At 71.4% G+C, this 112,295-nt stretch carries 106 protein-coding genes, 1 tRNA gene, 1 rRNA gene and 1 pseudogene (1 of these 109 running past the window's edge); 57 read left to right on the top strand and 52 right to left on the bottom strand.

All coding sequences use genetic code 11. The features are described from left to right. On the top strand, positions 1-1,528 hold the 3' end of the coding sequence (locus BLV96_RS33945) for a tetratricopeptide repeat protein (RefSeq protein WP_091389902.1). It extends 1,694 nt beyond the left edge of the window; only the last 1,528 of its 3,222 coding nucleotides appear in the window; the start codon falls outside the window, past its left edge; its stop codon occupies positions 1,526-1,528. On the opposite strand, the gene BLV96_RS33940 is transcribed toward BLV96_RS33945, so the two are convergent. Both BLV96_RS33940 and BLV96_RS33935 read right to left on the bottom strand, forming a co-directional pair. Next, positions 1,465-1,689 (bottom strand): hypothetical protein, encoded by a 225-nt coding sequence (locus BLV96_RS33940; RefSeq protein WP_091389899.1) that lies wholly within the window; start codon positions 1,687-1,689, stop codon positions 1,465-1,467. The two genes, BLV96_RS33945 and BLV96_RS33940, sit on opposite strands and share 64 nt — an antisense overlap. Further along, on the bottom strand, positions 1,686-2,483 hold the full coding sequence (locus tag BLV96_RS33935; RefSeq protein ID WP_091389896.1) for an L-histidine N(alpha)-methyltransferase: 798 nt from the start codon (positions 2,481-2,483) through the stop codon (positions 1,686-1,688). The genes BLV96_RS33940 and BLV96_RS33935 overlap by 4 nt, the downstream gene beginning before the upstream one ends. A 28-nt stretch (positions 2,484-2,511) precedes the next feature. On the opposite strand from BLV96_RS33935, the gene pdxR reads away from it, so the two are divergent. After that, positions 2,512-3,957: a MocR-like pyridoxine biosynthesis transcription factor PdxR gene (gene pdxR, locus BLV96_RS33930; RefSeq protein WP_091389893.1), complete on the top strand. Its 1,446-nt coding sequence runs from the start codon at positions 2,512-2,514 to the stop codon at positions 3,955-3,957. A gap of 476 nt (positions 3,958-4,433) precedes the next feature. Next, positions 4,434-6,203 (top strand): MFS transporter, encoded by a 1,770-nt coding sequence (locus tag BLV96_RS33925; RefSeq protein WP_091389890.1) that lies wholly within the window; start codon positions 4,434-4,436, stop codon positions 6,201-6,203. A gap of 235 nt (positions 6,204-6,438) precedes the next feature. Here BLV96_RS33925 and BLV96_RS33920 read toward each other — a convergent pair whose 3' ends face one another. The 3 genes from BLV96_RS33920 to BLV96_RS33910 all read right to left on the bottom strand — a co-directional run bounded on the left by BLV96_RS33920 (position 6,439) and on the right by BLV96_RS33910 (position 8,625). Further along, entirely contained in the window at positions 6,439-7,539 is a 1,101-nt protein-coding gene (locus BLV96_RS33920) for an acyltransferase family protein (protein ID WP_091389886.1), read from the bottom strand. Between the two features lie 137 nt (positions 7,540-7,676). Continuing rightward, complete coding sequence (locus BLV96_RS33915; RefSeq protein WP_091389883.1) at positions 7,677-8,342, bottom strand: peptidylprolyl isomerase; 666 nt, start codon at positions 8,340-8,342, stop codon at positions 7,677-7,679. A 25-nt stretch (positions 8,343-8,367) separates the two neighbouring features. After that, positions 8,368-8,625 carry a DUF2631 domain-containing protein gene (locus BLV96_RS33910; protein WP_091389979.1) on the bottom strand — a complete coding sequence of 86 codons (258 nt, stop codon included), beginning with the start codon at positions 8,623-8,625 and terminating at the stop codon, positions 8,368-8,370. A 396-nt stretch (positions 8,626-9,021) separates the two neighbouring features. Here BLV96_RS33910 and dxr point away from each other — a divergent pair, with 396 nt between their 5' ends. The 4 genes and pseudogenes from dxr (at position 9,022) to BLV96_RS33890 (ending at position 13,340) form a co-directional block, all read left to right on the top strand. Further along, positions 9,022-10,224, top strand: a complete 1,203-nt coding sequence (gene dxr / locus BLV96_RS33905; protein ID WP_091389880.1) for a 1-deoxy-D-xylulose-5-phosphate reductoisomerase — start codon at positions 9,022-9,024, stop codon at positions 10,222-10,224. Positions 10,225-10,227: 3 nt separating this feature from the next. Next, a pseudogene (locus BLV96_RS33900) lies at positions 10,228-11,442 on the top strand (M50 family metallopeptidase). Positions 11,443-11,560: 118 nt separating this feature from the next. After that, entirely contained in the window at positions 11,561-12,712 is a 1,152-nt protein-coding gene (gene ispG / locus BLV96_RS33895) for a flavodoxin-dependent (E)-4-hydroxy-3-methylbut-2-enyl-diphosphate synthase (RefSeq protein WP_167379826.1), read from the top strand. Positions 12,713-12,749: 37 nt separating this feature from the next. Beyond that, a complete protein-coding gene (locus tag BLV96_RS33890) occupies positions 12,750-13,340 on the top strand; it encodes a class I SAM-dependent methyltransferase (RefSeq protein WP_244180685.1) in 591 nt (196 codons plus the stop codon). Here the strand turns inward: BLV96_RS33890 and BLV96_RS33885 are convergent. Then, complete coding sequence (locus BLV96_RS33885; protein WP_086683462.1) at positions 13,329-13,583, bottom strand: hypothetical protein; 255 nt, start codon at positions 13,581-13,583, stop codon at positions 13,329-13,331. The genes BLV96_RS33890 and BLV96_RS33885 overlap by 12 nt on opposite strands. Before the next feature lie 83 nt (positions 13,584-13,666). Between BLV96_RS33885 and BLV96_RS33880 the strand changes: the two genes are divergently transcribed. Beyond that, on the top strand, positions 13,667-14,473 hold the full coding sequence (locus BLV96_RS33880; RefSeq protein WP_244180683.1) for a helix-turn-helix domain-containing protein: 807 nt from the start codon (positions 13,667-13,669) through the stop codon (positions 14,471-14,473). After that, the gene (locus tag BLV96_RS33875; RefSeq protein WP_086683465.1) at positions 14,470-14,862 is read left to right on the top strand and encodes a VOC family protein; all 393 of its coding nucleotides are present in this window, start codon (positions 14,470-14,472) and stop codon (positions 14,860-14,862) included. Before BLV96_RS33880 ends, BLV96_RS33875 begins: the two co-directional genes overlap by 4 nt. Positions 14,863-14,920: 58 nt before the next feature. Here the strand turns inward: BLV96_RS33875 and BLV96_RS33870 are convergent, their stop codons facing one another. Then, positions 14,921-15,127 carry a DUF4177 domain-containing protein gene (locus tag BLV96_RS33870; RefSeq protein ID WP_086683468.1) on the bottom strand — a complete coding sequence of 69 codons (207 nt, stop codon included), beginning with the start codon at positions 15,125-15,127 and terminating at the stop codon, positions 14,921-14,923. Between the two features lie 100 nt (positions 15,128-15,227). Here BLV96_RS33870 and BLV96_RS33865 point away from each other — a divergent pair, with 100 nt between their 5' ends. From BLV96_RS33865 to map, 3 genes are all read left to right on the top strand, one after another. After that, positions 15,228-16,082 carry a GNAT family N-acetyltransferase gene (locus BLV96_RS33865; RefSeq protein ID WP_086683471.1) on the top strand — a complete coding sequence of 285 codons (855 nt, stop codon included), beginning with the start codon at positions 15,228-15,230 and terminating at the stop codon, positions 16,080-16,082. Between the two features lie 61 nt (positions 16,083-16,143). Beyond that, entirely contained in the window at positions 16,144-17,940 is a 1,797-nt protein-coding gene (locus tag BLV96_RS33860; protein ID WP_208608392.1) for a penicillin-binding transpeptidase domain-containing protein, read from the top strand. Positions 17,941-17,964: 24 nt separating this feature from the next. Then, the gene (gene map / locus BLV96_RS33855) at positions 17,965-18,822 is read left to right on the top strand and encodes a type I methionyl aminopeptidase (protein WP_086683474.1); all 858 of its coding nucleotides are present in this window, start codon (positions 17,965-17,967) and stop codon (positions 18,820-18,822) included. 1 nt (position 18,823) lies between these two features. On the opposite strand, the gene BLV96_RS33850 is transcribed toward map, so the two are convergent. The 5 genes from BLV96_RS33850 to BLV96_RS33830 all read right to left on the bottom strand — a co-directional run bounded on the left by BLV96_RS33850 (position 18,824) and on the right by BLV96_RS33830 (position 22,801). Further along, positions 18,824-19,627 carry an ABC transporter permease gene (locus BLV96_RS33850; protein ID WP_167379825.1) on the bottom strand — a complete coding sequence of 268 codons (804 nt, stop codon included), beginning with the start codon at positions 19,625-19,627 and terminating at the stop codon, positions 18,824-18,826. Beyond that, positions 19,627-20,583 (bottom strand): ATP-binding cassette domain-containing protein, encoded by a 957-nt coding sequence (locus tag BLV96_RS33845; protein WP_086683480.1) that lies wholly within the window; start codon positions 20,581-20,583, stop codon positions 19,627-19,629. Before BLV96_RS33845 ends, BLV96_RS33850 begins: the two co-directional genes overlap by 1 nt. A 29-nt stretch (positions 20,584-20,612) precedes the next feature. Continuing rightward, complete coding sequence (locus BLV96_RS33840) at positions 20,613-21,455, bottom strand: DUF4097 family beta strand repeat-containing protein (RefSeq protein WP_086683482.1); 843 nt, start codon at positions 21,453-21,455, stop codon at positions 20,613-20,615. A 72-nt stretch (positions 21,456-21,527) separates the two neighbouring features. Further along, positions 21,528-22,025 (bottom strand): hypothetical protein, encoded by a 498-nt coding sequence (locus tag BLV96_RS33835; protein ID WP_091389873.1) that lies wholly within the window; start codon positions 22,023-22,025, stop codon positions 21,528-21,530. 92 nt (positions 22,026-22,117) lie between these two features. Further along, positions 22,118-22,801 (bottom strand): FadR/GntR family transcriptional regulator, encoded by a 684-nt coding sequence (locus BLV96_RS33830; protein WP_086679002.1) that lies wholly within the window; start codon positions 22,799-22,801, stop codon positions 22,118-22,120. A gap of 49 nt (positions 22,802-22,850) precedes the next feature. On the opposite strand from BLV96_RS33830, the gene BLV96_RS33825 reads away from it, so the two are divergent. From BLV96_RS33825 to BLV96_RS33815, 3 genes are all read left to right on the top strand, one after another. After that, complete coding sequence (locus BLV96_RS33825) at positions 22,851-24,071, top strand: CynX/NimT family MFS transporter (protein ID WP_086679001.1); 1,221 nt, start codon at positions 22,851-22,853, stop codon at positions 24,069-24,071. A 52-nt stretch (positions 24,072-24,123) separates the two neighbouring features. Beyond that, positions 24,124-25,023: a transcriptional regulator gene (locus tag BLV96_RS33820; RefSeq protein ID WP_086679000.1), complete on the top strand. Its 900-nt coding sequence runs from the start codon at positions 24,124-24,126 to the stop codon at positions 25,021-25,023. Positions 25,024-25,102: 79 nt separating this feature from the next. Beyond that, complete coding sequence (locus tag BLV96_RS33815) at positions 25,103-26,629, top strand: proprotein convertase P-domain-containing protein (RefSeq protein WP_086678999.1); 1,527 nt, start codon at positions 25,103-25,105, stop codon at positions 26,627-26,629. A gap of 45 nt (positions 26,630-26,674) precedes the next feature. Here BLV96_RS33815 and BLV96_RS33810 read toward each other — a convergent pair whose 3' ends face one another. Beyond that, positions 26,675-28,069, bottom strand: a complete 1,395-nt coding sequence (locus BLV96_RS33810) for a mycothione reductase (RefSeq protein ID WP_086678998.1) — start codon at positions 28,067-28,069, stop codon at positions 26,675-26,677. A gap of 97 nt (positions 28,070-28,166) precedes the next feature. After that, a complete protein-coding gene (locus BLV96_RS33805; protein WP_244180681.1) occupies positions 28,167-29,039 on the bottom strand; it encodes a M15 family metallopeptidase in 873 nt (290 codons plus the stop codon). A 166-nt stretch (positions 29,040-29,205) separates the two neighbouring features. Between BLV96_RS33805 and BLV96_RS33800 the strand changes: the two genes are divergently transcribed. From BLV96_RS33800 to BLV96_RS50920, 5 genes are all read left to right on the top strand, one after another. Next, positions 29,206-30,021: a S1 family peptidase gene (locus BLV96_RS33800; RefSeq protein WP_086678997.1), complete on the top strand. Its 816-nt coding sequence runs from the start codon at positions 29,206-29,208 to the stop codon at positions 30,019-30,021. Positions 30,022-30,039: 18 nt separating this feature from the next. After that, positions 30,040-30,474, top strand: coding sequence for a GNAT family N-acetyltransferase (locus BLV96_RS33795; RefSeq protein WP_086678996.1), 435 nt, complete (start codon positions 30,040-30,042; stop codon positions 30,472-30,474). A gap of 76 nt (positions 30,475-30,550) precedes the next feature. Then, positions 30,551-31,099 carry a TetR/AcrR family transcriptional regulator gene (locus BLV96_RS33790; protein WP_086678995.1) on the top strand — a complete coding sequence of 183 codons (549 nt, stop codon included), beginning with the start codon at positions 30,551-30,553 and terminating at the stop codon, positions 31,097-31,099. Then, the gene (locus BLV96_RS33785; RefSeq protein ID WP_244180679.1) at positions 31,096-31,638 is read left to right on the top strand and encodes an NAD(P)H-binding protein; all 543 of its coding nucleotides are present in this window, start codon (positions 31,096-31,098) and stop codon (positions 31,636-31,638) included. The genes BLV96_RS33790 and BLV96_RS33785 overlap by 4 nt, the downstream gene beginning before the upstream one ends. Further along, positions 31,635-31,919 (top strand): Rossmann-fold NAD(P)-binding domain-containing protein, encoded by a 285-nt coding sequence (locus BLV96_RS50920; protein WP_244180677.1) that lies wholly within the window; start codon positions 31,635-31,637, stop codon positions 31,917-31,919. The genes BLV96_RS33785 and BLV96_RS50920 overlap by 4 nt, the downstream gene beginning before the upstream one ends. Here BLV96_RS50920 and BLV96_RS33780 read toward each other — a convergent pair. The 3 genes from BLV96_RS33780 to BLV96_RS33770 all read right to left on the bottom strand — a co-directional run bounded on the left by BLV96_RS33780 (position 31,916) and on the right by BLV96_RS33770 (position 36,089). Continuing rightward, positions 31,916-33,091, bottom strand: a complete 1,176-nt coding sequence (locus BLV96_RS33780) for an 8-amino-7-oxononanoate synthase (protein ID WP_086678994.1) — start codon at positions 33,089-33,091, stop codon at positions 31,916-31,918. The genes BLV96_RS50920 and BLV96_RS33780 overlap by 4 nt on opposite strands. A gap of 96 nt (positions 33,092-33,187) precedes the next feature. Further along, positions 33,188-34,798 carry a DEAD/DEAH box helicase gene (locus BLV96_RS33775; RefSeq protein ID WP_086678993.1) on the bottom strand — a complete coding sequence of 537 codons (1,611 nt, stop codon included), beginning with the start codon at positions 34,796-34,798 and terminating at the stop codon, positions 33,188-33,190. A 325-nt stretch (positions 34,799-35,123) separates the two neighbouring features. Then, on the bottom strand, positions 35,124-36,089 hold the full coding sequence (locus tag BLV96_RS33770) for a serine protein kinase RIO (RefSeq protein ID WP_091389870.1): 966 nt from the start codon (positions 36,087-36,089) through the stop codon (positions 35,124-35,126). Positions 36,090-36,360: 271 nt separating this feature from the next. On the opposite strand from BLV96_RS33770, the gene BLV96_RS33765 reads away from it, so the two are divergent. Further along, complete coding sequence (locus BLV96_RS33765) at positions 36,361-37,890, top strand: phytoene desaturase family protein (protein ID WP_086680046.1); 1,530 nt, start codon at positions 36,361-36,363, stop codon at positions 37,888-37,890. A 736-nt stretch (positions 37,891-38,626) separates the two neighbouring features. Here the strand turns inward: BLV96_RS33765 and BLV96_RS33760 are convergent. Continuing rightward, positions 38,627-39,532, bottom strand: coding sequence for an MBL fold metallo-hydrolase (locus tag BLV96_RS33760; RefSeq protein ID WP_086680044.1), 906 nt, complete (start codon positions 39,530-39,532; stop codon positions 38,627-38,629). A 99-nt stretch (positions 39,533-39,631) separates the two neighbouring features. On the opposite strand from BLV96_RS33760, the gene BLV96_RS33755 reads away from it, so the two are divergent. Beyond that, positions 39,632-40,063, top strand: coding sequence for a cytidine deaminase (locus BLV96_RS33755; protein ID WP_086680042.1), 432 nt, complete (start codon positions 39,632-39,634; stop codon positions 40,061-40,063). Then, positions 40,063-40,929, top strand: coding sequence for a LysR family transcriptional regulator (locus BLV96_RS33750; protein ID WP_086680040.1), 867 nt, complete (start codon positions 40,063-40,065; stop codon positions 40,927-40,929). Before BLV96_RS33755 ends, BLV96_RS33750 begins: the two co-directional genes overlap by 1 nt. Here BLV96_RS33750 and BLV96_RS33745 read toward each other — a convergent pair. Next, positions 40,899-41,453: a suppressor of fused domain protein gene (locus BLV96_RS33745; RefSeq protein ID WP_244180675.1), complete on the bottom strand. Its 555-nt coding sequence runs from the start codon at positions 41,451-41,453 to the stop codon at positions 40,899-40,901. The two genes, BLV96_RS33750 and BLV96_RS33745, sit on opposite strands and share 31 nt — an antisense overlap. Positions 41,454-41,537: 84 nt before the next feature. On the opposite strand from BLV96_RS33745, the gene BLV96_RS33740 reads away from it, so the two are divergent. Further along, on the top strand, positions 41,538-42,608 hold the full coding sequence (locus BLV96_RS33740) for an NAD(P)/FAD-dependent oxidoreductase (RefSeq protein ID WP_167379824.1): 1,071 nt from the start codon (positions 41,538-41,540) through the stop codon (positions 42,606-42,608). A 7-nt stretch (positions 42,609-42,615) separates the two neighbouring features. Here the strand turns inward: BLV96_RS33740 and yaaA are convergent, their stop codons facing one another. Then, positions 42,616-43,362 (bottom strand): peroxide stress protein YaaA, encoded by a 747-nt coding sequence (gene yaaA, locus BLV96_RS33735; protein ID WP_086680034.1) that lies wholly within the window; start codon positions 43,360-43,362, stop codon positions 42,616-42,618. 55 nt (positions 43,363-43,417) lie between these two features. Here yaaA and BLV96_RS33730 point away from each other — a divergent pair, with 55 nt between their 5' ends. The 3 genes from BLV96_RS33730 (at position 43,418) to BLV96_RS33720 (ending at position 45,557) form a co-directional block, all read left to right on the top strand. Further along, positions 43,418-44,371, top strand: coding sequence for a GNAT family N-acetyltransferase (locus tag BLV96_RS33730; RefSeq protein WP_086680032.1), 954 nt, complete (start codon positions 43,418-43,420; stop codon positions 44,369-44,371). A gap of 65 nt (positions 44,372-44,436) precedes the next feature. After that, positions 44,437-45,270 carry a helix-turn-helix domain-containing protein gene (locus BLV96_RS33725; protein WP_086680030.1) on the top strand — a complete coding sequence of 278 codons (834 nt, stop codon included), beginning with the start codon at positions 44,437-44,439 and terminating at the stop codon, positions 45,268-45,270. Between the two features lie 14 nt (positions 45,271-45,284). Continuing rightward, on the top strand, positions 45,285-45,557 hold the full coding sequence (locus tag BLV96_RS33720) for a DUF397 domain-containing protein (protein ID WP_086680028.1): 273 nt from the start codon (positions 45,285-45,287) through the stop codon (positions 45,555-45,557). Here BLV96_RS33720 and BLV96_RS33715 read toward each other — a convergent pair. Both BLV96_RS33715 and BLV96_RS33710 read right to left on the bottom strand, forming a co-directional pair. Further along, positions 45,538-46,440 (bottom strand): 2-hydroxyacid dehydrogenase, encoded by a 903-nt coding sequence (locus BLV96_RS33715; protein ID WP_086680026.1) that lies wholly within the window; start codon positions 46,438-46,440, stop codon positions 45,538-45,540. The genes BLV96_RS33720 and BLV96_RS33715 overlap by 20 nt on opposite strands. Positions 46,441-46,469: 29 nt before the next feature. Continuing rightward, entirely contained in the window at positions 46,470-46,814 is a 345-nt protein-coding gene (locus tag BLV96_RS33710; protein ID WP_086680024.1) for a VOC family protein, read from the bottom strand. 123 nt (positions 46,815-46,937) lie between these two features. Here BLV96_RS33710 and BLV96_RS33705 point away from each other — a divergent pair, with 123 nt between their 5' ends. The 3 genes from BLV96_RS33705 to BLV96_RS33695 are packed head-to-tail and all read left to right on the top strand — an operon-like array spanning position 46,938 to position 50,243. Next, positions 46,938-48,686: a proline--tRNA ligase gene (locus BLV96_RS33705; RefSeq protein ID WP_086680023.1), complete on the top strand. Its 1,749-nt coding sequence runs from the start codon at positions 46,938-46,940 to the stop codon at positions 48,684-48,686. Continuing rightward, positions 48,686-49,540 (top strand): DUF8017 domain-containing protein, encoded by an 855-nt coding sequence (locus tag BLV96_RS33700; protein WP_086680020.1) that lies wholly within the window; start codon positions 48,686-48,688, stop codon positions 49,538-49,540. The genes BLV96_RS33705 and BLV96_RS33700 overlap by 1 nt, the downstream gene beginning before the upstream one ends. Before the next feature lie 28 nt (positions 49,541-49,568). After that, positions 49,569-50,243, top strand: a complete 675-nt coding sequence (locus BLV96_RS33695; protein ID WP_086680017.1) for a hypothetical protein — start codon at positions 49,569-49,571, stop codon at positions 50,241-50,243. Here the strand turns inward: BLV96_RS33695 and BLV96_RS33690 are convergent. Both BLV96_RS33690 and BLV96_RS33685 read right to left on the bottom strand, forming a co-directional pair. Beyond that, positions 50,221-52,314, bottom strand: a complete 2,094-nt coding sequence (locus BLV96_RS33690; protein WP_425266205.1) for a bifunctional lysylphosphatidylglycerol flippase/synthetase MprF — start codon at positions 52,312-52,314, stop codon at positions 50,221-50,223. The two genes, BLV96_RS33695 and BLV96_RS33690, sit on opposite strands and share 23 nt — an antisense overlap. A gap of 135 nt (positions 52,315-52,449) precedes the next feature. Then, a complete protein-coding gene (locus BLV96_RS33685; protein ID WP_086680015.1) occupies positions 52,450-53,145 on the bottom strand; it encodes a haloacid dehalogenase-like hydrolase in 696 nt (231 codons plus the stop codon). 104 nt (positions 53,146-53,249) lie between these two features. Here BLV96_RS33685 and BLV96_RS33680 point away from each other — a divergent pair, with 104 nt between their 5' ends. Continuing rightward, on the top strand, positions 53,250-54,224 hold the full coding sequence (locus BLV96_RS33680) for a YhgE/Pip domain-containing protein (protein WP_086680013.1): 975 nt from the start codon (positions 53,250-53,252) through the stop codon (positions 54,222-54,224). Here BLV96_RS33680 and BLV96_RS33675 read toward each other — a convergent pair. From BLV96_RS33675 to BLV96_RS33650, 6 genes are all read right to left on the bottom strand, one after another. Beyond that, the gene (locus BLV96_RS33675; RefSeq protein WP_086680010.1) at positions 54,162-54,572 is read right to left on the bottom strand and encodes a secondary thiamine-phosphate synthase enzyme YjbQ; all 411 of its coding nucleotides are present in this window, start codon (positions 54,570-54,572) and stop codon (positions 54,162-54,164) included. The two genes, BLV96_RS33680 and BLV96_RS33675, sit on opposite strands and share 63 nt — an antisense overlap. A gap of 16 nt (positions 54,573-54,588) precedes the next feature. After that, positions 54,589-55,233 carry a response regulator gene (locus BLV96_RS33670; RefSeq protein ID WP_086680008.1) on the bottom strand — a complete coding sequence of 215 codons (645 nt, stop codon included), beginning with the start codon at positions 55,231-55,233 and terminating at the stop codon, positions 54,589-54,591. Positions 55,234-55,242: 9 nt separating this feature from the next. Further along, positions 55,243-56,529 carry a sensor histidine kinase gene (locus tag BLV96_RS33665; RefSeq protein WP_086680006.1) on the bottom strand — a complete coding sequence of 429 codons (1,287 nt, stop codon included), beginning with the start codon at positions 56,527-56,529 and terminating at the stop codon, positions 55,243-55,245. 190 nt (positions 56,530-56,719) lie between these two features. Further along, entirely contained in the window at positions 56,720-56,920 is a 201-nt protein-coding gene (locus tag BLV96_RS33660) for a hypothetical protein (protein WP_086680004.1), read from the bottom strand. A 7-nt stretch (positions 56,921-56,927) separates the two neighbouring features. Continuing rightward, complete coding sequence (locus BLV96_RS33655) at positions 56,928-58,034, bottom strand: fatty acid desaturase family protein (protein ID WP_086680002.1); 1,107 nt, start codon at positions 58,032-58,034, stop codon at positions 56,928-56,930. An 11-nt stretch (positions 58,035-58,045) separates the two neighbouring features. Next, complete coding sequence (locus BLV96_RS33650) at positions 58,046-59,113, bottom strand: ferredoxin reductase (protein ID WP_086680000.1); 1,068 nt, start codon at positions 59,111-59,113, stop codon at positions 58,046-58,048. 93 nt (positions 59,114-59,206) lie between these two features. Here BLV96_RS33650 and BLV96_RS33645 point away from each other — a divergent pair, with 93 nt between their 5' ends. The 5 genes from BLV96_RS33645 to BLV96_RS33625 all read left to right on the top strand — a co-directional run bounded on the left by BLV96_RS33645 (position 59,207) and on the right by BLV96_RS33625 (position 63,520). After that, a complete protein-coding gene (locus tag BLV96_RS33645) occupies positions 59,207-59,860 on the top strand; it encodes a TetR family transcriptional regulator (protein WP_086679998.1) in 654 nt (217 codons plus the stop codon). 123 nt (positions 59,861-59,983) lie between these two features. After that, on the top strand, positions 59,984-61,096 hold the full coding sequence (locus BLV96_RS33640) for a Re/Si-specific NAD(P)(+) transhydrogenase subunit alpha (RefSeq protein ID WP_086679993.1): 1,113 nt from the start codon (positions 59,984-59,986) through the stop codon (positions 61,094-61,096). Further along, positions 61,093-61,407 (top strand): NAD(P) transhydrogenase subunit alpha part 2, encoded by a 315-nt coding sequence (locus BLV96_RS33635; RefSeq protein ID WP_086679991.1) that lies wholly within the window; start codon positions 61,093-61,095, stop codon positions 61,405-61,407. The genes BLV96_RS33640 and BLV96_RS33635 overlap by 4 nt, the downstream gene beginning before the upstream one ends. After that, positions 61,404-62,792, top strand: a complete 1,389-nt coding sequence (locus BLV96_RS33630; RefSeq protein ID WP_086679989.1) for an NAD(P)(+) transhydrogenase (Re/Si-specific) subunit beta — start codon at positions 61,404-61,406, stop codon at positions 62,790-62,792. The genes BLV96_RS33635 and BLV96_RS33630 overlap by 4 nt, the downstream gene beginning before the upstream one ends. Next, positions 62,789-63,520 (top strand): lipoate--protein ligase family protein, encoded by a 732-nt coding sequence (locus tag BLV96_RS33625; RefSeq protein WP_086679988.1) that lies wholly within the window; start codon positions 62,789-62,791, stop codon positions 63,518-63,520. Before BLV96_RS33630 ends, BLV96_RS33625 begins: the two co-directional genes overlap by 4 nt. Positions 63,521-63,688: 168 nt before the next feature. Here the strand turns inward: BLV96_RS33625 and BLV96_RS33620 are convergent, their stop codons facing one another. Then, on the bottom strand, positions 63,689-64,081 hold the full coding sequence (locus BLV96_RS33620; protein ID WP_244180673.1) for an Lsr2 dimerization domain-containing protein: 393 nt from the start codon (positions 64,079-64,081) through the stop codon (positions 63,689-63,691). Between the two features lie 140 nt (positions 64,082-64,221). Between BLV96_RS33620 and BLV96_RS33615 the strand changes: the two genes are divergently transcribed. Continuing rightward, positions 64,222-65,616 (top strand): dihydrolipoyl dehydrogenase family protein, encoded by a 1,395-nt coding sequence (locus BLV96_RS33615; RefSeq protein WP_167379823.1) that lies wholly within the window; start codon positions 64,222-64,224, stop codon positions 65,614-65,616. 3 nt (positions 65,617-65,619) lie between these two features. Here BLV96_RS33615 and BLV96_RS33610 read toward each other — a convergent pair whose 3' ends face one another. Further along, positions 65,620-67,977 carry a hypothetical protein gene (locus tag BLV96_RS33610; protein ID WP_091389976.1) on the bottom strand — a complete coding sequence of 786 codons (2,358 nt, stop codon included), beginning with the start codon at positions 67,975-67,977 and terminating at the stop codon, positions 65,620-65,622. 272 nt (positions 67,978-68,249) lie between these two features. On the opposite strand from BLV96_RS33610, the gene BLV96_RS33605 reads away from it, so the two are divergent. Then, on the top strand, positions 68,250-68,753 hold the full coding sequence (locus BLV96_RS33605; RefSeq protein WP_086678313.1) for a DUF3145 domain-containing protein: 504 nt from the start codon (positions 68,250-68,252) through the stop codon (positions 68,751-68,753). Positions 68,754-69,067: 314 nt separating this feature from the next. Further along, positions 69,068-69,661, top strand: a complete 594-nt coding sequence (locus BLV96_RS33600; protein WP_091389867.1) for a hypothetical protein — start codon at positions 69,068-69,070, stop codon at positions 69,659-69,661. A gap of 61 nt (positions 69,662-69,722) precedes the next feature. On the opposite strand, the gene BLV96_RS33595 is transcribed toward BLV96_RS33600, so the two are convergent. The 6 genes from BLV96_RS33595 to BLV96_RS33570 form a co-directional block, all read right to left on the bottom strand. After that, positions 69,723-70,973, bottom strand: a complete 1,251-nt coding sequence (locus tag BLV96_RS33595; protein ID WP_091389863.1) for a beta-ketoacyl-[acyl-carrier-protein] synthase family protein — start codon at positions 70,971-70,973, stop codon at positions 69,723-69,725. A 29-nt stretch (positions 70,974-71,002) separates the two neighbouring features. Continuing rightward, positions 71,003-71,248, bottom strand: coding sequence for an acyl carrier protein (locus tag BLV96_RS33590; protein WP_004559006.1), 246 nt, complete (start codon positions 71,246-71,248; stop codon positions 71,003-71,005). A gap of 75 nt (positions 71,249-71,323) precedes the next feature. Beyond that, positions 71,324-72,307: a beta-ketoacyl-ACP synthase III gene (locus BLV96_RS33585; RefSeq protein WP_086674638.1), complete on the bottom strand. Its 984-nt coding sequence runs from the start codon at positions 72,305-72,307 to the stop codon at positions 71,324-71,326. Next, on the bottom strand, positions 72,304-73,227 hold the full coding sequence (locus BLV96_RS33580; protein ID WP_086674637.1) for an ACP S-malonyltransferase: 924 nt from the start codon (positions 73,225-73,227) through the stop codon (positions 72,304-72,306). Before BLV96_RS33580 ends, BLV96_RS33585 begins: the two co-directional genes overlap by 4 nt. A gap of 185 nt (positions 73,228-73,412) precedes the next feature. After that, positions 73,413-73,850 carry a VOC family protein gene (locus BLV96_RS33575; protein WP_086674636.1) on the bottom strand — a complete coding sequence of 146 codons (438 nt, stop codon included), beginning with the start codon at positions 73,848-73,850 and terminating at the stop codon, positions 73,413-73,415. Positions 73,851-73,935: 85 nt separating this feature from the next. Further along, complete coding sequence (locus BLV96_RS33570) at positions 73,936-75,150, bottom strand: PucR family transcriptional regulator (RefSeq protein WP_086674635.1); 1,215 nt, start codon at positions 75,148-75,150, stop codon at positions 73,936-73,938. A 128-nt stretch (positions 75,151-75,278) separates the two neighbouring features. On the opposite strand from BLV96_RS33570, the gene BLV96_RS33565 reads away from it, so the two are divergent. From BLV96_RS33565 to BLV96_RS33545, 5 genes are all read left to right on the top strand, one after another. After that, positions 75,279-76,187, top strand: a complete 909-nt coding sequence (locus BLV96_RS33565; RefSeq protein ID WP_086674634.1) for an ABC transporter ATP-binding protein — start codon at positions 75,279-75,281, stop codon at positions 76,185-76,187. Continuing rightward, entirely contained in the window at positions 76,184-77,404 is a 1,221-nt protein-coding gene (locus BLV96_RS33560; protein ID WP_244180671.1) for an ABC transporter permease, read from the top strand. The genes BLV96_RS33565 and BLV96_RS33560 overlap by 4 nt, the downstream gene beginning before the upstream one ends. Before the next feature lie 257 nt (positions 77,405-77,661). Then, the gene (locus BLV96_RS33555; RefSeq protein WP_086674633.1) at positions 77,662-78,435 is read left to right on the top strand and encodes a mechanosensitive ion channel family protein; all 774 of its coding nucleotides are present in this window, start codon (positions 77,662-77,664) and stop codon (positions 78,433-78,435) included. A gap of 441 nt (positions 78,436-78,876) precedes the next feature. Then, positions 78,877-79,590, top strand: a complete 714-nt coding sequence (locus BLV96_RS33550) for an MOSC domain-containing protein (RefSeq protein ID WP_086672534.1) — start codon at positions 78,877-78,879, stop codon at positions 79,588-79,590. 54 nt (positions 79,591-79,644) lie between these two features. Next, the gene (locus tag BLV96_RS33545; RefSeq protein ID WP_086672532.1) at positions 79,645-80,280 is read left to right on the top strand and encodes a nicotinamide mononucleotide transporter family protein; all 636 of its coding nucleotides are present in this window, start codon (positions 79,645-79,647) and stop codon (positions 80,278-80,280) included. Here BLV96_RS33545 and BLV96_RS33540 read toward each other — a convergent pair. Next, complete coding sequence (locus BLV96_RS33540) at positions 80,261-81,877, bottom strand: L-lactate permease (RefSeq protein WP_086672530.1); 1,617 nt, start codon at positions 81,875-81,877, stop codon at positions 80,261-80,263. The two genes, BLV96_RS33545 and BLV96_RS33540, sit on opposite strands and share 20 nt — an antisense overlap. A 125-nt stretch (positions 81,878-82,002) precedes the next feature. Beyond that, positions 82,003-82,596: a TetR/AcrR family transcriptional regulator gene (locus BLV96_RS33535; protein WP_086672528.1), complete on the bottom strand. Its 594-nt coding sequence runs from the start codon at positions 82,594-82,596 to the stop codon at positions 82,003-82,005. Positions 82,597-82,679: 83 nt separating this feature from the next. On the opposite strand from BLV96_RS33535, the gene BLV96_RS33530 reads away from it, so the two are divergent. After that, positions 82,680-83,423 (top strand): SDR family oxidoreductase, encoded by a 744-nt coding sequence (locus BLV96_RS33530; protein ID WP_086672527.1) that lies wholly within the window; start codon positions 82,680-82,682, stop codon positions 83,421-83,423. A 19-nt stretch (positions 83,424-83,442) separates the two neighbouring features. Here the strand turns inward: BLV96_RS33530 and BLV96_RS33525 are convergent, their stop codons facing one another. Both BLV96_RS33525 and aceE read right to left on the bottom strand, forming a co-directional pair. Next, a complete protein-coding gene (locus BLV96_RS33525; RefSeq protein WP_086672536.1) occupies positions 83,443-84,654 on the bottom strand; it encodes an alpha-hydroxy acid oxidase in 1,212 nt (403 codons plus the stop codon). 83 nt (positions 84,655-84,737) lie between these two features. Next, positions 84,738-87,533: a pyruvate dehydrogenase (acetyl-transferring), homodimeric type gene (gene aceE, locus BLV96_RS33520; RefSeq protein ID WP_086672525.1), complete on the bottom strand. Its 2,796-nt coding sequence runs from the start codon at positions 87,531-87,533 to the stop codon at positions 84,738-84,740. A gap of 417 nt (positions 87,534-87,950) precedes the next feature. Between aceE and BLV96_RS33515 the strand changes: the two genes are divergently transcribed. The 3 genes from BLV96_RS33515 (at position 87,951) to BLV96_RS33505 (ending at position 89,038) form a co-directional block, all read left to right on the top strand. Beyond that, positions 87,951-88,382 (top strand): DUF3052 domain-containing protein, encoded by a 432-nt coding sequence (locus BLV96_RS33515; protein ID WP_086672523.1) that lies wholly within the window; start codon positions 87,951-87,953, stop codon positions 88,380-88,382. Positions 88,383-88,454: 72 nt separating this feature from the next. Beyond that, a complete protein-coding gene (locus BLV96_RS33510) occupies positions 88,455-88,916 on the top strand; it encodes a peroxiredoxin (protein ID WP_086672521.1) in 462 nt (153 codons plus the stop codon). 47 nt (positions 88,917-88,963) lie between these two features. Next, a tRNA-Val gene (locus tag BLV96_RS33505) sits at positions 88,964-89,038 on the top strand. Positions 89,039-89,104: 66 nt separating this feature from the next. On the opposite strand, the gene BLV96_RS33500 is transcribed toward BLV96_RS33505, so the two are convergent. Together BLV96_RS33500 and BLV96_RS33495 are read right to left on the bottom strand one after the other, a co-directional pair. Then, entirely contained in the window at positions 89,105-90,544 is a 1,440-nt protein-coding gene (locus tag BLV96_RS33500; protein ID WP_086672519.1) for an MFS transporter, read from the bottom strand. Between the two features lie 151 nt (positions 90,545-90,695). After that, on the bottom strand, positions 90,696-91,190 hold the full coding sequence (locus tag BLV96_RS33495) for a carboxymuconolactone decarboxylase family protein (RefSeq protein ID WP_167379838.1): 495 nt from the start codon (positions 91,188-91,190) through the stop codon (positions 90,696-90,698). A gap of 125 nt (positions 91,191-91,315) precedes the next feature. Between BLV96_RS33495 and BLV96_RS33490 the strand changes: the two genes are divergently transcribed. Further along, positions 91,316-91,780, top strand: coding sequence for a MarR family winged helix-turn-helix transcriptional regulator (locus BLV96_RS33490; RefSeq protein WP_086672515.1), 465 nt, complete (start codon positions 91,316-91,318; stop codon positions 91,778-91,780). On the opposite strand, the gene BLV96_RS33485 is transcribed toward BLV96_RS33490, so the two are convergent. Then, on the bottom strand, positions 91,777-92,193 hold the full coding sequence (locus BLV96_RS33485; protein WP_086672513.1) for a cupin domain-containing protein: 417 nt from the start codon (positions 92,191-92,193) through the stop codon (positions 91,777-91,779). The two genes, BLV96_RS33490 and BLV96_RS33485, sit on opposite strands and share 4 nt — an antisense overlap. A gap of 14 nt (positions 92,194-92,207) precedes the next feature. Continuing rightward, the gene (locus BLV96_RS33480; protein ID WP_086672511.1) at positions 92,208-93,695 is read right to left on the bottom strand and encodes an AMP-binding protein; all 1,488 of its coding nucleotides are present in this window, start codon (positions 93,693-93,695) and stop codon (positions 92,208-92,210) included. A gap of 30 nt (positions 93,696-93,725) precedes the next feature. Here BLV96_RS33480 and BLV96_RS33475 point away from each other — a divergent pair, with 30 nt between their 5' ends. Both BLV96_RS33475 and BLV96_RS33470 read left to right on the top strand, forming a co-directional pair. Beyond that, complete coding sequence (locus tag BLV96_RS33475) at positions 93,726-94,862, top strand: acyl-CoA dehydrogenase family protein (RefSeq protein ID WP_086672509.1); 1,137 nt, start codon at positions 93,726-93,728, stop codon at positions 94,860-94,862. Positions 94,863-94,902: 40 nt separating this feature from the next. Then, positions 94,903-95,853, top strand: a complete 951-nt coding sequence (locus BLV96_RS33470) for an SDR family NAD(P)-dependent oxidoreductase (RefSeq protein ID WP_086672507.1) — start codon at positions 94,903-94,905, stop codon at positions 95,851-95,853. Here the strand turns inward: BLV96_RS33470 and BLV96_RS33465 are convergent. Continuing rightward, positions 95,850-97,010: an aminotransferase class V-fold PLP-dependent enzyme gene (locus tag BLV96_RS33465; RefSeq protein ID WP_086672505.1), complete on the bottom strand. Its 1,161-nt coding sequence runs from the start codon at positions 97,008-97,010 to the stop codon at positions 95,850-95,852. The genes BLV96_RS33470 and BLV96_RS33465 overlap by 4 nt on opposite strands. Positions 97,011-97,056: 46 nt before the next feature. Between BLV96_RS33465 and BLV96_RS33460 the strand changes: the two genes are divergently transcribed. Both BLV96_RS33460 and BLV96_RS33455 read left to right on the top strand, forming a co-directional pair. After that, positions 97,057-97,689 carry a GntR family transcriptional regulator gene (locus tag BLV96_RS33460; protein WP_086672503.1) on the top strand — a complete coding sequence of 211 codons (633 nt, stop codon included), beginning with the start codon at positions 97,057-97,059 and terminating at the stop codon, positions 97,687-97,689. Then, complete coding sequence (locus tag BLV96_RS33455; protein ID WP_086672501.1) at positions 97,686-98,444, top strand: metallophosphoesterase; 759 nt, start codon at positions 97,686-97,688, stop codon at positions 98,442-98,444. Before BLV96_RS33460 ends, BLV96_RS33455 begins: the two co-directional genes overlap by 4 nt. Here BLV96_RS33455 and BLV96_RS33450 read toward each other — a convergent pair. From BLV96_RS33450 to BLV96_RS33430, 5 genes are read right to left on the bottom strand one after another with little or no spacing between them, the layout of a single operon-like run. Next, positions 98,434-100,059 carry a CocE/NonD family hydrolase gene (locus tag BLV96_RS33450; RefSeq protein WP_086672499.1) on the bottom strand — a complete coding sequence of 542 codons (1,626 nt, stop codon included), beginning with the start codon at positions 100,057-100,059 and terminating at the stop codon, positions 98,434-98,436. The two genes, BLV96_RS33455 and BLV96_RS33450, sit on opposite strands and share 11 nt — an antisense overlap. 50 nt (positions 100,060-100,109) lie before the next feature. Then, positions 100,110-101,501, bottom strand: a complete 1,392-nt coding sequence (aspA, locus tag BLV96_RS33445) for an aspartate ammonia-lyase (protein WP_086672497.1) — start codon at positions 101,499-101,501, stop codon at positions 100,110-100,112. Next, positions 101,498-102,415 carry an asparaginase gene (locus tag BLV96_RS33440; protein ID WP_086672495.1) on the bottom strand — a complete coding sequence of 306 codons (918 nt, stop codon included), beginning with the start codon at positions 102,413-102,415 and terminating at the stop codon, positions 101,498-101,500. The genes aspA and BLV96_RS33440 overlap by 4 nt, the downstream gene beginning before the upstream one ends. After that, on the bottom strand, positions 102,412-103,830 hold the full coding sequence (locus BLV96_RS33435) for an amino acid permease (protein ID WP_091389860.1): 1,419 nt from the start codon (positions 103,828-103,830) through the stop codon (positions 102,412-102,414). Before BLV96_RS33435 ends, BLV96_RS33440 begins: the two co-directional genes overlap by 4 nt. Next, on the bottom strand, positions 103,827-104,474 hold the full coding sequence (locus BLV96_RS33430) for a FadR/GntR family transcriptional regulator (protein ID WP_086685315.1): 648 nt from the start codon (positions 104,472-104,474) through the stop codon (positions 103,827-103,829). The genes BLV96_RS33435 and BLV96_RS33430 overlap by 4 nt, the downstream gene beginning before the upstream one ends. 629 nt (positions 104,475-105,103) lie before the next feature. Between BLV96_RS33430 and dnaE the strand changes: the two genes are divergently transcribed. From dnaE to BLV96_RS33405, 4 genes are all read left to right on the top strand, one after another. Continuing rightward, positions 105,104-108,688: a DNA polymerase III subunit alpha gene (gene dnaE, locus BLV96_RS33420; RefSeq protein WP_086681011.1), complete on the top strand. Its 3,585-nt coding sequence runs from the start codon at positions 105,104-105,106 to the stop codon at positions 108,686-108,688. 70 nt (positions 108,689-108,758) lie between these two features. Beyond that, positions 108,759-110,240, top strand: coding sequence for an MFS transporter (locus BLV96_RS33415; protein ID WP_086681012.1), 1,482 nt, complete (start codon positions 108,759-108,761; stop codon positions 110,238-110,240). 419 nt (positions 110,241-110,659) lie between these two features. After that, positions 110,660-111,853, top strand: coding sequence for a low temperature requirement protein A (locus tag BLV96_RS33410; RefSeq protein ID WP_086681014.1), 1,194 nt, complete (start codon positions 110,660-110,662; stop codon positions 111,851-111,853). Between the two features lie 351 nt (positions 111,854-112,204). Beyond that, a 16S ribosomal RNA gene (locus BLV96_RS33405) occupies positions 112,205-112,295 on the top strand; the annotation flags it as partial.

Here is a 112,295-nt window from a genome sequence, read left to right as displayed (position 1 = left end):
GCTCTGCGGCCTGCACCCGGGCCGAGACCTGACGCCGGCCGCGATCGCCGCGCTCGCCGGCGTCCCCCTGCCGGAGGCCGAGCGCCTGATCGCCGTGCTGGTCCGCGCGCACCTCGCGCAGGAGACCGGCGACGACCGCGTCCAGCTGCACGACCTGCTGCGCGTCTACGCCGCCGAGCTCGCCGAAGAGGACCAAGCCGAAAGCCACGACGCGCAGGAGCGGCTGTTCGACTTCTACGTCCGGTCGTCCGCGCAGGCCATGGACGCCGTCCTCCCGCAGGAACGGCACCTGCGTCCGCACGTGCCCGACCCCGACGTCAAGGTGCTCGACGCGCCCGCGTGGCTGGAGGCCGAGCGCCGCAACCTGCTGGCCGTCGCCGCCCACGCGACGCGGCACGGCTGGGCCGACCACCTGCGGCTGCTGTCCGGGATCCTCTGGCACTACCTGGACGTCGGCGGCTACCACGAGGAATCGCTGGTGCTGCACACGCACGCGTCGGCGCTGGCCCACGACGCCGGCGACCCGGTGGCCGAAGCCGAGCCACTGACGTTGATCGGGCTGGGTCACTGGCGCGTCGGCCGGTCCCGGGAAGCCCGGCGGTACCTCGAAGAGGCGCTCGCCCTGGTCCGCGAAACCGGCGACCGGCGCACCGAAATCCACGTCCTCAACACGCTCGGCCTGGTCTGCCGCGCGCTCGGCCGGTTCACCGAGGCGATCACGTACTCGACCGAAGCGCTGTCACTGGCCCGCAAGAACGGCGACCGCACGAGCGAAGGCCTGGTGCTGGTCGTGCTCGGCTGCTCGTGCCGCGGCATCGGCCGGTACGGCGAGGCGATCGGCTACCTCGAAGAAGCGCGGTCGCTCGCCCGCGACACCGCCGACCGCACCAGCGAGGGCTACGCGCTGGTCAACACGGGCGACGCGCTGTCGGCGCTGGGCCGGTACGACGAAGCCGCGCGGGCGCTGGAGGAGGGGCTGGAGCACTTCCGCGCCATGGGCGTGTGGGTCAGCGAGGGCTACGCGCTCGGCATCCTCGGCGACGTCGAGCACGCCCGCGGCCGGTACCCCGAAGCCGCGGCGCACCTCGAACGCGCGCTGGAGATCGCGCAGGAGACCGGCAGCCCGACCAACCGCAGCGTCGCGCTGAAGCACCTCGGCGACGTGCGGCTGGCCCAGGGGCGGCACGACGAAGCGGCCCAGCACCTCGAAGAGGCACTGGGCCTGGCCCGCGAATGCGGCGACCGGGGCGTGGAGTCCCGGGTGCTCAACAGTCTCGGCGCGCTGGCTTCGGCGCGGGGCGCGACTACGGATGCGCTTGGGTACCACCGCGAAGCCCTTGCCGTGGCGAAGGAAACGGGCTGCCGTCCCGAACAGGGGCGGGCCCACTGCGGGCTCGGTGACGTCCACAGTGGACTCGGAGACCCGAAAGCGGCGCGCGAACACTGGGAACGCGCCCTCGCTTGTTACGCCGGGGAGTGCGTGCCCGGCGCGAAACGGGCCCGGGACCGGCTGGCGGAACCGGAGTAGTGGCGCTCGTCGGCGACGAGGTCGCCTTCGAGGCGCTGGACGTCGCGGTCGAAGACGTCGGTGCTGCCGGCCAGCCGGTTGCGCGGGTACGGACGGCGGCGGTACGCGTGGTCGAGCGCCCAGGCGAGCAGGACAACGGCGGCGAGAACGGCGATGATCATGACGCTCCTCCCGGAGTGCGATGTGCTGTTGCTTTGAAGAACGTGTAATGGAAGGTCCCGTATTCCCTGGTGGTGCGGTAAAGGTCGCGGATCCCGCGTGCCCAGCCGGCGTCGTCGATGAGCCCCTTCGCGACGGCGGTTTCGCCGACGCCTTCGACCATCGCGGTGAAGGTGTCGCGGGTGAAACCGGTGACGAGACCGGGCTTCGACGCGTCCGCGTAGACGGTTCTCGGCTCGACTTCCGTTCCGGCGAAACCGGCTTCGGCGAGGAGGGGGTACAGCCGCCGCCCGATGAGCCCGTCGCCACCCGCGTCGGCCTGCAGGCGCACGAGGCAGTCGATCGCGGCCTGCGCGTGTTCGCTGCGCGGGTGGAAGAAAGCCGAGCCGTGGTCGCCCTCGACGACGGTGATCGTGCCGCCCGGTCGCAGCAGGGTTTTCAGGTGCGCCAACGCTTTCCCGGGATCCGGGAGGTGTTCCAGCACGAAGCAGACGAACAGGTGGTCCCACTCGCCGTCGAGGTCGAAGAGGTCGGCTCGCCGGAAGTCGACGCCCGGTATTCGTTGTCTCGCTTGATCAAGGGACTCCTCGGAGACGTCGACGGCGGTCAGGTGCGCGTCCGGGCTGTGGGCCACGAGGTGGACGGTCTGGGCGCCGACGCCGCAGCCGACTTCCAGCACGCGGCTCCCGGCGGGGTAGGCCGTCCCGGCGTGCAGCAGCTCGGCGAGGGTGTCGGCCTGGTCGCCGAGGCGGCGGGCCTCGGGGGCGGCGTACCCGTGCACGTATTTGGTGTCCATGCGTCCAGCGTGCTGCGACAATGGCTCGATGGGCAGAGCCAAAACCCCGCGTCCGGAGGGGTCCATAGGGTCGGACTTCCTCCAGCTCGACGTCCGTGAGGCGCCGCCGGGCGGCCTCGCGGACTGGCTCGCCGGGCAGCTGCGCGCCGCCGTCGCGGACGGCCGGCTCCCGGTCGGCGGCCGGCTGCCCGCGTCGCGGGTGCTGGCGGCCGAGCTGCGCGTGTCGCGGGGCGTGGTCACCGAGGCCTACCAGCGGCTGATCGACGACGGGCACGCCGCGGGCCGCGGCCGGGCGGGCACGGTGGTGGTGGCCGCGCCGGTGGTGGCCCCCGACCCCGTGCGGGTCACGCCGCCGTCCGAGGTGATCACGCCGCTGCCGGGGGTCGAGGTCTTCGACGCGGTCCGCGCGACGCCGGCCCGGATCGACCTCACGCCGGGCGTGCCGGACCTGACGGCGTTCCCGCGCGCGGCGTGGCTGCGGGCCGAGCGCGCGGTCCTCGACGAGCTGGAGCCGGCCCACTTCGGCTACGGCGACCCGCGCGGCGCGCCGGCGATGCGGCTGGCGGTGTCGCACTGGCTGGCGCGCAGCCGCGGCATCCGCGTCGACCCCGGCGAGATCATCGTGGTGGCCGGGGTCGCGCAGGCGTTGACGCTGGTGGGGGAGGTGCTGCGGCAGCACGGCCTCACCGAGATCGCGGTGGAGGACCCGAGCTCCCTGGGCGCGCGGCAGCACCTGCACCACTGCGACCTGGCGACCCCGCCGGTCCCGGTGGACGAGGACGGCCTGCGCGTTTCCGAGTTGAGGGCTCCGGCCGTGCTGCTGACGCCGGCGCACCAGTTCCCGATGGGCGTGGTCCTGGGCGGCGAGCGCCGTCGCGAGCTGATGCGCTGGGTGGCCGAGGGCGGCATCGTCGTGGAGGACGACTACGACGCCGAGCACCGCTACGACCGCGCGCCGGTGCCCGCGGTCCGGTCGATGGTCCCGGAGGTGTTGTACACGGGCAGCGTGTCGAAGCTGCTGGCGCCGGCGTTGCGGGTGGGATGGCTGCTGGCGCCGCCTCGGTTTTTCGACGACTTGGTCGCGGCGAAGCGGTTCGCGGACCTGGGCAACCCGGTGCTGGCCCAGCTGGTGCTGGCGCGGTTGATGGAGACGGGCGAGCTGGAGCGGCAGCTGCGGGTGGTCCGCGGCCGGCACCGCCGTCGCCGGGACGCGATGATCCGCGCGGTTTCTTCGTCGTTGCCCTCAGCGGTCGTCCACGGCGCGGCGGCGGGACTCCACCTGACGATCACGTTCTCCTCCGACGTCGACGACATCGCTTTGGCGGCCGCGGCGCTGGCGGAGGGGGTGAAGGTCCAGCCGTTGTCGTGGCACCGCCAGGTCCCGGGGCCGCCGGGGCTGGTGCTGGGGTACGCGGCGCGGACGGGGACGGAGATCGCCGAGGGGGTCGCGGTGCTGGGACGGCTGGTGCGGTGACTCCGGCTTTCGTTCCCGCCGGCCTCGCGCTCCCCGGCTTTCGCGCCCGCGCGTGCGGGGGACCCCCGGTTTCGACGTTACCGGCGAGCGCCGACAATTCCGGGCCGGTGCGACTGAGTTGTCCACAGCCCCGGCAAGGTCGCGCAGCCGAGCCATCTGTCGCCGGCGACTGGCTCGCTACTCGTCCTGAATGAGTCATTCAGGTCTTCGGCGGTCCTGAATGACTCATTCAAGACACTCGAGCTTCGCCTCGGCAACCCGGGCCGCCGCGAGCCGGTCATGCCATGAACGACTCGTTCAGGTCGTCCGACGCCATGAACGAGTCGTTCATCGCACACGCGGCCGGGTAAAGACTCCACAAAGGACAGTCAAGCGAGTGTGATCATGCTCTCGCAGGGGATTCGCGGACTTGGTTGCCATACGCAAGCAACTTGCTTAGCCTAGCTAAGGGACTTTGCGAGCAGAGAGGTTGCACAGTGGCGCAACGCCGGACGTATTCGATCGCGGAACTGGGGCCGCGGTACAAGTGGATCGCGCTGTCCAACACGACGCTGGGCATGCTGATCGCCACGATCAACTCCTCGATCGTGCTGATCGCGCTGCCCGACATCTTCAAGGGCATCGGCATCAACCCCCTGGAGCCGGCCAACACGAGCTACCTGCTGTGGATGATCATGGGCTTCCTCGTGGTCACCGCGGTGCTGGTGGTGAGCTTCGGCAGGCTCGGGGACATGTACGGCCGCGCGAGGATGTACAACCTCGGCTTCGCCGTCTTCACCGTTTCTTCCATCATGCTGGCCATCACCTGGTTCGACGGCGACGCCGCCGCGCTGTGGCTGATCGGCTGGCGGATCGTGCAGGGCGTCGGCGGCGCGTTCCTGATGGCGAACTCCTCGGCCATCCTCACCGACGCCTTCCCGGCCAACCAGCGCGGCCTCGCGCTCGGCATGAACGGCGTCGCGGCCATCGCGGGCTCGTTCCTCGGCCTGGTCGTCGGCGGCGTGCTCGCCCCGGTCGACTGGAACCTGATCTTCCTGGTGTCGGTGCCCTTCGGCGTGATCGGCACGATCTGGGCGTACCTCAAGCTGCACGACACCGGCGTCCGCAAGCACGCGCGGATGGACTGGTGGGGCAACATCACCTTCGCCGTCGGCCTGATCGCGGTGCTGGTCGGCATCACCTACGGCATCCAGCCCTACGGCACGTCGCAGACCGGCTGGACCAGCCCAATGGTCCTGTCCTGCCTGATCGGCGGCGTCGCCGTGCTGGTCGCGTTCGTGATCATCGAGACCAAGGTCGACAACCCGCTGTTCCGGCTTTCGCTGTTCAAGATCCGGTCGTTCACCTGGGGCAACGTCGCCAACCTGACGGCGTCGCTCGGCCGCGGTGGCCTGCAGTTCATCCTGATCATCTGGCTGCAGGGCATCTGGCTGCCGCAGCACGGCTACACGTTCGAGCAGACGCCGTTGTGGGCGGGCATCTACATGCTCCCGATGACGGTCGGGTTCCTGGTGGCCGCGCCGACGTCGGGCATCCTCGCCGACCGCATCGGCAGCCGCCTGCTGGCCTCCACCGGCCTGCTGATCACGGCGATCACGTTCCTGCTGCTGATCATCCTGCCGGTGAACTTCGACTACTGGGCGTTCGCGGCGATCTTGCTGATCAACGGCATCGGCATGGGCATGTTCTCCTCGCCCAACCGCGCCGAGGTGATGAACAGCCTCCCGGCGGACGCGCGCGGCTCCGGCGCGGGCATGATGACGACGTTCCAGAACGCGGCGATGGTCCTGTCGATCGGCTTCTTCTTCAGCCTGATCATCTCGGGCCTGTCGAGCAGCCTCCCGTCGACGATGCACGATGGCCTGGTGGCCCACGGCGTCCCCGAGACGGCGGCGGCCCAGGTGGCGAACCTCCCGGCGGTGGCGGTGCTGTTCGCGGCGTTCCTCGGGTACAACCCGATCCAGCAGCTCCTGGGCGGCCAGCTCGCGTCGCTGCCGCCGGACCAGGCGTCGTTCCTGACCGGACGCAGCTTCTTCCCGAACTTGATTTCGGGGCCGTTCCAGTCGGGCCTGGCGGTGGCGTTCGGCTTCGCGATCGCGGTGTGCCTGATCGGCGCGGTGGCGTCGTTGCTGACGAAGGACGCGCGCTCGAAGGACCGCGAGTCGGTGGGCGAGGAGCTGGCCGCGGTGGCCGGGGAGTCGGGCACGGGACCGAGTGAATTGGTGTCGCCGGCGAGCGAACGCTGAGGGTGGTTTCCGAAGCCGGGTGCCGCATCTGCGCGGCACCCGGTTTCTCACGTCGGGGGCAGAGATGGTTCGTGGGAATGCGCTCGGCGAACTGCCGGCCGAGGCCGGCCCGCCTTCCCCGCACCCGCGGCGGCGTGTCCCCTGACTGAGGCACTGGCCCTGGCTCTGGCCGAGCCCTGCCCCAGCGCGCTGCTGGTGGCGATCATCGAGGACGCGCTGACCGCGCTGGCTGCCGTCAGGCCGTGACGAGCGCGGGTTCGGCGACCTCCGCCGCCGGCGCCTCGGTCTTCTTCGCGCGGCGGCGGGTGATGATGCGGCGGCCGACGTCGATCATCGGGACCTCGACCCAGCGGTAGAGCAGGTCGGCGGCGAGCAGCCCGACGATCGTCACGGCGACCGCGGTCAGCGTCCGGTGCGGGGCGAACTGCGGGATCGCGCCCGCGAGCGCCACCGCGACGACGCCCTGCATGAGGTACAGCGAGTACGAGCGCTCCCCGATGAAGCGCATCGGCCGCCGCGACAGCACCCAGGCCAGTGGACCGCCGCCGGCGACCAGCGACGGCACCAGCAGCGCCGCGAGCACGATGTAGAGGGTGCCGGTGATCGAGCCGCCCTCGTCGCTCAGGAACTCGGCGATCTCGCCGAACATGGTCTGGACTGCCACCAGCGCGGCGGCGACCACGAGGCCGGCGACGGGGTGCGTGAACACCCGCAGCGCGGCGAAGCCCTTGCGGTGGTGCAGCACGATCGCCAGCGTGCAGCCGATGAGGATCGGCGAGTACGCGCCGGCGTAGGGCATGAACGGGATCAGCGCGAGCATGAGGGCGACGAGCCCGAGCGAGAGGCTCAGCCGCTTGACGAAGCCGAGCGCGCCGACGCCGAACGCGAGCAGCGGCCAGACGAGGTAGAACTTCTGCTCGACGCCGAGTGTCCAGGCCTGGCCGAACAGGGTCATCTGGTGGTACTCGCCGAGGAAGGTGAGGTTCCACGGCAGCGCGGCGACGATGCCGCTGTGGCGCAGCCCCATGCCCCGGAAGTAGGCGAAGACGACGACCACGCCGATGACGACGTAGTAGACGGGCAGGATCCGGAACGCCCGCCGGATGTAGAACTCGGCCAGCGAGACGCGGCCGTTGCGGTCCTCTTCGCGCAGGGCGAGGGTGGTGATGAGGAACCCGGAGAGGACGAAGAAGAGGTGCACGCCGATCCAGCCGTTGGCGCGCACCCAGTTCGGTCCCCCGTAGTGGAAGACGACGACGAGCACGGCGGCGATGGCCCGGACCCCGTCGAGAGCACCGAATCTTCGCGTGGCGAGGTATTGGTCGTGTGTGATCATCGAGTCCCCCTCACAGGCTGCTCACAGCTGGCTCAATGTAATCGGGCGCGGAGAGCATTCACTCGTTGGGGTGACGTTTCGGGCGTTGGGGCAGGTAGCGTCCGTCGTGAGGCGACGAAAAGGAGCAGGTCGGCCGGTTATTGCCAGCCGACGGACGCGCGCTGGATCTTCACCGGGTGGGCCGGCGCCCCGTCCAACGGCCCGTTCGGGTCGGTCGGGATGATCCCGTCGGCCACCATGTGGTCGAGCGCCTCCATGCCCCGCACCACGCGGCCCAGCACCGAGTAGTTCGCCGGGATGTTCGCGAACGAGTGCACGATGAAGAACTCGGACCCGTTGGTCCCCGGCCCCTGGTTCCCCATCGCGACGGTCCCGCGCGGGTACGTCTCCGCGCCGGTGACCTCGTCGGGGAACTTGTACCCCGGCCCGCCCTTTTCGACCTCGTAGATGTCTCCGCACTGGAGCACGCCGAGCCGGGAAGAGTTCGAAAGCCGCCAGCACTGCGAACGGTCGTAGAACCGCTGCAGGATCAGCGAAACCATGTTGTGGACCGCGCACGGGGCCGCTCCGGCGCGGTTCAGCCGCACGGTGACCGGCCCGTAGTTGAAGCGGAACGTCACGTCGACCGTCCCGCGGGTCAGCGCGAACGGCAGCGGACGCACCACCGGACGCGCCGCCGGGTTCGAGGGCGTCGGGGTGAACGTGCACCGGACCACCGGCGAAGAGGCAGCCGAAGCGGGAACGGCGGGCACCAGCAGGGCACCCAGAACACCGACGAGAGCCAGACCCCAGCGCAGCTTCATGCCGGGGACGTTAGCGAATGACGAACTACTTGCGCCAGGCCGTGCGCTGCTTGCGGATGTCGAGCACGAGCAGCAGGACCAGGAACAGCGCCAGGCCGACCAGCCACACGTTCTCGGTGTTGTTCTCGTGGTTGCCCTTGATCATCACGATGAGGATGACCGCGCTGACCCAGCCGGCGATCCGGGTGGCCTTCGGGAACGAGCCGTGCCAGCCCCAGGCCGCCGACGGCTCGTCGCGCGGGTCGACCTCGGGACGCCGCTTCTCGACCGCCTTGCCTGCCACGATGAACTCCTCAAGACCCATGAACCACGGACGCGCCGATGATCCCACACCTCCGGGGGCGCCGCGGAGACGCCCCGCGTGGTGCCGGCCACTCGCGCGGGCCCCGGACCGCCGCGAGAACACCGCGCACGCCGGCCCGGTCTGCCGGTGCGACGGGCTCGGGCGGCGGACCCGGCCCCGGCACCGGGGGAGCCGCCGTGGCGCCGGGCACTCGGCAGCGCCGCGAACCCGCCCCGGGTGGTGCCCGGCCACTCGTGCGAGGCCCCAAGCGGCGCGGGCGGGCCGCCGCCCGGCAGCGCTGGGAACCCGGCCACTCGGGCGGGCCCCGGACCGGCCCGTCGCCCAGGGCAACCTCCGGGTGCGCCGCCGAGACGTCCCGCGCGACAATGACCCGCGATGACTACCTCGCGAAGCGTTCTCGTGCTCGGCTCCACCGGGTCCATCGGCGTGCAGGCCCTGGACGTCGCCGCGCGCAACCCGCACCTCTTCCGGGTGGCCGGCATCGCGGCGGGCGGTGCCGACCCGGCCGCGCTCGCCGCCCAAGCGCTCGCCCACGGTGTCGAAGCGGTCGCCGTCACCAAGGCCACCGCCGCCGAAGACGTGCAGCTCGCGCTGTACGCCGAGGCGCAGAAGCGCGGCTACGCGCAGGGCGAGTTCAAGCTCCCGCGGCTCTTCGCAGGCTCCGACGCCGTCACCGAACTGATCGACGCGGTGAAGGTCGACACCGTCCTCAACGCCCTGCCCGGCTCCCGCGGCCTCGAGCCGACGCTCAAGGCGCTCGCCACCGGCGCCACCCTCGCGCTCGCGAACAAGGAGTCCCTCATCGCCGGCGGGCCGCTCGTGCTCGCCGCCGCGAAGCCCGGGCAGCTCGTCCCCGTCGACTCCGAGCACTCCGCCATCGCGCAGGCGCTGCGGGCCGGGAAGGAGAACGAGGTCGCCCGGCTCGTCCTCACCGCTTCCGGTGGCCCGTTCCGCGGCCGTAAGCGCGCCGAGCTCGCGGACGTCACCGTCGAGCAGGCGATGGCGCACCCGACCTGGTCGATGGGCCCGCTGATCACGATCAACTCCTCGACCCTGGTCAACAAGGGCCTGGAGCTGATCGAAGCGGCGCTGCTGTTCGACATCGCGCCCGAGAAGATCGACGTCACCGTGCACCCGCAGTCGATCGTGCACTCGATGGTGACCTTCACCGACGGCTCGACGATCGCCCAGGCCAGCCCGCCCGACATGCGGCTGCCGATCGCGCTCGCGCTGCACTGGCCCGACCGCGTGCCCGATGCCGCTGCCGCCTGCACCTGGGACAAGGCCGCGACCTGGACGTTCGAGCCGCTGGACAACGACGCGTTCCCGTCGGTCGAGCTGGCCCGCCACTGCGGCACCGTGGGCGGCTGCCTGCCCGCCGTGTACAACGCCGCGAACGAGGAGCTCGTCGCGGCGTTCCTGGCGCAGAACACCGGCTTCACGTCGATAGTGGACACTGTTTCCGAGGTGGTGGGAGCCGCCGACGAGTGGCGTCGCGAACCGCGCGACGTCGAGGACGTTCTCGCCGCCGAGCGCTGGGCTCGCGCGCGGGCCGGTTCGATCATCGAGGGGAAGTAGCGGGTGCTCGCCTACATCATCGGTGTGGTGCTCTTCGCGCTGGGGATCTGCGTCTCCGTCGCGCTGCACGAAGCCGGCCACATGGTCACCGCCAAGGCCTTCGGCATGAAGGTCCGCCGGTACTTCGTGGGCTTCGGGCCCACGGTGTTCTCCTGGCGCCGCGGGGAGACCGAGTACGGCCTCAAGTGGATCCCCCTCGGCGGGTTCTGCGACATCGCCGGCATGACCGCGCTCGACGAGGTGACGCCGGACGAGGCGCCGCGCGCGATGTGGCGGTTCAAGACCTAGAAGCGCACGGTCGTGATGTCCGCCGGGTCGGTCACGCACTTCATCCTCGGCTTCGTCGTGCTCTACCTGATGGCCGTGACGATGGGCCTGCCGAACCTGACCCCCGCCGACACCACGCCGGTGCTCTCGGCGACGTCCTGCGCGCGGTCGGCGACGACCGAGGAGCAGGCCAAGGACACCACCTGCCCGCCGGGTTCGGTGCGGCCGGCGGAGGCCGCCGGGCTGCGGGCCGGCGACAAGATCCTCGCCGTCGGCGGCAAGCCGGTCGCGAGCTGGACGGAGATGCTCGCCGCGGTGCAGGCCACCAAGGGCCGCACCGAGTTCGACGTCCAGCGTGGCGACCAGCGGCTCGCGCTCATCGTCGACGTGCCGCAGGTGCAGCGCTGGACCGCCGCGGGCGTCAAGGAGGTCGGCATGATCGGCGCCTCCCCGCAGCAGCCCGCCGTGACCACCCAGTACGGCCCGGCCGCCGCGGTCGGCGCCACCTTCAGCTTCACCGGCACGATGTTCGCCGAGACGGCCCAGCGGCTCGTCGAGTTCCCGCAGCGCATCCCCGCCGTCGTCACGGCGATCTTCGGCGGCGAGCGCGACCCGAACACCCCGGTCAGCGTCGTCGGCGCGAGCCGGATCGGCGGCGAGGCCGTCGAGCGGGGCATCTGGGTGCTGTTCTTCTTCCTGCTGGCCAGCCTGAACTTCTTCATCGGCGTGTTCAACCTGCTGCCGCTGCTGCCGCTGGACGGCGGGCACATCGCGGTGGTCTGGTACGAGCGCGTCCGCGACTGGATCCGCGCCCGACGGGGCAAGGTGGCCGGCGGGCCCGTCGACTACACGAGGTTGTCCGGGATCACGATGGTGCTGGTGCTCATCGGCGGCGCGGTGACGCTACTCACGGTGACCGCGGACATCGTCAACCCGATCCGCCTGCAGTAGTGACCCGCCACGGAGGGGTTCCGGCCCCTCCGAGGCGGGTCATACGCGGCGTAACGCTGCTCACCGTGACGGTTGACATGGTGAAGGTGGCCCGGTCGGGGTAGGTACGCTGGAAACCGTGACCGTCGCACTCGGTATGCCCGCCCTGCCCCCGCCCGTCCTCTCCGAGCGCCGCCAGACCCGCCAGCTCCACGTGGGCGCGGTCGGCGTCGGCAGCGACTTCCCGATCTCCGTCCAGTCGATGACGACGACGCTCACCTCCGACGTCAACGCGACCCTGCAGCAGATCGCCGAGCTGACCGCCGCGGGCTGCGACATCGTCCGCGTGGCGTGCCCGTCGGCCGACGACGCCGAGGCGCTGCCCGCGATCGCGAAGAAGTCGCAGATCCCGGTGATCGCCGACATCCACTTCCAGCCGAAGTACGTCTTCGCCGCGATCGAGGCCGGCTGCGCCGCGGTGCGCGTGAACCCGGGCAACATCCGGAAGTTCGACGACCAGGTCAAGGAGATCGCGCAGGCCGCGAAGGACCACGGCACGCCGATCCGGATCGGCGTCAACGCCGGTTCGCTGGACAAGCGGATCATGGACAAGTACGGCAAGGCGACGCCGGAAGCGCTGGCCGAGTCGGCGCTGTGGGAGGCGTCGCTGTTCGCCGAGCACGACTTCCACGACATCAAGATCTCCGTGAAGCACAACGACCCGGTGGTCATGGTGCGCGCGTACGAGCTGCTCGCCGAGCAGTGCGACTACCCGCTGCACCTCGGCGTCACCGAGGCCGGCCCGGCGTTCCAGGGCACGATCAAGTCGGCCGTCGCGTTCGGCGCGCTGCTGCGCCAGGGCATCGGCGACACGATCCGCGTCTCGCTGTCCGCGCCGCCGGTCGAAGAGGTCAAGGTCGGCATCCAGATCCTGCAGTCGCTGAACCTCAAGCAGCGCAAGCTGGAGATCGTGTCGTGCCCGTCGTGCGGGCGCGCGCAGGTGGACGTCTACACGCTCGCCGAGCAGGTCACCGCCGGGCTCGAGGGCATGGAGATCCCGTTGCGCGTCGCGGTCATGGGCTGCGTCGTGAACGGCCCGGGCGAGGCCCGCGAGGCCGACCTCGGTGTCGCGTCCGGCAACGGCAAGGGCCAGATCTTCGTGAAGGGCGAGGTCATCAAGACCGTGCCCGAGCACGCGATCGTCGAGACGCTCATCGAAGAGGCCATGCGCATCGCCGAAGAGACGGGGGATTCCCTCGGTCAAGGCGAGCCGGTGGTCACTGCTGGCTGAGCTGGTCCCGGACGACGTCCTCGAGGCGTCGTCCGTCGTGGCCAACGTGGCGATGAACCGCGAGCGCCGGCTCGCCGGTCGCGACGGCTACTCGCGCGTCCTCGGGTTCGACATCCTGGGTTTGCCGCCGGGCGCCCGCTGGCTCGACCTCTGCTGCGGCAGCGGCCGGGCGCTCCTCGACGCGGCCGAGGTCCGGCCGGACCTCGACATCACCGGCGTCGACCTGGTCGGGTACTTCGCGGCGGCCGGGCCGGTGCGGTTCGAGACCGCGTCGATCACGGCGTGGGAGCCCGCCGGCCGGTTCGACCTCGTGACCTGCGTGCACGGGCTGCACTACGTCGGCGACAAGCTGGGGGCGCTGCTGCGGGCGGCGTCCTGGCTGAGCGACGACGGCGTGTTCGTGGCGAACTTCGATATCGCGGGCGTCCACCTGCCCGGCGGGCCGCGCCCGGTCCTGAAGGCGTTGCGCGAGGCGAGTTTCGCGTACGACTCACGGACCCGCCGGATCCGGCGCACCGGCCGGTTCACGGGTGCGCTGCCCTTCCGCTACCTCGGCGCGGACGACCGCGCGGGACCCAACTACACGGGCCAGCCGGCGGTCGCCTCGCACTACGAACTAGCCCTGTAGGTGGTGCTGGGCGGCGTCGCGGATCTGCAGGCGGACGTTCTCCAGCGCGGCGGCGACCTCGTCGATCTGCTGCGCCGCCAGCTGGATCGAGCCCTGGATCGCGGTCGCGGTCGAGGTTTCCCCGAGCAGGCCGAGCACCTGCGCCTGCAGGTCTTCGAGGTCGCTCTTGGTGGCGAGCGCGATGCCGGTCGGCACCTGGTCGGCGAGCAGCTCCAGCTGCTGCGCCTGCTCCTGGATCGTCATCGGGTGTTCCTTCCGCGGTGGGGGACGCACCTTCCGTGTTATCAGAACCGGAACTGTCGGTGGTGACGTTTACGCTGGCATTCGTGACCGTGACCTGGGCTGTTCACCGGCCGCACCCGGTGGTGCGGCCCCTGGTCACGCGCTATGTCGGGTACGCGCAGAGCGAGGTGACGCTGCCGGTCCACCGCGGGCTGCCCTCCCGGCACGTGACGCTCGTCATCAGCCTCGCCGGGCCGGTGCGGATGGCCGGGCAGAGGCTGCAGGCGCTGATCGGCGGCCTGCATACGCGAGCGGTGCTGATCCGGCAGGACCGCACGCAGGAGGGGCTGCAGCTGGAGCTCGACCCGCTGGGCGTGCGCACGCTCTTCGGCGTCACGGCGGCGGAGCTGAGCGGGGAAGTGGCGGACCTGGCCGAGTTCGGCCTGGGCGCGCTACCCGGCCGCCTGCGCGAGCTGCCGACCTGGCGCGAACGGTTCGCGCTGCTCGACGACGTCCTGGCCGCCCGGGCCGTCGAGCCGGTGTCGCCGCCGCCCGAGCTGGGGGAGGCGTGGCGCCGGCTGCGGGGCGCGGACGGGCAGGTGCGCGTCACGGACCTGGCGGGCGAGGTCGGCTGGAGCCGCCGGTACCTGGGGGAGCGGTTCCGCGCGGAGCTGGGTCTGGCCCCGAAGCAGGCCGCGCGGGTCCTGCGGTTCGAGCGGGCCGCCCGGCTGCTGCGGCGCGGGCGTTCGGACCTGGCCGGCCTGGCCGTCGAGTGCGGCTACTACGACCAGGCCCACCTGACCAACGAATGGCGCGCGCTGGCCGGGTGCACGCCGGGGACGTGGATCGCCGAGGAGCTCCCGTTCCTCCAAGACGAGGAGGTCGCGGCGGCGCAAGACTCCCGGGCATGACTCCTGAACCGAACGTGTGGCCCGCCCTCCGCTACGACGACGCCCCTGCGGCGGTCCGCTTCCTGGTCGACGTCCTGGGCTTCACCGAGACCCTGGTCGTGCCGGAAGGGGACCTGATCGCGCACGCCGAGCTGCGCTGGCCCGAAGGCGGCGCGGTGATGCTGGGCAGCGTCCGCGGGCCGGACGGCGTCCACGACGCGATGAAGCCCGGCACCGGCGCGGTGTACGTCGTGTCGGACAAGGTGGACGAGATCCACGACCGCGTGCGGGCGGCGGGTGCGGAGGTGACGGCGGAGCTGACCGACACGGAGTACGGCTCGCACACGTTCAGCCTCCGCGACCCCGAAGGCAATTCCTGGACGATCGGGACTTACCGCGGCGCGCCATGAACGTCATGAACGACTCGTTCATGTCATCAGGCGACATGAACGAGTCGTTCATGACATCTCAGCCGACCGGCTTCTCGAACGTCACGAGCAGCCCCTCGACCCCGCCGGGACCCACGCGCCCCTTCACCTCCGCCGTGGTGATCGCCTTCAGCTGCCACCCGTCTTCGGCGTGGTCGTTCAGCAGCTTCTCCAGCTTGCCGCCCGACATCTTCCCGCCGATGAGCTTCTCCCGGACCTCGACGACCTTGTACGTGTACCGCTGCATACGCCCGATTCTGCCCGCGAAGCCCGAACCGGGCCGTTCATCTCACCGTGTCGACAGCCTCGCGTTCCGTTTACCCGCCGAATCTGGCACCCTGGAGCCCGTGTTGCGGCTTGCAGGTGCACGGCTGCTCGATGATCGGGACTATCCGGCGGTCCGTGCCGCGCTCGCCGCCGACCCGGTGGGCAGCTGCATGGTCAGCGCCCGGGTCGAGGCTGCCGGTCTCGACCCGTGGCGGCTCGGTGGCGAGCTCTGGGCCGCCGACAGCCGTCCGGTCCGAGCCGGACGGCTCCAAGGGCTGTGCTTCGCCGGGCCGAACCTCATCCCCCTCCGGGGCAACGCCCCCGCGTTGCGCTCCTTCGCCGACCGCGCCCTCCGCCGGCAGCGCACCTGTTCCTCGCTCGTCGGGCCGGCCGAGCAGGTCCTCGGCCTGTGGGACGAGCTCGAAGGCGAGTGGGGCCCGGCCCGCGAGGTCCGCGACGACCAGCCGCTGATGGCGCTGGACACCCAGCCGCTGGTCAAGGCCGATCCGCTGGTCCGCCCGGTCCGGCCGGACGAGCTCGAGCGCTACCTCCCCGCGGCCGTCGCGATGTTCATCGAAGAGGTCGGCGTCGACCCGCGCAGCGGCGACGGCGGCGCCAGCTACCGCGCCCGCGTCACCGAACTCATCGGCGCCGGGCGAGCCTTCGCCCGCTTCGAAAACGGCGAAGTCGTCTTCAAGGCCGAGATCGGCGCCATGTCGGCGACCGTCGGGCAGATCCAGGGCGTCTGGGTGCACCCCGACCGCCGCGGCGACGGCCTCGGCACCGCCGGCACCGCCGCCGTCGTCAACCGGCTCGTCCGGGGCCTGGGCCGCACCGCCAGCCTGTACGTCAACGCCTTCAACACCCCCGCCCTCGCCGCCTACCGCAAGATCGGCTTCAAGCAGGTCGGCCAGTACGCGACGGTGCTGTTCTAACCACTCTTCCGTGGCGGTGTTTCAAGGCCGCGACACCGCGCTGACCAGGCATCATCCCGCCATGAGTGCACGTCGACACCGTGCCCTCGCGGCGCTGTTGCTGCTCGTCGCCGCGACCACGGCCGGGTGCTCGGGCGACGGTCCCGAGGACGCCTTGTCCGCCTTCCTCGACGCCGTCGCGGCCGGCGACGTCGCCGCCGCGGCCGCGAACACCGACTCGCCCGACGCGGCCACGACCGTGCTGACCCAGGTCCGCGGCGTGCTCGAACCCGAGGCCCTCGACGTCGACGACGAAGAGGTGCGGGAACCGGCGAACGGCGACACCGTCACGGCGAGCTACCAGCTCACGTGGCACCTCGCCCAGGGCCGCACCTGGACCTACCGCGCCGACGCCCTGCTGCGCGCGGCCGAGAACGGCTGGCAGGTGCACTGGCAGCCGACGGTCGTGCACCCGCAGCTGGCCGTCGGCCAGACCCTCGGCCTGCTGCCGCAGCTGCCCGAGACCGCGCCCGTCCTCGACCGCGACGGCGTGCCGCTGATGCGCCCGCAGACCGTCATCGGCGTGGTCGTCGACCCGCAGAAGACGGGCAACGCGAGCGCCGTCGCGGGTTCGCTCGCGAAAGCGCTGCACCGGTACGAGCCGTCGGTCACCGGCCGCTCGGTGCTGGACGGCATGAGCAAGACCAAACCCGGCGACGCCTACCCGGTGATCACCCTGCGGGCCGGGGACTACCAGCGCGTCAAACCGGTGATCTACGACCTGCCCGGCGTCCGGTTCGCCAGCCAGGAACGGCTGCTGCCGGTCACGCGCGGGTCGGGGCAGCAGGTCCTCCCGGGCATCCGCGCGCTGGTCGAACAGCAGCTGGCCGGGGCGGCGGGCTGGCGGATCGTCACCCGGGACGTCACCGGCGGCGAGGTCTCCGAGCTGCGGGCGGAGCCGCCGCGCCCGTCGCCCGCGGTCACCAGCACGCTCAGCGCGAAGGTCCAGGCCGCCGCGGAGAAGGCCCTCGACACCGAGCGGTACCCGGCCGCGCTGGTGGCGATCCAGCCGTCGACCGGCGACATCCTGGCCGTCGCGCAGAACGACGCCGCCAACGACGAGGGTTCGCTGGCCCTGTCCGGCCGCTACCCGCCGGGGTCGACGTTCAAGATCGTCACGGCGGCGGCCGCGCTCTCGGCGGGCGACGTCGAGGCGGGCAGCGCGGTCGACTGCCCCGGCACGACGACGATCGAGAACCGCGTGGTCCCGAACGAAGGCCGGTTCGACCTCGGGCGCGTCCCGCTGAAGACGGCGTTCGCGCGGTCGTGCAACACGACCTTCGCCCGGCTCGCCGCCGGGTTGCCGTCTTCGGCGCTCACCGACACCGCCCGCTCGTTCGGCATCGGCGCGGACTTCGTGGTCCCCGGCCTGACCACGGTCACCGGCGCCGTCCCGGCCAGCGATTCGGCCGTCCAGCGCGCGGAGAACGGCTTCGGCCAGGGCACGGTGGTGACCAGCCCGTTCGGCCTGGCCCTGGCCGCGGCCACCGTCCAGGCGGGCAAGGTGCCGACGCCGTCGATCGTCCGCGGCCTGCCCGCGACCACGAAGAACGTCGGCGACCCGCCGTCGGACGACGTGCTCGGGGCGTTGCGCGGGATGATGCGCGAGGTCGTCACCAACGGCACCGCGACCGGGCTGCGGGACATCCCCGACGTCGCGGGCAAGACCGGCACCGCCCAGTTCGGCGACGGCTCCCAGTCGCACGGCTGGTTCGTCGGCTACCGCGGCGACCTGGCCTTCGCGGTGCTGCTCACCGAGGCCGGGTCGTCGAAACCGGCGGTGCAGGCCGCCCACCGGTTCCTGGCGGGGGTCGGCTGAGCGGACCGTCGTAAAGTGGGAGGCATGTCCGTTCGTGCCCCGCTGGTTCCCGGCGTTCAGACGCCCCGCCGTGACGTCCCCAGTTCCATCGCCCGTCCCGAGTACGTGGACAAGCCGGCGCCGAAACGGGACACCGGCAACGGCGTGCGCACGCCCGAGGTGATCGAAGCGATGCGGGTCGCGAGCCGGATCGCGGCGCAGGCCCTCGAGGAGGGCGGCAAGGCCGTCAAGCCGGGCGCGACCACGGACGACATCGACAAGGTGGTCCACGAGTTCCTGCTCGACCACCACGCCTACCCCTCGACGCTGGGCTACCGCCGGTTCCCGAAGTCGTGCTGCACCTCGCTCAACGAGGTCATCTGCCACGGCATCCCGGACTCGACGGTCATCGAAGACGGCGACATCTGCAACATCGACGTGACCGCCTACATCGGCGGCGTCCACGGCGACACGAACGGGACGTACCTGGCCGGCGACGTCTCCGAGGAGGCGCGCCTGCTGGTGGAGCGCACCCGCGAGGCGACGATGCGGGCGATCAAGGCGGTCCGGCCGGGCCGGCAGCTCAACGTGATCGGCCGGGTCATCGAGGCCTACGCGAAGCGCTTCGGCTACGGCGTGGTCCGCGACTTCACCGGTCACGGCGTCGGCCCGGCGTTCCACACGCCCCCGACGGTCCTGCACTACGAAGAGCCCTCCGTCGACACGATCATCGAGGAGGGCATGACCTTCACGATCGAGCCGATGATCACGCTGGGCACCATCGACTACGACATCTGGGCCGACGACTGGACCGTCACCACGAAGGACAAGAAGTGGACGGCCCAGTTCGAGCACACCCTCGTGGTGACGGCCGACGGCAGCGAGATCCTCACGCTGCCGTAGCTCAGTGGCTGGTGGCCTTCTTGTAGCAGCGCACCGAAAGCGGCACGAAGACCACCAGCAGCAGCGCGATCCACAGCACCGACGCCAGCACCGCGTGCTGCATCGGCCAGACCTCACGCGGCGGGAGCGCCGCGCTCGTGTTGCCGAACAGCTCCCGGGCCGCCTGCGTGACCGCCGAGACCGGGTTCCAGTCCGCGATCGCCCGTAGCGGGCCGGGCAGCCGGCCGCTGTCGACGAACGTGTTGGCCAGGAACGTCAGCGGGAAGACGACCACCATCGACACGTTGTTGAACACCTCGGGCTTGCGCACGGCCAGGCCGAGCGCGCCCATCACCCACGACAGCGCGTACGAGAACGCCAGCAGCAGGACGATCCCGCCCACTGCCTCGAGCACGCCGGTGTGGATGCGCCAGCCGACCAGCAGGCCGACCAGGCCCATGATGAGCAGGCTCGCGGTGCTGAGGATGAGGTCGGCGGTGGTCCGCCCGATCAGCACCGCGGCCGGGGACATCGGCAGCGAGCGGAACCGGTCGATGATGCCCTTCTGCAGGTCGTCGGTCAGCCCGTAGCCGGTGACGATGCCGCCCATCGCCACCGCGAGCGTGAAGATCCCCGGCAGCATGAACTCGCGGTAGGACAGCCCGGGGATGTCGATCACGCTGCCGAACACGTACCCGAAGAGCAGCACGAACATCACCGGCGTGAACACGAGGGACCCGAGCAGGTCCAGCGACCGGAAGATCTTGATCGAGTTGCGCTTGGCGACGGTCACGCCGTCGGTGACGGCCATCTGCACCGCGTTCATCACACGGCCTCCTTCGCGGTTTCGGCCACCTCGTGACCGGTGAGGGACAGGAAAACGTCGTCGAGGGTGGGGCGGCGGACACCGACGTCACGGACGTCGACGCCGTCGACCGCCAGCAGCGCGAGCGCTTCGGTAAGCGCTTTCGCGCCGTGGGTCACGGGCACGGTGAGCCGGAAGCCCTCGGCCTGCGGCTCCCCGCTGGCGAGCCGGGCCAGTGCCCGCTGCGCGACGACGACGTCGTCGTGCGTGCCGACGGTCAGCTCGATCCGCTCGCCGCCGACGAGGTCCTTGAGCTCGTCGGCGGTGCCGCGGGCGATCACGCGCCCGTGGTCGACGACGGCGATGCTGTCGGCCAGCCGGTCGGCCTCTTCCAGGTACTGGGTGGTGAGCAGCAGCGTCGTGCCGTTCGCGACCAGCTCGGTGATGACGTCCCACAGCTCGGTGCGGGCCCGCGGGTCGAGCCCGGTGGTGGGCTCGTCGAGGAACAGCACCGGCGGGTTGGCGACCAGCGCGCCGGCCAGGTCGAGGCGGCGCCGCATGCCGCCGGAGTAGCCCTTGACCGGGCGGTCGGCGGCGTCGGCCAGGCTGAACCGGGCCAGCAGCTCCCGGCCGCGCGCCTTGGCCCGCTTGGTGCCCAGGTGGTACAGGCGGCCGACCATTTCGAGGTTCTCGGCCCCGGTCAGCTCCGGGTCGACGGCGGCGTACTGCCCCGACGCGCCGATGTGCGTGCGCAGCTCGTGCGCGTCCTTCACGACGTCGAACCCGGCGACCGTCGCCCGGCCCGCGTCCGGCTTCTGCAGGGTCGTGAGGATCTGGACGGTGGTGGTCTTCCCGGCGCCGTTCGGCCCGAGCACGCCGAGCACGGTGCCTTCGGGCACCGACAGGGTCATCCCGTCGAGCGCGGCGACCTTCCCGTACTTCTTGACCAGTCCCTCGGCCACGATGGCGTCTGGCATGGATCTTCCCCTTGTCTTGTGGTGGAGTCTCAGGCTCGGCGGATGACGATGTCGCCGGTGTAGCTGTGGGCTTTGACCTCGACGGTCTCGGTGCCGGCACCGGGCCCGTCGGCGGCGCTGAGCGTGTTGCGCACGGAGCCGGTCAGGGAGTTGAGCTCGAGCCACGCGGCGCTGCCCTCGCGGATGCCGACTTCGATCTCGCCGACGGCGGTCTCGAGCACGACCCGGTCGCGGACGACCTCGCCGAGCCGGATGTCGCCGGACGCGGTCTTGGCGTGCACGCCGGCGTGGGCGACGTCGACGAGGATGTCGCCGTTGGCCACGTTCACCCGCAGGTCGCCGGTCACTTCGCCGACGCGGGTCTCGCCGTTGGAGTTCTTCAGCACGGCGGTGCCGTCGATCTCGCGGATCCGCAGCTCGCCGGAGCCGGTGCCGACTTCGGCGTGCCCGGTGGCGCGTTCGATGGTGACGTCGCCGGTCGCGGTGTTCGCCTCGAGCCGGGCGGCTTCGTCGAGGTGGATGTCGCCGACGGAGGTCTTGAAGCGGCTGTCGCCGACCCGGCCGGTGACGCGGAAGTCGCCCATGGCGGCGGTGCCGGTGATCTGCGAGCCGGCGGGCAGCTCGACCGTGACGTGCAGGGCCCCGCCCTTGCCCCAGAGCTTGGTGACGTACTTCGGGCCCTTGACCAGCAGCTCACCGCCGGCGAACTCGACGCGGGTCTTCGCGACGGCCTTGACGTCCTCGCTGTCGCCCGGGTCGGCCGGGGTGACCTCGACGGTCGTCTCCGCCCGGTTCCCGGCGACGATCCGGACGTCCGCGACGCTGACGTCGATCGTGGCCGCGATCGGCTCGGGGGTGGGGAAAACAGGCATGGCTGCGCCCTCCTGGGGTGCTCGTGAGGCGTCTCCGCAGGTCGGAGACATGTGGGAAAAAGCGGAAGGGGGTTACTGAACCCAGCCGGTGTATTTCTCGCCGAACACCGACCGGCGCTGGGTGGGCCGGGCGCGGTCGGGGCCGAGGGCGGCGGTCGCGGCCCGGACGAGCCAGGCGTTGGTGGAGAGCCGCTCCCGGCTCGCCGCCTCCTCGACCCGCTGCTTCAGCTGTTCGGGCAGCCGCAGGTTGATCCGGGAGACGGCGCCGTCGTCGGCTTCCGGCGGCGGCGCGACGGGCTCGGGGGCCACCGGCTCGGCGGCCGGGGTGGGCGGGAGCGTGACGGCGAACTCGGCGTCCCGGCGGCGGAGGCGGACTTCGACGGAGCCGGGCGCGAGGTCGCGGGTGATCTCGTCGGCCGCGGCCGAGAGCGTGTCGAGCAGGGTCAGCCGGATGGCGGCCTCCAGCGGGGAGGCCAGCCGTTCGGCCAGGGCGACAGCGTCCTCGCCGGCCGCCTCGGCGGCTACCGCGAATTCGCGGCGGAGGCTGTCCACGAGTGGTGTCAGGTCCATGGCACAACTATGGCGCCACGATGGCACCACGACAACCCTGAATTGGCACCCTTAAGGGTCACAAGTGGTGCCATTCGAGCTGAACCCGCAGGTCAGGCGCGTTCGACGCGGTCCAGGAGCTCGTCCAGGAACCCGCAGGCCTCGGCCGCGGCCCGGTCGGGATCGCGCTCGGCGATGGCGTCGGCGAGGCCTTCGTGGCCGATCTCGGGCACGTGGTCCACGCCCGGTGTGATGCTCGACGTCGCCGCGACGCTCGCCGTGATGACCTCCGTCAGCCCGCGGTAGAGCTCGGTGAGCAGCCCGTTGTGGCTCGCGCGCACGACCGCCATGTGGAACTCGGCGTCGGTGTGCGCGAAGTCCTCCCAGCGCCCTTCGCGCAGCTCGGTCTCGCGCCGGGCCAGCAGCGACCACAGCTCGGCGACCTCCTCCTTGGTGCGCGACAACGCGGCGAGCCGCGCGCCCTCGGCTTCGAGGGTGCGCCGGACCTGCAGGACCTCGCGCAGCTCGTCGCCGCAGAGCCGGCGGATCGCCCCGGACACCTCGCTGGTCGCGCGCACGTACGTGCCGTCGCCCTGGCGCACTTCGAGCAGGCCCGTGTGCGCGAGCGCGCGTACGGCTTCGCGGACGGTGTTGCGCCCGACGCCGAGCTGTTCGCCCAGCTCGACCTCGGTGGGGATGCGCGTGCCGAGGGGCCAGTCGCCGTGCGCGACCGCGGTCCGCAGCTGCTCGATGACCTGGTCGACCAGGCCGGTGCGCCGGGTGGTGGCCAGAGGCACAGGAGTCATCCCTTCATCCAATCATCCTACGTATGCGATAGTAGCGGTCATGCACGTGGAAAACCGTGAACTCGAACTGGACGGCGCCGTGGAGGTCCGGACCCCGGGCGTGGTCGCCGCCGGCGCGCTGCTCGCGGTCGCGGTGGTGCTCACCGCCCTCAACCTGCGCCCGGCCATCACCGGCGTCGGGCCGATGCTCGCCGAAATGCGCGCGGACCTGGGGACGTCCGGCGTCTGGGCCGGCGTGCTCACGACGTTGCCGACGCTCTGCTTCGCCGGCGCCGGCCTGGCCGCGCCGCTGCTCGCGCGCCGGGCCGGGATCGGTGCCGCCATCGCGATCGCGTTGGTCGCGCTCGGCGCCGGGCTCGTGCTGCGGGTGGTCGACGGCCCGGCCGTCGTGCTCGGCGGCACGCTCGTCGCCACCGCCGGGATCGCTCTGATCAACGTGCTCATCCCGGTCGTCATCAAGGACTCCTTCCCGGCCCGCATCGGCGTCATGACCGGCGTCTACACCGCGGCCCTGCAGGGCGGCGGGGCCCTCGGGTCGGCGGTGACCCCGCAGCTCGGCGACCTGTTCGGCGGCTGGCGCCCGGCTCTCGGGAGCTGGGCGGTGGTGGCCGTCGTGGCGCTGCTGGCGTGGATTCTCGCAGCCCGCGGCACCGGCCGGACGCCGCGGCCCGCCGACGCCACCGACAGCGGGCGGTCGCTGCTGCGCAACCGGCTCGCCTGGATCGTCACGGTGTTCTTCGGCCTCCAGGCCTTCTACGCCTACGCGGCGATGGGCTGGTTCCCGCAGGTGCTGATGGACGCGGGCGTTTCCCGCGACCAAGCCGGCCTGCTGTTCGGTCTCGTCTCGCTGATCGCCGTGCCGATCAGCCTCTTCATCGCGCCGATGGCGGCCCGCGCCCCCGGCGGTCAGGGGCCGTGGATCGTGGGCCTCGGCGTGTTCGGCTTCGCCGGGACGACCGGGCTGATGCTCGCGCCGTCGTGGTCGCCGCTGCTGTGGAGCATCCTCGTCGGGCTCGGCATGAGCGTGTTCTCCCTGGCCCTGACCGTGATCGCGCTGCGCGCGCGGACCGGCGCCGACACCGCCCGGCTCTCCGGGATGGCGCAGGGCTTCGGCTACCTGTTCGCCGCGCTCGGGCCGTTCCTCTTCGGCCTGCTGCACGACGTCGCGGCCGGCTGGACCGTGCCGCTGGCGATGCTGCTCGGCCTGCTCGTCGTCCAGGTCGTGTTCGGTGCGCTCGCGGGCCGCCGCCGGTTCGTCTGATTCTTAACTGTTAACGCGGTTCGCCCGGGTGCGTGCCGCTTAAGATCACCGGGTGGCCGTGCCGTCGCCGGACCTCGGGACGTTGCTGCGCGAGGGCCCGTTCGACGCCGCCCTGCGCGCGGCCATCCGCGCCCGCGGGCTGAGCCTGGACCGGCTGCGCGAGCACCTGCGGGTCCGCGGGGTCACGGTCACGACGGCGACGTTGAGCTACTGGCAGTCCGGCCGCAGCCGGCCCGAACGGCGGGATTCGGTGCGCGGGCTGCGTCAGCTCGAGGCCGTCCTCGAGGTGCCGGCGGGCTCGCTCGTCGCGTTGCTCGGGCCGCCGCGGGTGCGCCGGGCCGCGCCCGCGGAGATCGGCCGGTTCTGGACGGACGGCCGGCGCATCGACGCCGCGGTGTCCGATGTGGACATCCGGTGGGACGAGCGGCTGACCCGGTTGAGCCAGCACGACGTCGTCCTCGTCGGGCCGGACCGCGAGGAACTGGAGTTCCGGTCGCGGCAGGTGCTGCGCGCCGAGGCCGACGGCCCGGACCGGTGGGTGGTGATCCTGCACCTCGACGAGCACGACCGGCCGCTGCCGGAGCTGCGTTCGCTGCGCGGCTGCCACGCGGGCCGCAGCGTCCACCGGCCGGAAGACGGCCTGCTCGTCGTCGAACTGCTCTTCGGCCGGCCGCTGCTGCGCGGGGAAACGGTGCTCACCGAGCACACGCTCGTGAACCGTGCGCCGCACCCGGTCGCGACGAACTACGAACGCAAGTTCCGGTTGCCGGTTCGCGAATACGTGCTCGAAATCCGGTTCTCCCCGGAGGCGGTGCCGGCGGTGTGCCGCCGGTTCGCCGAACCCGGGGAACGCGCCGACGTCGTCCCGGAATCCGGTGCGGTGCACGGGGTCGCGCTGAACTTCGGCCCCGGCCGTTACGGCTTCGAATGGGACTGGCCAGTTAACTGTTAAAGACTTGCGGATCTGCAAACCGGTCGATCCGGCGGCTTACCGTCTGCGCACTCCACTCGCCGATCCGAGGAGAATACCGATGCGCAGATTCGTTTCCGTCGCCGGCGTGGTCGCGATGGCCGCGCTGGGCCTGGGTGTCGCGCTCGCCGAGGCGGCACCGGGCCACCCGGACGCCGAGGTCGCGGGCGTCGCCGCGGCGTTCGGGCTGACCACCGACGAAGCCCGGACGCAGCTCGCCTCGCAGGACCGGGCGCACCGGCTGGCCGCGACCCTGCCCGCTTCGGTGCGCGCGGGTTCGGCTGGGCAGTGGTTCGACGCGGGTACCGGCCGGCTGACCGTCGCCGTCACGACCGCCGAAGCCGCTGGTCAGGCGCGTGCCGCGGGCGCCGCGGCGCAGGTCGTCGCGCGCAGCCAGACCGATCTGGACCGCACCGACGCGGCCGTCCGGGCGCTGGTCGGGGCGGGTGTCCCCGGCGTCTACGGCTGGGGTGTCGACGTCCGCGGCAACGAGGTCGGCGTCGACGTCGACCGGACGAAGAAGACCGCGGCGACCGAGAGTTTCCTTTCGCGCGTGCGGGATCTGGGGGTCCGGGTCACCGAGACGTCGACGTCGCCGCGGCAGCAGTCGGGCACCATCCAGACCGGCAACCCGTGGTGGCCGGGCAGCGAAAGCAACTGTTCGGTCGGCTTCCCGGTGACGGATTCGAGTGGCGCCAAGCACTTCCTCACCGCCGGCCACTGCACGAACGACCGCGACCAGGCCGCGTACGGCGCTTCGGGGCAGCAGAACCGGATCGGGACGTCGAACGTCGGCGGCACCCACAGCGTCAACGCGCGCGAAGGCGACATGGGTGTCGTCGCGGTGACGGAGCCGGGCTGGACCCTGTCGGCGTCGGTGAACACCTGGGGCCAGCCGGCGGTCACGCTGACCGGCGCGGCCGAGGCGATGGTCGGCGACCGCGTCTGCCACTCCGGCAACACGTCACACTGGCAGTGCGGCGAGGTGAAGTACACGCACAAGTCCGTCGACTACGGCGGCGGCCTGGTCATCGACGACCTGACCTGGACGACGGCGTGCTCCCTCGGCGGCGACTCCGGCGGCGGCTGGCTGCTCGGCGACAAGGCGACCGGCCTGCACGACGGCGGCCCGTCCCAGTGCGTGCAGAACCCGTCGGACGGCGACCTGTCCCTGTTCCAGCCGGTCATCGAGGCGCTGAGCAAGTGGCAGCTCAGCCTGGTCACCGGCGGTGGCCCGACGCCGGGCGGCCGCACCTTGACGAACGACACGGACTACGCGATCCGCGACTACCAGCAGGTGTTCAGCCCGGTCACGTCGGACCTGACCGGCCAGGCGGCGACCCCGCTGTCGGTCGCGGTGACGATCCGCCACACGTGCGCCGAAGACCTCGGCATCACGCTGCTGGACCCGAAGGGCAAGGCGTACGCGCTGAAGTACAGCGGCGGCAGCACGTGCACGGCGTGGAACGGCGCCCGGACGTTCAGCGTCCCGGCGTCCTCCCCGGCCGCCGGCAAGTGGCAGCTGCGCGTCACGGACTACGGCCCCGGCGACACCGGCACCCTCGACGCCTGGTCGATCACGCTGTAGGGACTCCCGCGGGCCGGGCGGTCACCCCGCCCGGCCCGCGGTGACTCAGTCCAGGGGCAGGTTGAGCAGCGCGTTCTCGACCAGCTCCGGCATCGCCGGGTGGATCCAGTACTGGCCCCGCGCCATCGATCGCGCGTCCAGGCCGAAGCTCATCGCCTGGATCAGCGGCTGGATCACCGACGACGCCTGCGGCCCGATGATGTGCGCGCCCAGCAGCTTGCCGGTCGCCGGGTCGGCCAGGAGCTTCGCGAAGCCGGTCGTGTCCTCCATCGCCCAGCCGTACGCGATCCCGGCGTAGTCCTGCTTCGAGACCACATAGGACACTCCGAGGTCGCGGGCCTTCCGCTCGGTCAGCCCGACGGAGGCGACCTGCGGGTGGGTGAACACCGCGTGCGGCACGAACCGGTGGTCGGCGGTGATCCGGTCGTCCGGGTGCACCAGGTTGTGCTGCACCACGCGGGCTTCGTGGTTCGCGACGTGCTTCAGCTCGTGCGGCGACGAGAGGTCGCCGAGCGCGTAGATGCCCTCGACCACGGTCTCCTGGTAGTCGTCCACCACGACGTGTCCACTGTCCATTGTGGTCACACCGGTCGCGGTGACGTCCAGCAGATCGGAGTTCGGCCGGCGGCCGGTCGCGATCAGCAGCAGGTCGGCCTCGACGGTCTCGGCGCCCTGCGGGCCTTCGAGGTCCAGCGCCACTCCGCTGCCGGTCTTGCGCGCGCGGACGGTCTTGCGGTCCAGGCGGACGTCGAAGCGTTCCGAAGCCAGCTCGGTGAAGCGCGCGCTGACGTCGTCGTCCTCCGAACGCAGCAGCCGCCCGGAGCGGTTGACCAGCGTGACGTGCACGCCGAACGACGCGAAGACGTGCGCGAACTCGGCCGCGATGTACCCGCCGCCGAGGACGACGATCCGCTCGGGCAGCTCGTCGAGCCGCATCACGGTGTCGGACGTGTAGTACTCGACGTCGTTCAGGCCCGGGATGTCCGGGATCACCGGGCGCCCGCCCGCGGCGAGCACGAACTTGTCGGCGGTCAGGACCTCGTCCGGCCGGCCGTCGGCGAAGCTGACACGCAGCTCCTTGTGCCCGGTGAAGCGGGCGGTGCCTTCGTAGACGTCGACGTCCTTGTTGTCCTCGTGGCTGCGGCGGTACTCCGCGCCACCGGCCGCGATCGGGTCGATCCGGCCGAAGATCCGGTCGCGGATGTCGCGCCAGCGGACGCCCTTCAGCTCTTCGTCGACGCCGTACTTCGCGCTGTGCGAAGGCGTGTACGCGACATCGGCGGCGTACACGAACATCTTCGTCGGGATGCAGCCGACGTTCAGGCAGGTACCGCCGAAGGTGCCCTTCTCCACGATCGCCGTCTTCTTGCCGGCGAAGTCGGGGCCGAGGATGGAGTTCCCCGATCCCGTCCCGACGATCACCAGGTCGTAGTGGGGCACTGCATCCTCCGCGGGGGTCGGTTCCGGTCGATTCACCCTAGCCAACCGTCGCCGCGAAGCGGGTGTTCCCGCCTGTGCTTAACGTCGTATTACGTGGTCAGTGGCCGGTCGCGGTGAAGTGCATCCGGTCCTTCGGGCTGGTCCAGGCGCCGCCCCACGACCATCCGGCCGCGGCGAACGCGCGCACGGTCGCGTCGCCGGCCAGCACCATGCCCGGCCGGCGGTCCCCGCGGTCGAGGTAGGCCGACGCCAGTTCGGGCAGCACGAGCCGGCCCTGGGTGTAGGGGTTGCAGAACGGGTTGACGTCGACGGCGAGCCCGTACGCGTGCGCCGACCAGGTCGTCTGCCCGCGGGCCGGGCGGCAGACGAACGCGCTGGTGCTGTTGCCGTCGCCGGTCGGCGGCGCGGTCAGCTCGCCGGGACTGGTCACCCGCATCTCTTCGAGCGGGAAGTGCGCGGCGAAGAGCTGCCCGAAGACCTTCGTGATCCCGGCGGCGCCCTTGGCGTTGACCAACATCTCGCCGGTGTGCGCGCGGCCGTCGAAGCCCCAGAACGACATGGTCAGGTAGCGCAGATCGGTCGACTTGACCGGGCACGCGGCCTGCCAGGTGCTGCGCGCGAGGACGCCGGGCGGCACGGCGCTGGTCGTCGAGGCGTACCGGTCGCCGGAAGGCGGGGGAAGAATGTCTTTTGTCGGAAGTGCCCGGTTCACCAGTTCGGGTGGCGTCGGCTCGATCTCGCCGAAGCCGTCGGGGCGGAGGGGGAGCGGGTGGGCACCCACCTGCCAGGTGACGGCGGGCGCGGGAGGTGCGGCCGCCGGCGCCGTCGTGACCCTCGCCGGGGGCGTCGCCGGAGTGGTCGCCACCGTGGTCAAGGGCGCAGGTTGCGGCGTCGAGGGCACTTCCGCCGAGCACGCGGCCGCCGTCAGGGCCAGGACCGCCCCGAGTGCCGCCGCCGCTCTCCGTCGCATCCGGCCAGCTTGACAGAGGCGTGTGTTCGGCGCGGAGTCCACCCGTTCCAGTGACACCGTTTTGGGCCCCCTCGGATTAGGGTATTGAGCGCACGTCGTTCACGCACCGGAGTCATCCGGGTGCCGAGTGCTCTGTCTCGTGCTGTTCCGAAGAGGGGAAAGTCCCATGTCCGTGAAGTCCCGCCGATCCCTGCTGCTCGCGAGCGGCGCGCTCCTCGCGGTCGCCGCGGTGGCCGTCCCGGTGGTGGTCGGCACGGCGTCGGCGGACCCGGCTTCGGCCAACCAGCCGCGGATCGTGGGCGGCGACAAGGCTTCCCTTTCCGACCACCCCTACGCGGTCTACCTGACCGACTCGGGCGGCAACCAGTTCTGCGGCGCGGTGATCGTCAGCTCGACGGCGGTCGCGACGGCGGCGCACTGCGCGAAGGCGGTCGCGAAGCAGGACGTCCGCGTGGTCGCGGGCCGCGAGGACAAGCGCACCGACGTCGGTCAGGTCCTGGGTGTCTCGAAAGTCTGGATCGGCAAGGGCTACAGCGACCCGACGCAGGGCGACGACATCGCGGTGCTGACGGTCCGCGGCCAGCTCGACTACCGGCCCGCGCAGCTCCCCAAGAGCGGTGACACGGCTGCGTACCGCGAAGGAACCCAGGCGACGGTGCTCGGCTGGGGTCGCATCGCCGACGGCGGCGACCGGTCCGACTACCTGCGCAGCGCCCAGGTCCCGGTGGTCTCGGACAACACCTGCCGCTCCGACTACTCCGTGTACGACCAGAAGACGATGGTGTGCGCCGGCTACGAGAAGGGCGGCATCGACGCCTGCCAGGGCGACTCGGGCGGCCCGCTCGTGGTGGGCGACACGCTGATCGGCATCGTGTCCTTCGGCGACGGCTGCGGCAAGCCGGGCAAGCCGGGCGTCTACACGCGCGTGTCGACGTACACGGCCGACATCGAGGCCCAGGCCAAGCCCCGCGTCTTCGGCTGAGCGTGATAGGCAGGGGACATGCCGACCCTGCACGACGCGTTCGGACCCGAACTGACCGCCGCCCAGCTCCACGACATCCTCCGCCTGCGCGTGGACGTGTTCGTGGTGGAGCAGAAGGCCGCGTACCCGGAGCTCGACGGCCGTGACCTCCGCCCGGACACCCGTCACCTGTGGTTCGCGGACGCGGACGGGGTGACGTCGTACCTGCGGGTGCTGCTGGACCCGGACGGCGTCCGCCGCATCGGCCGCGTGGTCACGGCGGCAGCTGCCCGCGGCCAGGGCTTGGCGGCGCAGTTGATGGACGCGGCCCTCACGGTTCCCGGCGAGTACGTCTTGGACGCGCAGACGTACGTCCAGGGTTTCTACGCGCGCTACGGCTTCGTCGCGGAAGGCGCGGAGTACACCGACGACGACGGAATCCCGCACATCCGCATGCGCCGCCTCCCGGCCTGAGACCGCCTCGACAGAGTCCCGAGTCAGGCTTACTCTCGATACGAGACGATACCGTCTCGTATCGAAAGGGGAGGCCGTGCCGGGACGACCACGGGACGCCGGCCGCGACGTCGCCATCTTCGACGCGACGCTGAAGCTGCTGATCGACGTCGGCTACGACCGGACGTCGATCGAAGCCGTCGCGGCGGCGGCCGGAGCGGGCAAGGCGACGATCTACCGCCGCTACCCCGGCAAGGCCGCGCTGGTCGCCGCGGCCGTCGACCACCGGTCGGGCGGCACGCCGCCCGAGCCTTCGGCCGGAGACCTCCGCGGCGCGCTCCTGGAGACCGCGAACTGGCTCGCGCGCGAGATCGCCGAGCAGGAAGTCGGCTTGCTGGGCGCGCTCTTCGCCGGGATGCGCGGCGACCCGGACCTCGCCGCGGCGATGCGGCGGATCCTGCACCGCGACCAAGCCGCGATGACCCGGGTCCTGGACCCACGCGGCGCCGCGCTCTTCGGCGAGATCGTGCCGGCGCTGCTCGTCCACCGGTTGGTCGTCACCGGAGAACCCTGCGACGAACCGTTCGTCGAGCACATCGTCGACGACATCCTGCTGCCCCTGCTGGAAGAGGATCCCCCGCGATGATCGTGATCACCGGCGCGACCGGCGCCCTGAACGGCGCCACCGTCGAGCACCTGCTCACCCGCGTCCCGGCCGGCGAGTTAGCCGTCAGCGTGCGCGACACCGCGAAGGCCCGGTCCTTCGCCGACCGCGGCGTCGAGGTGCGGCGAGGCTCCTACGAAGACCCCGCCGCCCTGCGCGCCTCGTTCGAAGGCGCCGACCAGGTGCTGCTGGTGTCGTCCAACGACCCGGCCGCCGACGCCGTCGCGTTGCACCGCACCGCGATCGAGGCCGCGGTCGCCGCGGGCGCGCGGCGGATCCTCTACACCAGCCACCAGAACGTGCGCCCGGACAGCGCGTTCCCCCGGCGCGGGACCACGCCGCCACTGAGGAGATCCTCGCCGGTTGCGGTGTCGCCTGGACGTCGTTGCGCAACGGCTTCTACGCCCACAGTCTCGGCTGGCTGCTCGGCCCGTGGCGGGAGACCGGCGAAATCGCCACGCCCGAGGACGGCCCGGTTTCGTGGACCCACCGCGCGGACGCCGCCGAGGCCGCCGCGGTGATCCTCGCCGAGCGCACCGTCGAAGGCCCGGTCACCCTCACCGCGCCCACCGCCGCCACCTTCGCCGACCTCGCAGCCGAACACACCGGTCGCGAGGTCAAGCGCGTGGTCGTCGACGACGAACAGTGGGTCGCCGGCCGGATCGCGGCCGGCACGCCCGAGCCCATGGCCCGCATGTTGCTGGCCTTCTTCATCGCCGCGCGGCGGGGTGACTTCGCGGAAACGGGCCCCCGTCTGGAAGAACTCCTCGGCCGGGAGCCGCTGCCGGCAGCTCTCGTTTAGCTCGTCGCGCCCCGCGGCGCGGTCGCCGTGATCACCTTCACCGCGCGGTCCACGTCGGCCTCGGTGAGGTCGGCCCGCGCGGTCAGACGCAGGCGCGAGATGCCGTCCGGCACCGACGGCGGCCGGAAGCACCCGACCCGGATCCCGTGCTCCGCGCACGCCGCCGCCCACGCGACCGCCGTCTCCGCGGACGGCGCCTGCACCGAGATCACGGCCGCGTCCGGCAGGCTCGCCTTCAGCCCGGCCGCCTTCAGCGACATCGCCAGGTTGCCGGCGTTCTCGACGACCTTCTCCGCCAACCCCGGCTCTTCCTTCAGCGCGTGCAACGCGGCCAGCGCGGCCGCGGCGCTCGCGGGCGCCAGCGCGGTGTCGAAGATGAAGCTGCGCGCGGTGTCCACGAGGTGCTTGATCACGCGCCGCGGCCCCACGACCGCCCCACCCTGGGCGCCGAGGGACTTCGACAGCGTCAACGTCGTGACGACGTCGGGCGCACCCGACAGCCCGGCCGCGTGGACCGCGCCCCGGCCACCCTCACCCAGGACGCCGAAGCCGTGGGCGTCGTCCACGAGCAGCGCCGCGCCGTGCGAACGGCAGATCTCGGAAAGCTCACCGAGCGGGGCGAGGTCGCCGTCGACGGAGAACACCGAGTCCGTGACCACCAGCGCCCGCGGCTTCCGCCGGGTCGAGAGCGCGTGCTTGATCGCGGACGGCGTCGAGTGCGCGACCGCGGCGACGTCGGCGCGGGACAGCCGGCAGCCTTCGATCAGGGAAGCGTGGATGTACTTGTCCGTGACGATCGCGGATTCGGACCCCGACAACGCCGTCACCGCGCCGAGGTTCGCGGCGAAGCCGGAGGAGAACACCAGCGCCGCCTGCGCGCCGCAGAACCGGGCGAGCTCCAGCTCCAGCTCGGTGTGCAGCTCGGTCGATCCGGTGACCAGCCGGGACCCGGTCGACCCGGCGCCCCAGCGCAGCGCGGCGGCCGCGGCGGCCCCGGCGACGCGCTTGTCGCGGGCCAGCCCGAGGTAGTCGTTCCCGGCCAGGTCCAGCTCGTCCGCCTGCGCCGGACGCGGCCGCAGCTGCCGCACGAGCCCCGCGTTCGCCCGCTTCTCCGCCTCGGCGTCGAGCCAGTCGAAAACCTCATCGGGCGGGGGCGTCGGCGGCGTAGTCACGTCCCGCAGTCTCCCATTCGCCGTCCGCGTGACCGTGAACCAGGGCCCGGAAACGCCGGAAGCCCCGGACCGCGGTCCGGGGCTTCCAGGGGGAAATCAGCTGTCGTAGCCGCGACGCGGGCCACGGCTCGGGCGGCCGTAGCCACCGCCGTTGCCCGAGCGGGGCTGACGGCCGCGGCCGCCGAAGCCGCCGGGACGACCCTCGCGGTGGCCGGAGCCCTCGCGGGAGCCCTGGTGGTACCCGCCGCGGTCGCCACCACGGTCACCACGGTCGGCGCCGTAGCCGCCGCGGTCGCCACCGCGGTCGCCGTGGTTGCGCTCGCCGCGGTAACCGCCGCGGTCGTAGCCGCCGCGATCACCGCGGAAGCCGCCACCGCCGCGACGCGGGTTCTCGCGCCGCCGCTCGACGACCGGCTCGCCGCTGGGCTCCTGGGCGCCGGTGATGCGCGACAGCGCGTCGTCGCCCGGGCGGACCGTCGTGGACTCGGCGCGGACGCCGGCCCGGTCGGTCAGCCGGCGGACCATCCGGCGCTGGTCGTGCGTCGCCAGCGTGACGACCACGCCGGACGCCCCGGCGCGAGCCGTGCGGCCGGCGCGGTGCAGGTAGTCCTTGTGGTCGGCCGCCGGGTCGACGTGCAGCACCAGCGAGATGTCGTCGACGTGGATGCCGCGCGCCGCGACGTCCGTGGCGACGAGCACCGGGGTGTGGCCTTCCTTGAAGTCGGCCAGGACGCGGTTGCGCTGCCCCTGCGTCTTGCCGCCGTGCAGCGCCGCCGCGTGGACGCCCTGCTCGCGCAGGCGCTCGGTGAGGCGGTCGACGTGGTGCTTGGTGCGCACGAACATGATCGTGCGGCCCTCGCGGGCGCCGATCTGCGTGATGACGTCCTGCTTGTCCTGGTGCGACACCTGCAGCACGTGGTGGTCCATGGTGTCGACGCTCGCGGTCGACGGCGCGACCGAGTGCGTGACCGGGTCGCTCAGGTACTGGCGGACCAGGCGGTTGACGTCACCGTCGAGCGTCGCCGAGAACAGCAGGCGCTGCCCACCCGGCGGGGTGAGGTCCATGATCTCGCGGACCTGCGGCATGAAGCCCATGTCCGCCATCTGGTCGGCCTCGTCGAGCGCGATGAAGTTGCAGTCACCCAGGTGCGCGGTGCCCTGCCGGACGTGGTCCGACAGCCGGCCCGGGGTGGCGATCAGCAGGTCGACGCCGCGGGAGAGCGCGTCCGCCTGGCGGGCGAAGGCCATGCCGCCGACGGCCGTGCGGCACCACAGGCCGAGCGACTTGGCCAGCGGGGTCAGCGAGTCGGCCACCTGCATGGCCAGCTCGCGGGTCGGGACCAGGATCAGCGCGCGGGGGCGCTTCGGGCGGGCCTTGCCGCCGTCGAGCCGGGCCAGCATGGCCAGGCCGAAGGCGAGGGTCTTGCCGGAGCCGGTCTGGGCGCGGCCCAGCACGTCACGGCCGGCCAGCGCGTCCGGGATGGTCGCGGACTGGATCGGGAACGGGTTGTTGATGCCCGCGTCGGCCAGCGCGCGGAGCAGCGGCTCCGGCAGGCCCAGCTCGGCGAAGGTCTTGGTGGCCACGGTCTCGACGGCGTCGTCGCGCAGCATGTCCCCACCGGCGGCCGGGCGCTGGCGCGGCTTGCGGTCGGGACGGTCCGCGCGCGCGGACGTCGAGGAAGGGCCGGAGTTGAACGTGACGGTCACAAATGCCTCTCGGACGTGGTTCGTCACAAGGAGGCCCGGCTCCCCGCGCGCAGGCAGGGCAAGATGGTGTGCGGTGGGCGTTCACAAGGACGGACCCGGCACACTGTGTCTTGCGCTTTTCCGACACTGCGCGCCGCTTGGGATTACGGATCACCGCGAGCCATTCGGTGGCTTTGGAGGCGACGGACACCAACTACATCCACGCCGCCGGTTGCGGTCTGTATCGATAGTACCTGAAGGGGAGCTGGTCCTCCGCATGGAGGTAACCCGTTGTGGGCGGCGTCGCAGACGTGTTCCGTGCCACATCCGCGACGCCGCCGCGCGGTCACCCGAGACCGGCTGCGGAAACGAGGTCCGCCAGCAGCCCGTCGGTGTTCGTGACGTGCTCGCCGAGGCCGCGCCCGTGGAACCAGCCGGCCAGGTTGCGCACGTCCCGGGCCAGGAACTCGGCGCCGGCGGGGTTGGCGACGACGTCGACGACCTGGGGCAGGTCGATCACCATCACCCGGCCCCGGTGCACCAGCAGGTTGTACGCCGAGAGGTCGCCGTGCGCGAGCCCTTCCGACGCGAGCAGCTCGAGCGCCCCGGTGGCCTGGAACCAGAGGTCCTTCAGCTCGTCCGGGTCCGGGCGCGCCTGGGCCAGCCGCGGCGCGGCCGTCCCGTCGTCCTCGCCGAGGAATTCCAGCAGCAGTTCGGTGCCGTTGCGCTGCACCGGGTACGGCACGGGCGCGCCGAGCGTCCACAAGCGACTCAACGCGGCGAACTCCGCGACGGCCCACTGTTCGGCGATGAGGTTGCGGCCGAACGCGGTGCGGTGCTCGATCGCGCGCATCTCGCGGGACCGGCGCATCCGCCGTCCTTCGAGGTAGCCCGCATCGCGGTGGAACAGCTTGTGTTCGTCGCTGCGGTAGCGCTTCGCGGCGAGCAAAGTGCCTTCGGCGCCGGGCAGGCCGCGCCGCAGCAGGTGGACGTCGGCCTCCTTGCCGGTCTTGAGGACGCCGAGATCGGTGTCGACCGCGGCGAGCTCGGTGACGACCCAGTCCGGCCGGGGTGACGGACCGTGTTCGGCGTCGTCCCAGGTGGACCAGCGGTCAGCCCCATCGGGGAGCTGGTTTTCGGTGTAGGCGTCGTCGCGCAGCTTGGCGAGCCGGACGCGTTCGCCTTCGGTGAGCCGCCCGCTGCGGGTGGGCTCGGGTTCTTCGAACCGCCCGCGGCGGCGTGACCGCGCCTGACGGCGGCGGGTGGGCTGGTCGTCGAACGAGTCGAAGTCTTCGAAGTCGTGCTGGCGCACTGGTGGGGTTCTCCTTGGTCAGGGATGCCCCACCGGGCGCGTGGTCAGCTCCGGGGGGCGGGTGGGCGAGGGCGCGAAAGGGCCCGGACATCCATCACGTCGGCACCTCCCGGATCTCGACCCCGGCTCCCTGCCGGTTGCGGTTCAGCTTGCCGGTTCGGTCACGCTCCGCGCAAGCGAATAGCGCGAAAGGACCGTTCGCGACGTTTCCTTGAATTCGCACCGCTGTCATGGCCACGATGAATAGGCAGGCGAAACCCGAGGAGGGCGGATGGATTCCTACGACGTCGTGATCGTCGGAGGCGGGCACAACGGGCTGGTGGCGGCCGCGTACCTGGCGCGGGCGGGCCGGTCGGTGCTCGTGCTCGAACGGCGCGGGGAGACCGGTGGCGCCGCCGTGTCGTTCCGCGCGTTCGACGGCGTGGACGTCCGGCTTTCCCGCTACTCCTACCTCGTGAGCCTGCTGCCGAAGAAGATCGTGGCCGATCTCGGGCTCGACGTCCGGTTGCTGCGGCGCCGGATGTCGTCGTACACCCCGACCGGCGACTCGGGTCTTCTTGTCGACACGGGCGACGCCGGCCGGACGGTGGCGTCGTTCCGCGCCGTCACCGGGTCCACAGCGGACTTCGCGGCGTGGCAACGGTTCTACGAGCTGGCCGAAGGCGTCGCCGGGCGCGTCTTCGGCACGCTGACCGAGCCACTGCTGTCCGAAGTGGACTTCCGAGCACGGGTGGGTGACGCCGAAGCGTGGTCGGCGTTGTTCGAGCGGCCGATCGGCGAGACCCTGACGTCGTGGTTCGGCGACGACACGGTCCGCGGCGTCGTGCTCACCGACGCGCTGATCGGCACGTTCGCTCCGGCGGGTGGCGAGGACCTGCGGCAGAACCGGTGCCTGCTCTACCACGTGATCGGCAACGGCACCGGCGACTGGGACGTCCCGGTCGGCGGCATGGGCGCGGTCACCGGTTCGCTCGCCGCGGTGGCCGCGGCGGCCGGAGCGCGGCTCGTCACGGGTGCGGAAGTGCTGTCCGTCGCCCCGGACGGGGAAGTGCGGTACCGCCGCGACGACGCGGAGCACGTCGTGCACGGCGGGCACGTCCTGGCGAACGTCGCGCCGGCGACGCTCGCGAGGCTGCTGGGCGAGGAGCCGGCGGATCGCCCGGAGGGCGCGCAGCTGAAGGTGAACATGGTGCTGTCCCGGCTGCCGAAGCTGCGCGACCCGAACGTCGATCCGGCGGAGGCGTTCGGCGGCACGTTCCACGTCAACGAGACCTTCTCCCAGCTGGAGAGGGCCTATCGCGAGGCGGCGGCGGGGAGGATCCCCTCGCTTCCGCCGTGCGAGATCTACTGCCATTCGCTGACGGACCCGTCGATCCTCGGCCCGGCCGAGCGAGCGGCGGGAGCGCAGACGCTGACGCTGTTCGGCCTGCACATGCCGGCCCGCCTCTTCGAGGGGCACAACGAAGAGGCACGCGAAGCGGCGTTGCGCGCGACGCTGGCTTCGCTGAACAGCGTGCTGGCCGAGCCCATCGAGGACTGCCTGCTGGTGGGCCCGGACGGCAAGCCGAGCGTGGAGGCGAAGACCCCGCTCGACCTGGAGGCCGAACTGGGGTTGCCGGCCGGCCACATCTTCCACCGCGACCTGGCGTGGCCGTACGCGGAAGACCCGGCACGGCAAGGCAAGTGGGGCGTGGAGACCGAGCACGAGCGGGTGCTGCTGTGCGGCGCGGGAGCCATGAGGGGAGGTGGTGTGAGCGGCATCCCCGGCCACAACGCGGCAATGGCGGTGCTGGGCAGCTGAGCGGAAGGTGTTTTCCCGCACGGGAAGACGACCGTCAGCGAGACGCCCGCGCGAGCGGACCCATCCCGGTGTGGGTCGGCCCGTGCGGGGGTCTACGGCGATGGCGGACTTCCGCGGCGAATCCGGGCAGCGAACCCTGCCCGGCGGCGCCTCCAGCCCGGCGGGCTAAGCCGGAGAAGGCAACCCAGGCAGGGCCGGCCGGGCGGGACCGGCCCGGCGGTGGGCTTGCCGGCGGCGAGTCCTGCCCGGTGGCGGGTTTACCGGCGGCGAGTGCTGCCCGGCGGTGAACCCGCCTTGGCGCCGAATCCCGCTTGGGAAGACGACCGTCAGCCAGGCGCCCGCGCGAGCGGACCCATCCCGGGGTGGGCCGGCCCGTGCGGGGGCCTGCTCCGACGGCGGACTTCCGCGGCGAACCCGGGCAGCGAACCCTGCCCGGCGGCGCCTCCGCCCCGGCGGGCCAGGCCGGAAGGCAACCCAGGCAGGGCCGGCCAGGCGGGACTTGCCCGGCGGCGAACCCGCCTCGGCGCCGAATCCCGCATGGGAAGTCGACCGTCAGCAAGGCGCCCGCGCGAGCGGACCCATCCCGGGGTGGGTCGGCCCGTGCGGGGGCCTGCTCCGACGGCGGACTTCCGCGGCGAACCCCGGCGGCGAGTCTTGCTCGGCGGCGGCTCACCGCCTGTGAGCCCACCCCGGCAGCGGGCCACCGCCCGGTGGCGAGCCCCCTCGCCACCGGTGATCACCCCCGGGTGGCTGTCTGTGCGTCGTGCTCGGCGCACAGGCAGCCGACCCCCGGGTCGATCCACTCGCGGCCGGCCCACTCCGGATGGCGTTCGACGAGCACCGAACGCACCTCGGCGGCGATCGCCTCCACGCCGAGCCCGGAGCCGCGCCGGTGCCAGGTCTCGTCCCGCAGCTCGCGCAGGTAGGCACGGACGTCGGTGAGCACCGCCACCCCGCCGACCTCTCCGTGCCCGGGCACCACCGTTCGCGGTCCGTCCGAAACCAGCCGGTCCAGCACCGAAATCCACCCCACTGCCGTGACGTCCGTGTCGTGCGGTGGGAACCACGGGAGGATCGCGAACTGCCCGGTCTCGGCCAGGTCGCCGGTGAACAGGACGCCGGCGTCCGGGACCTCGACCACCTGGTCACCGGTCGTGTGACCCCGGCCCGTCGGCCGCAGCCCGACGGTCCGGCCGCCGAGGTCGAGCTCCCGCGAGCCGTCGTAGACCTCGTCGGGCACGGGCACCCGCACGTCCTCGAGCCGGGCGGCCACCACCGGGTCGAGCCCGCGGAACATCTCGAGGTAGCCCGCGCCCTTCGTGGCGAAGTCGTCGGCCTGGGCGCGGTTGGCCAGGTACGTCGCCGCCCCGGCGAACACCTGCGCGCCGTAGGCGTGCTCGGGGTGGAAGTGGGTCGTCGTCAGGAACAGGCGACGGCCCGCGGCCACCGACGTCGCGAACGCGAGCACCTCCGCCGCGTTCGCGACGCCGAGGCCCGTGTCGACGACGAGGACGGCCTCCGTGCCGCCCACGACGCCGATGTTGGGTACGAGGTCGACGCCGTGGTTGGGGATCACCAGCAGGTCCGGCGCCAGTTCCACGGCGTCGGCCACCCGCACGGCGGGATCGGTCATGTCGGTCATGCCCCGATTCCACCGCCGGAAGGAAGGAGCCGTCCAAGACCGATTGCGAGGTGCCGATACCAGGAGAACATCGTCGCCGGTCAGCGCTACTGTCGGCGCATGGCAGTCGATCAGGAACTGGTGGACGCGGCGATCGCGCTGGCGCGGGACCGCTTCGGCGGCACGGCTTGGTCCGGGGCGGCGGCACTGCGCCTCGACGACGGGACGGTGTTGACGAGCACCGCGCCGGACTTCCCGAACCAGGCCGTCGGTCTGTGCCACGAAACCGGCGCGATCTGCGAAGCCTTCAAGCTCGGGCGGCGCGTGACCGGCTCGGTCTGCGTGACCGCGGCCGACGAGGACCGCGGCTACTGGGTCCTGGCGCCCTGCGGGGTCTGCCAGGAACGGCTCTTCACCCACGGTCCGGACGTCGAGGTCGCCGTCCCCGAGCCCGCGGACCCGCGCCGGTGGCGGGTCCTGCGGCTGCGGGACGTCCAGCCGCACTGGTTCGCGCGCGTCTTCCCCGACGACGTCTGGCCTTACGAGCGTTGATGGAACTGCGCACGCTGCGGTACTTCGTGGCCGTCGCCGAAGAACTCCATTTCGGCCGGGCCGCCGCGCGGCTGCACATGAGCCAGCCGCCGCTGAGCCGCGCCGTCAAGCAGCTGGAGGCCGACGTCGGCGCCGTGCTGCTGGTGCGCTCGGCCGCGGGCGTCGCGCTCACGCCCGCCGGCTCGGCGCTGCTCGACGAGGCGCGCGCTCTGCTGGAGCAGGCCGACCAGGCGCGCGTGCGCGTGGCGTCGGCGGCCGGCGCCACCGCGATCACGGTCGGCATCCTCGCCGACAGCGCGGACCCGGACGCGACGCGGCTCGCCGACGCCTACCGCCGGCGGCACCCCGGCGTCGAGGTCCGCGTCCGCGACACGGACCTCACCGACCCGACGTGCGGGCTGCGCGCCGGGCTCGTCGACGTCGCGCTGACCCGCGGGCCGTTCGACGACGCCGGCCTGACCGTGCACCGGCTGCGCGAAGACCCGGTGGGCGCGGTGCTGCGCGCCGACGACCCGCTGGCCCGGCGCGACCACCTGCGGCTCGCAGACCTCGCCGACCGGCGGTGGTTCCGGTTCCCGGACGGCACCGACCCGGTCTGGCAGGCCTACTGGCACGGCGGCGAACCGCGCGAAGGCCCGGTGGTGCGGGGCGTCCAGGAGTGCCTGCAAGCAGTGCTGTGGAACGGGACCGTCGGCCTGATGCCGCTCGGCCACCGGCCGCCGGGCGACCTGACGGTCGTGCCGCTCACGGACCTCGCGCCGAACCCCGTGGTCGTCGCGTGGAAGGACGCCGGCCCGCTGGTGCGGTCGTTCGCCGAGCTCGCGACGGCCGCGTATCAGACGACGGGCGGCCGGCGGACGTCGTAGAGGTCCCAGTCCAGCTGCCAGAACGCGTCGATGCCGTGCTCGCGGATGTACTTGCGTTCGGTGTCGTGCACCGGGTAGCAGCCGGCGATGCTGATCGGCGGGCCGCCGATGTCGATCAGCGTGTACTGGTGCGCGTCGAGGCCCGCGGGCGCCGACACGGCGAACGCCGTCATCGCCGACTCCGGGGCGATCGGCTGGCCGAAGTCGATGGTGTCGCCGTAGACGAACGGGCACGTGCCCCGCAGCTGCTCGGCGAGGTAGCCGATGGCCAGCGCCCACACCGGGTCGTCGGACCGGACGCTGATCCACAGCTCCGGTCGCACCCCGTGCCACTCGGCGTGGTCGGCGAGCGAGAGGCCGTAGGTCGCGCCGGTCAGGTATCTCGGCTCCGGTTCGTCGGCGAAGACGAACGCGATGACGTCGTCGAGCCCGGCGTGGGTCGACGTGATGGGCTGCAACCGGGGTTCGACGTCCCCGGTCAGGGTGTCGAGATGGGCGACATACCGCTCGGCACGGCTCGGCATGGCGCGCAGCATACGACCGGGCACTGTGCGGTGCGGGGGAAGCCCGTTGGCCCGGGCGCGGCACTTTCGGGCAGGGTGGGGGACATGCGAGTGCTCGTGATCGGAAGCGGAATCGGCGGCGCGGCAACGGCGTGGCACCTGGCGGGCCGGGGCGTGGAGGTGGTCGTCGCGGACGCGGCCCGCCCGGGAACGGCCACCGAAGCCGGCGCCGGGATCGTCAGCCCCTGGACGTCACGCTGGGACGACGCCCTGTACCCGCTCGCGTCGGCGGCCGGCCGGTATTACCGGGAATTGACGACGGAGCTCGCGGAGTCGTCGTTCGAGGTCGTCGGCGGGATGATCGTCTCGGCCGACGACGCCGAGCTGGCCGAAGCGCACGAGCGGCTGACCGCGCGGGCGGCCGACGCGCCGGAGGCCGGCGAGGTCCGCCGGCTCGACCCGGCCCAGGCCCGCGAGCTGTTCCCGGCCCTGGCGCCCGAGCTGGGGGCGGTGCACCTGAGCGGCGCGGGCCGCGTCGACGGGCACCAGCTGCGTCGCGCCCTGCTGCGCGACGCCGAACGCCGGGGCGTGACGTTCGTCGAAGGGGAAGTGGCGTTCCGTGCGGACGGGACCGTGGCGAGCCCGGACGGTCCCCTGGAAGCGGACAGCATCGTGGTCGCGGCCGGCGCGTGGAGCCGCGAACTGCTGGCACCGCTGGGGATCGACCTGCCGGTGACGCCGCACCGCGGCCAGATCAGCCACTTCGACCTGCCGGGCACGGACACGGCGGCGTGGCCGGTGGTGTTGCCCCGCACGAGCCACTACCTGCTGGCGTTCGCCGGCGGCCGCGTGGTCGCGGGCGCGACGCGCGAGGCGGAGTCGGGCTTCGACTACCGCGTGACGGCGGCGGGCCAGCGCGAGGTGCTGGACAACGCGCTGACGGTGGCGCCCGGCCTCGCGGACGCGACCTTGGCCGAGACCCGGGTCGGCTTCCGCCCGGGCACGCCCGACGGGTTGCCGATCCTGGGGTCGATCCGGCCGGGGCTGGCGGTGTCGACGGGATTCGGTCCGGGCGGGCTGACGAACGCGCCTTTCGCGGGGAAGCTGGTCGCGGCGGTCGCGCTGGGGGAGGACCCGGGCTTCGACCTGACGCCGTTCGCGCCGGACCGGTTCTGAGCCGCGGTCAGCCTTCGGTGACCAGCTCCAGGGCGTGGTCGCCGGTGCGCTCGACCGTCATGCCGGCCTTCGCGATCACCTTGACCAGCTGGTCCACTGTGGACGGTTCCGCGCGCGTCTCCGCCAGCGCCCGCGCCAGGCGGCCCTTGTAGGCCTTGTTGAAGTGGCTGACGGTCACGCGCTCGCCGCGGGCGTTCTCCGTCACCACGCGGACCGTCACCGCGTCCGGGCGCAGCTTCGCGAACGCCGAGTACGTGCCCGACCGGAGGTCCACCACCAGGCCCTCGACCTGCTGCAACACGGGCTCGAGGATCGGCTTCCAGTGCCCGCGGATCGTCCCGACCGACGGCAGCGAGTTCCCGCCCGAAAGCCGGTACGCCGGGATCGGGTCGGTCGCCGACACCACGCCGAACAGCGACGACGTCACCGCCAGCCGCCGGTGCGCCTTCTCCAGGCCCGCCTTCGTGAAGCTCTTGACGTCGAGCGCGTCGTACAGGACGCCGGTGTAGCGGCGCAGCGCGGGCATCGTCGCCGACGTCCACACCTGCGCGTTGCGCGCCACCTCGCCGGCCTGGCGCTCGGTGAGGCCGAGGGCCGCGATGCTCGCCGGGACGTCGCCGGCCAGCTCGGCGAGCGCGTCGGCGAGCTTCGCGCGCGCCGGGTTCAGCTCGGGGAACGACAGCGCGGCGAGGTCGAGCGGACCGCCGCGGCCGCCGTCGGCCTTGGTCTCGGAAGGGGGGAGGAGCACCAGCACCCGACGAGCGTAAATCGGGGTGCGCGGCCGCCGCCGTCCGGCCTAGCCTCCGGGCATGGACCTGACCTGGCGCCCGCTGACCCTCGACGACGTCCCCGCGCTCACCCGCCTGTACGCCGCCGCCGAGGAGATCGACCGGACGGGGGACCACTTCAGCGACGACGACCTCCGCGACGAGCTGGTCGCGCCCAACGTCGACCTGCCCCGCGCCACCCTCGGCGCCTGGGCCGGCGAGGAGCTGGTCGGCTACGGCCTGATCCGCCGCCGCGACGCCGCGGACCCGGTGCACATGATCCGCCTGCAGTCGGTCGTGCATCCCGAGTACCGGACCGACGCCGTCGGCACTCGCCTGGTCGAGTGGTTGACGCGCACCAGCTGTGAAGTCCACGAGCGCGCCTTCCCGGGCGCACCGATGGAGCTGCACCACGGCCAGCACCAGAACGAGCGCTGGATCGCCGGTGTCCTGGCCGGCGCGGGGTTCACGCACCAGCGGACGATGGTCAACATGCGCGTCGGCCTCGCCGACCTGCCGCCGCAGCCGCCGCTCCCGGACGGCATCACGGCGGTGCCGTTCGGCTTCGAGCACGACCTCGCGGCGCTCGACGCCCGCAACGACGCCTTCGCCGGCCACTGGGGCAGCACGGTCTACGGGCCCGACGCCTGGCACCACCTCGTCACCGGCTCCAAGGACTTCCGCCCGGATCTGTCGTTCCTCGTCCTCGACGACGACAAGGTCCTGGCGTTCGTGCTGAGCCACTTCTACGAGTCCGAAGCCGCGGCGACGGGCGTCCGCGAGCACTACGCCACCTGGGTGGGAACGCGCGAGGTGCTGCGCGGCCGCGGCGTGGCGTCCGGGCTGCTGGGGCACACGCTCCTGGCGGCGAAGGCGGCGGGATTCGACCGGTCGGCCCTGAACGTCGACGTCGACAACGCGCACCGCGCCCTGGGCGTTTACGAACGGTGCGGATATCGCGTCGACGACGAATGGCACGTGTACGTCCTGTCCTGAACTGTCCTGGTAATGGGACGCCCCACCGCCGATCGGGGAATGGACGGTGTTCGTACCATCGCCCTATGAAGCCGACTTCTGCTTCCCCGGGTGCGAGAGCATTGGCCGCGTCGCTGCGCGAATTGCGGATGACGCGGGGTAAAGGTTTGCGCGAACTGGCCCGGATGGTGCGGATTCTCCCGCAGTTGCTGTCGGCGTGGGAAAAGGGGCAGCGGGTGGCGTCCCCGGAGGACGTGGCCCGGTTGCTGGGCGCCCTCCAGGTCGACGACGCGACCTATGACCGCATGATGCGCCTGGCCAGGCGCGCCAAGGACGACAACTGGCTCGATTCCAACCCGTCGGACTTGCCGCCCGCGCTGAGCGGCATCGTCGAGTACGAGCGCACCGCCACCCACATCACGATGTGGTCGCTGGCGATCGTTCCGGGGCTGCTGCAATCCGCGGATTACGCGCGGGCAGTTCTCAACGGCGGGCAACTCAGCCTGGCGCAGGCCGATATCCACCTCGTTACCCGGCTCGCCCGCCAACGGATTCTGACAAAGCCCGATCCGGTCAAGCTCACCGCGATCGTCGGCGAAGCCGCGATCCGCGACGAGATCGGCGGTGAAGATGTGATGTCCGACCAGATGGATCATCTGCTGGGCATAGCGGACTTCACCAACGTGACGTTGCGCGTGCTGCCCGCGAAAATTGGTTACCACCCCGGCCTCTACGGACCGTTCGTGCTTTACGAGTTCGGCGACTTGCCGACCATCGTGCACCTCGAGCACTCCGAAGCGACCGCGTTCCTCCACGAGGTCGATGTTGTCGGCAAGTATCGCAAGCAGGCTAAGCTCTTGGAGGGCAAGGCAATGACCGAGGATGCCACCCGAGCACTGCTTCGGGAGGTCGCGCGATAGCCGGGAGGCCGAACATGCGGGATTGGCGCAAGTCGAGCTACAGCGGTACCCAATCCGAGTGTGTGGAGGTTGCCTTCGACTGGCGCACGGCGAGCTATAGCGCGACCGAAGGCAATTGTGTCGAGGTCGGCTGGCGCAAAGCGAGCTACAGCGGGGCCCAATCCGAGTGTGTCGAGGTGAAGGTGGACCGTTCTGTTGGCATCCGGGACACGAAGGCCCGCGAGCAGGGGCAACTGACCGTCACCCCGGCTGCGTGGACCGCCGTCCTCACCGCTCTACGAGGTTGAGCAGCTCCTCACCCGCCACATACCTGCGCACCTGCTCCGCCGCCAGCTTCTTCGCGCGCGGGTAAAACGACGCCGATCCGCCGGCGATGTGCGGCGTGATGACCACTCCAGGCATCGTCCACAGTGGATGGTCGCTCGGCAACGGCTCCGGATCGACGACGTCCAGGCCCGCGCGCAGCCGTCCGGACCGGGTCTCGGCCAGGAGGGCGTCCGTGTCCACCGCCGTGCCGCGGCCGACGTTCACCACCAGGGCGTCGTCGGGTAGGGCCGCGAGGGTCTTCGCGTCGAACAGGCCGCGCGTCGATGGGGTGTCCGGGAGGATCAGCACCACGATGTCGGCGTCCGGCAGCAGGCGGGGTAGCTCGTCGACGCCGTGCACCTGCGACTCCGGGCGCGCTCGGCTTGCCACCCGCGTCACCGCGGCCTCCGCCGCCACCAGCTGACGCTCGATCGCCTGCCCGATCGAGCCGTACCCGACCAGGAGCACCCGGCTGTCGGCGAGCGAGCGCGTGTGCTCGCGCGTCCACTCTCCGCGCGTCTGCTGCGCGAACCACCGCGGCAGGTCCCGCTGCGCCGCGTGGATCAGCGCGAGCGCGTGCTCCGCCACGCTCAGGTCATGCAAGCCCCTCCCGTTCGCCAGCCGGACGCCGTCGGGCAGCAACGGCACGAGCGCCTCGACCCCGGCCGACAGCGATTGCACCACGCGCAACGCCGGCAGCTCCCGGATCAGCTTCGGCGGCTCGGCCCCGCGGTCGTAGGGCAGCACGTAGAACTCGACGCCGTCCAGGCCGTCCGGCGGCGGCGCGACACCGTCGTAGTAGGCGGCCTCTACCCCCTCCGGCACGTCGATGTCGGTCCACGGCAGCAGTACGCGAGCGCTCATGCCGCCTTTCTACCCGCCGGCCAGGCGGACTACCCGGAGACGCAGAACTCGTTGCCCTCGGGATCGGTCAGCACCGTCCACGCCAGCCCCGGCACCGAATGCTCCGCCACCTCCTTCGCACCCAGCCCGACCAGCCGTTTCACCTCCGCCGCGCGATCATCGCCGCCGAAGTCGACGTGCACTCTGTTCTTGCCCGCGCGGGGCTCCGGGACCCGTTGCAGCCCGAGCGGCAGCCCGCCCTCGGGGGGCGCGAGCACCAGGAACTCGCCGCCGTAGTCCTGGGCGACCGTCGTGCCCAGCGCCGCCGTCCAGAACTCCGCCAGACCGCGCGGGTCCGCGCAGTCGATCGTGATCATGCCCATGTGGATCGCCATGCCCTCGAAGCTAGCGGGCACCACCGACAAAAACGGGCCGCCGATAACCCGTTGGAGTCACGGCGGGGGGAGTGACTACCCTGAGCGGGACTTTCACGCCCGCCCGGAGCAGGGAGCCCCGCAGTGATCACCAGGACTTCGTCGTTGTTCCTTCGCACCTTGCGCGAGGATCCGGCGGACGCCGAGGTACCGAGCCACCGGCTCCTGGTACGCGCCGGCTACGTCCGCCGGGTCGCCCCGGGCGGGTACTCGTGGCTACCGCTGGGCCTGCGCGTGCTGCGGCGCATCGAGAACGTCGTGCGCGACGAGATGAACGCCATCGGCGCGCAGGAGATCCAGTTCCCCGCGCTGCTGCCGAAGGAGCCCTACGAGGCCAGCGGCCGCTGGACGGAGTACGGCGACAGCCTGTTCCGCCTCAAGGATCGCAAGGGCGCCGACTACCTCCTCGGCCCGACGCACGAAGAGCTCTTCACCCTCACGGTCAAGGGCGAGTTCAACTCCTACCGCGACTACCCCGTCACGCTGTACCAGATCCAGACCAAGTACCGCGACGAAGCGCGTCCCCGCGCCGGCATCCTGCGCGGCCGCGAGTTCGTCATGAAGGACTCCTACTCCTTCGACCTCGACGACGAAGGCCTGGAGCGCTCCTACCAGGCCCACCGCGCCGCCTACACGAAGCTGTTCGACCGGCTCGGCCTCGAGTACGTCGTGGTGAAGGCGACGTCGGGCGCGATGGGCGGGTCGGCGTCCGAGGAGTTCCTCGCGGTCGCCGAAACGGGCGAAGACACCTACGTCCGCAGCACGGACTCGGGCTACGCGGCGAACGTCGAAGCCGTCGTCACGCCCGCGCCGCCCGCGCAGTCCGTCGAGGGCCGCCCCGAGGCGCAGGTGCACCACACGCCGAACACGCCGACCATCGAGTCGCTGGTCAACTTCCTGAACGACGCGAACCTCGGCCGCACGTTCACCGCGGCCGACACGCTGAAGAACGTCATGCTCAAGACGCGTCAGCCGGGCGCGAAGGAGTGGGACCTGATCTGCGTCGCGGTCCCGGGTGACCGCGAAGTGGACATGAAGCGCCTCGAAGCGTCGCTGGAGCCCGCCGAGGTCGCGCTGCTCGAAGAGGCCGACTTCGCGAAGAACCCGTTCCTGGTCAAGGGCTACATCGGCCCGAAGGCGCTGCAGGACAACGGCGTGCGCTACCTCGCCGACCCGCGGATCGTCCCCGGCACCGCCTGGGTCACCGGGGCGGACAAGGTCGACCACCACGTCGTCGACCTCCTCGCCGGCCGCGACTTCACCCCGGACGGCACGATCGAGGCCGCCGAGGTCCGCGAGGGCGACGCGTCGCCGGACGGCCAGGGCACCCTGGTCGCCGCGCGCGGCATCGAGATCGGCCACATCTTCCAGCTCGGCCGCAAGTACGCGGACGCGTTCGAGCTCGACGCGCTCGGCCCGGACTCCAAGCCGATCCGGATCACGATGGGCTCGTACGGCGTCGGCGTCTCGCGGCTGGTGGGCGTGCTCGCCGAGCAGAACCACGACGACCTCGGCCTGATCTGGCCGCGCGAGGTGTCGCCGTTCGACGTGCACGTCGTCGTCGCGGGCAAGGACGACGCGGTGCGGGCCGGCGCCGAGAAGATCGCCGCCGAGCTGGACGCGGCGGGCATCGAGGTCATCCTCGACGACCGCAAGGCCACCCCCGGCGTCAAGTTCGCCGACGCCGAACTGGTGGGCGTCCCGACGATCCTGGTGGTCGGGCGCGGCCTGGCCAACGGCGTGGTCGAGGTCAAGGACCGGCGATCGGGCGAGCGCGAGGAGATCGCGGTCGACGCCGTCGTCGAGCACCTGGTCAAACTCGTCCGTTCCTGATGGCGCGGCGCCCGGACGACCCGACGCCGGGGTACGAGGACAACGCGGCGCTCCGCGGGTTCGGCGGTTACGAACCAGCGGACGCGCCCCGTGCGCGGCCTCAGCGGATTCGTCCCGCCTCGAAGCCGCTGAAGTGGCGCCGGGCGCCGTGGTTCGGGCTGGTGTTCATCGCGCTGGTCGCGGGCGTGCTGAACGCGCTGGGCGTCGGCAAGCCGCGTCCGGCGTCGTCATCACCGCCACCGGCGCCTCTTGTGGTGACGCCTTCGCCGCGAGTATCGGTACCGGCGCTGATCAGCGGCTGGCAGCCGGTGGCGGCTCGCGACGGCTCGTACGCGTACGACGTACCGCCGGCGTGGACACCCAAGCCGGGCACGCTGCACGGCTGGGACGAGCCGTCGATCCGGCTGATCACGAGCGCGTTCCTGGGTGAGAACTTCTGCGGCAAGGACGACCTGGGTGGCGCCGGCGTCACGACCTCATCGGAGCCGGACCCGGAGGCGGCGGCGCGCAAGGCAGTGACGGACCTGGCGACGGGTGCGTACGGCGGGACGTCCCAGGCGGGCCCGGGCACGGACGCCGAGGTGACCAAGGCCGACGGTACAAAGGCCCCGGCCCGGGTGGTGGTCGCCGAAGTGGCGCCGGCGGCAACGGGCGAGTGCGCGGCGAAGCACGCCTTGGTCGTGGCCATGGGGTTCGGTGGCTCGGGCGGGTCCGGCGTGGTGGTGGCGTACGCGGACAGCGACCGTTCCGGACCTTCGATCCGCGAGGACCTCGTGAAGATCGTGGAGAGCTACCGGTTCGTCCCGGCGGCCGACCGCGGGACGACCATCCCGCCGCCGACCACCTACCGCTGACCGCCGAACTTCGGCAGGCTGTCTCCCCATGACCGGTGATGCCGACAGACGGCTGGCCAGGATCCGGGCCGGGGCGTTCGGGGTGCTGGCCGCCAGCGGATTTCTGCTCCTCTTCGGTCCGCTTCTGGCCAAAGCCTGGATCTGGCTCGTCGAGCCGCGGAACCCGGACTGGTGGGCCGCCGGTGGGCAGTGGGTCGGGGGCGTCGGGACGATCGGGGCCGTCGTCGTCGCGCTGTGGATCGCCATCCGGGACAACCGGCAGCTGCGGGCGGACCGGGTGAAGCGGGACCAGCGGGAACGGCAGGAGCAGGCCGCGAAAGTCACCGCGTGGATCGAGACCACCGAAAACGGTGTCGACATGATCGTCTCCAACGCGAACGCCGAAGCCGTCAACCACGTCGTCGTTTCGTTCGACCTCGTGCGGCACCTGCCCATGACCGGGTCCACCCTGCACCGCGGGCCGGTCATCGAAGACGACGAATACCTCTACGCCATCCTCCCGCCCGGGAAGTGGCGGATGCCGGTCCGCGAAGGGTGGCAGCGCCCCGATATGACGCCCGGGGTGATGCTCGCCTTCACCGATTCGCGGAACGGCCACTGGCTCCGGCTGACCGACGGCCGGCTGATCGAGAAGGACCAGAACGTCGTCAGCCGCCGGAAGATCCGGTTCCCGCAGCGGATCAGCGTGCCCGAGAGCTACTGACCAGCTTGGCCAGCTCTCGCAGCCGGACGTCCGGCAGGTACGCCCGGCCCAGCGCCAGCCCGATGCGCGGCAGGTCGGCCTCGTCCCGGTACGCCAGGTACAGCGGCACGCGCCGGGGCTGGAACTTCGCCTTGAACGCGTGCAACGACCGGAACCCGTAGTACGGCTCCATGACCCGGCCCAGCGACTCCAGCGCCCGGTCCAGCGGGCACGCCGGGGACGCGCTGCGCGCCAAGGGCGCTCCCGACAGCGAGACGAACCGGGCCCCTTCCTCGCGGAACGCCACGCACGCCGACGCGATCAGGAACTCCATCACCGGCCGGAACCCGTGGGCGCTGCGGCGCATGACGTCCAGTGTCCAGCCGCCGACCTCGCCCGCGCCCGTGTACACCGGCATCCAGGACGTCACGCCGTGGACCGTGCCCTCCGCGTCCACCGCCAGGCCGACGCGCGTCGCCGGGTCCATCGCCTCGTCGAGGCCGCCGAGGGTGAACCCCATCTCCGGCATGCCCTTGTCCGACATCCACTCCTCCGACAGCGCGCGGACCTGGGCGAGGATCGGCTCGGGCTGGTCGGCCAAGCGGACCAGCCGGAACTCGATGTCCTGCTTGGCGGCCTTGTTCAGCGCCGACCGGACGTCCTGCCACGCCTTGCCGCGGAACTCCAGGTTCTCCAGGTCGAGCACGTTGTCCTCGGCGACCTGGACGTGCTGCCAGCCCAGCTCGCGCGTCGCCGCGACCGTCTCCTCCGTCGCCGAGAACACGCACGGCACCAGCCCGGTGTTCTCGCACATCAACGCGAATTCGGTGACGGTGGCGGCCGCCGTGCCGTCCGGGGCGATCGGGTCGCCGAGCGCGACGGCGACACCCGCGTGCTTGCGGTAGGCGAGGTACGAACGCCCGTCTTCGCGGACGAAGTACGTGTTGCGCGGCCAGGTCGTCATCCACGACAGCGTGCTGCCGCCGTGCCGGTCGAGCAGCGTGCGGGCCAGCGCCGGCCCGGGACCTTGGGCGTGGCGACGCAGCCGTCGCTTCGAGGGGACGCGGAACGCGTGCTGCGCGGCGATCAGGACGCCGAGCTCGACCGTCCACAAGAGATTGTCCACGAAGAACAGCGGCAGGCCCGTGGTGTCGTAGTCCGAGCCGAAGACCTGGGCCAGCCCGTAGACCGTGGCCGCGGCGAGCCCTTGCAGCGTCACGAAAACCGACAGCGCCACCGCCCAGCGCCACGCGACGCGGCCGCCCTTGCGGAGGCCGTTGATCATCGGCAGCACGACCAGCACGAGCACCGCCAGCTCCGGCGCCGACAGCGAAACCCCTTCGTCGGAGCCGAACGGCCCGTCGCCGGGCACCAGGAACATGACGACTTCGGCGATGGTGAGCAGCAGCAGACCGGCGACCGTCAGCAGGCGCCACTCCCGCGGGTTCGGCCCCGCCGACGGCGCCCGCCGCGAGCCGACGAGCCGGTTGCCGAGCGGGATCGCCAGCAGCAGCGCGAAGAAGTGGACGAGGTCGGCCAGCGTGCCGACGTAGACGATCGCGACCCCGGCGTACACACAGAGCCCGGCCCGCAGCCGCAGCGCCCACGGCGGCCGCAGCGTCGCGCTGGCGACCGCGACCGCGGCGAGCGCGCCGCCGGAGAACCCGACGTCGAGGCTGCTCGCCATGCGCTCGGCCCACAGCCAGCCGGAATTGCGGCACAGCGCCAAGAACTGCGTCGCGACGAGCACCGAGACGAACTGGCCGCCGATGGTCACGGCCATCGCGCGCCGCGTTCCCAGCTGCCACTCGGCGAAGCCGGCGAAGAGCGCGAAGCTGCCGACCATCGGGAGGTAGAACCAGGGGACGACGGCGAAGAACGGCCCGGCGAGCATCGTCCACCAGCGGCCCGCCTCCATCGATGGCAGCCCGTAGGCGACGAACGGGTAAGCCGTGCGGTTCTGGGCCGCGTTCCACAACGTCCCGGTCGCGACGGCCAGCACGAGCATCGCCAGCACGACGGTGCTCGTGAACGGCAAACGTTGCCTGAGCACCGCGAAAATGCCGCGGATGCGTCCCCCTCCGGCGGTCATGGCCGCCGACGCTGCTTCAGTCATGCAGGACAGCATGGCGACTACCCGCCGTCGCCACATCAGGCAAACGAAGGAGATCGACCCCTAAGGGGTCGTCCCTTCGAATGAGGGTTGACCCCCTCTGAAGGACGACTCTCAGCCGAAAACGGCGGTCCGCACCGCGTCGGTGTCGGCCAGGTCCGGCAGCACGGTGTGGGCGCCCGCCGCCCGAAGTTCCGCGACGGTGTAATGCCCGGTCGCCACCGCGATCGAGACCGCGCCGTGGTGCAAGGCGGCTTCGACGTCGTTAGGGGTGTCGCCGATGACGACCACCGCGCCGGCGGCGAATTCCGTGCCGTGCTTGGCCGCGGCGAGCGCCACCGCGTGCGGCACGAGGTCCGGGCGGTGCGCCGAGAGCGTGCCGTAGCCGCCGATGTCGAGGTCGAGGTGTTCGTGCAGGCCGAACGCGACGAGCTTGTGCCGCGAGATCTCCGGCAGGTTGCCCGTCACGAGCGACTGGACGACGCCGTCGTGCCCGGCGAACGCCTTCAGCGCTTCGGCGGCACCCGGCAGCGCGCGGCCGGAGGTCGGCAGGTGCTCGACGGAGCGTTCGGACTCCGCGATCAGCGCCAGCCAGAGCGCCTGGAGCAGCTCCTCGGTCGGTTCGATGCCGTGCGCGATGAGCAGGTCGGTGCTGATCGCGCGTTCGGTGCGGCCGCCGAAGTCGGGGTAGGAGACCAGGTCGGTCCCGGTCGTCGCGGCGAGCGCCGCCGCGTACCAGGCGGAGCCGAGGCCGGTGAAGTCCACCAGCGTGTGGTCGATGTCCCAGAGCACCAGCCGTGTCTTCGTCACGCTGCCGAGGCTACCGGTGGTGCTATTCAACACGCGTTGACTTTCTCGGGTCGTGGTCGTACCTTGGCTACGAATTCAACAAGCGACGAATAACTGGAGCCGGCATGACTCGTCTCGTATCCCTCGCGGCCCTGGCCGGCGCGCTGGTGGCCGTGGTGCTGGGGTTCCTCACCTTCGGTGCGCAGGCCACCGCCGCGCCCGACGGCGTTCCGGTCGCGGTCGCCGGCCCGCCGGAGCTCGCGCAGCGCATCGCGGCCCACGGCGGCGGCCAGCTCGCCTGGACCGTCACCACCCCGGCCGAAGCCCGGCGGCTGCTGGCGGACAAGAAGGTCTACGGCGTGCTCGAGCTGGGCTCGCCCGCGACCGTCGTGACGTCGGGGGCGGTCAACCCGGCGGGTACGCAGGTCGCGCAGCAGGCGCTGACCGCCGGGGCGGCCGCGCTGGGCGGCCCGCCCAAGCAGGAAGTGCTGCACCCGGCGAGCGCCGCCGGGCGGACCGCGCCGCTGGCCGCGTCCGCGCTCGCGTGGATCGGCGCGCTGGTCGCGGGGCTCGCGCTGACGCAGCTGGCCAAGCGCACCGGCCGCACGATCGGCGCCGGCGCGCGGTTCCTGCAGGTCGTCGGCGCCGGCGTGCTGGTGACGGCGGTCGTCGCGGGGTTCTTCGCGCTTTGGGACTCGGCGCTGCCGCTCGACGCCGGTGTCCTCGGGTTCGTCTTCCTCGCCGCGACGGCGTTCGCGGCCCTGCAAGCGGGTCTGCTGCGGCTGCTGGGCCTGCGCGCGATGGCCGTGCTCGGCCCGCTGTACCTGGTCGCGCCCGCGGTCGCCGGGCAGGTGCCCGAGCTGCTGAACCCGGCCTACCGGACGCTGCTGTGGTCGTGGACGCCGTTCCGCTTCTCCGCCGAAGGCCTGCGCAGCCTGCTGCAGGGCGTGCCGGACGCACCCGACGTCACGACCGGGCTGTGGGTGCTCGGCGCTCTGCTCGTCGCGGGCCTGCTGGTGGTGCTGTGGCCCGGCCGCTCAGCCCGCCAGGAGGCTGAACCGCACCTTCCGGACCGGGTTGTCGAGGTTGGTGTCCACTAGGCAGATCGACTGCCAGGTGCCCAGCGCGAGGACACCGCCGAGCACCGGGATCGTCGCGTAGGGCGGCACCAGCGCGGGCAGCACGTGGTCACGGCCGTGACCGGGGCTGCCGTGCCGGTGCCGCCAGCGGCCGTCGCGGGGGAGCAGCTCGTCGAGCGCGGTCAGCAGGTCTTCGTCGCTGCCCGCGCCGGTCTCGAGGATCGCCAGGCCGGCGGTGGCGTGCGGGACCCAGACGTGCAGCAGGCCGTCCGCCGCGTCGGCGTCGCGCAGGAACTCCTCGGCCTCGTGGGTGAGGTCGTGGACGACGGCTTCGGCGCCGGTGCGGACTTCGATCTCGGTGGAGTACATGGGTTCCAGCCTAGGCTCAGGTTTCCAGGTAGCGCAGCACCGCGAGAACCCGGCGATTGTCCCCTTCGGACGGTGGCAGGGCGAGCTTGCCGAAGATCGACGTCACGTACTTTTCGACGGATCCGGCCGAGAGGAACAGTTTCGCGGCGATCGCGGAGTTCGACCGGCCCTCCGCCATCAGGCCCAGGACCTCGCGCTCCCGCGGGGTCAGGCCGCTGAGCGCGTCGGTCCGGCGCGTCGCCGAGAAGAGCTGGCTGACGACTTCGGGGTCGAGGACCGTCTCGCCGTCGGCCACCCGGCGCAGCGCGTCGAGGAAGTCCGAAACCTCGGCGACGCGGTCCTTGAGCAGGTAACCGACACCGCCCGCGCGGTCGGCCAGCAGCTGGGCCGCGTACTTCGTCTCGACGTACTGTGAGAACAGCAGGATCGCGTTTCCGGGTGACTCGCGGCGCAGCGCGATCGCGGCCCGCAGGCCCTCGTCGGTGTGCGTCGGCGGCATCCGGATGTCCACAATGGACACGTCCGGGGCGTTCTCGTCGACGGCGGCCCGCAGCGCTTCGGCGTCCTTCACCGCGGCGACGACCTCGTGGCCGCGGAAGGTCAGCAGCTCGACGAGACCCTGGCGCAGGATGGTGGAGTCCTCCGCGATGACGATCCGCATGCCGCGACCCTAGCGGGGCAGCGGCACCCGCGCGGTCACTTCGGTCGGACCACCCAAAGGGCTCGCGACGAGCAGTTCGCCGTCGACCGTCCGCAGCCGTTCGGCGACCCCGGCCAGCCCACCGCCCGGGACGAGCCGTGCACCGCCCGGTCCGTGGTCGCGCACCCTCAGCCAGAGGACGTCCCGCTCTTCGGCCACTTCGACGTAGGTGGTCCCGCCGTGTTTCGCGGCGTTCGTGAGGAGTTCCGCGGCACTGAAGTAGACGATGGTTTCGAGCGACGGCGGCGGCCGGCGCGGGAGGTCGACGGTGACCCGCGCGTCCATGCCGGACGTCGCGACGAGCGTGGCGAGGGCGACGTCGAGCCCGGCGTCGAGGGCGGCGGGGTGGATGCCGCGGGCGAGGTCGCGCAGCTCGGTGAGCGCCTGCTTGGCGTTGGCGTGGGCCGCGGTGACCAGCTGCTTGACCTGGGGGAGGTCGGCGTCCGCGAGTTCGTCCTTGGCCAGCCCGAGCTTCATCGCGAGGGCGACGAGCTGGGCCTGGGCGCCGTCGTGGAGGTCACGCTCGATGCGCCGCAGCCGCAGCGCGGAGTCTTCGACGGCGGTGGCGCGGCTGGCTTCCAGGTCGCGGACGCGTTCGGAGAGCACGCGCGTGCCTAGCAGGCCGACGACGAGCAGCCGGTCGAGCGCGGCGAAGGCGTGCGTGACCCAGGGGAGGGCGACGAGCACGAGGAGGCCGGACGCGGACCAGGCGAGCGCGCCGGGCCAGTGGTCGGCGCGGATGCCGAAGGCCGGCAGCTCCCGTTCGCCCAGCGGGAACAAGAAGGCGAAGCTCGTGGCGGCGAGGCCGTAGACGGTCGCGCTCGTGATGGTGAACAGCCCGGCGAAGGTGAGGGGAAGGCGCAGGAGGAGGTAGCCGGCGGCGCGCCAGCCGGCGGGATCGCCGACGCGGGCCTTGACCCAGGCCCAGAGGCCGGGCTTCAGCTCGGGCCGCCGCGGGGCGGGCACGCTGACGCCGAGCAGGGCTTTCGCGAGCCGGCGGTGGGCGGTGCCGAGCCCACGGGCGTAGAAGATGGCCCCCGCGAGGACGAGGAAGCCGAGGAGGACGGGGGTCAGCCAGAGGCCGAGGGCGAGGACCACCAGGAAGCTGACCAGGGAGAAGACGGTGAGCGGGCCGGCGAGCCACAGCCAGACGTACTCGGCCCAGAAGTCCCGCGCGGCGAGGGGGCCGAAGACGCGGCGGAGGGGGTGGGGACTGGTCACCGGTCCAGTCTGGCTCCGGGGCGGCGGGCTGCCCATCCGGTTTTCCCCCGGTCCCGGCTCCGGGAAGTGCCCGGCGCGGTCGCGGGGGCGCCCCCGTTTTCCACGCTACCGGTGAGCACCGACAGTTTCGGGTCCCGAGGCCGCGGCGCCCGCGATGAACGACTCTTTCATGTCGCCGGACGACATGAAAGAGTCGTTCATGACTTCCGGAACCGGCCCCGAAAAGTCACGGCGTGTCCGGGTCGTCCTCCCGGGCCTTCTGTGCCGCTTCCCGCATCTCGATCACGTCCGTGAGCCAGTCGCCGGTCTCCCTGGCGATGTCGCGGATCGCGCCCGTGATGATCGAGGCGATGTTGCCGACGTGCGTCGCCGCTGATTCGGTGATCACCTGCAGGGTGTCCTTCTCCCGCTCGAACTGGCCCACCATGTCACCCTCACGCTGCTCGGAGCTGCCGGTCGGGTTCCACGGTAGTCGGCGGCTGCGCGGTGGGCAGGGCCAGCTTCACGATCTTCTTCGCCACCGACCACAGCTGCTTGTGCAGCGGCCCCGTGTTGTACGGCAGCCCGTACTTCTCGCAGATCGCGCGCACCTCGCCGGCGATCTGCGGGTAGCGGCGCGCCGGGATGTCCGGGAACAGGTGGTGCTCGATCTGGTGGGACAGGTTGCCGCTCATGATGTGGAACAGCGGGCTGCCCGTGATGTTCGCCGAGCCGAGGATCTGGCGCAGGTACCACTGACCCCTCGACTCGGAGGCGGTCTCCTCTTCCGTGAAGCTTTCGACGTCCGCCGGGAAGTGGCCGCAGAAGATGATCGCGAACGCCCACAGGTTGCGGGTCAGGTTCGCCGTCGCGTTGCCGAGGAACGTCAACGGCGCCAGCGGACCCGTCAGCAGCGGGAACAGGACGTAGTCCTTGCCCACCTGCCGCGAAGCCTTCCGCACGATCTTCTTCAGGACCGGCACGTTGTCGGCCCAGGTCCGCGAGCCCTTGACGACGTTCTCGACCTCGAGGTCGTGCAGCATCACGCCCCACTGGAAGAACAGCGCCAGCAGCGTCGCGTACACCGGGTTGCCCAGGTAGTACGGGTGCCACTTCTGGGCGGTGTCCATCCGCAGGATGCCGTAGCCGACGTCGCGGTCCTTGTCGACGATGTTCGTGTACGTGTGGTGGATGTAGTTGTGCGAGTGCCGCCAGTTCTCGGCCGGCGCCACCGTGTCCCACTCGAAGCGCTGCGAGCTCAGCGCCGGGTCGCGCGTCCAGTCGTACTGGCCGTGCATGACGTTGTGGCCGATCTCCATGTTGTCCAGGATCTTGGCCACCGACAGCGCGCCGACGCCGGCGAGCCACGCCGGCGGGAAGAACCCGGCGAACAGCAGCGCGCGCCCGGCCACCTCCAGCCCGCGCTGGGTCTTGATGACGTTGTGGATGTAGTCGACGTCCTCCTGGCCCAGGTCGTCGACGATCCGCCGGCGCAGCGCGTCGAGCTCGCGGCCGAACTCTTCGACCTGTGCCGGGGTCAGGCGGTCCTGCAGACCGGTCATGGCGATCTCCTCTAGGCGTCGATCTCGACGTCCCCGACGGGGACGGAGATGCAGAGCTGGATTTCTTCGTCTTCGTCGCCGGACACCTCGCCGGTGCGGGCGTTGCGGACGCGCCCGGCGGTCTTGAGCTGCGTGCAGGAGAAGCAGATGCCCATCCGGCAGCCGTGCTCCGGGGACAGGCCCGCCTCCTCGGCCTGCTCCAGCAACGGCTTCCCCGAGTTCGCGCACTCGCGCCCGCTGCGCTTGAAGCGCACCTGGCCTTCCGCGGCGGCCGTGTCGAAGGTCAACGCGGGCGGCGTGAACTCTTCGGTGTGCACGCGTTCACCCAGCTCGTCGCGGACCGCGTCCATCAGCGGCTTCGGGCCGCAGACGAACGCCTCCGCGTCGCGGTACCACGGCGCGACGCGCGCGAGGTGCTCCGGCGCGAAGAAGCCGTTGAGGTCGCCGCCCTTCGAGTGCGTGTAGGCGTGCACGACCCGCAGGCCGGGGTGCCGCGCGGCGAGCTCGGCCAGTTCGGTGCGGTACAGCGCGTCGGCCGGCCCGTTCGAGTACTGCACGAACACGATCTCGCCGGTGTGGCCTTCGTCGACCAGGGTGCGGGCCATGGCGAGCACTGGCGTGATGCCGCTGCCGCCCGCGATCAGCAGCACGCGGTCCGGCCGGGCGGCGGGCAGCGTGAACCCACCGTCCGGAGTGGACAGGTTGACCACCGAGCCGGCGCCGAGCGCGCGGTTGAGGTGGCCGGAGACCAGGCCCTGCTCCTTGACCGTGAACTCCAGTTCGCCGTCGTACTGCGAACCGCACGGCGAATAGCAGCGCGTGCGCCGGACGCCGTCGATCTCCACCTGCAGGCGGACGTACTGCCCGGCGGTGAAGCCGGGCCACGCGCGGCTGGGCTTGACGGTGAGGGTGACGGTGTCCGGCGTCTGCTTCCGCACCGCCGTGACCAGCCCGCGGATCTCGCGGCGGACCAGCATCGGGTCGACGAGCTCCAGGTAGCGGTCCATCCCGTGCGGCGTCAGCAGCGCCTCGGCCAGCGAGGCGAGGCTGCGCACCCGCCGGGGGATGAGCGCCGTCATCGGAGACCTCCTCGATTACAGTGAACGACTGTGCACTCAACAGTGCACTGCAGGAGTGGACTGCCTGTCAACGAAGAGCGTGGAGGATGTGACGTGAGCAACGCGGTGGACATCCGTACGCTGGACCTCGTGTCGGAGGAACCGGTCAGCCGTCAGGAGCGCAAGCAGCGCACGCGCCAGGCGTTGCTGGACACCGCCCTCGACCTGCTGGCCGACCGCCCGTTCGCCACGCTCTCCCTGCGCGAGGTCGCGAAGGGTGCCGGCATCGTCCCGACGGCCTTCTACCGGCACTTCGCCACGATGGAGGAGCTCGGCGTCGCGCTCGTCGAAGAAGCGACGCGCACGCTGCGCGGCATGATGCGCTCGGCGCGCACCGACCCGGACACCTACCAGGGGATGATCAGCGCCTCGGTCGCGACGGTGCACCAATTCGTCCGCGCGCACGAGGACCATTTCCGGTTCCTGACCCGCGAGCGCTACGGCGGCGGCCCGCTCGCCCGCTCCATCGCCGTGGAACTGCGGATGTTCTCCGGCGACCTCGCGATCGACCTCGCGCGGTTCGCGCCGCTGCGCGCGTGGAGCACCGAAGACCTGCACATGCTGGCCGACTTGATCGTTTCCGCGATGATCACGACGACCGTCGAACTGCTGGAAGCCCGCCCAGGTGAGGACGCGAAAATCACCGGAACGGCGGAAAAACGGCTGCGGTTGATCCTGCTCGGGATCCCGCACTGGAAATCCGCCTGAACGAATTCCGCACGACACCCGTATTTCCCGGCACAACCCCCGGACTTGCGACCCAGGTCACTGGGGACTGTCGGTCCGGCGTGGTACAACCCTCGGATCGTGCCTCGCCGATGAGGAGGTCGTGTGGCGGACAGCGAACAGCATCAGCAGCTCACCGTGGGTGTGGTGGCCGAGTCACGCCCCGGGGAGCGCCGGGTGGCCATGGTGCCCAAACTGGTCGGGAGACTCGCGCAGCGCGGGCTGCGCGTCCTGGTCGAACCGGGTGCCGGGTCCGGTGCGCACCTGAGTGACGACGCGTACACCCGAGCGGGCGCCGAACTCGGCGACGCCTGGGGTGCGTCGGTCGTCGTGAAGGTCAACCCACCGAGCCCGGACGAGGTCGCCAAGCTGAGCCGGGGATCCGTGCTCATCGGCTTCCTCGACCCGCGCGGCAACCCGGAGGGGCTCGGGAAACTCGAAGAAGCGGGCTTGCGCGCGTTCGCCATGGAGGCGGTCCCGCGGATCTCCCGGGCGCAGGCGATGGACGCGCTGTCGTCGCAGGCCAGCATCGGCGGCTACCGCGCCGTGCTGCTCGCGGCGCAGAAGCTCCCGCGCTTCTTCCCGATGCTCACCACCGCGGCGGGCACCGTCCCGCCGGCCAAGGTGCTGGTGCTCGGCGCCGGCGTCGCCGGCCTGCAGGCGCTCGCCACGGCGAAACGGCTCGGCGCGCAGACCACCGGCTACGACGTGCGGCCCGAGGTCGCCGAGCAGGTCAAGTCGCTCGGGGCGCAGTTCCTGGACCTCGGCATCGAGGCGGTCGGCGAAGGCGGGTACGCCCGCGAGCTGACGCCGGAAGAGCGCGAGGAGCAGCAGCGGCGGCTCACCGAGGCGATCACGAAGTTCGACGTCGTGATCACCACCGCGCTGGTGCCGGGCCGCAAGGCGCCGACGCTGGTCACCGCGGACGCCGTCAAGGGCATGCCCGCCGGGTCGGTCGTGGTCGACCTGGCCGGCGAGACCGGCGGCAACTGCGAGCTGACCAAGCCGGGCGAGGACGTCGTGGAGCACGACGTCACCATTTCGTCCCCGCTCAACCTGCCCGCCGAAATGCCTTCGCACGCGAGCGAGCTGTACGCGCGCAACGTCACCGAGCTGCTGGAGCTGCTCGTGACGAAGGAAGGCGCGCTGGAGCTGAACTTCGAAGACGAGATCGTCGCCGGTGCCTGCGTGGCCGGGCGCGAAGGGAGTGCCGCGTGAGCCCACTCGTGCAGAACCTCGCGGTGCTCGTGCTCGCCGGGTTCGTCGGCTTCGCCGTCATCTCGAAGGTGCCCAACACCCTGCACACCCCGCTGATGTCCGGCACCAACGCCATCCACGGCATCGTGCTGCTCGGCGGGCTGGTCGTGCTCGGCCTCGGCGTCGACGGCGTCTTCAACAAGATCCTGCTGGTGATCGCGATCGCCTTCGGCACGATCAACGTCGTCGGCGGGTTCCTGGTCACCGACCGGATGCTGTCGATGTTCAAGGGCAAGAAGCCCGCTCCCGCCGATGAGGAGGAGCAGAAGTGACCGACTTCGTCGCGATCCTCTACATCATCGCGTTCGCCCTCTTCATCTACGGCCTGATGGGCCTGACCGGCCCGCGCACCGCGGTCCGCGGCAACTGGATCGCCGCGGTCGGCATGGGCGTCGCGGTGATCGCCACCCTGCTCACCCCGGGCATGGGCAACTGGCTGCTCATCGTCCTCGGCGTCGCGATCGGCGCGGTGGTCGGCGTCCCGTCGGCGCGCAAGGTCAAGATGACCGCGATGCCGCAGATGGTGGCCCTGTTCAACGGCGTCGGCGGCGGCGCGGTCGCGCTCATTGCGTGGGTCGAGTTCAACTCCACCGACGGCTACGCACACGAACCGGCGTACATCGCGATCGCGTCGCTGTTCGCCGCGATCATCGGCTCGATCTCCTTCTGGGGCTCGAACGTGGCGTTCGGCAAGCTCCAGGAGCTGATCAGCGGCCGCCCGATCACCATGGGCAAGCTGCAGCAGCCGGTCAACGCGCTGCTCCTGCTGGTCGCGCTCGCGTGCGCGGTGGTCATCATCGCCGGTGGCAGCAACGAGCTGCTGATCATCGGGCTGCTCGTCGCGGCGGGTGTCCTCGGCCTCACCGTCGTGCTGCCGATCGGCGGCGCGGACATGCCGGTGGTCATCTCGCTGCTCAACGCGTTCACCGGCCTGTCGGCGGCGGCGATGGGCCTGGCGCTGGACAACACGGCGCTGATCGTGGCCGGCATGATCGTCGGCGCGTCCGGTTCGATCCTGACGAACCTGATGGCCAAGGCGATGAACCGGTCCATCCCGGCGATCGTCGCGGGCGGTTTCGGCGGCGGTCCGGCGGTCGCGGCCGGCGGCGGGACGAAGGAAGCGCGCCCGGTGCGGTCGACCAGCGCGGCCGACACCGCGATCCAGATGGCGTACGCCAGCAAGGTCGTGGTGGTGCCCGGGTACGGCATGGCCGTGGCGCAGGCGCAGCACACCGTCCGCGAGATGGCGAAGCTGCTGGAGAAGAAGGGCATCACGGTCGCGTACGCGATCCACCCGGTCGCCGGCCGGATGCCCGGGCACATGAACGTGCTGCTCGCCGAGGCCGACGTGCCGTACGAGCAGCTCAAGGAGATGGACGAGATCAACTCCGAGTTCGCCCAGACCGACGTCGCGCTGGTGATCGGCGCGAACGACGTCACGAACCCGGCGGCGCAGACCGACCCGAGCTCGCCGATCTACGGGATGCCGATCCTCAAGGTCAACGAAAGCCGGTCCGTGATCGTCTTGAAACGCGGGATGGCCTCGGGCTTCGCGGGCATCGACAACGACCTGTTCTACGATCCGAAGACCAGCATGCTCTTCGGGGACGCCAAGTCGTCGGTGGGCGAGATCGTGGAGGAACTCAAGGCGTTATGACGACCGGGTCGGATGTGCGTGCCGCGTTCACCGACCCCGTCGAGAACCTCGCGTTCGACGAAGCGCTCATCCGGGTTGCGCCCGAGTCACCGGTGGTGTGGCTCTGGCGCAACCCGGTTTGCGTAGTGGTGGGGCGCGGCCAGCGGATCGCGCGCGAAGTGCGGGTCGCGGAGTGCGAGCGCGACGGCGTCCCGGTGCTGCGGCGGGCCAGCGGCGGCGGCACGGTGTTCCACGACCCGGGCAACCTGAACGTCACGCTCGTCCTGCCGGGCCCGACCGACCGGCCGCTGGAGACGCTCGGCAAGGTGATGAGCGCCGCCGTCGACCAGCTGGGGCTGGTGCCGCGGATCGGTGACCGCGGCCTGTTCGTCGAGGACGCGAAGCTGTGCGGCTTCGCCGTGTTCCGGACCAAGGGCGGGCTGCTGGCCCACTCGACGCTGCTGGTCGAGACGTCGGCGGCGCTGGTCGGCCGCTACCTGACGAGCGCGCCGCCGGACCCGCGGCCGCTCGACTCCCACCGCAGCCCGGTGGCGTCGCTGGCCGAGCACGGGCTGCGGCCCGGGTTCCCGGCGGTCGAGGCGGCGGTGCGGGCGGCGGCGTCCCAGATCCTCGGGACGCTGGTGCCGCGCCCGCCGTCGGCGGCCGAGCTGGCCCGGCAGCGCGCGCTGCTGCACACCCGCTACCGGTATCCGTCGTGGCACGCGGACGGCGCCCAGCGCGCGGCCTGACCCCAGCGCCCCAATGTGGCCTTGGTTGCTCCACCGATGCCCCCACCACCACCCTCAACGGAGGCGCTTCGCGCCGCAGTGCTGATTCAACGCACCCAATGTGGCCTTCGGTGCGTCAGACGCACCGAAGGCCACATTGGGGCGCTCGGGGGTTTGTCTACTGTGGACTCACTCGGGGGCCGAGAACGTCACGCCGGGCACCTTTCGCGCCGTCGCCCGGGTGGTCTTCTTCGGCTCCGCCGCCTTGCGCGTGCGGGTCGTCTTCGCCGGCTCGGCCTTCGCCCTGGTGGTCTTCTTCGGCTCGGCCTTGGCGGTCACCTTCTTCGGCGCCGCTTTCGCCCGGGGCCGCTTCGCGCCCGGGACGATCCGCGGCCGGCGCTTGCGGCCACCAGTGCGGCGCCCGGCGTCGGCGTAGCGCTGCAGCAGCTCGCGCAGCGCGTCCGCGTTGGCGAAGGAGAGGTCGATGTCGTAGTCGATGCCGTCCAGCCCGAACCCGACGGTCTCCGCCGCCGGCTCGCCGGTCAGATCATCCAGCACCCGCACAGCCGTGTTCCTGGCCACGACAAACCTCCCGTGCTCCGAACGTGTGTGTTCGCGCGCGCACCGGGGCCGACGACACCCGGGCCGCCGACTTCTTGCAGCTTCCTCACGAGGATAACCGCTGGCTTGCGCGAACCCGCGTGGTGGTGTGCGCTGAGGCCATGTCCGGACAGACTTTTGACGTAGTGGTGATCGGCGCGGGCCCGGTGGGGGAGGTGGCCGCCGAACGGGCGGCACGAGGAGGCCTGAAGGTCGCGCTCGTCGAGCACGAGCTCTTCGGCGGCGAGTGCTCCTACTGGGCCTGCATCCCGAGCAAGGCGTTGCTGCGGCCGGGAAACCTCCTGGCCGCGGCCAAGCGCATCCCCGGCGTGCCGGTCGGCGGCAAGCTCGACCCCGCGGCGGTGTTCGCGCGCCGTGACTGGTTTACCGGCAAGGGCGACGACGCGGGGCAGGTCGAGTGGGCGCGCGGCGCCGGCATCGAGCCGATCCGCGGCCACGGCGTGCTCACCGGTGAGCGGGAGGTCACCCTCGACGGCGACCGCGTGCTGACCGCGCGGCACGCGGTGATCGTGTGCACCGGCAGCGTGCCGAGCAGGCCGTCGATCCCGGGGCTCGACACGATCCGGCCGTGGGGTTCGCGGGAGGCGACGTCGGCGGAGTCGGTGCCGCGGCGCCTCGGCGTGCTCGGCGGCGGCGTGGTCGGCGTCGAGATGGCGCAGGCGTTCGCCACGCTCGGCTCGGAGGTCCACCTGGTGATCACCGGCGAGCGGCCGTTGCCGAAGAACGCCGCGTTCGCCGGGGACCTGGTGCTGCACGGGCTGCGCGAGGCCGGCGTGTACGTGCACACGGAGTCGGGCATCGAGCGCGTCGCGGCGGGCGAGGGCGGCACCGAGCTGACGTTGAAGGACGGCGAGACGGTCGTCGTCGACGAGCTCCTGCTGGCGACGGGCCGCCGTCCCGCGACGGCCGGGTTGGGCCTGGACGCCTTCGGCGTCGAGGAGGGCCGCGCGCTGGAGGTCGACGACACCGGGCGGGCGTCCGCTGTGGACGGTGGCTGGCTGTTCGCGGCGGGCGACGTCACCGGCCGCGCCCCGCTGACCCACCAGGGCAAGTACGGCGCCCGCGCGGCGGGCGACACGGTGGCGGCGCTGGCCGCGGGCACGTTCTCGTCGGCGGAACCGTGGAGCAGGTTCACCGCGACGGCCGACCACCACGCGGTGCCGCAGGTCGTGTTCACGGACCCGGAGGTCGCGGCGGTCGGGCTGGCGGACGCGCGGCCGGGGTCGGCCGACCGGGTCGTCGACATCGACATCGCGGTGGCGGGCTCGTCGCTGCACGCGGACGGCTACACGGGCAAGGCGCGGATCGTCGTCGACACCGAGCGGAACGTGCTGCTGGGTGTGACGTTCGTGGGTCAGGACGTCTCGGAGCTGCTGCACTCGGCGACGATCGCGATCGTCGGGGAGGTCCCGCTGGAGCGGTTGTGGCACGCGGTGCCGTCGTTCCCGACGATCAGCGAGGTGTGGCTGCGGCTGCTGGAGGCGTACGGGCTCTGAGGGTCACTGGGCGGGCAGGTCGAGGGCGGCCTGCACCGCCCGGGTGAGGCCGGGATCGTCCGGAGTGGACGGTCCCGGCGCCCAGACGGCCTGCACGATCCGCACGGACGTGCCGTCGGCCTTGGAGGCGTAGGCGGCGTTTTCGAAACGGGGCGCGGGGGTGGCGCCCCACTTGCCGGTCTCCGCGGCGAGGTCGAGCACGCCGCCGCCGCCGGGGGTGTCGGCAACGGCCTTGAAGGCGGCGGCCTGGGCGGCATCGGGGAACTCGACGATCCCGATGGTGACGGCGGCCGCCCGCCCATCGACATCGGCGGCGTAGGACGCGCGCCGGACGCCGGAGCAGCTGGTCTGCTGCAGGCTGGCTTGGGCATCCCCGAAGGCGTGGGAGGCACACCGCTGGTCGTGGTCGGCGGCGCGCAGGGAGAACTGCAGGCTTTGCGCAACGGGGGTTGTGGTCTGCGGCGGGGGTTGGGTGGCCGCGGTGGGTGGGCCGGCCGTCGGAGCGGATGCGGTGTCGTCGCCGGAGGTGGCGGCGGCGACGGCGGCGACGACCAGAGCCACGAGGAGGCCGATCGCGGCCAGGGGGATCCAGCGGACGGTTTTCGGGGTGGGGGCGGTTTCGCGCGGGGTGGGGCGGGGGGTCGGGAAGGGGCGGGGGGAGTCCGCCGGGGGTTGTGGCCGGGCGGCTGGGTTTTCGGTGTCGGTGGGGAGATCACCCGGTCGGGTTGGTTGCGGTGGGACGGTGGCGCCGGGGAACAGCGGGAGAGCTGGGGCCGGGAGCTTTTCGGTGCGCTCGGGGTCGGGCAGGGGCGTTTCGGTGCGCTCGGGGTCGCCTGACGGCGAGAAGTCTTCGGTGTGCGTGGGGTCTGCCGGGGTCGGGCGTGTTTCGGCTCGCCCGTGGCTTGCCGGGGACGGGAGCTTTTCGGTGCGGTCGGAGTCCGCTGAAGGTGGGAAGTTTTCGGCGCGCTTGGGCTCTGCCGGGCGCGTTTCGGCCTGCTCAGGGTCTGCCGGGAGCGGGAGCTTCTCAGTACGCTCGAAGGCTGCCGGAGGCGGCGGCGTTTCGGTGCGCTCGGAGGCGCCTGAAGGCGAGAAGTCTTCGGTGCGTTCGGGGTCTGCCGGGGCCGGCCGCGTTTCGGCTTGCTCGGGCTCTGCCGGGGCCGGGCGCGTTTCGGCCTGCTCGGAGTCCGCTTGCGGCGGCAGCACCTCGGTGCGCTCGGTTTCCGCGGACAAAAGGGAGGCCACCGCGCCGGAACTCGGCGAAGCGGAGCCGAGATCGGCTGCCGGCGAGTCGGCGGCTGAGTCCTCGGCCGGCGATGGCGCCGGCTCGGCTTCTGCGGGAACCGGAGTCTTGGTGTGCCAACCGGACCGGTCCGCAACCGGCGAACCCGCGGCAGGCGAATCGCCGGCGGGTGAAGTCGGCTCGGTCGGACCCGCGGTGTGCGAAGCCGGGTCGAGGAGTGCCGCGGCAGGCGGCTCTTCGACCTGCGAACTCGGCTTGGCCGCACCCGCAGCGAGTGAGGTTGGCGCCGCGGCAGCTGGCGAAGTCGGCTCGACAGTGTCCGCTTTGGCCGGAGCCGGGAGGGAAGCCGGCCCGGCCGGATCGGGCCCGACCTGGCCTCCGTTCGCCGCAGTCGAGTCGGCAAGCGTGGCTGAACTCGAGCCGGCAGCCGCGGCCACGCCTGTGGAACCGACCGGCCCCACCTGGCTCGGGACCAACGGGCCACTGTCCCAAAGGGACTCCGGTGGGGAATCGTCCGTGAAGCGGCTGAATCCCTCGCCCAGCAGCACCTCGTCCGAAAACTCCGGTGCCTCCGGCGCCAGCCCCCGGATCAGCGCCCGCACCTGGTCCACCGACCTCGGCCGGTGGGCCGTGGCCAACGAGACCGTGGCCGCCAGCATCGTCGTCGGCGTCGGGTGCAGCACCCTCACCGGTCCCGCCAGGTCCGTGGCCGGCTGGTCGACCGTCTCCACGTACGGTCCTACCGCGACGATCGTCCCCACCGGGCCCGTCCCCGGGACCAGTGCAGCGATCCGCTGCTCGCACGCCTGGGACACGTCCAGTGCCTCGGTCGCCGGGTTGATCGCGTCGTCGTCGGCGACCAGGGGCCAGCCGTCCGCCTTCCACTCGGCGCCCAGCGGGGCCTCCAGCCTCAGGGCCGGGTCCGGGAGGTCCACGCCGATCACGATGATCACCCCGTGGGGGAGCAGGACCACCGCCTCGATCGGGCGCTCGGTCACCGTGCCGACGCCCACCAGCGCGATCCCGCCGATCACGGTGCTGCCGCGGCCCAGGGACGCCAGCGCCGCCCGGACGTCGTCGGCGACCCGGGACTGCTGCCGCTGCAGGCGCACCAGTCGCACCGAAACCCCTCCCTGCTCGTCGTTCCGGGTCATCACGCTAGCGCGCCCGGCCGAATCCCCGGCGCGACACGGGGACGACGTGGCCGGGTGCCCTCCGAAAGTGGTGCCCCGGGTGACTTGTGGTGTTCATGTGGCCAAACAGCACGGTTGGGGTGCAGAATGTGCTACAACGCATCGGAGGCGGCATTCGGGAGCCGCGCTGAAGCCGTTCCGCAGCTCGAGTCAGGGCGTAGGGGAAGACGTCCCTCGTCGAGCAACAAGCGGAGGTAGCAGTGAGCACCCGTGGCAGCACCCGAGGTGTGGTGTACGTCCACTCGTCGCCGTCTGCGGTGTGTCCGCACGTCGAGTGGGCTCTTTCGGGCACCCTGGGTGCCCGCGTTGACCTGAAGTGGACGGCGCAGCCGGCCAGTCCGGGTCAGCTTCGCGCCGAATGTGGTTGGCGCGCGCCCGCGGGCACCGGCGCCAAACTGGCGTCCGCCCTCAAGGCGTGGCCGATGATTCGGTTCGAGGTCACCGAAGAGCCCAGCGCGGGCGTCGACGGCGAACGGTTCTGCTTCGCGCCCGGCCTCGGCCTGTGGCACGGGCGGACGAGCGCCAACGGCGACATCGTGGTGGGCGAAGACCAGCTGCGCGCGCTCGTCGCCATGACCCGCGGGGGTGAGTCCCTCGCGCACAAGCTCGACGAACTCCTCGCCGCGAGCTGGGACGAGGCGCTCGAGCCCTACCGCCACGCCGGCGACGGCGCCCCGGTGACCTGGCTGCACCAGGTCGGCTGACGGCGGAAGGTTTCGCACGGGCGGTCCCGCGCGACTCCGGGTGAGCCGGGGCGCGCCGGGGCCGCCCGCGTGCGTTTCGGAGGGAAGCCGGCGCGCGGGCCGCCCGCAGGCGTTCCCGGGGAACCAGGCGCATGGAGACCGGCGCTGCCGGGGCGCGTCGCGGATCCCGGCCGCACCAAGCTCGGCCGCGCACTGCGGATTCCGGGTGCGCCTTGCGTTCAGGCCGCATCGAGGCCGGCTGCCTGCAAAGCAATCCCGGGACCGCCCGCACCAGGCCCGCCCGGCCACAAGCCGGGGCCGGTACGCTCGTCGGCGTGACCAGCCCCGCCCCCAGCTCCCGCCAGCGCTGGCTGGTGCCCGTCGTGGTCGTGGTGCTCTCCGTGACCGTCGGTGCCGGACTGCTCGCCCGCGAGCTCTACCGCCGGCCCGACCAGCCCGCCGACGAATCCACGGCTGCCACTTCCACGCCGCCGCCGGCCAGCAGTGGCGCGCAGTCCCCCGCGGGCTTTGTCCAGATGAGTGACGACGCCAAGAACCACCCGCAGGCCGGCGCCGTGCGCGAGCTGCTCAAAACGTACTTCGACGCCATCAACACCAAGCAGTGGTCGCTGTGGCTCGAGGCCGTCAGCAGCAAACGCGCCGCATCGCAGTCGTCCAGCGCGTGGAAAGCCGGCGTCAAGTCCACAAGGGACTACGACGCCCTGGTCTACCGGATCGAGCGCGGTGCCGGCGGGTCGCTGCGGGTCCTGGTCGGCTTCACCAGCGAGCAGGAGATAGCCGACGCTCCGGAGTACTTCCCGGAGAAGTGCATCAAGTGGCGGCTCGTCCTGCCGGTGGTCAGCGAGAGGACCGGCCTGAAGATCGACACCATCGATCCCGGACCGGGGCCCGAGCACGAAAAATGCTGACTGTGCCGTTTGCGAAAAAAGGGGCCCGGCCGGAGCCGGGCCCCTTTTCCGTAGCGAGAACTCAGGCCGCCGGGGTGAACAGCAGCGCGGTGTTGTGCCCGCCGAAGCCGAACGAGTTGCTGATCGCCGCGGTCAGCTCCACCTTGCGCGCTTCACCCGACACGACGTCCAGCTGGACCCGCGGGTCCAGGTCGGTCAGGTTCATCGTCGCCGGCACGATGCCGTGGTAGAGCGACAGGATCGTGATGATCCCCTCGACCGCGCCGGCGCCGCCGACGAGGTGGCCGAGCGCGCCCTTCGGCGCCGTCACGACCGGGTGTTCCCCGACCGCGTTGCGGATCGCCGCCGCCTCGCCGATGTCACCGACCACAGTGGACGTCGCGTGGGCGTTCACGTGCCCGACGTCCGCCGGGGTCACGCCGGCCATCTTCATGGCCGCGCGCATCGCCGCGATCTGGCCGATGCCCTCCGGGTGGTTGCCCGTGATGTGGTAGGCGTCGGAGGTGATGCCGTGCCCGGCGATCGTCGCGTAGACGCGCGCCCCGCGGGCCTTCGCCTGGTCGGCGCGTTCCAGGATGACCACGCCGGCGCCCTCACCGAGGACGAAGCCGTCGCGGCTCGCGTCGAACGGCCGTGACGCGCTCGCCGGGTCGTCGTTGCGCGTCGACACCGTGCGGGCCTGGGCGAACCCGGCCAGCGTGATCGGGTGGATGCACGCTTCGGCACCCCCGGCGACCACGACGTCGGCGCGGCCGGAGCGGATCATCTCCACTCCGCTCGCGATGCCCTCGGCGCCCGAAGCGCAGGCCGAGGCCGGGGAGTGCACCCCGGCCCGCGCCTTCAGGTCGATGCCCACGTGCGCGGCCGGGCCGTTCGGCATCAGCATCGGCACGGTCAGCGGCGACACCTTGCGGAGACCCTGCTGGTGCAACAGGTCGTTCTGGGTGAGCAGGGTGACCGGGCCGCCGACGCCGGTGCCGATCGACACGCCGAGGCGGTCGGGGTCGACGTCGGTGTGCTCGTCCGTCGGTTCGGCGTACCCGGCGTCGGCCCACGCCTGCCGGGCGGCGATCAGCGCGACCTGCTCGCAGCGGTCCAGCCGGCGGGCCTGCACCCGCGGGAGGACCTCCGACGGATCGACGGCCAGCTGACCGCCGATCTTGACCGGCAGCTGCAGCTCCTCGACCCAGTCGGCCTCGATCGCCCGGATCCCGCTCCGCCCGGCCAGCAGACCGTCCCAGGTGGACGTCACGTCCCCACCGAGCGGTGTGGTGGCGCCGAGACCGGTGATCACGACGTCGATGTTGCTCATGGGAGTCTCCTCAAGGAGGGGAAGAGGACTTACTTGGAGTTGGCCGACACGTAGTTCACGGCGTCGCCCACGGTCTTGAGGTTGGCGAGCTCGTCGTCCGGGATCTTGACGCCGAACTTGTCCTCGGCCTGCACGGCGATCTCGACCATCGACAGCGAGTCGATGTCCAGGTCGTCCACGAACGACTTCTCGGCGGTGACGTCGTCCTGAGCCACACCGGCCACCTCTTCGACGATCTCGGCGAGGCCGGCGAGGATCTCAGCGTTGTCAGCCATGGGGTAGTTCCCTTCTCGGTGTTTCTTTGGGTCTGGGTGCCCGAGGGCGAATGCCCGCGGGGAGCGTAACGGTGATCAGGGGCAGACGAACGCCTGCCCGGCGTAGGACAGGCCCGCGCCGAACCCGACCGCCAGCACCACGTCGCCGGGCTTCGCCGTCCCGGCCTTGCGCATGTGGTCCAGCGCGAGGGGGATGGACGCCGACGAGGTGTTGCCGGAGTACTTGATGTCGTCGGCGACGACCATGTCCTCGCGGGCGCCGTTGGCCCGCAGCTTCTTCGCGATCGCCTCGACGATGCGCAGGTTCGCCTGGTGCGGGATCAGGACGTCCACATCGGACGGCTTGAGCCCAGCCACCTCCAGCGCGCGCATGGCGATCGGCGCGATCTGGGTCGTCGCCCACCGGAAGACCGACTGGCCCTCCTGGTAGATGAACTTGTCCTCGGTCATGCCGATCAGGTCGACGAGGTCGCCGGCGCTGCCCCAGGAGACCGGGCCGATCTGCGGCTCGTCGGACGCGCCGACGACCGCGGCACCCGCGCCGTCGGCGAAGATGATCGCGTTCGCGCGGTCGGTCGGGTTCACCGAATCGGTGAGTTTTTCGGCGCCGATCACGAGGACCTTCTTCGCCGAGCCGGCCCGGACCAGGTCGGAGGCGACGCCGAGGCCGTAGCAGAACCCGGCGCAGGCGGCGTTGAGGTCGAACGCACCGGGGCCGGGGATGCCGAGCCGCGCCGCGACCTGGGCGGCGGCGTTCGGGATCAGCGTCGGCATGGTGCAGTTCGGCAGGATCAGGGTGTCCACTTCGGACGGCTCGACCCCGGCGTCGGCCAGCGCGGCGGTGCCGGCGGCGACGGCCATGTCGGTGAGCAGCTCGTCCTTCTCGGCGAACCGGCGCTCGTGGATCCCGACGCGCGTGCGGATCCACTCGTCGTTGGTTTCCATGATCTGCGAGAGGTCGTCGTTGGTGACGATCTTCGCGGGCTGGTAGCTGCCGACGCCCAGCACGCGGCTGCCGCGGGAGCCGGGGTTGAGGCTCAGGGCGGGTCGATCGGTCACGAGGCGTCCTCCTGGCGCAGCGCGGCCAGCTCGGCCGGCGTCTTCAGCGCGGTGGTAGTGGTCACGACGCCCTTGAGCTGCCGCTTGACCAGGCCGGTCAGCGTGCCAGCGGGCGCGAGTTCGACGGTGCGGGTGACGCCGAGCGAGACCAGGCCGTCCATCGTCAGGTCCCAGCGGACCGACCGGGTGACCTGCGCGACCAGGCGGTCCAGGTACTCGGCGCCGCTGGTGACGACCGCGCCGTCGGCGTTCGACAGCAGCGGGCGGGTCGGGTCGGCCGGGGTGAGCTCGGCGGCGTGGGCGCGCAACGCCTCTTCGGCGGGCGCCATGTACTGCGTGTGGAACGCGCCGGCGACCTTGAGGGCGCGGATCTTCGTGCCTTCGAGGGGCTCGGCGACGATCTTCGCGATCGCGTCGGCGGCACCGGAGGCGACGATCTGCCCCGCTCCGTTGCGGTTCGCCGCGGTCAGACCCTGTCCTTCGAGCCACGCGACGACCTGCTCGGGGTCGCCGAGCATGACCGCGGCCATCGACGTCGGCTCCAGCGCGCACGCCTTCGCCATCTCCGCGCCGCGGACGGCGGCCAGCGCGACGGCGTCTTCGGGCTTCAGCACCCCGGCGATCGCGGCGGCGGCGAGCTCCCCGACGGAGTGCCCGGCGACCGGCGCGTCCGCGGGGACCGGCGCGGTGGCCTGGAGGTGTTCGAAGGTGAGCAGCGACAGCGCGACGATCAGCGGCTGCGCGACGGCGGTGTCCTGGATCTCCTCGGCGTCCGCCTCGGTGCCGAGGCGGAGCAGGTCGAGGCCCGCGCGCTCGGACCACCGGGCGACGCGCTCGCGCGCGCCGTCGAGGTCGAGCCAGGGCGTGAACATACCGGGGGCCTGGGACCCCTGACCGGGAGCGAGGACTGCTGCTGTCACCCTTCAAGACAACACGGGAGAGGGGGTTTCCCGGGATGCCGACGGTGACAGTGTCTGCCCGGCGTCTTTGTCGGAAACCTCCAAAGACGCGCCGGAGAAGCTCGCGCGTAACCCGGATGCCTTGTCGGGTTCAATCACCTTTCGCTGTTAAGTCCATCACGTGACGCCCGTCTCGGGAAGGGTGTTCAGCCCAGCTTCTCGGCGAGCGCGACGACGAGGCCCTCGGGGCCGCGGACGTAGGCGAGCCGGTGGCTGTCCCCGTACTCGACGAGTTCGCCCAGGAGCTCCGCGCCGAGCGGGCGCAGCCGGGCGACGACGTCGTCCAGGCCGTCGACGGCGAACATGATGCGGCGCATCCCGAAGGCGTTGACCGGCTCGGCCGGCCCGGCGGCGGGGCCGGCCGGGCTGTGGAACTTCATCAGCTCGAGCCGGCCGTGGCCGTCCGGGGTGCGCACCACGGCGAGGTCGCACCGGACGCCGTCGAGCGCGACGAGGCTGTCCACCTCCGGGCCGCCGACCTCGGCCTCGCCCTCGAGCTCAAGACCGAGCCCGGTGAAGAAGGCGACGACGGCCGCCAGGTCGTCGACCACGATGCCGACGTTGTCCATCCGCTGGATCGCCATGGGTTCACTCCCCGTTCCGCGCGGCCCTCGTGGCCGCATTCGCGCCGGGGACGGAGCCGGGGCCGCGTTCTCGACACGCGGCGGGTCACCAGAGGCCGCGGGACCGCGCCAGCCGGCCGACGGTGAGGGCGATCCGCAGCACCAGCGCGTCCCGGGGGTCGGTCGGCTGGCAGCCCGTCAGGTCCGCCGCCTTCCGCAGCCGGTACCGGACGGTGTTCGGGTGGACGAACAGCGTCTTCGCGCACGTCTCCAGCACGCCGCCGCTCTCCAGGTACGCCTCGACCGTGCGCTGCAGGGTCGGGCCCGCCTCCTCCAGCGGCCGCGCGATCGTGTCCACCAGCAGGCGCTCCGCCTCCGCGTCGCCGGACAGCGCGCGCTCCGGCAGCAGGTCCGCCGAGCGGACCGGCCGGGGCGCGCCCGGCCAGCCGACGACCGCGCGCAGCCCCGACAACGCCTCGGTCGAGCTGTGGTGCGCCTCGGCCAGCGTCGGCACCGTCGGGCCGGCCACCACGGGACCCTCGGCGAACGCCACCGACATCCGGGCGAGGATCTCGCGTTCCTTGACCCCGCCGTCGGTCGGGCCGCCGACCACGACCACCAGCCGGGAGCCCTGGACCGACAGCAGCACCGGGCGCCCGACGCGGGCCGCGCGGCTGCGGACCTCGAACACCACGGTCGGCGGGTCCTCCGACGGCGGGTTGCCGACCAGCACCGTCGCGTTGGCCGACGGGTCCCAGCCCAGCGCTGTCGCGCGCGACAGCACGGACTCCTCGGCGTCGCCACGGACGATCCCGTCGACGACCAGGGCCTCCAGACGGGCGTCCCACGCGCCGCGCGCCTCGGCCGCCGCCGCGTACGAGTTCGCCGCCGCGAACGCGATTTCCCGGCCGTAGCGCAGGATTCCCTCGATCAGCGCCGCGCGTTCGGCTTCGTTCGCGGCGAACTCGGGCAGCTGCTCCTCGAAGACCTCGATGGCCAGGCGCACCATGCCGACGGCCTGGCGCAGGCTGACCCAGCGGGACAGCTCGGCCGGCGCGTCGCGGAACGCCTCGGTCGTCAGCTTCAGGGCCTCTTTGGAGTCCCGCAGCCAGTCGACGAAGCCCGCGGCGCCCGCCTGGGTGATCAGCAGCACGCTCGCGCGCTGGTCGGCGGGCAGCCGGGCGAACCACGTGAGGCGCCGCTCCATCACCGCGATGCTCGCGCTCGCCAGGCTGCCGGACGCGTGTTCCAGCCGCCGAAGCGTCTTCGCGGAGAGCCCGTGGTGCTTCGGCACCCGGCGCGGGGAGGTGGTTCCATCCATGGCGGACGCGATCCTACGTGTTCCGCAACTTTCGCAGCCGTTCGTGGCAACGTCTGCCGGTAGGCGGGGCGTGTACGCACTGCCTAGGATCGCGGGCGGGGGAATTCAGGATGAACGGGGGAACCGGAATGACCGGTTTAGAGATCGACAAGGTCTCCAAACGCTACGGCGACGTGGTCGCTTTGCGGGAAATGACGTTCGACGTCCGGCCCGGCGAGCTTTTCGGGTTCGTCGGGAGCAACGGCGCCGGGAAGACCACGACCATGCGCATCGCGCTCGGCGTGCTTTCCGCCGACGGCGGCGAAGTCCGCTACGAAGGCGAGCCGGTGACGCACGAAACGCGCCGCCACATCGGGTACATGCCCGAAGAACGCGGGCTTTACCCGCGGATGAAGGTCGCCGAGCAGCTGACGTACCTCGCGCGGCTGCACGGCATGCCCGCCGCCGACGCGCGGAAGTCGGTGGAGAAGTGGACGGAACGGCTCGGCGTCGCCGGCCGCCGCGACGACGAGGTGCAGAAGCTCTCGCTCGGCAACCAGCAGCGCGTCCAGCTGGCCGCGGCGCTGGTGCATGAGCCGCGGATCCTGGTGCTCGACGAGCCGTTCTCCGGCCTCGACCCGGTCGCGGTCGACGTGATGAGCCAGGTGCTCAAGGAGAAGGCCGCCGAGGGCGTGCCGGTCGTGTTCTCGAGCCACCAGCTCGATCTGGTCGAGCGGCTGTGCGACCGGGTCGGGATCGTCCGGAGTGGACAGATGGTGGCGAAGGGGACGGTCGACGAGCTGCGGGCCGGGGGAGCCGTGCGGCTGCGCGTCGAAGCGCCCGAGGCCGGCGAAGGCTGGGCCGACGGCTTGGCCGGGGTGAAGGTGCTGGGCCGGACGGGCCCGGTGACCGAGCTCGAGCTGGGCGAGGGCGCCGACGACCAGGCTGTGCTCAAGGCCGCGCTGGCCACCGGGCCGGTGCGTGAATTCGCGCGCGAACAACCTTCGCTGACCGAACTGTTCCGGTCCGTCGTGACGACCGAGGAGGTCCCGGCATGAGCACCCCGGTCACGGACGTCCGGATGAGCCCGGCGGCGGCGGTGGGGCTGGTCGCCTCCCGCGAGATCAGCACGCGGGTGCAGTCGAAGGCCTTCCGCGTCGCCACCGTCGTCATGCTGCTGCTGATCGTCGTCGGCATCGTGCTGATCAAGCTGATCTCCGGCGGCGGCGGTGCCGACGCGAAGGTCGGCTTCACCGCGGCCACGGCCGGGTTCTCGGCACCGCTGAAGGCGTCCGGGCAGGCCGTCGACGAAAACATCGAAACCACGCAGGTCGCCGACGAAGCCGCCGGGCGCGCTCAGCTGGCCGACGGCTCGCTCGACGCGCTGCTCACCGGCGACGGCAAGAGCGTGCACGTCCAGGTGAAGAAGGACCTCGACGGCAAGCTCGCGAACGTCCTGCAGCTGGTGGCCCGCCAGGCGGCGCTCGACCAGCAGATCACCGCGCTGGGCGGGAACCCGGCGCAGTTCGAAAGCGCCGTCGCGAGCGCGAAGTTCGTCGAGGACCCGCCGCTGGAGGAGCCCTACGACTACAACGGCCAGCAGCTGGTGCTGGGGATCGTCGCCGGCATCCTGATCTACCTGTCGCTGATGATCAACGGCCAGAGCGTCGCGCAGGGCGTCGTCGAGGAGAAGACGTCCCGGGTGGTCGAGCTGCTGCTCTCGACGATCAAGCCGTGGCAGCTGATGGCCGGGAAGGTGCTCGGCATCGGCGTGGTCGGGCTGATCCAGATGCTCGTGATCGGGATCGGCGGCGTCGTCACCGGCCTGGCGACCGGCACGCTCACGATCTCCGTCTCGGCGGCCGTGGGCACGATCGTCTGGCTGGTCGTGTGGTACCTGCTCGGGTTCTTCATGTACTCGATCGTGTTCGCCGCGCTCGGGGCGCTGGTTTCCCGCCAGGAGGACGTCGGCGGCGCGACGATGCCCGCGTTGATGTTCGTGATCGCCGGGTACGTGATCGGCATTTCCGTGCTGCCGTCGGATCCGGGCAACACGTTCGTCGAAGTGCTTTCGGTGATCCCGGTGTTTTCGCCGACGCTGATGCCGATGCGCCTGGCGATGGGCGGGGTGCCGGTGTGGGAAGCGGTGGTGTCGGTGGGGCTGGTGGTGCTGATGATTCCGGGATTGATCTGGCTGGCCGCGCGGATCTACCGGAATGCGGTCATGCGCACCGGCGCGAAGGTGAAACTGCGCGACGCGCTGCGCGCCGCCTGACGTTCGTTCAACCGGCCCTCGGACGCTTCGGCTGTCCGGGGGCCGGTCTCATTTCCCGGACAATGCTCGAGGCCGCCCGGCGCTCGCGGTTTTCGCTGCGCCGGACGGCCTCGTCTCCCCGGTCCCCACCGGTGAAACCAGTATGGCCACGGGTGATCTTCGCGCGCCAGTCGTCTCACTCGATCGTGGGGCGCACGAGTTGCCGCCCCTGGGTACTTGATCGACGATCCGGTTCAAAATCCGTGGAGGGAGTCGGTATGGGCGAGCAACTGAAGGACGGGCTCGGGCAGGCGTGGAACATGGTGGCCACGTTCGTCCCGAAACTCGTGGGGTTTTTGATCATCCTGCTGATCGGCTGGTTGATCGCGAAAGCCGTCTCGAAAGGGCTGGCCCTCGTGCTCGGGAAAGCCGGTTTCGGGAAACTCGTCGAGCGGACGGGGCTGAGCGGGAAGATCGGGCAGCAGAAGATCGACGCGACGGGGATCCTCGTCAAATTGGTCTACTACTTCATCCTGCTGATCGCGCTGCAGCTGGCGTTCGGGGTGTTCGGGCCGACCAACCCGGTGAGCCAGCTGCTGAACGACATCATCGCGTTCCTGCCGCGGATCGTGGTCGCGCTGGTGCTCGTCGTGATCGCCGCAGCCATCGCGAAGGTCGTGCGTGACGTCGTCGCGTCGGCGTTGTCCGGCCGGGGCGCGGCGCGGCCGCTGTCGATGGCCGCCTACTGGCTGATCATGGCGTTCGGCATCATCGCGGCGCTCGGCCAGGTGAACATCGCGACGGCGATCACCGGCCCGGTGCTGATCGCGGTCCTCGCGACGATCGGCGGCGTGATCGTGGTCGGCTTCGGCGGCGGCCTGATCAAGCCGGCCCAGGACCGCTGGCGCGGCTGGATGGCGAACATGGAGCACCAGCTGGAGACGCCGAAGCAGCGCACGGGCGAGATGGGCACCGCCGAGCGGCCCCGGACACCGGTGGGGGCGGACAACACCCCGACCCCGCCGGCGGGCACCCCGCGCCCCCAGATCTGAGCCGGGACGCGAGCGCGGAAGGGCCCGGCGGACGAGGAAGCCGCCGGGCCCTTCCGCGCCCCCGCCGGGCTCGCCGTGCCTTTGCCTTGCTGGGCCTGCGGCCGTTGCTCGCTCCGGGCCGGTCGCCGCCGGGCTCGCCGTGCCCTTGCCCCGCTGGGATCGCAGCCGTTGCCCACCCCGGCCGACCCTCGCCGGGCCCGCCGCGCCCTTGCCTCGCAGCAGCTGCACACTCCGGGCAGGCCGCCGCCGGGCTCGCCGCGCCCTTGCCCCGCCGGGCTCGCAGCTGCTGCCCGCTCCGGGCGGGCCGCCGCCGGGCCTGCCCCTTGCCCCATCTCTGCCCCCAACCCCCGCCGGCCGAAAGGTCTTGAATGACTCATTCAGGACCTCTGAAGACCCGAATGACTCATTCAAGACGTTCCGGCCGGCCGTTACGCTGGGCCGATGGGGGTCGTGGCGGCGCTGTGGCGCTATCCGGTGAAGTCGATGGCGGGCGAGCGGCTGACCGAGGTGGCCGTTGGCGAGCGCGGTCTCGACGGTGACCGCCTCTACGCGATCCACGACGCCGATGGCAAGTTCGGCAGCGGCAAGAACTCCCGCCGGTTCCGCCGGATGCCGGGCCTGCACGCGTTCGCCGCGCGCTACGACGGCGACGTCCCGGTGGTGACCCTGCCGGACGGCCGCGAGGTCCGTGGTGGCACCGCGAGCGGGGAAATCGCCGCCGCGCTGGGTCTCCCGGGGGTCGAGATGGCGAAGGAAGCCGACGTCCCGCACCACGACGAAGCGCCGCTGCACCTGGTCACGACGTCGTCGCTCGCCTGGCTGGCCGAGCGCGCGCCCGGCGTCGCGCTCGACGAGCGGCGGTTCCGCGCCAACGTCCTGCTCGACACCGGTCCGGCCCCGGAGCTGGTCGAAGACGCCTGGGTGGGGCAGCGGATCCGGCTCGGCGAGGTCGAGCTGGAGGTCCTCCGCAAGGCCGTGCGTTGCGTGATGGTCGGGTTGCCGGCCGATGGGCTGCCGGCTGCGCCCGGGCTGCTGAAGACGATCTCCGACGCCAACGACCTGACCTTCGGCGTCCAGACCCGCGTGGTCCGCGGCGGGACGCTGCGCCTCGGCGACGTCCACGAAGTGGGATGTTCCCCGGCTCACAGTCCCTAGGGAATTCACCCCGTCCGGAGCATGTTTGACGCGGTAGGACGAAAGGGGCGTCAGGTGGATTTCCTGCTGCACCACGGAATCACGGTGCTCGGTCAGTGGATCTCGATCGCGGAGCTCGCCGGGCAGGTGTTCGCGCTGGCGGTCGTGTTCCTCGCGCAGCGTCGCACCTTGTGGACGTGGCCCGTGCAGGTCGGGGCGACCGTGCTGCTCTTCGCCGTCTACGCCTCGGCCCACCTCGGCGGGCTCGCCGCCCGCCAGGTCGCCATCCTCGCCATCTCCGTCTACGGCTGGTGGGCCTGGACCCGCCGGCAGGACCCGGTCTTCGGCGTCGTCGTCCGGCAGGGCCGGCTCGCCGAACGGCTGGCCATGCTGGGCGCCTTCGTCGCCGGCACCACCGTGATGGCCCTGGTCCTCGACGCGCTGAACGCCTCCTGGGCGCCCTGGCCGGACGCCGCCATCTTCGTCGGCACCCTCGTCGCCTTCGGGGCGCAGGGCGCCGGACTGGTCGAGTTCTGGCTGGTCTGGCTGGTCGTCGACGCGATCGGCGTGCCGCTGCAGATCTCCTCCGGCCTGTACTTCTCGGCCGCGATCTACATCGTCTTCGCCGGGCTCGTAGTGCACGGCTGGTGGAGCTGGAACCGCTCCGCGCGCAGCGTCGCGAACCACCAGGTCATGGCAGCATCCAGCTGAGCACCGGCGTGCTCTGCCCGAGCACGATCAGGCACATCACCAGCAGCAGCCCCACGCTCCACGGCAGCACCTTCCGCAGAAGCTTGCCCTCCTCACCCGGCAGGTTCGCGGCCACGCAGGCGATGGTGAGGTTCTGCGGGGAGACCATCTTGCCGAGGACGCCGCCGGAGCTGTTGGCCGCGGCCAGCAGGTCCGCGGCCAGGCCGGTCTTGTTCGCCGCCGTCACCTGCAGCGCGCCGAAGAGGGCGTTCGCCGAGGTGTCCGAGCCCGAGACGGCGACGCCGAACCAGCCCAGCACCGGCGACAGGAACGCCAACCCGGCGCCGGCGGCCGCGATGAACGTGCCGATCGTCGTCGTCTGACCGGACAGGTTCATCACGTAGGCGAGCGCGAGCACGCCGGTCACGGTGAGGATCGCGAACCGCAGCTCCTTCACCGTCGCCAGCCACTCCTGCACCGTGCCGCTCGCCGACACGGCCAGAATCGCGGCCGTGATGATCCCGGCCAGCAGCACGAGCGTGCCGCCGGTGTTGAGGAACGGCAGCGAGAACGTGTTGCCGGACACCGGTTTCCCGTTCGGCCCGGCCACGTTCAGCCCCGGCCAGTGGAACTTCCAGGTCGCCTTGTCCAGCAGCTTCTTGATCGGCGGCAGCACGGCGAGGGAGAAGATCACGATGATCAGCGCGTAGGGCAGGTACGCCTTGACGACGTCGTTGCGCGAGTCCTCCGGCGGGGCTTCCTCGGTCGCCGTCCCGCCGGTGCCGATGCTGATCCGGACGGCTTCGGGCACCGGGCGGCGGGTCTGGGGGAGCGCGACCAGCGCGGCGGCCCCGGCGAGCGCGGCCCCGATGTCGGCCAGCTGCGGTGCCACGAAGTTGGACGCGAGGAACTGGACGAGCCCGAACGCGACGCCGCAGACCAGCGCGGGCAGCCAGGTGTCCTTCAGGCCGCGCTTGCCGTCGACGATGATCACCAGCAGCAGCGGGACGACCAGTGCGAGCAGCGGCGTCTGGCGGCCGACGATCGACGAGACGTCCTGCAGCGGCAGCCCGGTGACCTGGGCGAGGGTGACGACGGGCGTGCCCATCGCGCCGAACGCGACCGGCGCGGTGTTCGCGACCAGCGCGACGACGGCGGCCTTCACCGGGTGGAAGCCGACGGCGACGAGCATGACGGCGCTGATCGCGACCGGTGCCCCGAAGCCGGCGAGGGCTTCCATGAGCGCGCCGAAGCAGAAGGCGATGATCAGCGCCTGGATGCGCGGGTCGTCGGAGACCCGGCCGAACGAGCGGCGCAGGACGTCGAAGTGCCCGGTCCGCACGGTGAGCCGGTAGATCCACAGCGCGTTGACGACGATCCACATGATCGGCCACAGCCCGAACGCGGCGCCCGACAACGCGCCGGAGACGGCCTGGACGACCGGCATGCCGTAGGCGGCGATCCCGACGACGAGCGCGACGAGCAGCCCGATGAGGGCGGCGTGGTGCGCCCGCATCCGGACGACGCCGAGGAGCACGAGGACGGTGGCGAGCGGCAGCACGGCGACGAGCGCCGACAGGCCCAGCGAACCGAGGGGAGTCACGTCTTGCGTGTACACAGCCTGTACGAACACGGGCGACCTCCGTTTTCCACGATGCGAAAACGGCCTTTCGGCGGGTGCCCGAGATCTTCGTCACAAACCGGTCGGTCCGTCAAGAACTTGAGACCGGTTGGCCCAATCGGTCAGCGGCTGACCGGCAGTACGGTGAGCGCGGTTTCCGCGATGCCGCGCAGGTCGGCCTGGTCGCAGCCGCCCTTGCCCAGGGCTTCGATGCCGCGCATGGTCGCCAGCAGGAGGCCGGCCAGCCGGGCCGGGTCGTGGCCTTCGGCGAGGTCGCCCGCGCGCTGGGCTCCCGCGACGCAGGCCGTCAGCAGGCCGTTCAGCTCGCGGAACGCCTGGCGGGCGCGGGCCGCGATCTCCGGGTCGTGCTCGGCGCACTCGGCGGCGGCCTTCGCGATGAGGCAGCCCCGGTGGATGTCGTCCGCGGCGACGGCTTCGGCGTCGGCCAGGACGTAGTCGCGCAGCCGCTGGTAGGCCTCGCTGTCGGGACCCTCGAGCTTGCGTCGCGCGCCTTCGACGGCGGTGGCGCAGTGGTCGTCGAAGACGCGCACGAAGAGGGCGTGCTTGTCGCCGAAGGCGCCGTAGAGGCTGCCCTTGCCGAGGCCGGTCGCGGCGGCGATGTCGTCGATCTTCGTGCCCGCGTAGCCGGTCGACCAGAACCGGTCCCGCGCCGTGCGCAGGACCGCGCCTTCGTCGAAGCTTCGCGGTCTCGCCATGGCTTCAGGATAGGCATTCTTGACTACTTCGTCCAGAACGGCGTACGTTCTGGACGAGACAGTCAAGAACTCGGGAGGGCAGCATGAAGCTGGAGAACAAGACGGCGCTCGTGACCGGCGCCGGAACCGGCATCGGCCTGGGGATCGCGAAGCGGTTCGCGGCCGAAGGCGCGCACGTCTTCGTCACCGGACGGCGCAAGGAGGTCCTCGACGACGCCGTCGCCGAGATCGGCGGATCGGTGCGGGCGATCCGCGCCGATTCCTCCAACCTCGCCGACCTGGACGAGGTCTACCGCGCGGTGGCCGAGCGCGGGCAGGGCTTGGACGTCGTCGTGGCCAACTCCGGCGGTGGCGTCACAGCCCCGCTGGGCGAGATCACCGAGGAGCAGTTCGACGGCACGTTCGGCACGAACGTCAAGGGCGTGCTGTTCACCGTGCAGAAGGCACTGCCGCTGCTCAACGACAAGGCGTCGATCATCCTCACCGGCTCGACGACGTCGACGCGCGTGGCGCCGGGCATGAGCGTCTACGCGGCGACGAAGGCCGCCGTGCGCAACTTCGCCCGTACGTGGGCGCTGGACCTGCAGGGACGCGGGGTGCGCGTCAACGTCCTGAGCCCCGGGCCGACGCTCACCCCGGGCCTGCTCGGCCTGGCCGAGCCCGGCGCGCAGCAGGCGATGGTGGAGCAGATGGCGAGCGCGGTCCCGCTGGGCCGGCTCGGCGACCCGGCGGAGATCGCGGCCGCCGCCCTGTTCCTGGCCACCGACGAGGCGAGTTTCGTCAACGGCGTCGAGTTCTTCGTCGACGGTGGCCAGGCACAGGTTTAAACGTTTCAGCCTTACTTGGTCACCGCAGTGTCGCGTGGCTCGGCGTCAGGTCCTTGAGGGTCCGGACGCCGAGCAGCTGCATCGTGCGGACCATCTCGGTGCGCAGGATGTCGACGCACCGCTGGACACCGCGCTCGCCGCCGGCCATCAGGCCGTAGAGGAACGCGCGGCCGATCAGCACCGCGTCCGCGCCGCGGGCGATCGCCGCGACGATGTCGCCGCCGGACAGGATGCCCGTGTCGACCCAGACCTCGGCGCCGCCCTGGACCTCGTCCAGCACCGCCGGCAGCAGCTCCAGGGGTGTCGGGGCGCGGTCGAGCTGGCGGCCGCCGTGGTTCGAGATGAGGACCGCGTCGGCGCCGTGCTTCACGACGTCCCGCGCGTCGTCGACGTTCTGCACGCCCTTGACGACGAGCTTGCCCGGCCAGGTCTGGCGGACCCAGTCGAGGTCGTCGAAGTTGAGCGTCGGGTCGAAGAGCTTGTTCAGCAGCTCGGCGACCGTGCCCCCGAAGTGGTTGAGCGAGGCGAACTCCAGCGGCTCGGTGGTGAGCAGGTTGAACCACCACGCCGGGTGCGTCGCGCCGTCGAGGAACGTCTTGAGCGTCAGCGCCGGCGGGATCGTCAGGCCGTTGCGGACGTCGCGCAGGCGCGCGCCGCCGACCGGGGTGTCCACGGTCAGCATGAGCGTGTCGAAGCCGTTCTCCCACGCCCGATTCATCAGATCTTCACCGGCGCCGTGGTCGCGCCAGACGTAGAGCTGGAACCACTTGCGGGCGCCCGGCGCGGCCGCGGCCAGGTCCTCGATCGACGTCGTCGCCATCGTCGAGAGGCCCATCGGGATGCCGTTGCGCTCGGCGACGCGGGCGACCGCGCTCTCGCCCTCGTGCTGCATCATCCGCGTGAACCCGGTGGGGGCGAAGGCGAACGGCAGTGCCGAGGTCTTGCCGAGGATCTCCCGCGTGGTGTCCACATCGGACACCCCGCGCAGCACGTTCGGGTGGAACTCGACCCGGCGGTAGGCCTGCCGCGCGCGACGCAGGCTGTCTTCGAGCTCGGCCGCGCCGTCGGTGTAGTCGAAGGCGGCCCGCGGGGTGCGCTTGCGCGCGGCCATCCGCAGGTCGGCGATGGTGTGCGCGTTCGCCAGCCGCCGTTCGGTCGGGTTCAGCACGATCGGCTTGGGTCGCAGGATCTGCTTCAGCTCATCCGGCTTCGGCAGGCGGCGCTTGGTCACCTTCATCAACTCCCTAACGAGCTACACGGCATGAGGAGCCCGGCAGACATCGGATGTCTGCCGGGCTCCTTTCTAGCACCAGGTCACGCGCTCCCGGAATCCGACGTCTGCGGCCCGGCGGCCGCGATGTCGTCGAGCCGGTACTTCGTGGCCGCTTCGAGGACCTTCGCCTGGTCGACCTCGCCGCGCTTGGCGAGGATCGACAGCGCGCCGACCGTGATCGACTCGGCGTCGACCAGGAACTTCCGCCGCGCGGCGGGCCGCGTGTCGGAGAAGCCGAACCCGTCCGTGCCCAGCGTCAGCATGTCGGTCGGGACGTACGGGCGGATCAGGTCCGGCACCGCGCGCATCCAGTCCGACACGGCCACGACCGGCCCGTTGGCGCCCTGCAGCTTCTCGGTGACGAACGGCACGCGCGGCTCGCTGCCCGGGTAGAGCAGGTTGTCGTGGTCGATCTCGACGGCTTCGCGCCGCAGCTCGGTCCACGACGTCGCCGACCACACCGCGGCCCGCACGCCCCACTCCTCGGAGAGGAGCTTCTGCGCCTTGAGCGCGTCCGGCATCGTGACGCCCGAGACGAGGATCTGCACCTCCGGTCCGTCGCCCGACGGCGCGTCCGCGTACTTGTACAGGCCCTTGAGCAGGCCGTCGACGTCGAGGTTCTCCGGCTCGGCGGGCTGCTGGTACGGCTCGTTGTAGATCGTCATGTAGTAGAAGACGTTCTCGCCGTTGCCGTCCGGGCCGGTCTCGCCGTACATCCGGCGCAGGCCGTCCTTGACGATGTGCGCGATCTCGAACGACCACGCCGGGTCGTACGCCACGGCGGCCGGGTTGGTCGCCGCCAGCAGCAGCGAGTGCCCGTCCGCGTGCTGCAGACCCTCACCCGTCAGGGTGGTCCGGCCGGCGGTGGCGCCGAGGACGAACCCGCGGGCCATCTGGTCGGCGGCCGCGTAGAGGCCGTCACCGGTGCGCTGGAACCCGAACATCGAGTAGAAGATGTAGATCGGGATCATCGGCTCGCCGTGCGTCGCGTACGACGTGCCGACGGCGGTGAACGACGCGGTCGAGCCCGCCTCGTTGATGCCCTCGTGCAGCAGCTGGCCCTTCTCGGACTCCTTGTAGGCCAGCATCAGGCTCGCGTCGACCGACGTGTACGTCTGGCCGTGCGGGTTGTAGATCTTGGCCGTCGGGAACATCGAGTCGAGGCCGAAGGTGCGGGCCTCGTCCGGGATGATCGGGACGACGCGCTTGCCGATCTCGGAGTCCTTCGCGAGCTCGCGGACCAGCCGGACGAACGCCATCGTCGTGGCGACCTCCTGCTTGCCGGAGCCCTTCCGGATGCCCTCGTAGACCTTGTCGCCGGGCAGCACGAGCGCCTTGGCGGCCTTCGGACGGCGTTCCGGCAGGAAGCCGCCGAGCGCCTTGCGTCGCCCGATCAGGTACTCGATCTCGGGCGAGTTCGCGCCCGGGTGGTAGTACGGCGGCAGCTTCGGGTCGCGCTCGAGCTCCTCGTCGCTGATCGGGATCCGCTGGGAGTCGCGGAACAGCTTGAGGTCGTCGAGGGTGAGCTTCTTCATCTGGTGCGTGGCGTTGCGGCCCTCGAACGCCGGGCCCAGGCCGTAGCCCTTGATCGTGTGGGCCAGGATCACGGTCGGCTGGCCGTGGTGCTCCAGCGCCGACTTGTACGCCGCGTACACCTTGCGGTAGTCGTGGCCGCCGCGCTTGAGGTTCCAGATGTCGGCGTCGGAGAGGTCCTTGACCAGGTCCTTCGTCCGCGGGTCGCGGCCGAAGAAGTGCTCCCGGACGAAGGCGCCGTCGTTGGCCTTGTACGTCTGGTAGTCGCCGTCCGGCGTCACGTTCATGAGGTTGACCAGGGCGCCGTCTCGGTCGGCGTGCAGCAGCGAGTCCCACTCGCGGCCCCAGATGACCTTGATGACGTTCCAGCCGGCGCCGCGGAAGTACGACTCCAGCTCCTGGATGATCTTGCCGTTGCCGCGCACCGGGCCGTCGAGCCGCTGCAGGTTGCAGTTGATCACGAAGGTCAGGTTGTCGAGACCCTCGCCGGCCGCGACGTGCACCAGGCCGCGGGACTCGGCCTCGTCCATCTCGCCGTCGCCGAGGAACGCCCAGACGTGCTGGTCGTCGGTGTTCTTGATGCCGCGGTCGCGCAGGTAGCGGTTGAACCGCGCCTGGTAGATCGCGTTCATCGGGCCGAGGCCCATCGACACCGTCGGGTTCTCCCAGAACTCCGGCATCAGCCGCGGGTGCGGGTACGACGGCAGGCCGCCGCCCTCGCCGGCGTGGCTGAACTCCTGGCGGAAGCCGTCGAGCTGCGACTCGGAGAGCCGGCCCTCGAGGAAGGCGCGGGCGTAGATGCCGGGGGAGGCGTGGCCCTGGATGTAGATCTGGTCGCCGCCGCCGGAGTGGTCCTTGCCGCGGAAGAAGTGGTTGAAGCCGACTTCGTACAGCGCGGCGGACGAGGCGTAGGTCGAGATGTGGCCGCCGACGCCGACACCGGGACGCTGCGCGCGGTGCACCATGATCGCGGCGTTCCACCGGATGTAGGCCCGGTAGCGGCGCTCGATCTCCTCGTCACCGGGGAACCACGGCTCGTTCTCGGTGGGGATGGTGTTGACGTAGTCCGTCGAGGTCAGCGCCGGGACGCCGACGTTCCGCTCGCGGGCCCGCTCGAGGATGCGCAGCATCAGGTACCTGGCCCGCTGCTGCCCGCCCCTCGCGAGGGCCTCGTCGAAGGAGTCCAGCCACTCGGCGGTCTCCTCCGGGTCGATGTCGGGCAGGTGCGCCGCCAATCCGTCACGGATGACGCGTACGCGTGCCGGGGTCTCCTTGCCGGAGGCGCCGTCGTTCTGCGGGGCCAAGGGGTCTCCTTGCGAAAAGTTGCAGCCGGTGGTGCTCGTACTCGGGGGTGTACGACTCTCCATCGTCGTCTTCCGTCCCGGCTTCCGCACCGCTACTTGGCGGTAACATCGGCCGACCCGGTCGGGCCACTCCCCGCGCGCGGTGTATCGCGCGCGCGTTTTCTTCTCCCCCACCCTAGGGGACGGCACCCGATGGGGTGGCAGACCGGTCGCCCGAGGTACCCGAAACGCCGTCGCGGAAGGCCGGTCGCGGGCCGTATCCTGCGACACGAGTTGTCAAAGATCCGGTGTGGACGGTTGCGCGCGGAGCCTCACCAGTGTTCGCTATCGGCAACCGGGTCGCCGAGTGTGGCGCCGCCGTACCCTCGCGAGGGGTGCCGGACGCCACACTCCGTCGTAGTTGGAGGAGTGAAAGCAGTGGTCGCCGCGGGAGACGCTGATCAGAGCAGCGTCGCCGAGAGGCTCGGCATCAAGCCCGAGATGGTGGTCCAGGAGATCGGCTGGGACGAGGACGTCGACGACGACCTCCGCGCGGCGATCGAGGAGCAGATCGGCGGGGACATCCTCGACGAGGACGCCGACGAGGTCATCGACGTGGTGCTGCTGTGGTGGCGCGAAGACGACGGCGATCTCGGGGACGCGCTCATCGACGCCAGGGGCCCCCTGGAAGAGACGGGCGTGATCTGGGTGCTGACCCCGAAGACGGGACAGCCCGGGCACGTCGAGCCGAGCGAAATCGCCGAAGCGGTGCCCGCCGTCGGACTGGCCCAGACCGCCAACATGAGTGTCGGCGCGAACTGGATCGGGACGCGTCTGGTCTCCCCCAAGTCGAAGTCCAAGCAGCGCTGAACCGGTCCCGCCCGGCTGACACGATAGGGTTGTCGTCGCAGGCACGTGTCCGTACGGGAGAGGAAACGCGGTATGACCGTCGAGGTCGGTTCTGAGGCCCCTGACTTCACGCTCAACGACTACAACAAGCAGCCGGTGCAGCTGTCGTCCTTCCGGGGCGACAAGCCGGTCCTGCTGGTCTTCTACCCGTTCGCGTTCAGCGGCATCTGCACCGGCGAGCTCTGCCAGCTCCGCGACGAGTTCGCGGACTACGACGGCAAGGGCGTCCAGGTCCTGGGTGTGTCGGTCGACACGCCGTTTTCGCTGAAGGCGTGGGCCGAGAAGGAGGGCTACCAGTTCCCGCTGCTGTCCGACTTCTGGCCCCACGGCGAGGTGGCCCAGGCTTACGGGGTCTTCAACTCCGACGCCGGCTTGGCCGTGCGGGGGACGTTCCTGATCGACACGTCCGGTGTCGTCCGGTTCGCCGAGGTCAACGCGCCGGGTGAGGCGCGTGACCAGCAGGGCTGGAAGAAGGCCGTGGCCGAACTGGTCTGATTTTCCTTTCGGGCGGCGGTTCCCAGGTGTGGGGCCGCCGTCCGAGGGGGCGCATAGCTCAGCGGAAGAGCACTCGGCTTACACCCGAGCGGTCGCAGGTTCGAACCCTGCTGCGCCCACCAGAACCCCGGTGGCGAAGCGGCCCGCACGCCGGAGCATGCGGGCCGCGGCTCAATGGCCGTTGAGCGTCACAGCGCGACGGCCTCCGGTTCGCGGACCGGTGCCGGGCGCATCGTCGTCACCAGCAGGGCCAGCCCCGCGAACAGCGCCGCCGCGATCACGCCCGTCACGTTCAGCGCCGCCGTGAATGCCTCCTGAGCCTGCGAAGCCAGCTCCGGGCGCGTCACGTCCGCCGCCAGCGTTGTGCCCGCCGGGAACGCCGCGTGGTAGACCGCCGTCGCCGTCAGGCCGATCAGGGCCAGGCCCAACGAGCCGCCCAGGTAGTTGCCCGTGTCCGCCATCGAGGCCGCCGAGCCCGCGCGCTCCGGCGGGACCGCGCCGACCACCAGGCCGATGCCCAGCGCGAACAGCGGGCCCGTGCCCAGCGTCAGGACCGCGATCCCCAGCACCACCAGCGGCAAACCGTCCGTGACGGCCAGCAGGACACCGCCCAGGGAAGAGACCGCCAAGCCGCCCGCGATCGCCGTCGCCGGGGTCATCCGGCGGGTCAGGGACGGCGCCGTCATCGTCCCGGCCGCCACGCCCAGGCCCATCGGCGCGAACAGCAGCGCCGACGCCAGCGGCGAATACCCCAGGACGCTCTGCAGGTACTGCGTCACCAGCAGCCCGACCCCCGCCATCGCGACCCCGGCGAACACCAGCGCGACCAGCACCGCCGTGAACGGCCGGTTCCGGAACAGCCGCAGGTCCAGCAGCGACGACGTCCGCAGCTGCCGCCGGGCGAACACCACGCCCAGCGCCGTCCCCGCCACCAGCGCCGCGAGCGGCACCGCGAGCTCGCCGGCCGCCAGCTGCTTCAGGCCGAACACGATCAGCAGCACCGCCGCCAGCGAAAGGCCGACGCCCGCGAAGTCGAGCCGGCCGGCCGCGGGCGCGCGGAACTCCGGCAGCAGGAACGGGCCGGCGAGCAGCAGCACGCCCATCGCCGGGACGGCGACCAGGAAGACCGAGCCCCACGCGAAGTGCTGCAGCAGGAACCCGGCGAGCACCGGACCGGCCGAGCCGCCCGCGAACTGGCACGTCGCCCAGATCGAGATCGCCTTCCCGCGCTGCTTCTCGTCGCGGAACATGTTCGTGATCAGCGCGAGCGTCGACGGCATCAGCGTCGCCCCGGCGACCCCGAGCGCCCCGCGGACGACGATGAGCATCACCGGGCTGGTGGCGAAGGCGGCGACGACGGAGAGGACCGCGAAGGCGCCACCACCGGCGAGCAGCAGCCGCCGCCGGCCGATCCGATCGCCGAGGGTGCCCATCGTGATCACGAACCCGGCGACGACGAAGCCGTAGCTGTCGGTGATCCACAGCTGTTCGGTGGCACTCGCCCCGAGGTCGGCGCTGAGCTGCGGCAGCGCGAGGAACAGCGAGGTCATGTCCATCGCGACGAGCAGGGTGGGCAGCACGAGCACGATCAGCCCCAGCCACTCCCACCGTCCGGCCGGCTTGTCCATTTCGACTCCTTCTCGGTGGTGCGGAACACCACGGGGTCGGAGCCGGCCGCGAGCGCCGGACACGGCGGAAGTGAGACCTGGGTCACATTAACCGCCGGGGTCGAGCGCGCGAGTGGCCGGTGGGCCGCCGGTGACGGCGGCCCCTCGGGCCTCACGCGGCATGCCACTCGTGCGCGGCGAAGGCCTCGTCCAGCGGGGCACCCGTCAGGCGGTTCGCGAACGTCGACAGCGTGTACGTCCCGATGCCCAGCACCACTTCCAGGGCGTTCCGGGTCGTGTAGCCGGCGTCGGTGAACGCGGCCAGGTCCGCGGGCGGGACGTCGCCGGTCGTGTCCAGGACCGTCAAGACGAACCGCCGCAACGCCTCCAGTCTCGGCGAAGGTAACGAAGACTGTGCGCGCAACGCCGAAACCAGCTCCGGCGGAGCCGAAAGCCCGTGCAGGGTGGCCGTGTGCATCGCCACGCACAGGTGACACCCGTTTCGGGCCGCGACCGTCATGATCAGCACTTCGCGGTCCAGCGCCGGCAGTGTCGCCGACTCGAAGATCGAGTTGAGCTTGAGGAAACCGTTCAGCAGCTCCGGCGACGTCGCCAGGCGCGCGACTGCGGACGGGACGCGGCCGAACTTCTTCGCGGTGGCCGCCATCGCCGGGCGGGCGGCCGGGGGTGCAGACTCCGGGGTGTGATCGGGGAACAAGACGTCTCCAGACGTAGGATCGACAACGTGGTTGTCGAAACCGTAAACCTGGTTGTCGAAAAGAGCAAGGGGCGATGACCGACACGCCCGGCTACGAGCTGCCCTTCCTGCTCTTCGGCGGCTTCCGCACGCTCATCGACCGCCTCCACGCCGAGCTCGCGCGCCGCGGGCACCCGGACGTGCGGCCGTCGTACGGCTTTGCCATGCAGGCCATCGGGGTCCAGGGCGCGACGGCGTCGGAGATCGGCCGCCGCCTCGGTGTCTCGAAGCAGGCGGCGGGCAAGACGGTCGAGCGGCTCGAGGCGCTCGGGTACGCCGAACGCGCCGACGACCCCGGCGACGCGCGCCGCAAGATCGTGCGGCTCACCGCCCACGGCGTCGACGCGCTGACGAAGTCCGCGGAGATCTTCGACGACCTGCGAAAGGACTGGGCTCGCACGGTCGGTGCGGAGCGCATCGCCGCCCTCGAGACGGACCTGCGCGCGGTCGTCGGCCCCGCCGCGTACCGGCTCGACGCGGCGGGCTGGTTCTCGAGCTAGAAACCGCAGCCCGGGTCCGGCGCGTCCTCCGAGAGCGGGCTGCCCGCGGGGAGCACGTACAGGACCTCGAGCACCAGCGGCGTCGACCCGAGGTTGCGGCCGATGTGCACCTGGTCCGGCTTCTCGGTGAACGCGCGCCCGGTGGTGAAGACGCCGTCGAGGCTGCAGTCGGCCAGGTTGTGCGTCAGCGTCCCGGATTTCACGTACGCGTAGAGCGTGCCGTCGTGGAAGTGCCAGCCGGTGTAGCCGCCGGGCTGGATGGTGATCTCCCGCAGCGTGTAGTCGGTGTGGCCGATGGTCTTCCGGTCCAGGATCGTGCCGGCGACGCCGCTGCCGGGCGTCGCGGACGCGGTCCCGGAGGCCAGCGTGATGGCCAAAGCGGTCGTGGCGAGGATCGTGCAGGTCTTGCGCATCGGGCAGTTCCCCCTCAAGTCTTGCGCAGGGTGCGCCGCATCATCTTGCCCGATTCGGTGCGCGGCAGGCGATCGGTGAAGTCGAACCGCTTCGGCGTCTTGAACCCGGCCAGCGCCGCCCGGCAGTGCTCGGCCAGCCGCGCCGCGAGGTCGTCGTCCGCGGCGACGCCGGGGACCGGCTCGATGACCGCGATGACCCGCTGTCCCCACTCCTCGTCCGGCTCGCCGATCACCGCGACATCCGCGACGTCCGGGTGCGAGAGCAGCCGCGCCTCGACCTCGGCCGGGTAGATGTTGACTCCGCCGGAGAGGATCAGGTCGGTCCGGCGGTCGAGCAGGAAGACGCGGCCTTCGGCGTCGCGGTGGCCGAAGTCGCCGACGGTGATGAATTCGCCGGACCGGTTCGCCGCGGTCTTCTCCGGGTCGCCGAGGTAGTCGATGGCGGTGTGCGCGGAGCTGAACCAGATCGTGCCCGGCTTGCCGGCCGGCACCTCGGCGCCGTCGTCGTCGAGGATCTTCAGCCGCACGCCGGTCAGCGGCCGGCCGACGGTGCCCGGCGCGGCCAGCCACTGCGCCGCCGTGACGCCGCAGATCAGCCCTTCCGAAGCGCCGTAGTACTCGTGCACCACCGGGCCGAGCCAGGCGATCATCCGCTCCTTGACCTCGCGCGGGCACGGCGCCGCGCCGTGGATGACGCTGGTGAGGCTCGCCGTGTCGTACCGCGCGCGGACGTCCTCGGGCAGCCGCAGCATGCGGTGGAACATCGTCGGCACGAGGTGGGTGTCGGTGACGCGGTGCTCCTCGATGAGCCGCAACGCCTCTTCGGCGTCGAAGCGGTCCATCAGCACCGCGCTGTGCCCGAGGTGCATCGCGTTGACGGCGAACGAGCCGGGCGCGGCGTGGTAGAGCGGGCACGCGACCAGGTGCACGCCCGGCCCCGGCTCGACGCCGAACAGTTCCAGGAGGTCGCGGTGGATCGGGTGCAGCGACGGCGGATTCCCGCTGAGCGCGCGCCGGACGCCCTTGGGCCGCCCGGTGGTCCCCGACGTGTACAGCATCGTCTGGCCCGCGGTCCGCGGTTCCGGTGGCGTCGACGGCTCGTCCTCGCCCCAGGACGCGTAGTCGCCCCAGCCGTCGGCCGATCCGACGGAGAACCGCGGCAGGTCGAGATCGCATTCGCGCGCGATGTCCGCGTCGGCGACGACGACTCGCGCACCGCTGTTCTCCACGACGTAGGCGATTTCGGCGGGCGAAGACCGGTAGTTGACCGGGGTGAAGTACATCCCGGCCTGCAGCGTGGCGAACAGCAGCTCGAAGTAGGGGAGTCCGTTGTGGACGATCGCGACGACGCCGTCGCCCGGGCCGAGCCCCAGCCGGTGCAGCGCGTGCGTCAGCCGGTTCGCCCGCGCGGCCAGCTCGCCGAAGGTCGCGGCGGTCCCGTCGGGCGCGAGCACCGCGAGCCGGTCCGGGTGCTGCTCGGCGACGTCGAAGAAGGTGCTCACACCGGCACGCTACCGGGTACCGTGCGACGCATGGACGCGGAGCTTTTCGGGCAGGTTCTCGACGCGGTGCGGGACTTCGTGCGCAAGGAGGTCGTGCCGCGCGAGGCGGAGATCGACGAGCGCGACGAGATCCCGGCCGAAATCCGGGACAAGGCCGCCGAGCTGGGGCTGTTCGGCTGGGCGCTGCCGGAGGAGTACGGCGGGCTCGGCCTCGGCATGGCCGAAGACGTCCGGCTCGCCATCGAGCTCGGCCACACGACCCCGGCGTTCCGGTCGCTGTTCGGCACCAACAACGGCATCGCCGGCCAGGCGATCGTGCACCACGGGACGCCGGACCAGCGCACCCGCTGGCTGCCCCGGCTGGCGGCCGGGCAGGCGATCGCGTCCTTCGCGCTCACCGAGGCCGAAGCCGGCTCCGACCCGGGCGGGCTGACCAGCCGCGCGGTCCGCGACGGCGACCGCTACCGGCTCTCGGGCACCAAGCGGTTCATCACCAACGCGCCGCTGGCCGAGGTCTTCGTCGCGTTCGCGCGCACGGACCCCGACAGCACCGGCAGCCGCGGCATTTCGGCGTTCCTCGTCCCCGCGGGGGCGGACGGCGTCACGGTCGGCCCGCACGACGCGAAGATGGGCCAGGCCGGCGCGTGGACGTCCGAGGTGGTCTTCGACGACGTCGAGCTGTCCGCCGACGCGCTGGTCGGCGAGGAGGGCAAGGGCTTCGGCATCGCGATGGCCTCGCTCGCCCGCGGCCGGCTGCACATCGCGGCCCTGTGCGTCGGCATGGCCGAACGCGCGCTCGCCGAAGCCGTCGAGTACGCGCGGACGGCGCGCCAGGGCGGCCGGGTGATCGGCGAGTACCAGCTCGTGCAGGCGCTGCTCGCGGAGTCGCACGCCGAGCTCGCGGCCGGGCGCGCGATGGTCCACGAGGCCGCCGCGAAGTACGACTCGGGCGAGGACCGCAAGCTCGGCCCGTCGTCGGCGAAGCTGTTCTGCACCGAGATGCTCGGCCGGGTCGCCGACCGCGCGGTCCAGGTGCACGGCGGGATGGGGTACGTCCGCGGCGTGACGGTCGAGCGGATCTACCGCGACGCGCGCCTGTTCCGCATCTACGAAGGCACCAGCGAAATCCAGAAGCTCGTCATCGCGCGGCAGCTGCTCAAGGACTGAACTTGCGCTGGAGTCCACTCCAGCTCTTACTGTCGGAGACATGACCACCGCACAGCACAAGATCGGCTCGGGCTTCGGCGCCACCAGCACGGCGTCCGAGGTACTGGCCGGCATCGACCTGACCGGCAAGCTCGCGATCGTCACCGGCGGCTACTCGGGCATCGGCCTGGAGACCACCCGGGCGCTGACCGCCGCGGGCGCGCACGTCGTCGTCCCGGCCCGCCGTCGCGCCACGGCGGAAGAAGCGTTGCGGGGCTGGGAGAACGTCGAGATCGACGAGCTGGACCTCGGCGACCTCGACAGCGTCCGGGCCTTCTCCGAGCGCTTCCTCGCTTCGGGCCGGGGGATCGACCTCTTCATCGGCAGCGCCGGGATCATGGCCTCGCCGGAGACACGCGTCGGGCCGGGCTGGGAAGCGCAGTTCGCGACGAACCACCTCGGCCACTTCGCGCTGGTGAACCGGCTCTGGCCGGCGTTCAACCCGGGCGCGCGCGTCGTGTCGGTGTCCTCGCGCGGCCACCACTTCGGCCCGGTCCGCTTCGACGACCTGAACTTCGAGCAGGGCTATGACAAGTGGCTCGCCTACGGCCAGGCGAAGACCGCGAACGTTCTCTTCGCCGTCCAGCTCGACAAGCTGGCGCAGGACCGCGGTGTCCGCGCGTTCGCGCTGCACCCGGGCCGGATCCTGACCGACCTGGTGCGCCATCTGGACCGCCAGGAGCTGATCGACTCGGGCATGGTCGACGAGAGCGGGAAGGCCACCGGGGCCGGTGCGAAGACGCCCGAGGAGGGCGCCGCGACGCAGATCTGGGCGGCGACGTCCCCGCAGCTCGACGGCCTCGGCGGCGTGTACCTCGAAGACTGCGACATCGCCGAGCCCGCGCCCGAAGACGGCGGCCGTGAAGGCGTCAAGGACTACGCGATCGACCCGGTGCTCGCCGAGCGCCTGTGGACGGTGTCGGCGGAGCTGACCGGCGTCAACGCCTTCTAGAGCTTGCTCACCAGCAGGTCGATTTCGTCTTCGGTGTTGTAGTAGTGCACCGAAGCCCGGACCATGTCCGGCAGGTCGCGCGCGGTGAAGTCGTACTGGGCCGACGTCCGCGAGGACACCGACGTGTTGATGCCCGCCTCGGCGAGCCGCGTCTTGATCTCCGTGGCCGGCGTGCCCTCGACGCTGAACGTGACGATGCCGCACTGCCGGGCGCCGACGTCGTGCACGCGCGCCCCGGCGTCGGTGAGGCGGCCGCGCAGTGTGGCCGCCAGGGCGGCGACGCGCTCTTCGATGGCGGGCAGGCCCCACTCGAGCGCGTAGTCGATCGCCGCGCCGAGGCCGAACACCGCCGCGAAGTCGCGCTCCCACACCTCGAAGCGCTTGGCGGTCGGGTCGACGACGTACTCCGTCGGCGACTCCCAGCTCGCCGAATGCAGGTCGAGCATCGTGGGCTCCAGCCGTTCCCGCAGCCGCGGGTGCACGTACAGGAACCCGGTGCCGCGCGGCCCGCGCAGGTACTTGCGGCCGGTCGTCGACAGCGCGTCGCACTTCAGGCGGGAGACGTCGAGGTCGACCTGGCCGGCGGACTGGCACGCGTCGAGCAGGAACGGGATGCCGGCGGCCTCGGCGACCGCGCCGATCTCCTCGGCCGGGTTGACCAGCCCGCCCTGGGTGGGCACGTGGCTGACGGCGATCAGCTTGACGTCGCCGTCGACGCGCCGCTTCAGGTCGTCGACGTCCAGCTGGCCCGTCTCGTCGTCGCCGACCACCTCGACGACCGCACCGGTGCGCTTGGCGACCTGCAGGTACGCGATGGCGTTGCTGGCGTACTCCGCGCGCGAGGTGAGGATCCGGTCGCCGGCCGTGAAGGGCAGCGCGTAGAAGACGGCCTGCCACGAGCGGGTCGCGTTGTCGGTGAGCGCGATGTCGTCGGGTTCGCCGCCGACGAGCCGCGCCGCCGACGCGTACACCGCGTCGAGCCGGTCGGCCGCCTCCGCGGCCGCTTCGTAGCCGCCGGTGAGCGCTTCGTGGCGCAGGTACTCGACGACGGTGTCGGTCACGACGGCCGGCGGGAGCGCCGAACCGGCGTTGTTGAAGTGGACCACTTCGGCGCAGCCGGGCGTGTCACGGCGGGCGCGGTCGACGTCGAAGGTCATGTGAACTGAATACAGTAGCTCTCTTCTGTATGCAATACTGCCCGCCATGGCTCGGACCCCGTTGCGCAGCGACCTCATCGAGGAGATCACCACCCGGGTGCTGGACGGGCGGCTCGCCGCCGGCGCCCGCGTCAACGAGGTGCACCTGGCCCGCGAGCTGGGCGTCAGCCGGACGCCGCTGCGGGAGGCGCTGATCGGGCTCGCCGACCGCGGCTTGCTCGTGTCCGCGCCGGGCCGGGGGTTCCTGGTGCCGCCGTTCGACCCGGACGAGGCCCGCCGCCTCTACCCCCTGGTCGCCGAGCTCGAAGCGCTGGCCCTGCGCTGGACGTCGCCGCTGGAGCTGGCCGGGCTGCCGGACGCGCTCGACGCCGTCGCCGACGAAATGGCCGCCGCGCTGGAGTCCGGCGCCGATCTGTCCGATGTGGACGAACGGTGGCACGCCCTGCTGCTGTCGCGCTGCCCCAACCCGCACCTGCTGCGGCTGATCGGGCAGACCAAGCCGCTGCTCAAGCGGTACGAATCGTGCTACTTCGGCGGAGCCGGCCGCGCCGGGGAGAGCATCGGCGAGCACCGCCGGATCGCCGCGGCGCTGCGTGACGGCGACCTGCCGACCGCGTCCGCGGTGCTCGTCCGCAACTGGGTGAAAGCGCTGGCGTACCTGGGGAAGGACGAAAGATGATCATCGCGCACCTGAGCGACCTGCACCTCGACGGCGACCCGCGGGCCGAAGACCGGGTCGCCGCCGTCATGGCTTACCTCGGCGGGCTCGCGAAGCCGATCGACGCGGTCGTGGTGACCGGCGACATCGCCGACCACGGCGCGGCGGCCGAGTACGCGCGCGCCGCCGAACTGCTGAAGCACCCGGCGCCGGTGCTCGTCTGCCCGGGCAACCACGACGTCCGTGCGGAGTTCCGCATGGGTTTGCTGGGCCTGCCCGCTTCGGACGAGCCGATCGACCACGCCGAGGAGGTCGACGGCGTCCTGTTCGCCATGTGCGACTCGACGATCCCCGGCCGCGGCGCGGGTTTCCTCGCCGACTCCAGCTTGGAATGGCTCGACGATACGCTTTCCGGCGGCGACGGCCCGGCGTTCGTCGCGTTCCACCACCCGCCGGTCGAGGTGGGGGTGGCGCTGGTCGACGCGATCCGCCAGTCCGGCGAAGACCGGCTGGCGGCGGTGCTGGGCCGGCACCCGCGCGTGAAGGCGCTGCTGGCCGGGCACGTGCACACGGGCGCGTCGACGACGTTCGCCGGCGTGCCGCTGCGCATCGCGCCCGGCGTCGTCTCGCAGTCCCTGCTGCCGATCGAGCCGGGCGCGGACCGAGGCTGGGACGAAGGCGGCCCGCTGGACTACGAGCGGCCGCCTTCGCTGCTGCTGCACGTCCTGCACGACGACGGCCGGGTGACCAGCCACCACCGCGTGGTCAGCCGCTGAACACCGGCAGCGTGAGCTTCGACGGCCGCGCCGTGTCGTGGAAGACCTCGAAGCGGTTCGGCTCTCCGCGCACCGCCGACGTGATCGGCTCGTCGGTCCCGTGGTTGCGCGCGAACCGCGGGAACGCCCCGCCCGCCACCTGGACGCGCAGCCGGTGGCCGCGGCGGAAGCGGTACGCCGTCGGGTCGAGGGTCACCTCCGCCGTCACCACGCCGTCCGCGTCCGCCTCGGGGAAGCCGGGGCGGAGCCGGACGATCCCGTCGGTGACGTTGCGGGACACGCCGTCCGCGTCGACGTCGCAGAGCCGCACGTAGACGTCCGCGTGAGGGAGTTCGGTGCGCACGTGCACCGTCGCCGTCACCTCGCCGATGACGTCCAGCTCCGCCGGCAGCGGTTCGCCGGTGAACACCAGCACGTCCGGCCGGGCTTCGACCTCCTGGTTGTCGCGCTGCTTCCACTCGCCGGTCAGCAGCGGCCCGCCGACCGCCGGCGTCGGGTCCGCCGGGTCGTAGGTGAACGTCGTCGGCCGCGCCTCGCCGGCCACGGTCTCGCCGAGCCCGCCGATCGGCCGCAGGTGCGACGCCGTCGCCGTCGAGGGCGGCGGCCACGACTCGAAGTCCAGCCAGGTGCCCGCGCCCTGCAGGAAGAGCCGGACCGGCGAGCGCTGCAGGTGCGTCCGGTCGCCGAGCAGGTGCGCGCGCAGGAACCCGAGCTGGTCGCGGATCATCGGGCCCATGCTCGCCGGCTCGCCGTGCGCCCACGGCCCGATCGTGATCCGCGGCGCCTTGCCCGCCTCGGCGAGGGTTCGGAAGTCACGCAGCTGGGAGCCGATGAACAGGTCGTACCAGCCGGTCACCATCGACACCGGAACGTCGAGCTTCGCGACTTCGGCGCTGTGGTCGGACATCGCCCAGTAGTCGTCTTCGGGGACGAAGTGCTCGGTGATGTCCTGGAGGAACTGCACCGGCTTCCCGATCGCGGCGACGTCGGCGCGGCTCAGCGGCAGGAACGACATCGCCTTGCGCGTCTTGCGCTTCTGCAGCGGGTTCGGCAGCGCGGCGAAGCGCTCTTCCTGCCGGCCGATCATCGCCGACCACGACACCATGTTGTCCGCCGCGAGCACGCCGCCCGGGTAGAACGTCGAGATGAACTCGGACGCCGTCACGCCGAGGCACATCGCGGCCAGCGGCGGGTCGAGGTACGGGCCGACCGCCCACTGCGTGTGGCCGAGGTAGCTGGCGCCGGCCATCGCGACGCCGCCGTCGCACCACGGCTGCGCGCGCAGCCACTCGGCGGTCGCGACGCCGTCCTCGCGCTCGAGGTGGAACGGCCGGAACTCCCCGCCCGAGCCGAACGAGCCGCGCGTGCTCTGGATGACCGTCTGCAGGCCGTGCCGGGCGAACGTGTCGCCGAAGAGCTTGGACAGGATGCCCTTGCGCCCGTACGGCGTGCGGATCAGCACCACCGGCGCCGACGTCGTCCCGGCCGGCGCGTACCGGTCGGCCAGCAGCGTGACGCCGTCGGGCATCGGCACGGTGAGGTCGCGCGTCACGACCGGCTGCGGTCCTTCGGCGCGGGGGAGTCCGAGCAGCTTGTCGACAAGTCGGTCCAGCACGGGCGCCCGCCTTCCGAAGTGGAGTAGAACCTTCCGGATCCGACCGTACCTCAGTTCGCGCGGGCGAGCGTTTCCGGACGCAGCAGCCTGGCCAGCTCCTCGGCGGGGATCAGGCCCTTTTCGACGACGAGCTCGGCGACGCCGCGCCCGGTGGCGAGGGCCTCCTTGGCGATCTCCGTCGCGGCCGCGTAGCCGATGCTCGGGTTGAGCGCGGTGACCAGCCCGATCGAGTTTTCGACGTAGGCGCGCAGCACGTCGACGTTCGCGGTGATCCCGGCGACGCACTTCGTCGCCAGCGTCCGGCAGGCCGCGCCGAGGTGCGTGATGCTCTCCGAGAGCGCGTGCAGGATGATCGGCTCGAACGCGTTGAGCTGCAGCTGCCCGGCTTCGGCGGCCATCGTCACGGTGACGTCGTTGCCGATCACCTCGAACGCGACCTGGTTCACCACTTCCGGGACCACCGGGTTGATCTTGCCGGGCATGATCGACGACCCGGCCTGCACCGGCGGCAGGTTGATCTCGTTCAGCCCGGCGCGCGGACCCGAGGACAGCAGCCGCAGGTCGTTGCAGCTCTTCGAGAGCTTGACGGCGATCCGCTTGAGCACGCCCGAAAGGTGCACGAACGCGCCGCAGTCCTGGGTCGCCTCGACCAGGTCGGCCGCGGTGACGACGGGCAGCCCGGTGATCTCGCGCAGGTGCCGGCACGCGGCTTCGGCGTAGCCCGGCGCGGCGTTGAGGCCGGTGCCGATCGCGGTCGCGCCGAGGTTGATCTCGTGCAGCAGCGCGACGGCCTCGTTCAGCCGCAGCCGGTCCTCGCCGAGCATCACCGCGTAGGTGCCGAACTCCTGGCCGAGCGTCATCGGGACCGCGTCCTGCAGCTGCGTGCGGCCCATCTTCAGGACGTCGTGGAACTCGACGGCCTTGGCGGCGAACGCCTTCTCCAGCACGACCATGGCTTCGGACAGCTCGCGCACGGCGAGGATCGTCGCGACGTTGACCGCGGTCGGGTAGGCGTCGTTCGTCGACTGTCCGAGGTTGACGTGCTCGTTCGGGTGCACGACGTGGTAGTCGCCCTTGGCGTGCCCGAGCAGTTCGAGGGCGCGGTTCGCGATCACCTCGTTGGCGTTCATGTTCGTCGACGTCCCGGCGCCGCCCTGGATGACGTCGACGACGAACTCGCCGTGCAGCGCGCCTTCGCGGATTTCCCGGCAGGCCTTCACTATGGCGTCCGCGATCCCGGGTTCCAGCAGACCCAGCTCGGCGTTGGCGCGGGCCGCGGCTTCCTTCACCGCGGCCAGCGCCTCGATCAGGTGCGGGTAGGCGGCGATGGTCGTGCCGGTGATGGGGAAGTTCTCGCGGGCGCGGGCGGTGTGCACGCCCCAGTAGGCGTCGGCGGGGACGTCCTTGTCGCCGAGCAGGTCGTGTTCGCGGCGGGTACTCATCGCTGGCTCTCCACAAGAAGCTTTCCGGTGACGCGCAGGTTGTCCGGTCCGGGCGGCACGTCGATGCCGCACACCTTCAGCGCCGCGGCGAGCACCGGGTACCGCGCCCGGTCACCGCCGTCGGAGATCTTGAATGCGATCGCCGTACCGTCCGGCAGCGCGGCGACCTGGACGGCCTCGAAGCCGTCCTTCGCGATCAGCCCGGGCACCGCGCGCATGACGGCGGTGACGTCCCGGCGGCTGCCGCCGACCAGCTCCGGGTGCCGGCGGATCCCGTCGGCGACCAGGTGTTCCGGCGTGCCGGGCGCGGCCGTGGCGATCTTCGAGACGGCGGTCGCGAGCCCGCGCAGCGTCGTCGCGAACAGGGGCGCGCCGCAGCCGTCGACCGCCACGCGCTCGATGCCGTGCCCGGTGAGGTCCTCGACGGTGGCGGCGATCGCGCGCTGCAGCGGGTGCGCCGGGGCGAGGTAGCCGTCGGTGGGCCAGCCGTTCAGGTCGCAGGTCGCGAGCATCGCCGCGTGCTTGCCGGCGCAGTTCTGCGCCAGCCGGCTCGGCGCCCGGCCCTCGGCGAGCCAGCGGTCCCGTTCGACCGGGTCGTACGGGTAGTCCGCGGGGTTGCCGAGCGCGTCGGGGGAGCGGCCGTCGAGCACGTCGAGCGCGGCGTCGAGGTGCATCGGCTCGCCGGAGTGACTGGCCGCCGCGATGGCGAACCCGGCGGGGGACAGGCGCAGCCCGAGCCGCGCCATCGCCGTGGCCTGCAGCGGCTTCGCCGTCGAGCGCGGGTACATCGCGGCGTCCGGGTCGCCCGCGGCGAACAACGTCGTGCCGTCCGGGGCGAGCACGATCGCGGAGCCGTGGTGCACGCCCTCGACCATGCCGTCGCGGACCAGCTCGACCAGGGGTTCGGTGATCACATGCCCTCCTCGTCGAACGCGCGCATGTCGATCCGCTTGCGGGCCGTGAACCAGCCCACGACCAGCGCGACGGCGATCGCGGGCAGCGCGAGCAGCGTGATCCGGCCGGTCTCGTCGAAGCCCATCAGCACGACGACGGCGGCGAGGAACACGAGCGTCGCGATCTCCGTGTACGGCGAGAACGGCAGCCGGAACGCCGGCCGCTCGAGGCCGTCGCGCTTGGCCTTCCGGACGAACAGCAGGTGACAGACGACGATGATCGCCCAGGTCGCCAGGATGCCGATCGCGGCGAAGTTGAGGACGATGTCGAAGGCTTCCTTCGGCACCAGGTAGTTGAGCCCGACGCCCAGCACGCAGACCGACGCGGTGAGCAGGATCCCGCCGTAGGGCACCTGGTTGCGGTTCATCACGCCGGTGAACTTCGGCGCCGAGCCCGCCTTGGCCATCGACCGCAGGATCCGGCCGGTCGAGTAGAGCCCGGAGTTCAGGCTGGACAGCGCCGCGGTGAGCACGACCAGGTTCATCACGCTGTCGGCCGCGGGCACGCCCAGGTGCGAGAGGACGGTGACGAACGGGCTCTGGTCCTTGGTGTAGGAGCTCCACGGCAGCAGCATCGCCAGCAGCACGACCGAGCCGACGTAGAAGACGAGGATCCGCCACATGATGGAGTTGATCGCCTTCGGCATGATCTTCTCCGGGTTTTCGGTCTCGCCCGCGGCGACGCCGACCAGCTCGACCGAGGCGTAGGCGAACACGACGCCCTGCACGATCAGCACCATCGGCAGCAGCCCCGTGGGGAAGATCCCGCCGTGCTCGGTGATCAGCTGCGGGCCGGGGACGCCGCCGTCGATCGGCGTCTGCGTCACCAGCAGGAAGATCCCGATCACCATGAACAGCACGAGCGCGGCGACCTTGACGATGGCGAACCAGAACTCCATCTCGCCGAACAGCTTCACCGAGACGAGGTTGAGCGTCAGGACCACGGCGAGGGCGATCAGCGCGAGCACCCACTGCGGGACCGGCGAGAAGAACGACCAGAAATGCGCGTAGAGCGCGATCGCCGTGATGTCGGCGATGCCGGTGGTCGACCAGTTGAGGAAGTGCATCCAGCCGGCGACGTACGCGCCTTTTTCGCCCATGAACTCGCGGGCGTAGGAGACGAAGGCGCCGCTGGAGGGCCGGTAGAGGATGAGCTCGCCGAGCGCGCGGACGACGAAGAAGGCGAAGAGGCCGCAGACGGCGTAGACGATGGCGAGCGCGGGCCCGGCCTGGGCGAGCCGCCCGCCGGCGCCGAGGAAGAGCCCGGTGCCGATCGCGCCGCCGATGGCGATCATGTTGACGTGCCGGGGCTTGAGGGCCTTGTTGTAGCCGGCGTCGCCCGCGTCCGCGGGGGCCGTGAGGGTTTGCTCGGTCACTGGTCCCCGTTCACGATGCTGGTGAGAGTGGCTTCGACGTGCGTGAGGTGCGCGGTCATGGCTTCGACGGCTCGTTCTTCTTCGCCGCTCGCGATGGCCGTGACGATCTCGCGGTGTTCGATGTTCGACTGCCGCCGCCGGTCGCCGAGCTGGTTGAGGAAGGCGGACTGGCGGGCCAGCGCGTCCCGGATCTCTTCGATCACCTTCCCGAAGACGGGGTTGCCCGAGGCCTGGGCGATGGTGATGTGGAAGAGCGAGTCGAGCGCGACCCAGGCGGTGTTGTCGGTCTCGGCGTCCATCCGGTCCAGGAGGTGGCCGAGCAGGTCGAGGTCGTCCTGGCTGCGACGGGCGGCGGCATAGCCGGCGACGGGGATCTCGACGTGCCGGCGCACCTCGATGAGGTCACGGGCGGAGTAGGGCCCGAAGGTGGGGTTGTCGGCCGGGCCGGTCGCGGTGACGAAGGTGCCCTTGCCGGTCTTGGACTCGGTCATCCCGAGGGCCTGCAGGCCGCGGAGGGCTTCCCGGATGACCGACCGGCTGACCTCGAATTCCCTGCTCAGGGCCGCTTCGGAGGGCAGCTTGGCGCCGACGGGGTAGTCACCGCGCTCGATGAGCTGCCGCAGGTGCGCCAGGACGGCTTCCATGGCGCTGACCCGCCGGGGACCACCTTGTCCGGCTGTCTGGCTGTCAGACAGGTTCATGGGAGGGATGCTCGGCGGCGGAGGAGCGGCTGTCAACGCGAGCGAGGGCGGCTGTGGCTCACCTCACCGGGCCTCTTGCCCCACCAGCCCGCCGCCCGCCCGCGCCGCCCGCACGCGCCGCCCGCCCGCGCCGCCAGACTGCGCCGCCCCGCCCGACTGCGCCGCCGGCTCGCGCCGCCCCGCCCGGCTGCGTCGCCCCGCCCCGCCACGTCAGCCGAGTCCCCGCCACCAAGCCTCCACCGCCCGCCGAGCCCGCTCGGCAGCGCGACCTCCAAGACCCGCCAACCCAACCCGGCCGGATGGCATGAACGACTCGTTCATGCCATCCGAAGCCATGAACGAGTCGTTCATGCCGTCCGCCGCCGCCCGTGATCGGCCGGTCGCGTCCGGTGCCCGCCCGCCGCACCGTGATCACCATCGCCCGGAAAGGGGGGCGCGTCGCAGCGGCGGAACACCGCCCGCGAGGAGCAGAATCGACGGCGGCGAGCACGTTCGAGGACTGTCGGTGCCACGGGTTAGGGTGAGGGACCCGGGCGCAGCCGGTCCCATTCACCTAGGGGAGGTTTTCGCTGGTGTCGAACGATTCCTTCGTCCACCTGCACGTCCACACCGAGTACTCGATGCTCGACGGTGCGGCGAAGATCGCTCCTCTCTTCGCGGAGGCGGCGCGGCTCGGCATGCCCGCGGTCGGCATGACCGACCACGGCAACATGTACGGCGGCGACGAGTTCTACCAGCAGTCGAAGAAGCACGGCCTCAAGCCGATCATCGGCATCGAGGCCTACATCGCGCCGGAGAGCCGCTTCCACAAGAAGCCCGTCTTCTGGGGACAGTCGAACCAGCGCGGGTCCGACGAGCTGGGCGAGGGCGGCGACGTCTCGGGCGCCGGCGCGTACACCCACATGACGATGCTCGCGCAGAACGCCACCGGCCTGCGGAACCTCTTCAAGCTGTCCTCGCTGGCCAGCATGCAGGGCTACTACCGCAAGCCCCGGATGGACCGCGAGCTCATCTCCGAGAACCACGACGGGATCATCGCCACCACCGGCTGCCCGTCCGGCGAGGTGCAGACCCGGCTGCGGCTGGGCCAGAAGGAAGCGGCGATCCAGGCCGCGTCCGACTACAAGGACATCTTCGGCGCCGACAACTTCTTCCTCGAGCTGATGGACCACGGCTTGCCCATCGAGCGGTCGGTCCGCGAGGGCCTGCTCGAGGTCGGCCGGCTGCTCGACCTCAAGCCCCTGGCGACGAACGACTCGCACTACGTCACCAAGGACCAGGCCGACACGCACTCGGCGCTGCTGTGCGTCCAGGCCGGCAAGACCCTCAACGACCCGACCCGGTTCAAGTTCGACGGCGACGGCTACTACCTCAAGTCCGCTGCCGAGATGCGCGAGTACTGGGACAAGGAGGTCCCGGGCGCGGCGGACACGACGCTGATGATCGCCGAGCGCATCGAGTCGTACGAAGACGTCTACGCGCACAAGGACCGGCTGCCGTTCTTCGAGGTGCCGGAGGGCTACGACCAGGGCGGCTGGCTGCGCGAAGAGGTCGCGAAGGGCCTGGCGTGGCGCTTCCCGGGCGGCCCGCCGGAGGGCTACCCCGAGCGGATCGAGAAGGAGCTCGACGTCATCATCGGGAAGGGCTTCCCGGCCTACTTCCTGATCGTCGCCGACCTCATCAGCTACGCCCGCCGCGTCGGCATCCGGGTCGGCCCGGGCCGTGGTTCGGCCGCCGGCTCGCTCGTCGCGTACGTCCTCGGCATCACGAACCTGGACCCGATCCCGCAGAAGCTGCTGTTCGAGCGGTTCCTGAACCCCGAGCGCGTCTCGATGCCCGATATCGACATCGACTTCGACGACCGCCGGCGCGGCGAGATGATCCGGTACGCGACCGACAAGTACGGCTCGGACAAGGTCGCCCAGGTCATCACCTTCGGCACCATTAAGACCAAGGCCGCGATCAAGGACTCCGCGCGCGTCCACTTCGGCCAGCCCGGGTACGCGATCGCCGACAAGATCTCGAAGGCGCTGCCCCCGCCGATCATGGCGAAGGACATCCCGCTCTCGGGCATCGTCGACAACAAGCACGAGCGCTACGGCGAGGCCGCCGAGGTCCGCGCGCTGGTCGAGACCGACGACGAGTGCAAGACGATCTTCGAGACCGCCCGCGGTCTCGAAGGCCTGATCCGCAACGCGGGCGTGCACGCCTGCGCGGTCATCATGTCGTGCGACCCGCTGACCGACGCGATCCCGCTCTGGCAGCGTGACGACGGCTCGATCATCACCGGCTGGGACTACCCGTCGTGCGAGGCCATCGGCCTGCTGAAGATGGACTTCCTGGGCCTGCGCAACCTCACGGTCATCGGCGACGCGATCGACAACATCAAGGCCAACCGCGGGATCGACATCGACCTCGACACGCTGGGTGTCGAGGACCCGGAGACCTACAAGCTGCTCGCCCGCGGCGACACGCTCGGCGTGTTCCAGCTGGACGGCGGGCCCATGCGCGACCTGCTGCGCCGCATGGAGCCCACGGTGTTCGACGACATCGTCGCGGTCGGCGCGCTGTACCGCCCCGGCCCGATGGGCATGAACGCGCACAACGACTACGCGGACCGGAAGAACAACCGGCAGAAGGTCAAGCCGATCCACCCGGAGCTCGACGAGCCGCTGCGCGAGATCCTGGCCGACACCTACGGCCTGATCGTGTACCAAGAGCAGATCATGCACATCGGCCAGAAGGTGGCCGGGTACACGATGGGTCGCGCGGACGTGCTCCGCCGCGCGATGGGCAAGAAGAAGAAGGAAGTCCTCGACCTCGAGTACGAGGGCTTCGAAGCCGGGATGAAGGCCAGTGACCTGGTCCCGGGCGGGTTCTCCGCCGAGGCCGTCAAGGCGCTCTGGGACACGATCCTCCCGTTCGCCGGCTACGCGTTCAACAAGAGCCACGCGGCCGCGTACGGCCTGGTCTCCTACTGGACGGCGTACCTCAAGGCGAACTTCACGGCCGAGTACATGGCGGCCCTGCTGACGTCGGTCGGCGACAACAAGGACAAGTCGGCGGTCTACCTGTCCGAGTGCCGCCGCCTCGGCATCAAGGTGCTCCCGCCGGACGTCAACGAGTCGGCCCTGCGGTTCGCGGCCGTCGGGGACGACATCCGCTTCGGCATGGGTGCCGTCCGCAACGTCGGCGCGAACGTCGTCGAGTCGATCATCAAGACCCGCGCGGAGAAGGGGAAGTACGCCTCCTTCACCGACTTCCTCGACAAGTCTGAGCTCGTGGCCTGCAACAAGCGGGTCATCGAGTCGCTGATCAAGGCGGGCGGGTTCGACTCGCTCGGCCACACGCGGCTGTCGATGATCCAGGTCCACGAAGACGCGGTGGAAGCCGTCGTCCCGCTCAAGCGCCAAGAGGCGATGGGCCAGTTCGACCTCTTCGGCTTCGGCGGCGACGAGGGCGAGGCGGCCCCGTCGTCCTCGCCGCTGGCGCACCTGAAGTTCGGCGAGGAGGAGTACCCGCGCAAGCAGCTGCTCGCCTACGAGCGCGAGATGCTCGGCCTGTACGTCTCGGCCCACCCGCTGGACGGCGCCGAGCGGATCCTGCGCAAGCACGCCCCGAAACCGATCGCCGGCATCCTCGCCGACCCGCCCAAGGAAGGCGAGATCGTCATCTCCGGGCTGATCACGTCGCTGGAGCGGCGGGTCAACAAGAAGGGCGAGCCCTGGGCGATCTGCACGGTCGAGGACATGGACGCCTCGCTCGAGGTGCTCTTCTTCCCGAAGTCGTACGCGCTCTTCGCGAGTGAGCTGATCGAAGACAACGCCGTGCTGGTCAAGGGCCGGGTCAACTGGCGCGAAGACAAGATGTCGGTCTTCGGCGGCGGCCTCGCGACGCTCGACCTGTCCGAGGTCGGCACCGGCAACGGCGACGACGAACCCCCGCTGGTCCTGCTGGCCGCGGCGGAGAAGATCGACCAGTCGGTGGTCAGCGAGCTGCGGTCCACGCTGCTCGCCCACAAGGGCGAAACCCCGGTGCACCTCAAGCTGGTGGGCCGGAACCAGACGGTCTTCGCGCTCTACGACTACCCGGTCAAGGTCAGCTCCATGCTGATCGGCGAGCTGAAGGGCATCCGCGGCATCACCGCGAGCACTTAATACGGCACGAAACGGGCGGGACCGCGGCGACAGCGCGCGCGGATCCCGCCCTTCGTGTTTGCTGGGCAGGATGACTTACGAACCCGACCCCCGCCGCTGGAAAGCGCTCGCCGTCTCGCTGACGGCCGGGTTCATGGGCCTGCTCGACGTCAGCATCGTCAACGTCGCGCTCCCGTCGATGCAGTCGGGGCTGCACGCGACCAGCGGCGGCATCCGCTGGGTCGTCTCCGGCTACGCGCTGGCGTTCGGCCTGGTCCTGGTCACCGGCGGCCGGCTCGGCGACGCGTTCGGCCGCCGGAACATGTTCCTCGGTGCCCTCGCCGCGTTCGTCATCACGAGCGCGCTGGCCGGCGCGGCCCCGAACGAGACGACGCTGGTGATCGCGCGGCTGGCGCAAGGTGTCGCGGCGGGCATGCTCACCCCGCAGAACACCGGCCTGATCCAGGACCTCTTCCGCGGCGCCGAGCGCGGCCGCGCGTTCGGGATGTTCGGCGCGGTCGTCGGGATCTCGACGGCGGTCGGCCCGATCCTCGGCGGCGCGATCCTCGCCGTGTTCGGCGCCGAGGACGGCTGGCGCTGGGTGTTCTACGTCAACGTCCCGATCGGCGTCCTCGCGTTCGCGCTGGCCCTGCGGCTGCTGCCGCGCAGCGAGAAGAAGCGGATCAAGGTCCGGTCGGAAATCGACTTCGTCGGCATCGCGCTGCTCGCGGTCGCCGTCCTCAGCGTGCTGCTGCCGGTCATCGACTCCGACAGCGGCGGCTTCGCGCAGCTGTGGTGGCTCTTCCTCGTCGCCGCGGTGTTCGGGTTCGCGTTCGTGCGCTGGGAGCGGCGGGTGGTGCGGCACGGCCGGTCGCCGCTGCTGGACACCCGGCTGTTCACCGGCACGCCGGGCTACGCCGCCGGGGCGTCGGTCGGCGCGCTCTACTTCTGCGGGTTCGCCGGCATCTGGCTGGTCTTCGCGATGTACTTCCAGCAGGGCCTGCACTACACACCGCTGCAGTCGGGCCTGTCGGTGACGCCGTTCGCGATCGGCTCGGCGGTGTCCGCGGCCGTCGCCGGGCGGCTCGTGCCGACGTACGGCCGGCGGCTGACCGTCACCGGCCTGGCCATGGTCGCGCTGGGCCTGCTGGCGGTGGCGCTGCTCGCCGAGGTCGTCCCGCCGTCGGCTTCGGGGTGGGCGTTCGCACTGCCGCTGGTGTTCGCCGGGGTGGGCGGCGGCATGGTGATCTCGCCGAACACGACGTTGACGCTCGAGTGCGTGCCGGTCCGGATGGCGGGGGTCGCCGGCGGCGCGCTGCAGACCGGGCAGCGGATCGGCACGGCCATCGGCACCGCCGTGCTCGCGTCGGTGTTCGGCGCGGTCGTCGGCACGGCGACGGACTACCCGCTCGCGCTCACCGTCGCGCTGTGCTGCGCGGCCGGTCTGACGTGCGCCGCGCTGGCCCTCGCGATCGCCGAACTGCGGGCGCGGCGCCACCGTGCGCAGACTTCCGACCGCGACAGCGACGACCGGCGGTCCGAGACGTCCGCCGCGGACGTCCAACGGGGCTAGGACACTACTTTCCGCAGATTCGCGATGCTCCAAACGAGTGACGAGCACGGAAAGACACTGGTGCTACGCAGAGCAACCGGGTAGATCTTATGGAGCCTTCACTGCGCGGCTTCGGCTACCGACAGTGGCAATCGGTCGGCCACCCGGGGATGGGGTGACCGGCCCGAGCGATCGAGGCGTCCGGAGTTCGAGGGAATGGACACACTCGGTCACCTTCCGTCCAGTGAGTGTCGGCGTCCGCGGGGGACCGTCCGGCAGTCGCGGAAGGGATGCCCATCGGCAGCCGCCGGCGCGTGACGGCAGCGGGCGGGCCCGGGTGAGGGGGAACCGGGCCCGCCCGTTCTTCGTGTCGTGCTTCCACCGCGCTCGTGATCATGTTGGGATGACCGCGTCCGACAGGCACGAGACCGGGAGCTTCGATGACCCAGCAGCCGTCGCGGCCGGAGAGCCGGCTCCGGGTGTGGTACCGGCCGATGCGCTCGCGCGACAGCGGTGAGCACCACCGCGTCGCGACCCCCTTGGAACTGCTGTTCGACCTCTGCTTCGTGGTCGCCGTCGGCCAGGCCGGGGCGTCGCTGCACCACGCGCTGGCCGAGGGCCACGCCGCGCACGGCGTCTCGTCGTTCGCCATGGTGTTCTTCGCGATCTGGTGGGGCTGGCTGAACTTCAGCTGGTTCGCCTCGGCGTTCGACACCGACGACGTCCCGTACCGGCTGGCCACGCTCGTGCAGATCGCCGGCGGGCTGACCGTCGCGGCGGCGGTGTCGAGCGCGTTCGAGGGCGACTTCCGGCTGATGGTCGTCGGCTACGTGCTGATGCGGCTGGCGATGGTGTTCCAGTGGCTGCGGGCCGCGCGGTCGGACCCGCGGTGCCGGCCCACGGCGCTGCGCTACGCCGCCGGGATCTCGGTGGTCCAGGTGCTGTGGGTTTCGTACCAGTGGCTGCCGCAGGGGGTGCGGGTTGTCGCCTTCGTCGTGTTCGCGGTGCTGGAGATGGCCGTGCCGATCTGGGCGGAGCGCCGGCACGGGACCACGTGGCACCCGCACCACATCGCCGAGCGGTACGGCCTGTTCACCCTGATCGTCCTCGGCGAAGTGATCCTCGGTGCGACGAACGCGATCAAGGAGGGCGCCGCGGAGCCGGGGCACACCGGCGCGCTCGTCTCGCTGGCCGCGGCCGGGCTGGTGCTCGTGTTCTCCATGTGGTGGCTGTACTTCGACCGCCCGGGGCACGCGCGGCTCGTCCGCCGGCCGACGATGTTCACGTCGATGAGCTGGGGCTACGGCCACTACCTGATCTTCGCCTCCATCGCGGCGGTCGGGGCGGGGCTCGAAGTGGCGGTCGCGTACGACACGGGGACGCTGCACCTCGGCGGGGTGGCCGCCGCGTTGCCGACCACGATCCCGGTCGCGGTCTTCCTGCTGAGCGTGTGGCTGCTGCACATCGGGCCGACCAACGAGTGCCGGCCGATCGCCATCGGCTTCCCGGTGACGGCGGTGCTCGTCCTGGCGGCTTCGTTCACGCCGGCGCCCATCCACGTCGCCGCGGTGCTGACGGCCGCGCTCGTCGCGCTGACGGTCGTCGCGACCCACGGGGAGCCCCAGCCGGCTTGATCGTCGATCGGTGCAGGTCAGCGGCCTGGCGCGATAAAAGGGACCCCCCTGTGCAAGGGGGTTTCGGGGGCATGTAAAGTTCTCCAAGTCGCCAGGGAAACCGGGTGGCCGCCGGGAACACGAACCAAGCTCCCACGATCGTGGTAGAGTGGGTGGTCCCGAACCAGGGTGGTATCCCTGGAACAAAGCTTGAAACAAAAGCCGAAGACCAAGGCGCTTCGCGGCGCGGCGGTCCGAAGTGTGTTGCTTGAGAACTCAACAGTGTGCTAGTGAACTAAGCCAGTAGAGCTTAAATATAACCTCGTATGAGGTTCCTTTGAGAGCATTAACATTGCCTCGATTAAACTTTCATTGTTGGAGAGTTTGATCCTGGCTCAGGACGAACGCTGGCGGCGTGCTTAACACATGCAAGTCGAACGCTGAACCACTTTCGGGTGGGGAT

This window comes from Amycolatopsis pretoriensis, assembly GCF_900107925.1.
GTDB lineage: Bacteria > Actinomycetota > Actinomycetes > Mycobacteriales > Pseudonocardiaceae > Amycolatopsis > Amycolatopsis pretoriensis.
The sequence above is the reverse complement of the archived record's forward strand: the minus strand, read 5'-3'. Positions and strand labels throughout refer to the sequence as shown.

What these genes read in the sequence shown, in the direction of transcription:
- BLV96_RS33870 (WP_086683468.1), bottom strand. Translation starts at nt 15,127, where the DNA reads ATGCAGCGGTACACGTACAAGGTCGTCGAGGTCCGGGAGAAGCTCATC.
- BLV96_RS33510 (WP_086672521.1), top strand. Translation starts at nt 88,455, where the DNA reads ATGACCGTCGAGGTCGGTTCTGAGGCCCCTGACTTCACGCTCAACGAC.
- BLV96_RS33935 (WP_091389896.1), bottom strand. Translation starts at nt 2,483, where the DNA reads ATGGACACCAAATACGTGCACGGGTACGCCGCCCCCGAGGCCCGCCGC.
- BLV96_RS33650 (WP_086680000.1), bottom strand. Translation starts at nt 59,113, where the DNA reads ATGACGGCGCTCATCCCCCGGCGGGTGCGCAGCCTCGCCTCGCTGGCC.
- BLV96_RS33500 (WP_086672519.1), bottom strand. Translation starts at nt 90,544, where the DNA reads ATGGACAAGCCGGCCGGACGGTGGGAGTGGCTGGGGCTGATCGTGCTC.
- aspA (WP_086672497.1), bottom strand. Translation starts at nt 101,501, where the DNA reads ATGAGTACCCGCCGCGAACACGACCTGCTCGGCGACAAGGACGTCCCC.
- BLV96_RS33795 (WP_086678996.1), top strand. Translation starts at nt 30,040, where the DNA reads ATGCCGACCCTGCACGACGCGTTCGGACCCGAACTGACCGCCGCCCAG.
- BLV96_RS33730 (WP_086680032.1), top strand. Translation starts at nt 43,418, where the DNA reads ATGGACCTGACCTGGCGCCCGCTGACCCTCGACGACGTCCCCGCGCTC.
- BLV96_RS33675 (WP_086680010.1), bottom strand. Translation starts at nt 54,572, where the DNA reads ATGTACTCCACCGAGATCGAAGTCCGCACCGGCGCCGAAGCCGTCGTC.
- BLV96_RS33920 (WP_091389886.1), bottom strand. Translation starts at nt 7,539, where the DNA reads ATGATCACACACGACCAATACCTCGCCACGCGAAGATTCGGTGCTCTC.
- BLV96_RS33625 (WP_086679988.1), top strand. Translation starts at nt 62,789, where the DNA reads ATGACGACCGGGTCGGATGTGCGTGCCGCGTTCACCGACCCCGTCGAG.
- BLV96_RS33740 (WP_167379824.1), top strand. Translation starts at nt 41,538, where the DNA reads ATGCGAGTGCTCGTGATCGGAAGCGGAATCGGCGGCGCGGCAACGGCG.
- BLV96_RS33465 (WP_086672505.1), bottom strand. Translation starts at nt 97,010, where the DNA reads ATGACCTTCGACGTCGACCGCGCCCGCCGTGACACGCCCGGCTGCGCC.
- BLV96_RS33535 (WP_086672528.1), bottom strand. Translation starts at nt 82,596, where the DNA reads ATGGCGAGACCGCGAAGCTTCGACGAAGGCGCGGTCCTGCGCACGGCG.
- BLV96_RS33570 (WP_086674635.1), bottom strand. Translation starts at nt 75,150, where the DNA reads ATGGATGGAACCACCTCCCCGCGCCGGGTGCCGAAGCACCACGGGCTC.
- BLV96_RS33745 (WP_244180675.1), bottom strand. Translation starts at nt 41,453, where the DNA reads ATGCCGAGCCGTGCCGAGCGGTATGTCGCCCATCTCGACACCCTGACC.
- BLV96_RS33455 (WP_086672501.1), top strand. Translation starts at nt 97,686, where the DNA reads ATGATCATCGCGCACCTGAGCGACCTGCACCTCGACGGCGACCCGCGG.
- BLV96_RS33415 (WP_086681012.1), top strand. Translation starts at nt 108,759, where the DNA reads ATGACTTACGAACCCGACCCCCGCCGCTGGAAAGCGCTCGCCGTCTCG.
- BLV96_RS33530 (WP_086672527.1), top strand. Translation starts at nt 82,680, where the DNA reads ATGAAGCTGGAGAACAAGACGGCGCTCGTGACCGGCGCCGGAACCGGC.
- BLV96_RS33665 (WP_086680006.1), bottom strand. Translation starts at nt 56,529, where the DNA reads ATGGGCAGCCCGCCGCCCCGGAGCCAGACTGGACCGGTGACCAGTCCC.
- pdxR (WP_091389893.1), top strand. Translation starts at nt 2,512, where the DNA reads ATGGGCAGAGCCAAAACCCCGCGTCCGGAGGGGTCCATAGGGTCGGAC.
- BLV96_RS33850 (WP_167379825.1), bottom strand. Translation starts at nt 19,627, where the DNA reads ATGAACGCGGTGCAGATGGCCGTCACCGACGGCGTGACCGTCGCCAAG.
- BLV96_RS33710 (WP_086680024.1), bottom strand. Translation starts at nt 46,814, where the DNA reads ATGGCGATCCACATGGGCATGATCACGATCGACTGCGCGGACCCGCGC.
- BLV96_RS33655 (WP_086680002.1), bottom strand. Translation starts at nt 58,034, where the DNA reads ATGACCGGTCTGCAGGACCGCCTGACCCCGGCACAGGTCGAAGAGTTC.
- BLV96_RS33575 (WP_086674636.1), bottom strand. Translation starts at nt 73,850, where the DNA reads ATGGCGATCCAGCGGATGGACAACGTCGGCATCGTGGTCGACGACCTG.
- BLV96_RS33940 (WP_091389899.1), bottom strand. Translation starts at nt 1,689, where the DNA reads ATGATCATCGCCGTTCTCGCCGCCGTTGTCCTGCTCGCCTGGGCGCTC.
- BLV96_RS33485 (WP_086672513.1), bottom strand. Translation starts at nt 92,193, where the DNA reads ATGCGCAAGACCTGCACGATCCTCGCCACGACCGCTTTGGCCATCACG.
- BLV96_RS33785 (WP_244180679.1), top strand. Translation starts at nt 31,096, where the DNA reads ATGATCGTGATCACCGGCGCGACCGGCGCCCTGAACGGCGCCACCGTC.
- BLV96_RS33755 (WP_086680042.1), top strand. Translation starts at nt 39,632, where the DNA reads ATGGCAGTCGATCAGGAACTGGTGGACGCGGCGATCGCGCTGGCGCGG.
- BLV96_RS33555 (WP_086674633.1), top strand. Translation starts at nt 77,662, where the DNA reads ATGGGCGAGCAACTGAAGGACGGGCTCGGGCAGGCGTGGAACATGGTG.
- BLV96_RS33495 (WP_167379838.1), bottom strand. Translation starts at nt 91,190, where the DNA reads ATGGCGGCCACCGCGAAGAAGTTCGGCCGCGTCCCGTCCGCAGTCGCG.
- BLV96_RS33680 (WP_086680013.1), top strand. Translation starts at nt 53,250, where the DNA reads ATGACTCGTCTCGTATCCCTCGCGGCCCTGGCCGGCGCGCTGGTGGCC.
- BLV96_RS33615 (WP_167379823.1), top strand. Translation starts at nt 64,222, where the DNA reads ATGTCCGGACAGACTTTTGACGTAGTGGTGATCGGCGCGGGCCCGGTG.
- BLV96_RS33760 (WP_086680044.1), bottom strand. Translation starts at nt 39,532, where the DNA reads ATGACCGACATGACCGATCCCGCCGTGCGGGTGGCCGACGCCGTGGAA.
- BLV96_RS33700 (WP_086680020.1), top strand. Translation starts at nt 48,686, where the DNA reads ATGGCGCGGCGCCCGGACGACCCGACGCCGGGGTACGAGGACAACGCG.
- BLV96_RS33430 (WP_086685315.1), bottom strand. Translation starts at nt 104,474, where the DNA reads ATGGAAGCCGTCCTGGCGCACCTGCGGCAGCTCATCGAGCGCGGTGAC.
- BLV96_RS33840 (WP_086683482.1), bottom strand. Translation starts at nt 21,455, where the DNA reads ATGCCTGTTTTCCCCACCCCCGAGCCGATCGCGGCCACGATCGACGTC.
- BLV96_RS33660 (WP_086680004.1), bottom strand. Translation starts at nt 56,920, where the DNA reads ATGGTGGGCCAGTTCGAGCGGGAGAAGGACACCCTGCAGGTGATCACC.
- BLV96_RS33720 (WP_086680028.1), top strand. Translation starts at nt 45,285, where the DNA reads ATGCGGGATTGGCGCAAGTCGAGCTACAGCGGTACCCAATCCGAGTGT.
- BLV96_RS33715 (WP_086680026.1), bottom strand. Translation starts at nt 46,440, where the DNA reads ATGAGCGCTCGCGTACTGCTGCCGTGGACCGACATCGACGTGCCGGAG.
- BLV96_RS33590 (WP_004559006.1), bottom strand. Translation starts at nt 71,248, where the DNA reads ATGGCTGACAACGCTGAGATCCTCGCCGGCCTCGCCGAGATCGTCGAA.
- map (WP_086683474.1), top strand. Translation starts at nt 17,965, where the DNA reads ATGTCCGTTCGTGCCCCGCTGGTTCCCGGCGTTCAGACGCCCCGCCGT.
- BLV96_RS33845 (WP_086683480.1), bottom strand. Translation starts at nt 20,583, where the DNA reads ATGCCAGACGCCATCGTGGCCGAGGGACTGGTCAAGAAGTACGGGAAG.
- BLV96_RS33725 (WP_086680030.1), top strand. Translation starts at nt 44,437, where the DNA reads ATGAAGCCGACTTCTGCTTCCCCGGGTGCGAGAGCATTGGCCGCGTCG.
- BLV96_RS33565 (WP_086674634.1), top strand. Translation starts at nt 75,279, where the DNA reads ATGACCGGTTTAGAGATCGACAAGGTCTCCAAACGCTACGGCGACGTG.
- BLV96_RS33800 (WP_086678997.1), top strand. Translation starts at nt 29,206, where the DNA reads ATGTCCGTGAAGTCCCGCCGATCCCTGCTGCTCGCGAGCGGCGCGCTC.
- BLV96_RS33695 (WP_086680017.1), top strand. Translation starts at nt 49,569, where the DNA reads ATGACCGGTGATGCCGACAGACGGCTGGCCAGGATCCGGGCCGGGGCG.
- BLV96_RS33470 (WP_086672507.1), top strand. Translation starts at nt 94,903, where the DNA reads ATGACCACCGCACAGCACAAGATCGGCTCGGGCTTCGGCGCCACCAGC.
- BLV96_RS33915 (WP_091389883.1), bottom strand. Translation starts at nt 8,342, where the DNA reads ATGAAGCTGCGCTGGGGTCTGGCTCTCGTCGGTGTTCTGGGTGCCCTG.
- dxr (WP_091389880.1), top strand. Translation starts at nt 9,022, where the DNA reads ATGACTACCTCGCGAAGCGTTCTCGTGCTCGGCTCCACCGGGTCCATC.
- BLV96_RS33690 (WP_425266205.1), bottom strand. Translation starts at nt 52,314, where the DNA reads ATGACCGCCGGAGGGGGACGCATCCGCGGCATTTTCGCGGTGCTCAGG.
- BLV96_RS33670 (WP_086680008.1), bottom strand. Translation starts at nt 55,233, where the DNA reads ATGCGGATCGTCATCGCGGAGGACTCCACCATCCTGCGCCAGGGTCTC.
- BLV96_RS33860 (WP_208608392.1), top strand. Translation starts at nt 16,144, where the DNA reads ATGAGTGCACGTCGACACCGTGCCCTCGCGGCGCTGTTGCTGCTCGTC.
- BLV96_RS33815 (WP_086678999.1), top strand. Translation starts at nt 25,103, where the DNA reads ATGCGCAGATTCGTTTCCGTCGCCGGCGTGGTCGCGATGGCCGCGCTG.
- BLV96_RS33595 (WP_091389863.1), bottom strand. Translation starts at nt 70,973, where the DNA reads ATGAGCAACATCGACGTCGTGATCACCGGTCTCGGCGCCACCACACCG.
- BLV96_RS33765 (WP_086680046.1), top strand. Translation starts at nt 36,361, where the DNA reads ATGGATTCCTACGACGTCGTGATCGTCGGAGGCGGGCACAACGGGCTG.
- BLV96_RS33825 (WP_086679001.1), top strand. Translation starts at nt 22,851, where the DNA reads ATGCACGTGGAAAACCGTGAACTCGAACTGGACGGCGCCGTGGAGGTC.
- BLV96_RS33460 (WP_086672503.1), top strand. Translation starts at nt 97,057, where the DNA reads ATGGCTCGGACCCCGTTGCGCAGCGACCTCATCGAGGAGATCACCACC.
- BLV96_RS33475 (WP_086672509.1), top strand. Translation starts at nt 93,726, where the DNA reads ATGGACGCGGAGCTTTTCGGGCAGGTTCTCGACGCGGTGCGGGACTTC.
- BLV96_RS33560 (WP_244180671.1), top strand. Translation starts at nt 76,184, where the DNA reads ATGAGCACCCCGGTCACGGACGTCCGGATGAGCCCGGCGGCGGCGGTG.
- BLV96_RS33410 (WP_086681014.1), top strand. Translation starts at nt 110,660, where the DNA reads ATGACCCAGCAGCCGTCGCGGCCGGAGAGCCGGCTCCGGGTGTGGTAC.
- BLV96_RS33835 (WP_091389873.1), bottom strand. Translation starts at nt 22,025, where the DNA reads ATGGACCTGACACCACTCGTGGACAGCCTCCGCCGCGAATTCGCGGTA.
- BLV96_RS33550 (WP_086672534.1), top strand. Translation starts at nt 78,877, where the DNA reads ATGGGGGTCGTGGCGGCGCTGTGGCGCTATCCGGTGAAGTCGATGGCG.
- BLV96_RS33875 (WP_086683465.1), top strand. Translation starts at nt 14,470, where the DNA reads ATGACTCCTGAACCGAACGTGTGGCCCGCCCTCCGCTACGACGACGCC.
- BLV96_RS33805 (WP_244180681.1), bottom strand. Translation starts at nt 29,039, where the DNA reads ATGCGACGGAGAGCGGCGGCGGCACTCGGGGCGGTCCTGGCCCTGACG.
- BLV96_RS33490 (WP_086672515.1), top strand. Translation starts at nt 91,316, where the DNA reads ATGACCGACACGCCCGGCTACGAGCTGCCCTTCCTGCTCTTCGGCGGC.
- BLV96_RS33750 (WP_086680040.1), top strand. Translation starts at nt 40,063, where the DNA reads ATGGAACTGCGCACGCTGCGGTACTTCGTGGCCGTCGCCGAAGAACTC.
- BLV96_RS33885 (WP_086683462.1), bottom strand. Translation starts at nt 13,583, where the DNA reads ATGACGATCCAGGAGCAGGCGCAGCAGCTGGAGCTGCTCGCCGACCAG.